Genomic DNA, 114,102 nt, shown 5'->3' on the forward strand with positions numbered 1-114,102 from the left:
GCCCCACCGACCGCGAGCACCACCAGTGCGCTCGCGAGGGGCGCGTCCTGCAGGCGCAGGAGCGCGAGGACGATCGCACCGACCAGCACGACGGCCGCGGCCAGCGCTGTCAGAGCGCGGGCACGGTGGAATCGCAGCGCCCCGACCAGGACGTCGAACCTCAGTCGGAGAACGTGTGCAACCATTCGAGGCCCTCCACCGCGCTGGTCCCGCCGGCGAGTTCGAGGAACCGCTGTTCCAGCGTGCGCCCGTCCCGCACCTCGTCGACCGTCCCGGCTGCCAGGATGCGGCCGCCGACGAGAACGGCGACGCCGGAGCAGGCGCGCTGGACGAGTTCCATGCCGTGACTCGACAGGATGACGGTGCCGCCGTGGGCGACGTACTTCTGCAGGATGTCGAGGATGGCGGCGCTCGATACGGGATCCACCGACTCGAAGGGCTCGTCGAGCACGAGAAGGCGCGGCGCGTGGATCATGGCACCCGCGAGCATGACCTTCTTCGTCATGCCGGCCGAGTAATCCGAGACGCTGCGTCCGAGCGCGTCGGTCAGATCGAAGGCCGCAGCGAGGTCGTTGATGCGATTCTCGACGACCGCGGGCTTCAGTCCCCGCAGGACGCCGTAGTAGTACAGGAGCTGACGGCCGGACAGCCGGTCGAAGGTCCGCAGGCGGTCGGGCAGGACGCCCATCTGCCGCTTCGCCCTGGCCGGGTCTCGACGGATGTCGATGCCCGCGATCTCGACAGCCCCCTCGTCGGGACGGAGGAGTCCGGCGATCATCGACAGCGTGGTCGTCTTGCCGGCACCGTTCGGACCCACCAGCCCGTAGAACGACCCCGCGGGGATCTCGAGGTCGATGCGGTCGACTGCACGCGCCTCGCCGTAGGCCTTGGTGACGCCGCTCAGACGCAGCGCCGGGGGCGCGGCTTCCGTCTCCACATCGGCCACAGCATCGGCCGCCGGCGCGGTGACGACGGGCTCCGGCTCCGGCTCAGGTTCCGGCAGGGGCTCGGGCTCAGGTTCCGGCTCCGGCTGCGGTTCTGGCTCCGGCTCAGGCTCGGGCTGCGGCTCCGGCTCCGGCTCCGGCTCCGGCAGGGGCTCGGGCTCGGGCTCGGGCCCGGGCTCGGGCTCGGGCTCAGGTTCCGGCTGCGGTTCTGGCTCCGGCTCAGGCTCGGTCGCCGGGGCGCTCTCCGGTCCAGCCGCGTCCGTCGCTGCCTCGTCGTGCAGCTCAGCGGGCGCGGATGCCGCGTCGCCCACGATCGCATCGCTCGATGCCATGCCATCCGACTCCGCGTTCTCACGCGCGGCGTCCTCCGCCGGTGCCACGAACGCGGCCGCAGCGACGGCTGCGGGAATCTCAGGCTTGGGCGGCGTCGTACCCGCCGCGGTCGAAGCGCTCGCGGAGCGCGGCTTCCGCGGGGACTTCTTCGCCGCGGGTGCCCCCGACGCGCGCGGCTTCCGCGGCTTCGCCGTCTTCACGGGGGACTTCTTGCGGTCCGTCGACGCTTCTTCGGACGAGGCGGCAGCCGACGTCGCGGCGACCGCGAGTCCGGCCGCAGCGACCTCGGCGGGGATGTCCGGCAGAGGTGGCACAGAGGTATCGACAGGCGACTCGACACGCTTCTCGATCTGGGGGGCGGAGGTGTCGTCTGTCACCCCCCAAACCTATCAAGCGGGTGGTCAGCGCCACGGCTCGTCGTCATCAGCAAACACCGAGAATCGCGCTACCAGGAAGGTCACGAAAGCGCAACGGCTCCGAGTGTTCCGGCGAGCTCCCAGAAGCGGTCGGTACCATGAAAAACGCTCTGCCGGGGTTTCACCTCGGTGAATACTGATCTAACTCGTAACTTCAGGAGATGCTCGTGGGCCTTCAGATCGTGATCCTCGCCGCAGGGATGGGTTCCCGTCTGGGCCGTTCCCTCCCCAAGCCGCTGACCGAGCTGAACGACGGCCGGAGCATCATGCAGCAGCAGCATGACAACATCCGCGCCGCTTTCGGCGACGACGCGCGCATCACGACCGTCGTCGGCTACCGCGCCGAGACGATCGTCGACGCATTCCCGGATGTCGACTACGTCTACAACGCCCGCTACGACGAGACGAACACCTCGCAGAGCCTGCTGCGCGCACTCAAGGCCTCGGGCCGCGGCGGCGTGCTCTGGATGAACGGCGACGTCGTGTTCGACCCCCGCGTGCTCGGACGCGCCGTCTCGCTCATCGAGCGGGATCAGTCGTTCGTCACGGTCAACACCGCGAAGGTGAGCGACGAAGAGGTCAAGTACACCGTGAGCGGAGAGGGCTTCATCAAGGAGCTCTCCAAGACCGTCCGGGGCGGCATCGGCGAAGCGGTCGGCATCAACTACATCTCCGGGCGCGACAAGAAGGCTCTCATCGCGCAGCTCGGTCGTGTCGACGACCAGGATTACTTCGAGCGCGGACTCGAGCTCGCGATCGCCGAGAACGGCCTGCTGCTGGAGCCGATGGACATCTCCGACCTCTACGCCGTCGAGGTCGACTTCGCGGAAGATCTCGAACGCGCGAACCTCTACGTCTGACCCCGCCGCGCCCGCGGCGCGAGAGGATGGGTGTCATGGCCCGAAAGGTGCATCGCATCGACTCTCTTCCCGACGACGCCCCGCGCCGCGACGCGGGCGACCCTGAGGGAGCGCAGCATCCGCTGACCGTCCGCACGCTCGACCGGCTCCTCGCCGTGCAGCGTCCGGTCGTCCTGGCACATCTGCGCGGCATCCGGCAGCGGCACCCCGGTGCCACGACCGCCCAGGTCGTGCAGATGCTCGAACGTCGATACCTCACGGCGGTCACCACGGGCGGCGCGGCGGTCGGTGCCACGGCGGTGATCCCCGGGATCGGCACGGCCACGACGCTCGCCCTCAGCGGCGTCGAGACGGCGGGATTCCTCGAAGCGACCGCTCTGTTCGCGCAATCTCTCGCAGAACTGCACGGCATCCCGGTCGACAACCCTGATCGCGCTCGAGCCCTGGTCCTCGCGCTCATGCTGGGCCGCGAGGGCGCGGATCTGGTCGGTCAGTTCGCACGACAGGCCAGCGGCAAGGGCGCAGCGCGCAGCTCCTACTGGGGCGAGCTCGTGACGTCATCCCTCCCCCGTACGGCCGTCGGTCCTGTCCTCGACCGGTTGAAGCACGCTTTTCTGCGCCGCTTCGCCGCGGCGGGAGGCGCGTCGGTCGTCGGCAAGGCGCTTCCGTTCGGCATCGGCGCAGCGATCGGCGGCACGGGCAACCACATCCTCGGGCGCCGCGTCATCTCGGGCGCACGCCGGGCCTTCGGCGTTGTCCCGAGCGCGTTCCCGGCGACGCTGGATCCCGGAGAGGAAAATCAACCGAACGGACGAGGTCCGGCGCTCGTGGCGCGTCGGATCAGCGGCACGTTCGCCGAGGGCGGCCGTCAGATCGGCTCGCTCGCCTCTCGACCGTTCCGGCGTGTCGAGCGGCGCAGCGCTCGAGAGAAGGGCGCGAACGACGCTTCCGCCGATCGGAGAGAATCATGATCGCTTTCGTCGTGACGATCCTCCTCGTGGGCGCCGTCTTCAACATCGTCACGTGGCCGACCTTCCTGCGACGTGTCTCACGCGACCCGCGCGCGAGGGATGCCGACGGGCGGCGTACCCGGTTCTTCACCGTGCATCTGGTGCTCGTCGTGATCGCCGTCGCGCTCGCGGCGCTCTTCCTCGCCGGCGCGGCGATGATCGGGCTCGCCGGGATCTGAGCCGGCGCTGGTCCCGGTCAGGCGTCGTCGAACTCCGCCTCGTCGCGTTCGTCGGCGACCGTGACCGTGCGTGCGTCCCACTCCGCCCATCGCTGCATGAGCAGCTCGATCGCGGCGTGGAAGCGCGCCGTCGCGGCCCCCGGCGACGTGTCGCCGAAGTAGTGTTGCGACCACCCGCGCAGGTGCCCGGACGCGTCGGGGTCGTCGGCGATGCGGTCTGCCATCTCGACGATCGATGCCGCCGAGGCCGCGTCGAGCCAGGCGGCATCCGCGAGGTAGCCGCCCGTATCGACGAGCGCTGCCGGATCCGCGGGCCGGGTGACGAGCAGCGGCTTCGCGACCGCCAGCCGGTCGTAGATCATCGCGGAGATGTCGACGACGGCGAGATCGGCGGCGGCGAGCTGCCACCCCAGCTCGGGACCATCGTCGTACACGTGATGAGCGAGCGGGTCAGCGCTGTTGGCGGCGGCGATCGCCGCGACGATGCGCCGATGCGCGTCACCGTACGCCGCGTCGACGACCCCGGACCTCGGATGCGGCCGATAGATCAACCGGTGCTGCGGTGACGCGAGGACCGCGGCCGCCAGAGCCTCGCCGTGCGAGGCGATCGAGCCATAGTGCGCGGCGGGGCGGTCGCCCTCCCAGGTGGGCGCATAGAGGATGACGCGGCGCCCGTCCTCGGGGTACGGGAGCGATCCCGAGAAGTGATCCGCCTGCGGCCGACCGATCGCGATCGTGCGCGCGTCGAGGTCGTAGTCCCAGAGAACGCGACCGAGACGCTCTCGAGCCGCATCACCTGCGATCAGGGCATAGTCGTACGCCTTGAACTGGTTCGTGGTCATGTACATCTTGTCGGACTCGCCGTGGTTGATGAACACATGCCATCGGTGCCCGTAGCGGAACATCTGGAAGTTACGGGTGTTCTGATTGACGTACAGGACGACCCGGATGTCCTGCGCGGCGACCACCGATTCGAGGGCCCGGACGGTCGGGGCGAACAGGACGGGCAGCGCACCATCGGCGAGGATCGCCTGCGCGCCGGTGGCGCTGCGGCTGATGACGACGACCGGCCAGGTCTTCGCGAGGAGTTGGAGCGGCTTGTACCACTGCCGTATCTGGTACATGTTCACGTCACCGTCGGCGAAGTACACCGCGATGCGGAAGTGACCGGCGGGTGGCTGCGGCGCCCTGGTGAGGGAGCGTCGCACGTCGACGTACGCGGCCCGGTTCGAGACGGCACGCCGCACCAGGGCGACGGCTTTTCGGACGTCCGAGATGATTCCCACCCTTCCAGGGTACCGAGCGGGTCAGCCGGAGCGTATCAGCGGGAGCGGGCGCGCGTGACATGATCGACGGATGCATGACGACGCGCACGGATGGCGTCCGGCGCCCGTACCGGACCGAGGCGCGGGCGTGTCCTTCGTCATCCCCGTGCTCAATGAGCGCGACTACCTCGAACACGCCGTGCGCAGCGTGCTCGCTCAGGACCTCGACGCGCCCATCGAGGTGATCCTCGCGCTCGGCCCGTCCTCCGATGGAACGGACGCGGTGGCCCGCCGGCTCGCCGACGAGGAACCGAGGATCCGTCTCGTCCGAAACCCCGCGGCTCACATCCCCGTCGGCTTGAACATCGCGATCCGGGCGGCTCGCTACCCGACGATCGTGCGGGTGGACGCGCATTCGGAGCTCGAGCCCGGGTACGCGCGCGCCGCACTCGACACGCTCGCTCGGGTGCAGGCGGCGAACGTCGGCGGTGTGATGCGCGCCGAAGGCCGAAGCGCTTTCCAGCGAGCGGTGGCCCGCGCCTACAACTCGCGCATCGGGCTCGGCGGCGGCGCATACCACGGCGGTACCACCGAGGGCCCCGCCGAATCCGCCTACCTGGGCGTGATGCGGCGCAGCGTCCTCGACGAGGTCGGGTTGTTCGACGAAGGAATCCGCCGCGGCGAGGATTGGGAGCTCAACCTCCGCATCCGGCGAGCCGGGTATCGGGTGTGGTTCGACCCCGACCTGCACGTCACCTATTGGCCTCGCGACAGCTGGTCCCGCCTCGTACGGCAGTTCCGGGCGACCGGCTCATGGCGGGGCGAGCTCGTACGACGTTTCGGCAGACGGAACGGTCTGCGCTTCTTCGCTCCCCCGGCACTCGTCGTGGCGACCGCCGCATCGCTCGTCGTCGGCGCGGCCCAGCTCCTCGGAGCGGCGCCGGGACGCGCCGGCATCCTGCTGTCGATCGCCCATGCGCCTGTCGCGGCCTACGCGGCCCTCATCGCCGTCGTCGCGGCCGGGCGCGGCGGCGGTCGCGGACTGCGAGACCGCCTCTGGACCCTCGCGGTCCTGCCGTCGATGCATCTGTCATGGGGCGTCGGCTTTCTGCAGGGCGCCGCGCGCGGGGCGCGGGGCACCGTCGACACATCGCGTCTCGAGCGGAACACGCCGCTTCCCTAGGTCAATCGCGCGAGACCAATCCCTGGTCGAGGATCCGCGCGACCACGCGCTCTGCGGCCCGAGAGTCATCACGAGCGTTGAACCGGGCGCGCCAGCGGGCGTACCGCTCGGGGTCGCCCCCCTCGCCGGAGGTGATGGCGCGAACCAGTTCCTTCTGCGTCCGCACGACCGGACCGGGGGCCGCATCCGTCAGATCGAAGTAGAATCCGCGCAGCTCACCGCGGTAGTGCTCGAGGTCGGGAACGAAGAAGTACATCGGCCGCCCGGTGACGGAGTAGTCGAACATGACGGACGAGTAGTCGGTGATGAGTGCGTCCGAGGCGAGCTGAAGCGCAGCCAGGTCGGGGTACGACGTCACATCGATCACGCGGGCCCCGCGCTCGTCGGCGCCGGGCGCCAGCGTCCGCGAGTGCCCGCGGACCAGCACCACGGCGCCCGTCGCCTCGGCGAGCGCTGGCAGATCGAGGAAGTCGACGATCGTCTGACGGTCGTCGCGCCACGTGGGCGCGTACAGCAGCACCTGCTCTCCGGCATCGATCCCGAGGGACGCGCGCACGGCTTCCCGATCGCCGGTGTGCAGTTCATCCGTCCGCGGATACCCTTCGACCCACACCGGCTTGCGCCGGAACGCGTACGCCGCCCGGAGCACACGTGCGCTGTAGGGGTTCTGGGCGAGGAGGATGTCCCAGCGCCTGCTCTCTCGGAACACGGCGAGGGCCCGTCGCGGGTCGAAGCCCGGCCGGTGGAGAGCGAGTCGTTTGAGAGGCGTACCGTGCCAGGTCTGGAGGACGACCTGACCCGGTTTCCGGACGAACTGCCGGCGCAGCCAGTCGTTGACCACGAGCAGTCGGGCGGCGCCCCGGGCTCGCCACCATTCGGGGCTTCCGTCGACCACGGCGATCGCTCCCTCGGGCACCGCGACCGAGAGATCGACAACGCTCCAATAGCGGGTGACTGCGGGAGCCACGCGTGCCAGTTCGCGGTCGATCGCGAGCGGATTGTCGCTCGCGCTCCGGCCGTAGAAGCTCTCGAAGAAGACGGCGTTCTCGAGGGGTCCGCGGTGAGCGGCATAGCGCTGTTCGAGGGCCCGACTCCCCTCTCCCGACGCGAGCGCCGGATCGACGGGCGGCCCGATGCGCAGCAGTGCTCCGTCCCAGCTCGCGCGAAGCGTGCGCCCGTGGAAGGGCGCCGGCATCTCGGTGTCCTGGCCGCCGTCGCCCTGCATTCGGACGCCGTCGATGACGAGGTCGTAGCTTCCCCCGGGCAGCGGGAGGGAGGCGCCGCCCCAGCGGGACGCGTGCAGAGGGACACGCGCCGTCCAGCCGCCGGCCACAGTCGTCACCTCGGCGCGAGATCGCGCCCGCGGGCCGACGACCTGAACCTCGCCGGGCGTGGGGCCGGCACCGCTCACGGTGAGGACGGGTGAGCCCTCGACATCGAACCCGATGATCATCACGACCGCTCCCCTGCAGCTTCCGGCACCGCAGCGACGATCGCCTCGTGTACTCGACGCGCGTTCCCGCCGTCTCGCCACGCGTGCATGCGCAGGCTCAGCTCAGCCGATCGGCGGCGACGACGATCCGTTTCCGGTCCTCCCGCGAGGAGCTCGTCGAGCTGCGAGCACAGCTCGGGCCACGATCGGGCGGCGTCGTCGCCCGCGACCTCCCCGTAGGTGCCGTAGAAGCCGCGAGTGCGGGCGTAGCGCTCGACATCGGGGGCCAGGAAGAGCGTCGGCAGCGGCACGAGCCCGGCGTCGTAGACGAGAGAGGAGTAATCCGTGACGAGCGCGTCCATGGCCGGGAGCAGGGGCGTCACGTCCGGGACGAGGTCGCTCCCGAGTATGCGGACGCGCGGCGTCGGCGACGGTGGGGTGTAGTCGCCCCCGCCCAGGGGGTGAGAGCGGACCAGGAGAACGGCGTCGTGCGCCTCGAGAACGGTAAGGATGCGCTGCCAGTCGGCAGCGTCGGGCGTCGCCGGATCGGGGTCTCCGTCGCGCCAGGTCGGCGCGTACAGCACGGCATGAGCATCTGCGAGGCCGGGGACCGCGGTCTCGAGGCGCCGACGCGCGTCCTGTCGCCCCTGTCGGCGGTCCGCGGGCGAGAGCACGTCGACCCGCGGCTCACCGAGCACGGGCACATGGCTGTCGTCGAGCCCGAAGGCGCTCTCCAGGCGGCCGCGCACGCGGTGGGACGCTGCCGGCAGGAGGTCGATCTGAGCCTGCGTGCGCCGATACGCCAGAGCCAAGAGACGCCGGATGCCGGGAACACCGCCCAGCCGACCGGGGTCCGTCGTGACCGGCGCGTCGAGGCCGATCCGCTTCAGCGGGATGCCGTGCCACAGCTGCACGAGGAACGCACCGCCGACGCCGTAGCGATTGACGTCGCCCAGACCATGCGTGACCACGACGACCCCCGCCCGGGCCGTATGCCAGAAGCCCGCAAGCGAGTCCCGCTGCACGGTCGGGATGCCGAGGCGCTTCGCATCGTCGGCCTGCCGCTGCGACGACACCAGCCACACGGCCCGGCGACGGGGCGCCGCCTGCCAGAGGGCGAGCGCCCCATCGGCGATGCCGACGGCGCACCCGAACACCCAAGCGGATCGATCACGCGGGATCACGAGGGTGGCGAGCCGTCCCGCGAGATAGGCGGGGATGCGCAGGACCTTGCGCACATTGCCCGCGCCGAACGAGAAGGACGCCACCCCGCGAGCCTATCGCGGGGTGGCGTCCGGGCCGGTACGGCGCTTACTGCTGCAACTGGCCGAGGGTCACGGTCGCGGTCTGCTCACGGCCGTCACGCACATACGTGAGCTTGGCTTCGCTGCCTGCGGCCAGTGCGCGCACCTGTGCGGTCAAGTCGACCTGGTCGGTGATGGCGATCCCGTTGAACTCCGTCACGATGTCGCCGTTGCGCAGGCCCGCCGACGCGGCGGCCCCACCCGAGCTCACCTCATTGATGAGAGCGCCGGCACGCGTCGCGCCGGGTGCCGCAGCGGCATCTCCGACCGTCGCGCCGAGGAGGCCGTGGGTAGCCGAGCCGTTGTCGATGATCTCGTTCGCGACGCGTTCGGCGACCGTCGAGGGGATGGCGAACCCGACACCGATGGAGCCGGCCTCGGTGGACGCCCCGCCCGCGCTCGCGATCGCGACGTTGATGCCGATCAGTCGACCCTTGCCATCGACGAGGGCGCCGCCGGAGTTGCCCGGGTTGATGGCGGCGTCGGTCTGGATGACCGAGATCGCGATCGACGACTTCGGCTGGGACGGCGTCTGCTGACCCTGGCCGAAATCGAACTCGAACGGCGTGCGCCCGCCCGGGGTCTCCTGCTGCGATCCGCCTTCCGATTCGGGCGCCGCCGACGACGCGATCTGGATCGAGCGGTTCAGCGCGCTCACGATGCCCGTCGTCACGGTGTTGGACAGCCCCAGAGGCGCGCCCACGGCGACCGTCTGGTCGCCGACGTTGAGCTTGCTCGAGTCGGCGAACTCGATGGGGGTGAGGCCTGAGGCGTCGGTCAGCTTGATGACCGCGAGGTCGTACGTCGGGTCAGTGCCCACGATCGTGGCCGCGTACACCCGGCCGTCCGAGGTGGTGACCGAGAGCTTCGGGTCGCCGGTGGCTCCGTCGAGCGTGACCACGTGCGTGTTCGTCAGTACGTAGCCGTCTTCGCTGAGGATCACGCCGGAGCCCGTCCCGCCGGAGGTGCCGGACGAGGCGGAGATGGTCACGACACTCGGCAGCACCTTCGTCGCGATGGCCGTGGTCGCGTTGACCGAGTCGGGGTTGTTGACGGTGATCGACGACGGGCCCGAGCTCTGGGAAGCGGGAGCCGCGACGAACGACGATCCCACCGCCGCCGCGCCACCGACACCGGCCGCACCACCGACGAGGGCCGCCGCAACGAGGATCGCCGCGATCTTCCCGCCTCCGACCTTGCTTCGGTCGTGAGACTCGGGGGCCGCGGTCGTCGCGAAGGGCTGACCGAAGGCCGGAGCGCCACTGTGCGGTGCGGGCTGGCCGTAGGGCTGAGTCGGCTGGGTGTGGAAGGCCGGGCCGGGGTCCGCCGGCGCGCCGGGCAGCGGCGGGCGGGGCGGGATGGACGCGTCGGCGCGCGGCGTCGCTGCCGCGTCAGGTGCCGACACGGGCGAGGTACGGGCGTGGTCGGCAGGCTGCTCGGCGTCGCTGCGCGCGTCGGGAGTCCGGTCGTCGGGGAAGTTCTGATCGCTCATCGAGGTTGCTCCTTTGTCCAAGCAAGAACAGGTTGCCGCCCCATGCTGTGGTTTGCCTATGCCGAGGATGGGACACGCCTATGCGTGTAGCCTGAGCCGGATGCACGAGGTTCCCGGCGCGTGGCGCCGCGCCGCACGAGGCGCCGGTCTCCTGACCGATGACGGTCTGCCCGTCCCCACCATCTTCGCCGAGATGACCGCGCTCGCCGCTCGAACGGGCGCGATCAACCTGGGTCAGGGCTTCCCCGACGAGGACGGGCCGCAAGAGGTCCTCGAGGCCGCGCGCGCGGCCATCGCCGGCGGCCGTAACCAGTACCCGCCCGGTCGCGGAGAGCCGGAACTGCTGGCCGCGATCGCCGAGCACCAGTCGCGTTGGTACGGCATCGAGCTCGACGCCGACACGCAGGTGCTGGTGACCGCCGGCGCTACCGAGGCTCTCGCCGCGACGGTGCTCGCGCTGGTCGACGGCCCGGATGACGAAGTCGTCGTCTTCGAGCCCTACTACGACGCGTATGCGGCCCTGGTCGCGCTGTCCGGTGCCCGCCTCGTGGGCGTTCCGCTCCGGTGGCCCGACTTCCAGCCCGACCTCGACGAGCTCGCCGCAGCCGTCACCGATCGCACCCGCATCATCCTGGTCAACGACCCGCACAATCCGACCGGGACGGTCTTCTCACGCGAGACGATCGACGAGATCGTCCGCTTGGCGCATCGGCACGACGCCGTGATCGTCACGGACGAGGTGTACGAACACCTGACCTTCGACGCGCCCCACGTCCCGATCGCGACCCTGCCCGGCGCCGCTGGGCGGACGCTGTCGATCTCGTCCGCAGGCAAGACGTTCTCGGTGACGGGCTGGAAGGTCGGGTGGGTCACGGGCCCCGCCGAGCTCGTCCGCGCAGTCCTCGCGGTCAAGCAATGGCTCACGTACGTCAACGCCGGCCCGTTCCAGCTTGCCGTCGCCGCCGGACTGCGGCTTCCCGACGGCGTCTTCTCGGGTATCGCCGATCGTCTGCGCGCGGGTCGGGATCTCCTCGGCGCCGGGCTGCGCGAGGCCGGCTTCGCCGTGTCGACCCCAGCCGGTTCGTACTTCACCGTCGCGGATGCCGCGCCCCTCGGGGCTTCCGACGGCGACGCGTTCTGCCGGGAGCTGCCGGACCGTGCGGGTGTCGTGGCGATCCCGCTGACGGCCTTCGCGTCGCCCGCGCACCGGACCGAGTACGCCACGCTGGTGAGGTTCGCCGCCTGCAAGCGCCCGGACGTCCTGGCCGAGGCGTCAGCTCGACTCGCGCGGGCCTTCTGACCGGGGCACGACCTCGAAGCGGCGCAGCCGAAGCGCGGGGTTGACCCGTCGGACGCGCTCGACCGCATGGACGTCGATGTGGGCGACGGCGACGTCGCTCGACGTTCCCACCGCGGCGATCTCCACACCCTGCGGATCGAACACCCCGGAGTTGCCGACCCCCAGCGGCGGCGGATGGTCCGCGGCCGCGACGAAGAAGGTGTTCTCGATAGCGCGAGCCCGCAGCAGCGTGTTCCACTGCAATTCCTTGAGCGGGCCGCGCACCCACTGTGCGGGAACGAGGACGACGTGCGCGCCGGTGTCGGCGAGTACGCGGCCGATCTCCGGGAACCGCAGGTCGTAACAGGTCATCAGCGCGAAGCGCACGCCGTCGATCTCGAAGGTCTCGGGCGGCGCGATCGCACCGGGCTCGACCCAGTCGGACTCGCGCTGCCCGAAGGCATCGTAGAGGTGCAGTTTGCGGTACGACGCGACGAGCCCGTCGGGTCCCACGGCCACGACCGTGTTGCGCACGCGCTCGGCGTCCGAAGCCCGCTCCAGAAGGCCCGCGACGATGTGCACGCCGTGATGACGTGCGAGGTCGCCGAGCCCCTCGACGAACGGACCCTGGAGGTCCTGGGCGTTCTCGCGGAGCGTCTCGTCGAACGGGTCGACGAAGTAGCTCGAGTACTCCGGGAAAAGGACGATCTGGGCTCCGCGCGACCGAGCGCGTTCGACGAACCCGGCGATCGCGCGGAGGTTGTCGTCGACGTCGGCCGCGGGCGCGAACTGGGCCACGGCGAGAGCTGTCATCGGTCCTCCGAACGGCGGTGGCGGTAGATGAGCGGTGAGACCACCCAGAGCAGAGCTATGAGGAACGCCAGCGCGCCCCCCGCTACCCAGGATGCCGCAGTGCTGACCACGACGTCGAAGACGAAGACGACCACGCCCACCAGCAGGACCGATACCGTCACCAGCGCGAACAGCAGAGCCGTGTGACCGAACGCGACGACGGCGGGCTTGGCCCGGCGGCGGAACAATCCGCGATGGAGGGCCACCGGCGACAGGGCGACGATCGCGCTGAGTGCTGCCAGCACGACGAGGGTCAGATAGAACACCCGCTGCGGCCCGCTCAGGTCGCGGAACGCCGGTTGGAAGGCGAGAGCCAGCAGAAAACCGGTCAGGATCTGGGTGCCCGTCTGCAGGACGCGCAACTCCTGGAGCAGCTCGTTCCAGTTGCGGTCGGCACGCTCGTCCGCCGACTCGGCACGACCGTCGTCTGCGACGTCATCGCCTCGGTCGGCGACCGGGGTGGCGGGACTCATGTCGCTATCTTCCTCGCCCCGGACCGAGGACGCCAACACCCGAATGCCGGTCGCGTCACGACACGCCCGGGACGCTCCGGATGCCACCCCGATTGGACGCCCCTCGGACCCCGTGCTAGTGTTATCTCTTGTGCCGCGGGGTGGAGCAGCTCGGTAGCTCGCTGGGCTCATAACCCAGAGGTCGCAGGTTCAAATCCTGTCCCCGCAACAAGAACACGAAGGCCCCGTCGTAAGACGGGGCCTTCGTTGCATGTAGCCACGCCCGCCGAAAGCCAGCGGAGCAAGTCTCAGCGGCTCTTCGTCAGTCGGCCAGCATCGCTTCGCTCATGCCGTCGAGGAAGCGTGTGACCGTCGCGAGCTCCTCGGGACTGAACGGGTCCATCGCCTCTCGCATGCGGCGCAGGCGCGCGGCGAAATGCCGGCCGAAGTCCTGCCGGGACGATTCGGTGAGCGTGATGACCAGTGCACGTCGGTCGTTCGGGTGCGGCGCGCGCTCGATGAACCCCTCCTTCGCCAGTCGATCGAGCATCTTCGTCGTGGAAGCGCTCGATATACCCAGATGGCGCGCGAGGTCGTGCGGCTTCACCAGCTCACCGCGCTGCTCGCGAATGCTGAGCATGCGCAGCGCCGAGAGGTCGGTGGCGTTCATGTCCATGTCCGAGCGGAGCCCGGTATGCATGCGATCCATCGCGTCGCTGAACGCTCGCACGGCTTCGAGAGCCGAGCGCTCTACACGACTTCTCGCCACCTCGGCATTCGGGTCAGCCATGTGGACACCACCTCTCGAGCCTGGTTATCATCGGCTCAAACGCTAGTTAAGCTAGCAAAAACGCCTCGCGAATGGCATATCCAGGACGGTGAACGTGATCTCCTTGCCCGATGACAGCAGAGCCGCTGTCGATCGCGCGCTCGAGGAGGTCCTCACCAGGCTCACACAGCGGGCCATCCCTCGGGGCTCATCGGCTCTTGCCCTCATCCGCGCCGCCTCGGCGGCGACATCCGGCGGCAAGCGCTTCCGCCCGGCTCTGGTGGTGGCGTCGTTCGACGCGTTCGGCGGCGACCGCCTGGCCACGCCCGGCCTGTGGGACGTGGCAGCCGCGTTCGAACTGCTCCACAGCGCGTTCGTGATCCACGACGATCTGATCGACCGCGACATCGAGCGGCGCGGTGTTCCCAACGTCGGCGGGACCTTCCGATCGCACGCCCGGTCCCTGGGCGTCAGCGCAGACGACGCCGAGCGGGTGGGCGATGCCGCCGCCGTCCTTGCCGGCGACATCCTTCTCTACGAGGCGGCGCGTCTCGTGGCCACGGCCGACGTCGCGTCGGATCAGCGGGTACCCCTGTTCGATCTGCTCGACGATGCCGTGCTGGTTTCGGCCATCGGAGAGCTCGCCGACGTCGAGCAGGCCGTCGTCCCTGCCGAGCCGGAGACCGCGCAACTGCTCAGCACGGCTCACGACAAGACGGCGGTCTACTCCTTCTGCGCACCGCTCGCGGCGGGTGCCGTGCTCGCCGGGGCGGACGACGGTGATCGCGGCGTGCTGATGTCGGTCGGAGCGGACCTCGGCCTCGCCTTCCAGCTGGTGGACGATCTGATCGGCACCTTCGGCGACGAGGCGCAGGCCGGCCGGGGCGCCGGCGCGGACCTCCGCGAGGCCAAGCGCACGCCTCTCATCTCCTTCGCCCGCGACTCGGCATCCTGGCCACAGGTGTCGTCCGCGCTGGCGATGGCGCCGACGGGTCCGATCGCCGTCCAGGCGGCACAGCGCGAGCTCGACGCCAGCGGCGCCCGCGAGCAGCTGGTGACCCTCATCGGCCAGACGCTCTCCTCGGTGCGGCGTCGAGCGGCCGAACTGCCACCCGCCGCGCGTGCGCTCATCGAGCAGCTCGCCGACGGCATCGAAGGACGGATCCCGTGACCCCCGACGACTCCGCGATCGCCCTGTACGACCGAACCGCGCGCGACGCCGCAGCCGTCGTGATCTCGGCCTACTCGACCTCGTTCGGGCTCGCTGCGCGGCTCCTGGGGCCGCGCGTGCGTCCGCACGTGCGGAACATCTACGCCTTGGTTCGCGTGGCCGACGAGATCGTCGACGGATCCGCCGAGCAGGCCGGGATGCCCCTGACGGCACAACGACGCGTCCTCGACGCGCTCGAGGAGGAGACGCTCCTGGCGGTCGAGGAGGGCTTCAGCGCGAACCTCATCGTCCACGCGTTCGCGTCGACGGCGCGGGAGTGCGGTATCGGCGCAGACCTCGTGCGACCCTTCTTCTCCTCGATGCGGACCGATCTCGAGGTGTCGTCCCACGACGCGGGCTCGCACGCCTCCTACGTCTATGGTTCGGCCGAAGTCGTCGGACTGATGTGCCTCCAGACCTTCGTCAACGCCGGCGGCTCGCACCCGCGCCCCGCCGACCCCGATCTCGTCGACGGCGCACGTCGCCTCGGCGCCGCATTCCAGGACGTGAACTTCTTGCGTGATCTCCCCCACGACGTCGGATCCCTCGGCCGCGACTACCTCGGTGTCGACGGCGCCGACGGCACCGCCTCGCGCGTGGAAGTGCTCGACCGTATCGACGCCGACCTCGACGCGGCCGGCGCCATCATCCCGCGCCTGCCGGCGGACTGCCGACGCGCCGTCACTGCAGCGCACGATCTGTTCACGGCGCTCTCCCGCCGCCTACGACGGGCCGGTGACACCGACCAGCGAGTCCGCGTGCCGAACACCGTGAAGCTCGGCCTGGCCGCTCGCGCGACGGTCGGCGCCGCTCCCCTGCGAGCCGGCGCATGACCCGGGCACGATCGCAGCGCCCCGCGCCCGGCTCGCGCGTCGTCGTGATCGGCGGCGGCATCGCCGGTCTCGCCACGGCTGCGCTGCTGGCCGATGAGGGTCACGCCGTGACGGTTATCGAGGCGCGGGAGGAGACGGGCGGACGGGCCGGCACATGGGAGCGCGACGGCTTCCGGTTCGACACCGGGCCGAGCTGGTACCTCATGCCCGAGGTCTTCGAGCACTTCTTCGCCCTGCTCGGGACGACGGCGGCGGCTGAACTCGACCTGGTCCCCCTGGTCCCGGCCTATCGCGTCTACGCGGAGCCCGAGGGCGACGGCATCGGAGATCACATCGACGTCGTGTCGGGGCGAGCCGAGGCGACAGCGCTGTTCGAGAGCCGTGAGCCCGGTGCCGGCGCACGACTGGACGAATACCTCGATTCCGCTGCCGACGCCTACGACCTCGCGGTATCGAAGTTCCTGTACGACACGTACGCCTCGTCCGAGGGGCTCCGCGACCCCGACATCCTGCGGCGCATCCCGACGCTCGCTCCGCTGCTCACCCGCTCGCTGAACCGGTTCGTCGACAGCCGGTTCCAGGACCCGATGCTGCGTCAGGTCCTCGGCTACCCCGCGGTCTTCCTCGGCTCGTCGCCGTATGACGTGCCGAGCCTCTACCACCTCATGAGCCACCTCGACCTCGACGACGCGGTGCTGTACCCGCGCGGCGGCTTCACCGAGATCATCGCGGCGATCGAGCGCTTGGCGCGCGAACGCGGCGTCGAGGTGCGCACCGGCACCGCCGTCGCGCAGATCCTCACCGCCGCGGACGGCAGCGCCCGCGGGGTCCGTCTGGCCGACACGAGCGAGGTCGCCGCCGACATCGTGGTGTCCGCAGCCGATCTGCACCACACCGAGACGGTCCTGCTCCCTCCCGAGCGGCAGACGTACCCCGAGCGCTGGTGGCGCAAGCGCACGCCGAGCTTCGGCGCGCTGCTGATCCTCCTCGGCGTCGAGGGCGAACTGCCCGAGCTGTCGCACCACACCCTGCTCTTCACCCGCGGTTGGCGCGAGAACTTCGATGCGATCTCGGGACGGGACACCCACATCCCCGATCCCGCGTCGCTGTACGTGTGCCGTCCCAGCGCGACCGACGACACCGTCGCTCCAGCCGGATCGGAGAACCTGTTCGTCCTAGTTCCCATTCCGGCCGACCCCGAACTCGGCCGCGGAGGTGTCGACGGGGCCGGTGATGCCGCGATCGAAGCCGCCGCCGACCGGGCGATCGAGCAGATCGCGCAGTGGACCGGGGTGGACGATCTCGCTTCTCGCGTACGCGTCCGCCGCACGATCGCACCCGCGGACTTCGCGCGCGACCTCGGGGCGTGGCGCGGAAACTCCCTGGGACTGGCGCACACGCTGGGACAGAGCGCGTTGTTCCGCCCGGGGAACGCCTCCAAGAAGGTTCCCGGTCTCTACTACGCCGGCGCTTCCGTGCTCCCGGGCATCGGGCTGCCGATGTGCCTGATCTCGGCAGAGCTCGTCGTCAAGCGCCTGCGCGGAGACACGACCGCCGGCCCGCTGCCCGAGCCGGCCGCCCCCACCGGGTGAGCGGTGCCGGGCCTGTACCTGCTCGCCTTGCTCGTATCGCTCTGCGGTGTCGGGCTGCTCGATCGTCGGTTCCGCCTGGCGTTCTGGCGCGACCGTCGACGCACGGTGATCGCCTCTGTGCTCGGCACGGCATTCTTCCTGCTGTGGGACGCTGTCGGCATCGCAACGGGCGTGTTCGTCAAGGGCGACAGCCCCGCGCTGCTCGGTGTCGATCTCGCCCCGCACCTGCCGCTCGAAGAGCCGGTCTTCCTCCTCTTCCTCAGCTACCTCGCGCTGGTCGCCTACGGCGGCGCGCGGCGCAGGCACGAGGGACGGCCGCACGAGCCCCGCCGGAGGGATGTCGCGCCATGACCTATCCCCTCATCGTCATCCCCTTCGTCCTCGTGACCGTCGTCGTGACAGCGATGTCCGCTCGGCGCCCGCGCTTCGCCGCCCGCATGGCCTGGTCCTCGGTCGCCGCGGTCGTGCTCCTCCTGCTGACGGCGGTATTCGATAACGTGATGATCGCCGCCGGGCTCTTCACCTATCCGGAAGAGCACCTGAGCGGCATCCGAATCGGACTCGCGCCGCTCGAAGACTTCGCCTACCCGCTGTGCGCGGCCTTCCTGGTGCCTGCCGTCGCGACCCTCTTGGAGAAGCCGAAACGATGACCGCCCCCGCGCTCGCGCGCCAGCTCCTCGTCGCCTCCCGCCCGGTGAGCTGGATCAACACCGCCTACCCGTTCGCGGCGGCGTACCTCCTCACCACTCGCCAGATCGACGCGACGCTGCTCATCGGCACCCTGTTCTTCCTCGTCCCGTACAACCTCGCGATGTACGGCATCAACGACGTCTTCGACTACGAGTCCGACCTGCGGAACCCGCGGAAGGGCGGCGCGCACGGCGCCATCCTCGACCGGCGGGTGCACCGGGCGACGCTCTGGGCTGCCGCCCTGTCGTGCTTGCCGTTCGTGGCCCATCTCGTCGCGGTCGGCTCCCCGCTGTCCTGGCTCGTCCTCGCCGCGAGCCTCTTCTTCGTCGTGTTCTACAGCGCTCCCCCGCTTCGGCTGAAAGAGCGGCCGTTCGCCGACTCGATCACGAGCAGCATCCACTTCTTCTCCCCCGCCGTATACGGGCTGGTCCTCACCGGCGCGACCTGGACGTGGCAGCTCGTCCTCATCCTGCTGGGCTTCGCCGCATGGGGCGTCGCCTCGCACGCGTTCGGGGCCGTACAGGACGTCCAGGCCGACCGCGAGGCGGGGATCGCGTCCATCGCGACCGTGCGCGGCGCGCGCTGGACCGTGAGGTTCGCGCTGGGCTGCTACGCCCTCGCCGGCGTTCTCATGCTCGCGACCAGCTGGCCGGGCCCGCTTGCGGCTCTCGTGGCGGTCCCGTACCTCATCACGCTGTGGCCGTTCCGAAACATCACCGACGAGACGTGCGAACGGGCCACCGCGGGCTGGGACCGCTTTCTCTGGCTCAACCAGCTCGGCGGCTTCCTCGTCACCCTGCTGCTCGTCTGGTGGTGGCTGATCACGTCGTGATCGGCCACCACCCGTTCGGCGCTGACGAGATCAGGCGGCGGGGTTGGTCGCGTTCGCGGTCTCGATGATGCGGCTCGCGCGAATCGGGTGTCCCTGGGTGGTCAGGCATCGCCCGGTCGCGAGGTCCCACTTCCAGTCGTGCAGCGAGCAGGTGAGCACACCGTCCTCGATCTTGCCCGTCTTCGTGAGGTCTGCTCGCAGGTGCGGGCACCGGCGCTGCACGGTCCAGTCGCCCAGTTCGGCATCCTCGGTCTGATCCGACTGCTCGGCGTACCAGTTCTCGACGTACTCGATGCGATCACGGGACAGGCACTTCAAGAACGTCGTGAGGAACTCGTTGAACTTGCCGCTGCGGCCGACCTCGAACTGCATCGACAGGAAGATCGAGTTCGACCAGTCGATCTCGTGGTCGCGGATGTTCGTCGACACCAGGTCGGCGGGGATCGTGTACCAGTAGATGCACTCCTCACCGGCGTACTCGCGGACCTTCGCCTTCGGGAAGTCGACCACCATGTCGAGCTCGCCGATGCGGAAGCGCACCATCCCGCCCACACCGTTGCGGATCGTCCGCGCGCGGCGCAGAAGCGGCTCCCACCACTGCTTGATCGCAGCCAGCATCTCGTCGGGCGGCAGGATCGGGGCGCGACGCTCGATCTCGGCGCGGACCTCGGCCTGACGACTGTCGCGCTGCCCGGCGAGGTAGGCCCACTTGTCCGAGAAGATGCGCTCGATCTCGGCATCCGTGTACAGCGTCTGGGTGACCTCCAGCACGCCGTCGTTGAGATCGACCTGCGTTCCCGGAACGAACAGGTAGCCCTTCTGATCGGGACGCTCTTCGGCCATATGCGCCAGGAACTGCGCCTGATCGGTGAAGATCGAGTCGTTCTGCTCGCCCCAGCCGTTGTAACGGAAGAGCTCTTCGCGCAGGAACATCGGCGGTCCGGCCATCGGGAAGACGTGAGGCGCGTCGACCTTGTCGATGTAGTACATCGCGCGCTTGTTCTGCGCATCGCGCTTGAGCTGAGCGAAGTTCTGCTTCGCGTCCTGCGGCAGGTCGTAGACCATCGGCCACCAGATCGCGCCGGACACCTGGGTGAAGTAGGCCTCGGGCTTGCCGAACGACATCAGCTTCTCGAGATCCAGCGGGTGGGAGTCGTTCTGGTTCAGCACCGAGGCGGTGCCGTCGTCGACCGACAGGGACGAGTCGCCGATCGGGCCGTCGCTCGGGGCGCGCAGGGGCGTGACCATGACCTTGAGGTCGCCGAACTCCAGGGGCACACCCGCCTGCGTGTAGATGATGTTGTCGTACCCGAGATCGCGGAGATCGCGTTCGAGATCGTCGGTCGGGTAGTCCGGCAGAAGCACGCGGATGTCGGTGGGGACGTGCGCGCGCAGCAGCGCGGGGTCGAAGTGATCGCGGTGCCGGTGCGAGATGTACAGGAAGTCGGCGCGCCCGAAGCGCTCCCAGTCGAGGCCCCGGTTGTCGGGGAACGGGAACCACGAGCCGAAGAAGCTCGGTCCGACGACCGGGTCGCAGAGGATGCTGCCCCCTGCCGTCTCGATGAACATTCCGGCGTGTCCCAGGCCTGTGATGCGCATGACGATGACCTCCTGTTGCGACTGGTCGAGTCTACGTGAGGCGTCGGCGACCCCTGCCCGCCGTGGGCCGTGTCAGTTCACCCGACGTCGATGCGAGGGGAAGCTCACGCCAGCAGGAGGCGGATGTCGTCGGCGGTCAGGGCGTTCGAGAACGCGCCGTCGGCGTCGAGGACCGCACCGACGAGTCGTGCCTTGCGCCGCTGCAGCTCCACCACCTTCTCCTCGATCGTGCCCGCCGCGATCAGGCGGTACACGCTCACTGGCCGGTCTTGGCCGATGCGGTGCGTGCGATCGATCGCCTGCTGCTCGGCCGCCGGATTCCACCAGGGATCGAGCAGGAAGACGTAGTCGGCCTCCGTGAGGGTCAGCCCCACGCCGCCCGCTTTGAGGCTGATGAGGAACACCGGGTCATCGCCCTTCCGAAACGCTTCCACCACCGCCGCCCGGTTGCTCGTCGAACCGTCGAGGCGGACCACTCCGGTGCCGCGCGCCCGGAGGTCGGCTTCGACGATGTCGAGGAACGAGGTGAACTGACTGAACACGAGCGCTCGGTGCCCCTCGGCGATCACCTCGTCCAAGCGCCCGCGGAGCGCCTCGAGCTTGCTCGGGACGAGACCCGGCCCACCGGCGTCCACGAGAGCGGGCGCGAGAGCCAGCATGCGCAGAAGAGTCAGGGATCGGAAGACGATGAACCGCTGGCTGTCGAGATCGTCCAGCAGCCCGAGCACCTTCCGGCGCTCCCGCTGCAGCACGCGCTCGTAGACGGCACGGTGACCGCTCGAGAGCTCGACGCGCACGTCCTGCTCCTGTCGAGGCGGCAACTCGGGAGCCACGACATCCTTCGTGCGTCGGAGCAGGAACGGCCGGATGCGCCGCCGCAGCCGCGCAAGCCGGCGTTCGCGCGCGGGGCCCCCTTCGAGGTTCTCGTCGACACGGCCACGCTCGATCGGCTGTACATACTCCTCCCGGAAGCGTCGGGCCGAGGGGAAGAGGCCGGGGCTCGTCAGCGACAGGATCGCCCAGAGGTCGGTCAGACTGTTCTCGAGCGGTGTGCCGGTGGCAGCGAAGACGACATCGGCACGCAGGCCGAGCACGGCGCGGTGCACGCGCGTCCGCGGGTTCTTGACGTACTGCGCCTCATCGAGCACGACCGTCGACCACTCGCGCTCGGCGTACGCGGCGGCATCGAGGCGGAGCAGCGCATAGGAGGTCAGGACGAGATCCGCCTCGATCCGCTCGGGCGCGGCCCCCACACCGTCGACCACGACAGTGCGCAGGCCCGGGGCATGACGCGCAGCCTCGTCGCGCCATGCCGACACGACCGAGGTCGGCGCGACGACGAGCGCGGGCCGACTCGAACCGCGCTCGCGCTCGCGCTCGAGCAGCGCGAGGAGCTGCAGAGTCTTGCCGAGCCCCATGTCATCGGCCAGGATGCCCCCCAGGCGCGCGTCGCGCAGTGCCGCGAGCCACGCGTACCCCTCATGCTGGTAGGGCCGCAGGGCGGTGACGATGCCGACCGGCGTCTCCGCGGCGGCCGCAGGCACGCCCTCGGCTGCCGCATCGCGGAAGTCGCCGACGGCCGCACGCCACCGTACGGCCGGCTCCGCCTCGTCGGCGACGTCCTCGAACGCCGTCCAGAGCTCCACCTGATAGCGGCTGACGCGGGCGCTGCCGGTCTCCCATTCGACCAGGTCGCGCGAATCCTCGATGAGCTCGCGCAGACGGTCGAGTGCCGGATGCGAAAGGGAGAAGTACGCACCATCGGACAGCAGCATCTTCTTCCGACGCTGCGCGAGGGCGGTGAACAGGGGGCGGAACGGAACGCGGCGTCCCTCGACCTCGACGTGCACGCCGAGGTCGAACCAGTCCGCGTCGGTGGTCTCGACCGTCTTCACGGTGATGCGCGGGTCGCCCGAAAGCTCCCGATACGACCGCGTCACGCCCGACACCTCGACGCGGACCCCGTCGAGCGCCTGCAGCACCGGCAGCACCTCGGTCGTGAACTCCGCCGCCTCGACGCCGCTGCGGGTTCCTTCGGGCACGAACGGGTCGTCCGTAGCGCTCGCCCACGCCGCCTCGAGGGCCACTCGGAGCTCAGGATCGGCGGACGCCGATCCCGCGGCAGCGTCCCACGCGACGCGGCCTGCGCCGGGCACCTGCCAGGCGAACGCGTACGCGAGCTCGTCGCGCGGGCCGTGATCGACCGTGACGACGAGCGTCGTGCGTTCGGGCGGGGGCAATCGGACTCCCGGGGCGGGCACGACGACCGTCTCGCGGGCCAATCTGGGGTATGCCTCGCGGAGGAACTCTTCGCGATCCGCCGCGGGAACGCGGATCGAGTCGCCGGCCGCCAGGAGAGATCGGACACCCGGGCCGAAGCCCACCGGTGCGAAGACGACCCGCAGGCCATCCGCGACCTGGCTGGCGCCGTAGATGCCGACATGTCCGAGCGGGCGCGCATGGGCAGCGGTTTCCTCACCGCCGGCGAACCGCACGACGGGCGTGAGCTGCAGGTCACCGTCGACGCTGTCCACCCGCACCTCGATCGACGCGCCGTCGGCCAGGAGCACCTGCTGATCGGGTCGGGTCGGCACGATCGGGATGCCGAGACCGGCCGCGGCGCGAAGGTGGGGCCAGAGGAGCTCGGAGTCGGCGCCGTCGAGCGTCAACCACTCCGAGTCGCCGTAGCCGCCGAGCAGCCGAGCGTCATGCGCGATGCCGTACAGCGTCGAGAACCAGCGCGCGCGCACCGGATCGACCCGCCACGCACCACGTCGCAGCGATTCCCAGCTCTCGTCGCCCTGCACCCATCGGCCACTGGTTCCGCTGCGAGAGAGCGGACGCACCGCGAGCCGGAGCTCGCCGTCGGAGGTGGCGACGCTCCGCGGGGTCGCCGGAAGCACCCGACGCGGCCCCCAGTGAGCCGCGGCGGCGCTTTCTCGCTGGCGCAGCTGCACGCCCAGGGCGACCGCGTTCTCACCCGACGCCGCCGGCGCCAGGACGGCGCGCCACGACGGCGCTGCCCTCTCGATCACGGGTTCGACCTCATACGAGGATTCTCGAGGGCGCCTCCAACGTCGGTCAGCCCAGTCGGGCGACCCGACCGAGGACGCCGTGGACGAAAGCGCTCGACCCGTCGGTCGAGAACTCCTTCGCGAGCTCGACGGCCTCGTCGATGGCGACTGCGGCGGGAACCGCGTCGTTGTACACGATCTCCCAGACGCCGAGTCGGAGGATCGCCCGGTCGACGGCCGGCATCCGCGCGAGGGACCAGTCCTTCGCGAACGTCGTGATCTGCTCGTCGATGTCTTCGCGGTTGTCGATGATGCCGTCGATGATCTCGCGCGCGTACAGCCACGACGCCTCGCGGGCGGGCTCGAGAGCCGCGCGCTTCGCCTCGGCGGCGAGGGTCACCCCGAGGTCGTCGCCGCGGATGTCGGACTGGTAGAGGATGTCGAGGGCGCGCTTGCGCGCCTTGGAGCGAGCGCTCATCGGGCGGGGACCGGCGTCAGTTCACGCGGCCGAGGTAGTCACCCGTGCGGGTGTCGACCTTGACCTTCGTGCCCTGCTCGACGAACAGCGGAACCTGGATCTCGTAGCCGGTCTCGACCGTCGCGGACTTCGTGCCCGCCGACGAGCGGTCGCCCTGCAGGCCCGGCTCGGTGTACGTGATCTCGAGGACGACCGAAGCGGGCAGCTCGATGTAGAGCGGGTTGCCGTTGTTCAGCGCGATCTGCACCTGCTGGTTCTCGAGCAGGTAGTTCTTGGCGTCGCCGACGGTGGCGGCGGGGACCGTGATCTGGTCGTAGTCGTCGACGTCCATGAAGACGAAGTTGTCGCCGTCGTTGTACAGGTAGGTGAAGTCGCGGCGGTCGACGTTCTCGATCTCGATCTTCGCGCCGGCATTATAGGTGCGGTCGACGGTCTTGCCCGACACGACGTTCTTCAGCTTCGTGCGCACGAACGCACCACCCTTGCCGGGCTTGACGTGCTGGAACTCGATGACGTTCCAAAGCTGACCGTCGATGCTGAGGACGACGCCGTTCTTGATGTCTGCGGTCGATGCCATGAGTGTGGAGTTCCGTTCGTGTGGTCGGGCGGCCGACGGGCCGAGGATCGATTCTACGCGAGGATGTCGAGCAGCTGTCGCGTCGCGCGCGCGTATCCGGCGACACCTTCGCCGATGACATGGACCGAGGCGACGTCGGCGACGTAGGAGTGGTGGCGGAAGCTCTCGCGCTCGTAGACGTCGGAGATGTGGACTTCGGCCACCGGCAGGGACACTCCCGCGAGCGCATCACGGAGGACGACGGAGGTGTGCGTGAGCCCGCCGGGGTTGATCACGATGCCGACGCAGTCCGCACGGGCCTCGTGGATGGCATCGATGAGGACGCCCTCATGGTTGCTCTGCACGCAGCGCACCTCGACGCCGCGTTCCCCGGCCGCCGCGATGACGAGGGCCTCGACGTCGGCGAGGGTCTCGCGTCCGTAGATCTCGGGCTCGCGGGTGCCGAGCAGATTGAGGTTCGGCCCGTTGACCAGCAGTAGGCGTCGAGGGGTGCTCACGCGCCCACCCTACCGATGACGCGCCGGCTCAGGCCCCCACCTCCTGGTAGGCGGCGAAAAGCAGCGACTCATCGGGGGCCTGCAGAACGGTCGGCTTGGCGATGTCGTCGAGCACGATGAACCGCAGCATCGAGCCGCGGGTCTTCTTGTCGCGCTGCATCGTCGCCAGCAGCTGGCGCCACGCACCCGCACGGTACGAGGTGGGCAGCCCGAGGGTCTCGAGGATGTCGCGGTGACGCTGGGCTGCGGCATCCGGGAGTCGTCCCGCCAGACGCGACAGCTCGGCCGCGAACATCATCCCCACCGAGATCGCGGCGCCGTGGCGCCACTGGTACCGCTCGGCGTGCTCGATGGCGTGCCCGAGCGTGTGCCCGTAGTTGAGGACCTCGCGAAGCCCCGCTTCGCGCAGGTCCTCCCCCACGACCTTCGCCTTCATGTCGATCGCGAGCTCGATGCTCCGCCGGAACGCGTCGCTGTGCGGGTCGACGGCCGCCTCGGGATCCGCTTCGATCAGGTCGAGGATCTCGGGGTGCCAGATGAAACCGGCCTTCACGACCTCCGCGAAGCCGGCGACGCGCTCGTTGCGCGACAGCCCGTCGAGCAGGTCGAGGTCGCAGACCACGGCGACCGGGGGCCAGAAGGCACCCACGAGGTTCTTTCCCTCCGCGGTGTTGATGCCCGTCTTCCCGCCGACGGCGGCATCCACCATGCCAAGCACCGTCGTGGGGACCTGCACGACCGCGATGCCGCGCAGCCACGTCGCGGCGACGAAGCCGGCGAGGTCGGTCACGGCGCCGCCGCCGAACCCGACGACGGCATCCGTGCGCGTGAAGTCCGCTTGGCCCATGACCTGCCAGCAGAACGCCGCGACCTCGACGCGCTTGCCCTGCTCGGCGTCGGGGATCTCCGCCAGCAGCACCTGGCGGTCCGACCCCAGGATCTCGCGGAGACGCTCGGCCTGAGCGGACAGCGTCGGGGGGTGCACGATGAGCACCTTGCGCGCGGCCTCGGGCAGCGCCGAGCCGACGAGCGGAAGAATGCCGCGCCCGATGGTCACGTCGTAGGGCGCGGTGCCCCCGACGGTGATGACGGTGGTGTCTGTCATGACGTCTCCTCCTGAGCCCACGCCGCGATGGCGTCGACGATGTCCTGGATCCGGCCGGTGGATGTGTCGAACCGCGCGTCGGCGAGCCGCTCGTAGAGCTCGCGTCGACCCTCGGCGACCTCGCGCCAGCGACCCACCGGGTCGTCACCCTGGAGCAGGGGGCGCGTGGTGCCGGCGAGGCGTGAGGCGATCGTCTGCTCAGACACGGTGAGCAGCACCACGCGGTGCGCGGCGATGTCGCTCCGCGTATCGGGATGCAGCACCGCGCCGCCACCGAGGGCGACGACGCCGCCGCGCCCGAGGGCCTCGGCGACCGCGAGCCTCTCGAGCTCACGGAAGCGCTCCTCGCCATGCTCCGCGAAGAGCCGTTCGATCGGGCCGTGGTCGCGGACGACGAGGCCGTCACTGTCGGTGAACGTCGTGCCGAGAACGCGCGCCAGCTTCTTGCCGATGCTCGACTTGCCCGCGCCCATCGGTCCGATCAGGACGATCGCGGGGGCGGTCATCCGATCGCGTCGTCGCTCAGCGCCGCCGAGCGCAGCGTCTCGGGGATCGCCGCGAGGTATCCCTCGAGGTTGCGGCGGGTCTCGGCGACGTTGTCGCCCCCGAACTTCTCGAGCACGGACTCCGCGAGCACGATCGCGACCATCGCTTCGGCGACGACGCCGGCTGCCGGCACCGCGCACACGTCGGACCGCTGGTGATGAGCCGTCGCCGCGTCGCCCGACGCGACGTCGACCGTGCGCAGCGCCTTCGGCACCGTCGCGATCGGCTTCATGCCCGCTCGGACCCGCAGGACTGTGCCCGTCGACATCCCGCCCTCGGTGCCACCCGCCTTGTCGCTCGAGCGCGCGATGCCCGCGTCGGTCGCGAAAAGCTCGTCGTGTGCCGCGGAGCCGCGACGACGCGTGGTCTCGAAGCCGTCGCCGACCTCGACGCCCTTGATCGCCTGGATACCCATGAGCGCCTGGGCGAGCTTCGCGTCGAGACGGCGGTCCCACTGCACGTGGGATCCGAGCCCGGGCGGGAGCCCGTACGCGAGGACCTCGACGATGCCGCCCAGCGTGTCGCCGTCCTTCTTCGCAGCGTCCACCTCGGCGACCATCGCGGCAGAGGTCTCGGCGTGGAAGCACCGCAGCGGATCGGCATCCAGCACGTCGACATCGTCGGGCGTCGGCAGCGCCGAGCCGTCGGGCACCCGCACGGGGCCGATCGAGAGCGTGTGGCTGACGAGCCGGATGCCGAGCTCGTTCAGGAACGACCGGGCCACCGCGCCGAGAGCCACGCGCGCGGCCGTCTCACGGGCGCTCGCGCGCTCGAGGATCGGTCGGGCCTCGTCGAATCCGTACTTCTGCATGCCGACGAGGTCGGCGTGGCCGGGGCGAGGCCGAGTCAGGGCGGCACCGCGTCCGCGGGAGCGCTCGGTGAGCTCGATCGGCTCGGGGCTCATCACCTCGACCCACTTCGGCCACTCGGTGTTGCCGATGCGCAGAGCGATGGGGCTGCCGAGGCTGAAGCCGTGTCGGACGCCCGTCGAGATGGTGAGTTCGTCCTCCTCGAACTTCATGCGCGAGCCGCGGCCGTAGCCCAGCTTGCGCCGAGCGAGGTCGGCCTGGATCGCGGCACGTGAGACCGGCACGCCGGCGGGGAGGCCCTCCATGAGGGCGACGAGTTCGGGGCCGTGCGATTCGCCGGCCGTGAGCACGCGGAGCATTCGTCTATCCTCCCATGAGCGCCCGGCGCATGACGGCGACGACGTCCTCCTCGCCGGGCAGCGGGTCGTCGGGCGAACCGGTCGCGAAGATGCGGATCTGGAGCACCGCCTGATGCAGCAGCATGGTCGCGCCCGGGTGGGCCGGCTGTCCTGCGGCGAGCCAGGCGTGTCCGAGCGCTGTCGGCCACGTGCCGTAGACGACGTCGTAGAGCGTGCCCCCGCTCGCGGCGAGACCCGCGGAGACGGCGTCAGCGACCGGCGCGTCGCCCGGGAGGGTCGACACGGTCAGCTCGACCTCCCCCGCCGGCGCGTCGAGGGGCGACACCGTCGCCGCGATGCCTCGGCTCGCCGCGAGCGTCCGCAGCGGCTCGGCTGCGGCGGGCCGTCGTGCCGCGATGTCGATCCGGCCGACGCCGACGCGCTCGAGCGCGAGGAGCGCCGACGTCGCCGTCGCGCCTGCGCCGACGATGCGGGCACGAGGCGCAGCCGCGGACCCGATCTCCGCGAGCGCAGCCGCGAGTCCGCCGACGTCGGTGTTGAACGCCGCCCACCCATCGCCCGTCCGGAGGAGCGTGTTCGCTGCGCCGGTTGCGGTCGCCGCGGCATCCCGCATCCGAGCCGCGTCGTGCGCGAGTGTCTTCAGCGGCATGGTGAGCGACAGCCCGTGGAACTCCGGCCCGAGGGCTGCCAGCTCGCTCGCGAACGACGCCTCGTCGACGTGCCGCCGCCCGTACCGCCACGGCAGACCGAGCCGGTCGTACGCCGCGGTGTGGAGGACCGGCGACAGGCTGTGGTCGATCGGCGAGCCCCACACCTCGAAGCGGCGCGGGTCTTCCGCAAACGGATCAGCAGCCGCGGTTGTCATTCGCGTCGCACCACGCGTGCCACTGCTCGATGCCGGCCTGGTGCTCCTCGTAGGTCGCGGAGAAGATCGTCTCGCCGGTGTCCATGTTCCAGGTGACGAAGTACAGCCACGGCCCGTCTGCGGGATTCATCGCCGCGTCGATCGCCTCATCGCCGGGATTCGCGATCGGCCCCGCCGGCAGCCCCGCTCGGACGTAGGTGTTCCAGGGATTGTCGTCCTCGAGCGCCTCTGCCGACGAGCTGACCGTACCGTCGTGCATCTCGTTGTACCCGTACTGGGCCGTCGAGTCCATCTGCAGGGGCATGCCGTCTGCGAGGCGGTTGGCGATGACGCGAGAGACCTTGTAGAAGTCGTCGGACAGACGCGCCTCGCGCTGAATGATCGATGCCGTCGTGAGGATCTCCTCGTGGCGCTCCTGCGGAACGCCCGCGGCGTCGAGCGACTCGAGCGTGCGGTCGACCATCGTGCGCACGATGTCCGTGGCCGAGAGCCCGGGGTCGAACTGATAGGTCGCCGGGAACAGCCAGCCCTCCAGCGTGTCGGCCGCGACGCCGTACGCGGATGGGTCGGCGACAGCGGCGGTGAAGTCCTCGACCGGCATACCCGTGCCCTGCGCGAGCACCTCGACGGTCTGGTCGACGGTCAAGCCTTCTCGCAGCTGGGCGGCGTTCTGTCGCTTGCTCGCGGGATCGAGGATGAGCGTCAGGGCCGCCTCGGACGTCATGCGTTGCTGCAACGCGTACACCCCCGGCTGGAACGTCGGGTCCTGTGCCGTCGCGATGAGGTGATCGTAGAACGCAGTGGGCGTCTTCGTGACGCCCTGATCGAAGAGCGTCTGAGAGATCGTCGACCCGGTGTCGCCGCTCACGACGGTCACCAGCACCTCGCCGGTCGCCTCGCCGGGCTCGAAGTCCTTCGGCTCCTCCCACCCCATCACGGAGCGGATCTGAGGCTCGTACGTGTTCCACACCCATGCGCCCGCGGCCACGATGCTGCCGAGGATCGCCAGGATCACGATGAGGACGACCCATTTCGCGATCCGGCTCTTCTTGCGGTCGCGATCATGCCGGCTGGGAACGGCGCCCACCTCGTGCGTGCTCACGTCGCCCGTGAAGAGGGCGTCGAGTGTGCCGACAGCAGGCGCAGCGGCCCGCGGCGTCTGCCCGTACGACGCCTGTTCGCCCAGAGCCTGCTCGCGGGACGCCGGTGCGTCCACCGATCCGCGGTGCTCCGCGGCCGGAGTCGGGGTGTGCTCCGCACGCGAGGAGTCGTCGGGACGCGCTGCGCCTCCCGGCGTGGATGCCGGACCCTGGGACGCCGGACTCTGGGATGCCGCACGCGCGGCGCGTCGGCTCGTCGGGACGCCATTGTCGTGCGGCGGGCGGTCAGTCATGTCAGGGGTGCTCCTGCAAGGGTGCGACGGGAACACCGGGCGGGTTACCGGTGCTCTTCTCGACGTCGAGTGCCTGCTGGAGGAGCACTACGGCGGCGACCTGGTCAACAATGCTACGAGACGATCGCTGTGATCGGCCCGAGCCGCGCAACGCACTGTGGGCGCTCACGGTGCTCAGCCGCTCGTCGACGAGACGGACACGGTGTCCGGCGGCCGCGAGAGCCTCGGCGAAACCGCGTGCGTCTGCCGTCGACGCGGTCTCCCGCCCGCTGAGCGCGACCGGCAGGCCCACAACGAGCTCGACGGCGTCGTACTCCTCGGCCAGAGCGCCGATGCGTGCGAGATCTCCCTCTGCGCGCGGCACGGTCTCGACCGGAACCGCGAGCAGGCCGTCGCGGTCGCATCGGGCGACGCCGATGCGGGCCGTACCCACATCGACGCCGAGCCGCACGCCCGGCCGGAATCCGCTCACAGGCCGCTCGCCGCGTCGCGCACCGCGCGGAGGGCCACGGGAAGCGCTGCGGCGTCCGTACCGCCGCCCTGCGCCACGTCGTCGCGCCCGCCGCCACCGCCGCCGAGAGCGGATGCCGCGGCCTTCGCGAGCACACCGGCCTTGGCTCCTGCCGCGCGGGCGGCATCGTTGGTGGCGACGACCACGACGGGGCGGTCCCCCACGACGGCCCCGAGGGCGACGATCGCTGCGGCGTCGGCTCCGAGACGGTCGCGCACCTGCAGTGCCAGGGTGCGGACATCGTCCGCCGATCCCGCCGAGCCGAGCGATTCGGCGACGATCTGGAACGGGCCGGCGGCCGCCGCAGCGCCCACCAGCTGCGGCAGCCGGTCGGCGAGGGCGCGAGCCTCGAACTGGGCGATCCGCTTCTCTGCGGCCTTCAGGCTCGCGGCGAGCTCGGCCACGCGAGCGGCGAGCTGGTCGCGCGGCGTCTTCAGCGAGGTCGTCAGCTGCGACACGATGGCACGCTCGGCGGCGAGCTCACGGAAGGCGTCCTGCCCGACGAGCGCCTCCACGCGCCGGTTCGACGCGCCCACCGACGATTCGCCGATGAGGTTGATGAGTCCGACCTCGGCGCTCGACGACACGTGGGTCCCCGCACACAGCTCGCGCGACCAGGGGCCGCCGATGTCGACCATGCGGACGGTCTCGCCGTACTTCTCACCGAACAGGGCCATCGCGCCGGCGGCTTTCGCCTCGTCGAGCGACATGATCCGGGTCGTGACCTCGAGGTTGTCGCGGACGGCGTTGTTGGCGATCTCCTCGATCTCGGTACGAGTCTCGGGCGAGAGCGCCTGACCCCAGGAGAAGTCGAAGCGCAGGTAGCCGGCGCGGTTGAGCGAGCCGGCCTGGGTCGCGCTCTTGCCCAGCGTGTCGCGCAGTGCGGCGTGCACGAGGTGCGTCGCGGAGTGAGCCTGCTGCGCAGCGCGGCGGTTCGCGGCATCCACCACCGTCGTGGCGGCCTCGCCCACGGCCACTTCACCCGTCGTCACCTCGACGGTGTGGCTGACGAGACCGGGCACCGGCTTCTGCACGTCGAGGACCTCGAGCTCGTAGCCCGGGCCGACGATGACGCCCTTGTCGGCGACCTGGCCACCCGACTCGGCGTACAGCGCCGTCTCGGCAAGGATCACCTCGGCGATCTGACCTTGGCTGGCGCGGTCGACGGAGACGCCGCCGACCAGAAGGCCGAGTACCCGCGAGCCCGTCTCGAGCTCGGTGTAGCCCGTGAACACCGTCTCGCCCTGAGCGCGGAAGTCACGGTAGACGCTCGTGTCGGCGAGCTGCCCCTTGCGGGACCGCGCGTCGGCCTTGGCGCGCTCGCGCTGCTCCTGCATGAGCGAATCGAAGGCGCCGCGGTCGACGCTGAGCCCCGCCTCCTCGACGATCTCGAGAGTCAGGTCGATGGGGAACCCGTACGTGTCGTGCAGAAGGAACGCCTGCGCGCCGCTCAGCTTGCCCTCCCCCGCCTTCTTGGCCTGCTCGACCGACTCGTCGAGCAGCTCGGATCCCGCGGCCAGGGTGCGCAGGAAGGTCGCCTCCTCGGCCAGAGCGTACTGCGAGAGCCGCGCGTAGTCGGTCTCGACGATCGGGTACGCCTCCTTCATCGCGTCGCGCGACGCTGCGAACAGCTCCGCGAAGCTCGGTCCGTCGACGCCCAGCAGGCGCATCGAGCGGATGGCGCGACGCATCAGACGGCGCAGGATGTAGCCGCGCCCGTCGTTCGACGGCGTCACGCCGTCGGAGAGCAGCATCAGCGACGACCGGATGTGATCTGCGATGACACGGAACCGCACGTCGTCTTCGTGGTTCGCGCCGTAGGTCTTGCCCGAGAGCTCGACGGCCTTATCGAGCACGGGACGCACCTGGTCGGTCTCGTACATGTTGTCGACGCCCTGCTTGATGAAGGCGACGCGCTCGAGCCCCATGCCCGTGTCGATGTTCTTGTTCGGCAGCTCGCCGACGATCGTGAAGTCGTACTTCGAGCGCACGTCCGCGATCTCGTACTGCATGAACACGAGGTTCCAGATCTCGACGTACCGGTCGTCGTCGGTCGCCGGTCCGCCGTCGATGCCGTACGCGGGACCGCGGTCGAAGAAGATCTCCGAGCACGGGCCGGCAGGACCCGGGAGGCCGGTGCTCCAGTAGTTGGTGTCCTTGCCGAGACGCTGGATGCGCTCGTCGGGCAGCGTCGAGTGCTTCAGCCACAGCTGGCGCGCCTCGTCGTCCTCTTCGTAGACCGTGACCCAGAGATCCTTCGGGTCGAACCCGAGGCCGCCCTCCGATTCGGGGCTGGTCAGCAGTTCCCATGCGAACGAGATGGCGCCCTCTTTGAAGTAGTCGCCGAAGGACCAGTTGCCGAGCATCTGGAAGAAGGTGCCGTGGCGCGGCGTCTTGCCCACCTCTTCGATGTCGTTGGTGCGGATGCACTTCTGGACATCGGCCGCTCGCGCGTACGGGGCAGGGACGTCGCCCGAGAGGTAGGGGATGAAGGGGACCATGCCCGCGACGGTGAACAGCAGCGCGGGGTCGTCGGTGACGAGCGATGCGGAGGGCACGATCGTGTGCCCCTTCTTCTCGAAGTAGTCCAGGTAGCGCTGGGCGATCTCGGCGGTCTTCATCGGGTTCCTTCGGCAGGCAGGCATCGGCGTCGCGCCCGGAGGCACGACGTCAAGATCAGGTCGGGTGTCAGTGTGAGGAGTCGGCGGCGTTCTTGGCCTTCGCGACCGCGTCGCGCGCTGCGTCCGCGGCGTCGGAGGCGGCGTCCGCGGCCGAGTCGAGGGCGTCGGAGGCCACGCCCTTCACGTCGGCTGCGAGACCCTCGATGCGGGCTTCCTGCTCGCGGTAGGCATCGCCGATCCGATCGGCGAATTCGGAGATTCGCGCGTCGACCTCGGCGAGCATCTCGTGACCGCGCGGATCCTTGTTGACCACGTGCGCGGCGACGAAACCGCCGGCGACGCCCAAAACGAACCACAGCGCGTTCTTCATGGCATCCATGTTAGGTGCAAAGCATGAAGGGCGCCGGGAGAACCCGACGCCCTTCATGGCAGTGCTGAGACTCAGCGAGCCGTACGACTCAGCGCGCGGCGTAGTACTCGACGACGAGCTGCACGTCACACGTGACGGGCACCTCGGCGCGCTTCGGGCGGCGCACGAGGCGCGCCTGCAGCTTGTCGAGCTCGACCTCGAGGTAGCCCGGGACCGGGGGCAGGACGTCGGCGTGACCGCCGGCGGCTGCGACCTGGAAGGGCTCGAGCGACTCGCTCTTCTCCTTGACGTGGATGAGCTGACCCGGCTTCACGCGGAACGACGGGCGGTCGACGAGCTGGCCGTCGACGAGGATGTGACGGTGCACGACCAGCTGGCGGGCCTGTGCGGTCGTGCGGGCGAAACCGGCACGAACGACGAGCGCGTCCAGACGCATCTCGAGCTGCTCGACCAGGTTCTCACCGGTCAGACCGTCCTTGCGGCGGGCCTCGTTGAACTGGATGCGCAGCTGCTTCTCGCGGATGCCGTACTGCTCGCGCAGACGCTGCTTCTCGCGCAGACGGACGGCGTAGTCGCTGTCGGCCTTGCGCTTGGTGCGGCCGTGCTCACCCGGAGCGTAGGGACGCTTCTCGAGGTAGCGGGCGGCCTTCGGGGTCAGCGCGACGCCGAGGGCGCGCGACAGACGGACCTTGCGGCGGTCCTGAGACTTCGTGGTCACGAAGCTCTCCTTCCGATGACGTGGTCGCGACGTTCACGACTCACGGACGTATCTCCGTCTCCTCGCCCGTCTCGGACTGCACGCCGGGGCACGCCGAGAGGTCTTGATCAGAAGAGAGGGATGCCCGAAAACTGGGCTTCGAGCCGGTCGAGTCTATCAGACGGCGTCCGCGTCGACCGCGGCGGCGAGGTCGAGGACGCCGGCCGGGTAGAACGGGGTCGCATCCCGTCGCAGGTCGTCGATGCGATACCAGCCGACGGAGGTGTCTCCGTCGAGCACAGGGAGCCGTTCCCCGAGGGGCAGCGCCTCGAGCGTGGCGCTGCGGACGGCGAAGACATGCGCGATCTCGTGCCCGCTCTTGCGACCGTCGTCGAAGATGTTCTCGCTCACGGTGAGCAGCGTGAGTTCGTCGACGCCGGCGGCGAGCTCCTCGCGCAGCTCGCGCCGCATGGCGGCCGCCGCGGTCTCGCCGAACTCCACGCCGCCGCCGGGTGCTCGCAGGAACCGCCCCGCGCCCGGCCCGCCGGGGTACTCCTCGGCGAGGACGTACCCGTCGGCGACGATGACGGCCACCGAGATAACCCGGATACGGCGAGGCGAGGTGAGGTCGGCCGCGTACCCCTCCACCGAACGGCGGTAGGCCGGGAGGTGGGGCGCGAGCGCCTGCAGCGCCGTCCGGAGTGCGGGCGCGGGCTTCTGATCGCTGAACAGCGCCAGCGCCTCGAACGCCCGGGCGGCGTCGACGAGCGGATCGGTGTCGGGAAAGCGGTGCAGCAGTGCGAGAGCGCCCGAGGGATCGCCGACGTTGCGCAGCGAGCTCGCCAATTGGATGATGCACGCCGAGCGCCGCTTTCCGGCCAGGCCCTCATCGAGCGCCGACCGGTACAGCGGGATCGCCTCCGCCTCCTCGCCGAGGAAGTCGTGCAGCGAGGCGCGCTCGTAGCTGCGCACCGCCTCGGCCGAGTCCGCGGCGAGCGGGTCGAGCTCGGCCCACAGGGCGGCGGCGTTCTTCCCGTCGGCGGCATCCCAGAACGCGTCGAACGGATCGGCACCGGCCGTCGTGTCGTCGTCGGCGGGGAACGTCGCGAGAAGCTCCCGCACGCGAGACTGCAGACCGCGGAGTGCGGGGTCGACGCCCCGACTCGCCGCGAATCGGATGAGCCCCCGCAGGGCGGGCCCGCCGTCGCTGGTCTCGCCGGCAGTCAGGTGATCGATGAGGTCGGATGCCGCGATCGTCCGCACCCGGCCCGTCTCGTGCTCGCCCCACTCCGGCGCGGCGACGCGCAGACAGTCGGCGGCGATGACCACGTGCCGTCGTCGCCGGGCGTTCGCGGCGGCCCACTCGCCGCCGGCGTCGAAGACGGCGCCGGCACGATACCCGGTCTCCTCCAGCAGCTCTCGCACGCCCGCCGCGACAGCGTCCTCACCGGGATCGATCAGCCCGCCGGGCAGCTCGCCCAGCACGCGCTGGGGGCCGACGCGGTACTGATCGAACAGCACGACGGTGTCGTCGGGCGTGACCGCGACCACCGTGACGGTGTCGCCGACCTCGACGACATCCCAGTCGCTCTCACTGCCGTCGGGCAGCAGGTAGCGGTCGCGGCGCACGCGCACGTAGCCGTCGAAGGCGGGCGACGAGCCCAGCAGCGTCCACGCGGGTACGGGATCGTCCACGGCTCAGTCCCCCAGGATCTTCCGCAGCTTCTCGACCCGCGCGCCGATCTCGCGCTCGACACCGCGATTCGTCGGCTCGTAGTACCGCTTGCCACGCAATTCGTCGGGGAGGTACTGCTGCGTCGCGACGCCGACCTCGAGGTCGTGCGGATAGACGTACCCCTTGCCGTGCCCCAGCCGCTTCGCGCCGGCATAGTGAGCATCGCGCAGATGTTTGGGCACGCGACCGAACCCGCCGGCGCGGACATCGGAGATGGCCGCGTTGATCGCGTTGTAGGCGGCGTTCGACTTGGCGGTGGTCGCGAGATACGCCGTGGCCTCGGCGAGCGGGATGCGGCCTTCCGGCATCCCGATGAAAGCGACCGCGTCGGCGGCGGCAACGGCGATCGTGAGAGCCTGCGGATCGGCGAGGCCGATGTCCTCAGAGGCTGAGATGACCAGGCGCCGCGCGATGAACCGAGGATCTTCGCCCGCCTCGATCATCCGAGCCAGGTAGTGCATGGCGGCATCGACATCCGATCCGCGGATCGACTTGATGAACGCGCTGATGACGTCGTAGTGCTCGTCGCCCTGCCTGTCGTACCGGAGCAATGCACGGTCGACCGCCTGAGCCACGTGGTCAGCGGTGATGACCGGCGCCTCGTCGTCATCGCCGGGCTCGGCCATCGTCGCGGCGGCTTCGAGCGACGTCAGCGCGCGTCGGGCATCGCCGGAGGCCAGCCGGATCAGCGCCGTCCGCGCATCGTCGGCCAGGACGACCGAGCCGGCGAGTCCGCGGGCGTCCGCGACGGCGCGGTCGATGAGCCCGCCGAGGTCGTCGTCGCTGAGCGGCTGGAGGGTGAGCAGCAGCGAGCGGGACAGCAGGGGCGCGACGACGGAGAACGACGGGTTCTCGGTCGTCGCGGCGATGAGCAGGACCCAGCCGTTCTCGACGCCCGGCAGCAGAGCATCCTGCTGCGCCTTCGTGAAGCGGTGGATCTCGTCGAGGAACAGGATCGTCGAGATGCCGTAGAGGTCGCGCTGCGTCATCGCCTCTTGCATGACCTCGCGCACGTCCTTCACGCCTGCCGTGACCGCCGACAGCTCGACGAAACGGCGGCCCGACGAGCGGGCGATCGCCTGCGCGAGCGTGGTCTTGCCGGTGCCGGGCGGCCCCCACAGGATGACGGATACCGCTCCCGCCCGGTTGCCGTCGGGCGACGCGAGGGCGACCAGGGGCGAGCCGGGCCGCAGCAGATGACCCTGGCCGGCGACCTCGTCGAGCGACGTGGGGCGCATCCGCACCGCGAGCGGCGTCTGCCCGGAGAAGAACGCGCTCGAATCGGTCATCCTCTCAGGCTACTCGCGCGCGCGGACACCGGGATTTTGTCGCGGCGCAGACCCGCGCCATAGGCTTGAGCGGCCCGCAACGGGCACGAAGGAGGCAACGTGGCAGGTCGCGGCAAGAACCGGGACGATCGCGCGGCGCACGAACGCGCTCGTCTCTATGCGGCCCGGCGCGAGTACCACGACGGCCTCGCACGGCGCCGGTCGCGCGACAACGTCATCGCCGCCGTCGCCGGCGGCGTGCTGATCCTCGCCGCTATCGGCGCTCAGGTCGCATACTTCACCGCAGGTCCCGGAGCGCCCGCGCCCGCCGAGAGTCCGGCGCCCTCTCCCACGGAGACCTTGTCACCCACGCCGACGCCGACACAGACCCCGACACCGGCGGATTCCACTCCGACAACGATCCCGTCGCCCTGACGCCCTCCGTACTAGGCTGTCCCCCGACCTGACCCCCATGCGGCGCGAGCCGCGACGAGGTGCCTTCCGTGACTTCCACCCCTGACTCCACGACCACCCCCGCCGACGACGCCCCGTGGGGTCGCGTCGATGACGACGGCACCGTCTCGGTGCGCGAGGGGGCCGAATGGCGCGTCGTCGGCCAGTACCCCGACGGCACGCCGGAAGAGGCGCTCGCCTACTTCCAGCGCAAGTTCTCCGACCTCGCCGGCGAAGTGACGCTCATCGAGGTCCGTCACCGCCGCGGCGGAGCGTCAGCCTCCGACCTGCGCTCCACCGTGAGCACGCTCCGTTCCCGCATCGCGGGGGCTGCGGCCGTCGGCAACCTGGCCGCGCTGGAGGCGCGCCTGGTCGCGCTGGAGGGCGAGCTCGACGCCGCCTCCGAGTCCGAGGCGGCGGAGGCCAAGCAGGCGCTCGACGCCGCGATCGCCGAGCGTACGGCGCTCGTCGAGGCGATCGAGGCGATCGCCTCGCGCGATCCGAAGTCGATCCAGTGGAAGCAGACCTCCGCAGAGGTCACCGACCTCTTCGACCGCTGGCAGCGCCATCAGGCCGACGGCCCGCGTCTCCCCCGCGGCACCGGCCAGCAGCTCTGGAAGCGATTCCGCGACGCCCGATCGACCATCGACAAGCACCGTCGTGAGTTCTACGCCAGCCTCGACGAGACGCACAAGAGCGCGCGCGACGCGAAGCAGCGCCTCATCGAGCGGGCCGAGGCCCTCGCTCCCCGCGGCGAGGACGGCATCGGCGCCTATCGCGATCTGCTCGAGCAGTGGAAGCAGTCGGGCCGCGCGGGCAAGAAGGCCGACGACGCGCTCTGGGCACGGTTCAAGGCCGCAGGCGACGCGCTCTACGGTGCCCGAGCGGAGCGCGAGCAGGCCGACGCCGAGGCCTCGCAGGAGAAGATCGTCGCGAAGCGCGCTCTGCTCGACGAGGCCGCCGCCGTGACCGCAGAGAAGGACACCGCTGCCGCCCGGGCGCTGCTCACGGGCATTCAGCGTCGTTGGGACGAGATCGGTCGCATCTTCCCCCGCGACAAGGAGCGCGCCCTCGACGACGAGCTCCGCAAGATCGAGCAGTCCGTGCGTGCGCGCGAGGACGCCGACTGGAAGAACAACAACCCCGAGACGAAGGCGCGCCAGGGCGACATGCTGTCGCAGCTGCACGACGCGATCGCGAAGCTCGAAGCCGAAGTCGCCGACGCGGAGGCGTCGGGCGACAAACGCGCCATCGCACAGGCCAAAGAGGCGCTCAGCGCCCGGAAGGCCTGGCTCAGCGCTCTCGGCGGCTGACTCTCTCCCCGCGAACGGTCTGTGGAGGCCATGCTGTCCACAGACCGTTCGGCTCTCTCCGCGCGGTTCGGACGCACCCGCCAGACTGACGGAATGATCTGGCCGTTCGTCTACACCCCGGGTACCCAGCTCTCCCTGGCCGAGCTGGCTGCTGCACGCCTCGACGGTGACGTCGTCGAGGTCGGCGAAGCATTCATGCCTGCGGACGCCGTCGAAGGACCCGAGATCCGGGCCGCATCGCTGCGCCCCCTCGTCGCGCCGGGCCTGGCCCTGACGCACGAATCGGCTGCCTGGGTCCACGGCGCGCTCGCCGACCCCCCGGTGCGGCACAGCGTGCAGCGCTGCACCGAGCGACGCCGGAACCACGTGCTCGATCATCGGCTGCACTACCGCGACCTTCAGCTTCCGGCGCGAGAGACCGTGCATCTGGGCGGGATGCCCGTGTCGAGCCGCGTCCGGACCCTGTGCGACCTGTTGCGCGCCGATGCCGCCGCCAGCGACGCGCCACGCGCGGGCGCCGTCGCGATGATCGCCGCGTTCCCCGGCATCCTCGACGAGGCGCATCGGTCGTTGGCGTCGAGCGGCCCCCTGCCGTTCAAACGGCAGGCCCTGGCCTGGCTGGAGCGCCCGCCGGTCAGGACGACGTGACGCGGTACACGTCGTAGACCGCGTCGATGCGCCGCACCGCGTTCAGCACGCGGTCGAGGTGGACGGTGTCGCCCATCTCGAACACGAACCTGCTGAGTGCGAGCCGATCGTTGTTGGTCTGCACCGACGCGGAGAGGATGTTGACGTGGTGCTCGCTGAGCACGCGCGTGACGTCGCTGAGGAGCCCGGCACGGTCGAGCGCTTCCACCTGGATCTGGACCAGGAAGAGACTCTTCGTCGTCGGCGCCCACGACACCTCGATAAGTCGTTCCGGATCGCGCATGAGCGACTCGACGTTCGTGCAGTCGGAGCGGTGCACCGACACGCCGCTCCCGCGGGTGACGAAGCCGACGATCTCATCACCCGGAACCGGCGTGCAGCACTTCGCGAGCTTCACGAGGATGTCGGGCGCGCCGCGGACGAGAACACCCGAGTCGCTGTCGCGCTTCTGGCGCGACCGTCCCACAGCCGGCAGCTGGATCGGTCCGGTGGAGGTGTCCTCCTCTGCCCGGACGAGCGCGGTGACCTTCTCGATCACCGACTGCGTCGAGACGTGCCCCTCGCCCACAGCCGCGTAGAGCGCAGTGACGTCCTCGTAGCGCAGCTGGTGCGCCACTTCCGTGAACGCGTCCTGCCCCATGAGGCGCTGGAGCGGCAGGTTCTGACGTCGCATCGCCCGAGCGATCGCGTCCTTGCCCTGCTCGACGGCCTCTTCGCGCCGCTCCTTCGTGAACCAGCCGCGGATCTTGTTGCGGGCCCGCGTGCTCTTGACGAATGTCAGCCAATCCTGGCTCGGGCCGGCGTCGGGGTTCTTCGAGGTGAACACCTCGACGACATCGCCGCTGGAAAGGGTCGACTCGAGCGGCACGAGACGCCCGTTCACCTTCGCACCCATCGTGCGGTGGCCGATCTCGGTGTGCACGGCGTAGGCGAAGTCGACCGGGGTGGCCCCCGCCGGCAGGCCGATGACCCGCCCCTTCGGGGTGAAGACGTAGACCTCCTTCGCGCCGATCTCGAATCGGAGCGAGTCGAGGAACTCCCCCGGGTCGGCCGTCTCGGCCTGCCAGTCGGAGATGTGCGCGAGCCACGCCATGTCGTTGTCGATCGCCTTGGCGTCGGCCTTGCCGCCCGCCATCCGCTCCTTGTACTTCCAGTGCGCCGCGACACCGAACTCGGCCTGCTGGTGCATCTCGTGGGTGCGGATCTGGATCTCGACCGTGCGACCACCCGGTCCGATCACGGTGGTGTGGAGCGACTGATACAGGTTGAACTTCGGGGTCGCGATGTAGTCCTTGAACCGCCCGGGCAAAGGCGTCCACCGCGCGTGGATCGAGCCGAGCACGGCGTAGCAGTCGCGGACCGTCGTCACCAGCACACGGATGCCGATGAGGTCGTAGATGTCGTCGAACTCGCGCCCGCGCACCACCATCTTCTGGTATACGGAGTAGAGCTGCTTCGGTCGCCCCATGACGCGACCGCGGATGCGGAGCTCACGGAGATCCGTCTCGACGGCGTCGATCACGGTCTGCAGGTACTGCTCGCGCTGCGGGGTGCGCTGGGTGACGAGGCTGTCGATCTCGGCGTACAGCTTCGGATGCAGGACCGCGAAGGAGAGATCCTCGAGCTCGCTCTTGATGGCCTGAATACCCAGCCGGTGCGCGAGCGGCGCGTAGATCTCGAGGGTCTCGGTCGCCTTCTTCGCCGCTTTCTCCGGCGGCACGAAGCCCCAGGTACGCGCGTTGTGCAGCCGGTCGGCCAGTTTGATCAGCAGGACGCGGATGTCGCGCGACATCGCGACGATCATCTTGCGCACGGTCTCGGCCTGCGCGGCGTCGCCGTACTTGACCTTGTCGAGCTTCGTGACGCCGTCGACGAGCATGGCGACCTCGTCGCCGAACTCCGCCGTCAGCTGGTCCAGACCGTATGAGGTGTCCTCTACGGTGTCGTGGAGCAGCGCGGCTGCAATGGCCCTCGGGCCGAGGCCGAGCTCGGCGAGGATCTGGGCTACGGCGAGCGGATGCGTGATGTACGGCTCGCCGCTCTGACGCTTCTGCTGCGCGTGCGCCCGTGACGCCGTCTGATAGGCGCGATCGATGATCGCGATGTCGCCCTTGGGGTGATGTGCGCGCACCGTCCGGACGAGCTGCTCCAGCCCCTCCCGCGGCGCAGCGCGGGAGAAGATCCGAGGAACGAGGCGCCGGAGCGAGCTCTGGGCAGGGGGCGGGGTGATCTCGGTCATACCCTCACCTCCGCCATGCAGACATCGATTCTACGCGCCCTGGCGGCGCTCAGGCCTCGACCGAAGCACGCTCGCGCGACTCGAGAACCCGGGTGTCGTTCGCCTTGATGGCGGGCTCGTTCTCGCGCAGCAGGGCGAACAGCGGCACCGCGACGAAGAGCGTCGAGTAGGCGGCGACGAGCGTCCCGACGAAGATCGACAGCGAGATGTCGGTGAGAGTCTGAGCACCCAGCCAGAGCGCACCGATGAAGAGGATCGCACCGGTCGGAAGGGCCGCAACGATCGTCGTGTTGATCGAGCGCACGAGCGTCTGGTTGGCCGCAAGGTTGACCGACTCGCCGAACGTCCGCCCCGACTTCTCGCCGTCTTCGAACGTGTTCTCGCGGACCTTGTCGAACACGACCGTGGTGTCGTACAGCGAGTAGGACAGGATCGTGAGGAAGCCGATGACCGCCGCGGGAGAGATCTCGAACCCGAAGAGCGAGTAGACGCCCACGGTCACGACGAGCACGTCGACCAGGCCGATGATGGCGGCGACGGACATCTTCCAGGTGCGGAAGTACAGCGCCAGGATCAGGAACGTCAGCGCGAGGAAGATCGCCAGGCCCCACAGCGACTGTCGGGTGACGTCCTGGCCCCAGCTCGGCCCGATGAACGATGAGCTCACCTCGGCGGCCGGGACGTCGTACGCCTCGGCCAGTCGCGCCGTGACGTCGCGGGTCTCGGCGTCGGACATCTGGTCGGTCTGCACGCGCACAGCGTCCTCGCCGATCGTCGTCACCTTCGTCGTCGCGCCGGGCACGACCTCCTGCACCGCGTCGGTCGCGAGCAGCTGATCGGTGTTCGACACGTTCGTGACGGTGAACTGCGATCCGCCCGTGAACTCGATCGAGAACTGCGGCGGCTTGACCACGAGGACGAGCACCGAGCCCAGCACGAGGGCGGCGGCGATGATGAACCACAGCGTGCGACGGGCGACGAAGGGGAACGAGAGCTTCCCCGTGTAGAGGTCGTTGCCGAACCGATTGAAGAAACGCATCAGTGCTTGTCCCCCGTCGCATCGCGCTGGTCGCCTGCGGCCTGTTCAGCACGCTTGCGCTCCGCGATCGTCTGTCGCCGTTCGGCCTCACCACGCGACTTCGCTGCGCGGCGTCCTGCAGAGGTCTTCGCCGCCGCGGCGACCGGCTCGCGGAACTGCGCCCGTCCGCGGTACACGGCGCCCAGAGCGTCCGGGTCGAGACCCGACAGCCTGTGCCCCGACCCGAAGAACCGCGTGCGCACGAGCAGCTGCAGCACGGGATGCGTGAAGAGGATGAAGATCAGGATGTCGATCGCGGTCGTGAGCCCGAGGGTGAACGCGAAGCCCTTCACCGTCGAGTCGGCCAGGATGTACAGCACGACCGCGGCGAGGATGTTGATCGACTTCGAGATGAAGATGGTCCGCTTGGCGCGGGACCAGCCGTCCTCGACCGCGCTCGTGATCGACTTGCCGTCGCGCAGCTCGTCTCTGATGCGTTCGAAGTAGACGATGAAGGAGTCTGCGGTGAACCCGATGGTCACGATGAGGCCCGCGACACCGGCCAGCGAGAGCCGGAAGCCCATGCGCCAGGCGAGGATCGTGAGCGCCGCGTAGGTGAGCACGGCCATGACCACCAGTGACGCGATGATGACGGTTCCGAGCGCCCGGTATACGACGAGCGAGTACACCGCGACGAGCGCGAGGCCGATGAGGCCGGCGATGAGACCGATCTGCAGCTGCTGGGAGCCGAGCGTCGCGGAGATCGTGTTGGTGCTCTGCACCTCGAAGCTCAGCGGCAGAGCACCGAACTTCAGCTGGTCGGCGAGCACCTTCGAGCTGTCCTGGTCGAACGTGCCCGTGATGGACGGCTTGCCGGTGAGGATGACGGCATCCATGGAGGGCGCCGACAGCACAGCGCCGTCGAGCACGAAGGCGAACTGGTTGAGCGGCGACTGCTGCCCGTAGAGTCGCTGGCTGATCTTGCCGAACGTCTCGGTGCCCTGCTGATCGAACGTGATGTTCACGGCCCAGCGACCGGTGCTCTGCTCGAGACCGTTCGTGGCGTTGTCGATGGACGAGCCGTCGAGCTCGACCGGGCCGAGGATGTACTTCGCGGTCCCGGTGCGGTCGCAGGTGACGAGCGGCTGATCGGCCGGTGCGTCCGCGGGGTCGTTCGCCGGATTCGCGCAGTCGTAGGCGAGGAACTGAGCCTGCAGCGCCTCGGTGATCCACGCCGGGTCGCTGCCATTGGACGGCGTCGTCGACGGGGTCGCCGGGAGGTCGGGATCGGGAGTGGGGTACGGCGTCTCGTTGCCGTCGTCGCCGACGAAGCTGGTGGCGGGTGAGCCGGTGTAGAGCACCGCGCGCAACTGCAGCTGGGCCGAGGCGTCGATACGCTCACGGGTCTCGTCATCGACCTCGCCCGGAAGCTGAACGACGATCTGGTTGCCGGCCTGCGTGGCGATGTCGGCCTCGACCAGGCCGGATGCGTCGACGCGCTGTCGGATGATGGACGCCGCCTGCTGCATCTGCTCGCTCGAGGGCGCCGCCCCGTCGGACTGCGCCTCGAGGATGATCTGCGTCCCGCCCTGGAGGTCGAGTGCGAGCTCCGGAGCCCACGAACTCGCCTTGAACACATAGACGCCGAGCGCGTTGATACCGAACAGGAGCGCCGTCAGGACCACGAGTCCGGTCAGCGCGCGCCAGGCACGGCGCACAGGTGTGGAAGTCGCCACGGGGAGGTCAGCTTTCGTCGAGCGAGCGCCGGGTCAGCGGCGGATCAGGCGCGGGGCTTGTCGTCGCGGTCGACCGCGCCCTCGGAGGCGGCGTCGGCGCGATCACGCGCGGCGTCGTCGCTGACCGAGGTGATCAGACCCTGCTCGACATCGGCGACGTACTCGTCGTGGTGCTCTTCGGCCTCGATGTACTCGTCCTCGGTGAGCGTTCCCTCTGCGGGGTCGACCACCCGCAGGATCGCCTGGCTGTGCACCTCGACCTCGACGCCGGGCGCGAGCTCGACACGAGCCGACTTCGAGAGGTCCTCGCCGTCGTACTCGACGATCGTGCCGTAGAAGCCGCCCTGCAGCAGCACCTTCGCTCCGGGAAGCAGCTGGCGGGACTTCTCCGCCTGCTCCGCCTTCATCCGCTGCGCGCGACGGCGCTGGCTCCAGAACATGAAGACGATGAGCAGCGCGAGGATGATCAGCAGACCGTACTCGGCGAAGAACTGCACCGCCGGGTTCGCGGGAGGGGCGTCGGCCGGAGTGGTGGCGAAGAAGAGCATGGAGGTGGGAGCACCTTTCACGGGTAGGCACGCGAAGAATGCGCACCCTCGGGATTCGTCGGCGAGAAGCCTTCAGCGATTATAGGTCATCGATCTCGAGCGCCCCGTCGGCGCGGGGAACGCCCAGGTGGCGGTAGGCCGAGGGCATCGCGACGCGGCCGCGCGGCGACCGGCCCACGAACCCGATGCGGACGAGGTACGGCTCGACGACCGACTCGATCGTCTCCGCTTCCTCCCCGACCGTGACCGCGAGGGTGTTGAGCCCGACGGGCCCACCGCCGAATCGGCGCACGAGTGCGTCGAGCACGGCACGGTCGAGCCGATCGAGGCCGATAGCGTCGACGTCGTACAGCTCGAGCGCGGCCGCGACATCCGCCTCCGTCGCACCCGCCGCCGTGTCACCGTGCACCACGACGAAGTCTCGGACGCGGCGCAGCAGGCGGTTCGCGATGCGCGGTGTGCCGCGGGAGCGGCGCGCGATCTCAGCCCGTGCGACGGCCGGGACGTCGACGGCGAGGACGCTCGCGGACCGCTGGATCACGCGTTCGAGCTCCTCCGGCTCGTAGTACTCCATGTGCGCGGTGAACCCGAACCGGTCGCGAAGCGGGTTGGGCAGGAGGCCCGACCGGGTCGTTGCGCCGACGAGGGTGAACGGGGCCAGCTCGAGAGGGATGCTGGTGGCACCGGCACCCTTGCCGACCATGATGTCGATGCGGAAGTCCTCCATCGCGAGGTACAGCATCTCCTCCGCCGAGCGCGCCATACGGTGGATCTCGTCGATGAAGAGCACCTCGCCGGGCACGAGGCTCGACAGCAGCGCCGCGAGATCGCCCGCGTGCTGGATCGCCGGGCCGCTCGACATCCGCAGCGGCCGGCCGCTCTCGTGGGCGACGATCATCGCGAGCGTCGTCTTCCCGAGACCGGGAGGTCCCGACAGCAGGATGTGGTCGGCTGGACGGTCCTGCATCGCGGCCGCCTGCAGAAGCAGCTCGAGCTGCCCGCGCACCTTCTGCTGTCCGACGAACTCCGCGAGCGAGGTCGGCCGTAGTGCCCCCTCGACGGCCAGTTCGGTCTCGTCGGCGGCGAGCTCGTGCGCGTCAGACACCGGTCTGCTCCGGTCGCGCCGGCCCGAGCTGCGCGAGCGCGAGCTTCAGCAGAGCGGGCACGGTCGCGGGGGCCGCAGCATCCGCCGTGACCTGCGCGACGGCATCCGCGGCCACGCGTTCGCTCCACCCCAGAGCCACGAGCGCTGCGACGACCTGACCCACGAGCGTCCCTCCCCCCGAGGGAGCGGACGCCGGCTGAGCAGACGGCACCGCCTGCAGCTTGCCCGCCAGCTGTACCACGATGAGCTTCGCGGTCTTGGGCCCGATGCCCGACACCCGTCGGAACGGGGCGTCGTCTTCGGCGGTGACCGCCTCGGCGATCTGGGCGACGCTCAGTGCCGACAGCACGCCGAGAGCCGACTTCGGTCCGACACCGGTCACGCCGATGAGCAGCAGGAAGACTCCGAGCTGCTCGCGCGTCTCGAAACCGAACAGCGAGAGCGCGTCTTCGCGGACGACGAGGTTCGTGTGCAGCACGATCTCATCGCCGACGTGGAACGAGCGCGGGATGTCGGGGGTCACGGCGACCGAGAACCCGACCCCGCCGACGTCGATGACGACGCTGTCGGACTCGAGGTGCAGCACGCTGCCGCGCAGGGAGGAGATCATGATCCGAGCCTAGGCGCCGCTTCGCAGGTATGTTCGAGCGACACGCGTCGCTCACCACCGGGTGGGAGCGTCAGCGCCGGGCCAGGCGCTCGGCGTCCGCCCACGCCCGCTGCGCCGGAGTGAGCGCCGCTGTGCCGGACGACGACGCCGGGCCGCCGACACCGCGTCGCCACGCATGGCAGATCGCGAGGGCCAGCGCATCAGCGGCATCCGCGGGCTGGGGCAGCGAGTCCAGGCGCAGCACGCGGGCGACCATCGTCTGCACCTGCAGCTTCTCCGCCGAGCCGTAGCCGGTGATCGCCGCCTTGACCTCGGAGGGCGTGTGGGTCGCGGCATCGAGGCCGCTCTCCGCGGCGACGAGCAGCGCGATGCCGCTCGCCTGCGCCGTCCCCATGACGGTGCTCCGGTTGTGCTGAGCGAAGACCCGCTCGACGGCGACGACGTGAGGCTGGTGCTCTGCGATGACCGCGCGCAGGCCCGCTGCGATCGTCGCGAGCCGCCGCTCGATCGGCAGCTCGACGTCGGATCGGACAACCCCGACATGCACGAGGGCGGCGGATCGATCGCGGGCGACGTCGACGACGCCGACTCCGCATCGGGTGAGCCCGGGATCGACACCGAGCACGCGCAGAGAGGTCACTCCCCCACGCTACGTCTGCCGCAGCCGAGCGGAGCGGCGACAACCCGCGAAACGCGCAGTTCCCGGCATCCGACGCGAAATGGGCTGCGCGGGATGCCGGGAACTGCGAGCGATGCTCGGACTGTTACTCGTCGTCGCTCTCGAGCTCGGCCTGCACCTCGGGGGTGAGGTCGAAGTTCGTGTAGACGTTCTGCACGTCGTCGCTGTCCTCGAGGGCGTCGATGAGACGGAACACCTTGCGGGCGGTGTCGGCGTCGACCTCCACCTTGAGCGAGGGGACGAACTCGACGTCGGCGGAGTCGTACTCGATGCCGGCGTCCTGCAGGGCGCTGCGCACCGACACGAGGTCGGAGGCCTCGGTGATGACGCCGAAGCCGTCGCCGTGCGGCTCGACCTCTTCCGCCCCCGCTTCGAGGACCGCGAGCATGACGTCGTCTTCGGTCGTGCCCTCGGACGGGACGACGATGACGCCTTTGCGGCTGAAGTTGTAAGCGACGCTGCCCGGGTCGGCCAGCGTTCCGCCGTTACGGCTGAGAGCGGTGCGGACTTCGGCCGCGGCGCGGTTCTTGTTGTCGGTCAGACACTCGATGAGGAACGCGACGCCGTTCGGTCCGTAGCCCTCGTACATGATCGAGGAGTACTCGACGGCCTCGCCGCCGATACCGGCGCCGCGCTTGATCGCGCGGTCGATGTTGTCTTTCGGGACCGAGGTCTTCTTGGCCTTCAGGACGGCGTCGAAGAGCGTGGGGTTGCCCTGCAGATCGGGGCCGCCGAGCTTGGCAGCGACCTCGATGTTCTTGATGAGCTTGGCCCACGACTTGGCACGGCGCGCGTCGACGACGGCTTTCTTGTGCTTGGTCGTGGCCCATTTGGAGTGACCGGACATGCGCTCGATCTTACCGGGCGGATGCGCTCGCCTCGCGGACGTGCACGAGGAACCTCTCGTGGAAGCGGCGCTCGCCTGAGACCTCCGGGTGGAAGGCCGTCGCGAGCAGACGACCCTGCTCGACCGCGACCACCCCGCCATCCGGCAGGGTCGCGAGCGACCGCACCTGCGGCCCGAGCTCGGTGACGAGGGGCGCTCGGATGAACGCCGCGTGGACGGGTGGGTCCCAGCCCGCGACGGCGAGCGCCGTCTCGAACGATTCGGTCTGACCGCCGAAGGCGTTCCGCCGCACGGTCACGTCGAGCCCGCCGAAGGTCTCCTGACCCGCGATGGCCCCGTCGAGGCGGTCGGCGAGCAGGATGAGCCCGGCGCAGGTGCCGTAGACGGGGAGGCCCGCGGCGATCGCGTCGCGGATGGGCTGCTGCATCCCGAACGCGCGTGCCAGCTTGTCGATGACGCTCGACTCACCGCCCGGCAGGACGAGACCGTGTACCGCCGCCAGGTCGCCGGGACGACGGACGAGGGATGCCGTCGCGCCGAGCTCCGTGAGCACGCGCAGGTGTTCGCGGACGTCTCCCTGCAGGGCGAGGACTCCGACGTGCGGCGGCATCCCTTCGTCCACCGACTCACCAGCCGCGGTCGGCGAGACGGTGCGGGGCAGGCAGATCGGAGACGTTGATGCCGACCATCGCCTCGCCGAGTCCGCGCGAGGCCTCGGCGACGACGGCGGCGTCATCGTGGAAGGTGGTCGCCTTCACGATGGCCGCGGCACGGCGAGCGGGGTCGCCCGATTTGAAGATGCCGGAACCCACGAAGACGCCGTCCGCGCCGAGCTGCATCATCATCGCGGCGTCGGCAGGGGTGGCGACACCGCCCGCGGTGAAGAGCACGACCGGCAGGGTGCCGGTGGCTGCGACCTCGGCGACGAGGTCGTACGGCGCCTGGAGCTCCTTCGCCGCGACGTACAGCTCGTCGGGGCTCTTCGCCTGCAGAGCACGGATCTCGGCGGTGATCGTGCGGATGTGGCGCGTCGCCTCCGAGACGTCGCCCGTGCCGGCCTCGCCCTTGGAGCGGATCATCGCGGCCCCCTCCGTGATGCGACGCAGAGCCTCGCCGAGGTTTGTGGCACCGCACACGAACGGGACGGTGAAGCCCCACTTGTCGATGTGGTGCGTGTAGTCGGCCGGCGACAGCACTTCGGACTCGTCGATGTAGTCCACACCGAGCTCCTGGAGCACGCGCGCTTCGACGAAGTGCCCGATGCGCGCCTTCGCCATCACGGGGATCGACACCGACGCGATGATCTCGTCGATCAGGTCGGGGTCGCTCATGCGCGCCACCCCGCCCTGGGCGCGGATGTCGGCGGGGACGCGCTCGAGCGCCATGACGGCCACGGCGCCGGCATCCTCCGCGACCCGTGCCTGATCGGCGGTGACGACGTCCATGATGACGCCGCCCTTCAGCATCTCTGCGAGGCCGCGCTTGACGCGCGATGATCCGGTGACGGTCTGGTCGTTCGACACGATGGGGCTCCGATCCGGCCGTCTTTTCGGGATGCAGTTCGGCCTAGGCCAAAAAGTAGCATGGCATCCGACATAAGATCGTCCCGATGACTTCCCGTGACACGATCACCGGACACACGGCGGGTGAGATCGCCGACAGCGTCCGGATGCTGCTCGAGCGAGGCGCCCTGCGCGCGGACGACGCGCTGCCACCGGTGCGCGCCCTGGCGGAGCAGCTCGGCGTCAACCGGAACACCGTGGTCGCCGCCTACCGGCTCCTCGCGCAGGCCGGCGTCGTCGTGGCCCGCGGCCGCGGCGGAACGCGAATCGCCGAGGTCTCCCCCGTCGCCGCCGAGGGCGTGGCCGCCGACACGGTGCTGCGCGACGTCGGGTCCGGAAATCCGGATCCTGCTCTCATCCCCGATCCGCGCGGCGTGCTCGGCCGAGTCGCCGGACGCCCCGTCCTGTACGGCGAGCCGGTCATCGACGCCGGTCTCGCAGCCTGGGCCAGGAACTGGTTCGCCGCTGACACGGCAGCGGATGCCGACATCCACCTCACCGTCACCGGTGGCGCCGTCGACGCCGTCGAGCGCCTCCTGGCGCAGGCTCTCACCCGCGACGACGCGGTTGCCCTCGAAGACCCGTGCTTCCTCGCGAGCATCCACACGGTGCGCCTCGCCGGCTACCGCGCGATCCCGGTGCCCGTTGACAACGAGGGCATGACGGTCGATGGACTGCGAGCAGCCCTGGATGCGGGCGCCCGCGCCGTCGTCATCACCCCGCGAGCGCAGAATCCCACCGGTGCGAGCCTGTCGGCCGAGCGCGCGGCAGCCCTGCGCGCGGTACTGGCCGATCATCCGTTCGTCCTCGTCATCGAGGACGACCACTTCTCCCTCCTGTCGACCCAGCCGTACCGCTCGGTCATCGGCGACCAGCACGAACGCTGGGCACGGGTGCGCTCGGTGTCGAAGTTCCTCGGACCGGACATGTGCCTCGCGGTCACGGCATCCGACCCCACGACCGCGGAACGCCTGGCCCTGCGCCTCGGCTCGGGCACCACATGGGTCAGCCACCTGCTGCAGCGCCTTACACACGCTCTCGTCTCGGACGACACCGCCGCCGGCACGATCGCCGCCGCTCGGGCTCACTACGCCGACCGCAACAGCGCCTTCGCAGCCGAGCTGACGCGCGCGGGCCTCCCCTGCGCACCCGGTGACGGACTCAGTCTCTGGGTCGAGGTACCCGGCACCGCCCGCTCCGTCGCCGACGCCCTGATGCGCCGGGGCTGGCTCGCGCGCACCGGCGACGAATTCCGGCTGGCCGACGATGCACCCTCGCGCCACCTGCGGCTGACCGTGCACGACCTGAACGACGCCGACGCCGCACTGCTCACGCGCGACCTCGTCGCATCCGCCCTCCCCTCTCGAAAGGCATGACCCCATGAAGGTGCTCTCGATCCAGTCGGCCGTCGCATACGGACACGTCGGCAACTCCGCCGCGGTGTTCCCGCTGCAGCGCATCGGCGTGGAGGTCATGCCGGTCTACACGGTGAACTTCTCCAACCACACCGGGTACGGCGCCTGGGGTGGCCCGATGATCAGCCCGGACGACGTCCGCGCCGTCATCGCGGGTGTCGAGGATCGCGGCGCCTTCCCGCAGATCGACGTCGTCCTGTCGGGCTACCAGGGGGGCGAGGGCATCGCCGACGTCATCCTCGAGACCGTCGCGCGTGTCAAGGCCGCGAACCCGGATGCGGTGTACGCGTGCGACCCCGTCATGGGCAACGCGAAGTCCGGGTGCTTCGTGGCGCCCGCGATCCCGATCCTGCTCCGCGAGCGCGTCGTGCCGGCCGCAGACATCATCACCCCGAACCAGTTCGAGCTCGGCTTCCTGACCGAGACCGAGCCGACCGATCTCGACTCGACTCTCGCATCCGTCGACGCCGCCCGCGCGATGGGTCCGCGCACCGTGCTCGTGACGAGCGTCGAGCGCCCGGACCGACCCGAAGGCACGATCGAGATGCTCGCCGCGGACGACGCCGGGGCTTGGATCGTCCGCACGCCCCACATTCCCATGAAGGCGAACGGATCCGGCGATGTGACGGCGGCCCTGTTCACCGCTCACTACCGCAGCACCGGCTCCGCAGCCGAGGCGCTGGCGCGCACGACCTCGAGCGTGTTCGACCTGCTCACGCGTACGCACGAGTCGGGCGAGCGCGAACTCCAGCTCGTCGAGAGCCAGGAGGCCTACGCGCACCCGCGGATGCAGTTCACGGTCGAGCAGGTGCGCTGACCGGCGTCACTACTGTCCGCCGGACTCCGTCCACGCCTGCTCCCACTGCGGAGCGTCGTCCGGGCAGAGGAACCGCGTGCCGAAGACCATGATGCTCACGGCGCCCTCGCGCGACGCGTCGTCGACGGCGAGGCTCTGGATGAGCGGCGACGACGTGACGTGCATCTGGAACACGTTCTCGTCGACCTGGTGCCCGTTGAGGATGGAGGTCTCGCACGCGTCCAGGGCAAGGGCGAGCGTCACGGTCTCGGCCTGCTCGGACCACTGTCCGCCGTTCGCCTCGAGGTGCGCGCGCTGCTGTGCGACGAGCTCCTGCTGCGCGGGCGTCTTCGCGGTCAGCGTGGGCTGTCCCACCGGCTGCTGCTGCTCCGCGATGAAGGCGTCGCGCTCGGCCATAGCGTCGCCCGCGTCGGGGGTCGCAGCCGAGCTCTCCTCCTGCGCGGACGCCGTCGGAGCCGGAGTCGGAGTCCCCTCCGAAGAGCCCGCATCACTCGCGGGCGTGCACCCCGCCAGGGCGACCACGCCCAGGACGGCCAGTGCGGCGAGGGTCGCGGTACGGGGACGGGCGGTGATCGACATGGTACCTCCTCAGGGAGCGCTCAGGTTATCGTCCCCGCGGCGCCCCACGGCGGGGCTTGCGCTCGGGGTCGAGCACGAGGAAGGACTGGTCAGTCGGTCGGCCAGGCGCCCGCGACCGCTTCGCGGACCTCGCCGAGCAGCTGCGGGAGTGCCTTCGTCTTCGCGATGATCGGGAAGAAGTTCGCGTCGGTCGCCCACCGGGGCACGACGTGCTGGTGCAGGTGCCCGTCGACGCCGGCGCCCGCGACCGCGCCCTGATTCATTCCGAGGTTGAAACCGTCGCACCGCGACACCTCCCGCAGCACGCGCATGGCCGTCTGCGTCAGCGCGCCGATCTCGGCCACCTCCTCAGCGGTCGCGAGGTCGTACGTCGGGATGTGCCGGTACGGGCACACCAGCAGGTGACCCGAGTTGTACGGGAAGAGGTTCAGCAGCACGTAGGCGGTGCGCCCCCGCGCGACGATGAGGCCGTCGGCATCCGACTTGCCGGGCGCCGCACAGAAGGGGCACTCGTCGCGCAGCGGCTCGGGACCGGCCTGGATGTACGCCATCCGGTGCGGAGTCCACAGCCGCTGGAACTCGTCGGGCACCCCGGCCAGGTGCGCGGCGTCCTCGACCGGGCGCGGGGTGTCCGACGAGCCGGTCACGCGAGCTGTCCCGCAGCGTCCAGGTGCTCCGCCGTGTCGACGAGCGTGCGGTTCGCGATGGCCGCCAGGATGCGCTCGACGGCTTCGTCCACGGCGACGCCGTTGGTCTGCGATCCGTCGCGGAAGCGGAACGAGACCGTGCCTCCGGCGCGGTCCTGTTCGCCCGCGATGAGCTGCAGCGGAACCTTCTGCGTGGTGTGGGTGCGGATCTTCTTCTGCATCCGGTCATCGGAGCGGTCGAGCTCGGCACGGACGCCGGCCTTGCGCAGACGCGAGACGATCTCCTGCAGGTACGGCGCGTAGTCGTCGGCGACGGGGATGCCGACGACCTGCACGGGCGCGAGCCAGACCGGGAAGGCACCCGCGTAGTGCTCGAGCAGGATCGCGAAGAAGCGCTCGATCGACCCGAACAGAGCACGGTGGATCATCACCGGGCGGTGCTTCTCGCCGTCAGGGCCGGTGTACTCGAGTTCGAAACGCTCGGGCTGATTGAAATCGAGCTGGATGGTTGACATCTGCCAGGTGCGGCCGATCGCATCGCGGGCCTGCACCGAGATCTTCGGGCCGTAGAACGCCGCGCCGCCGGGATCCGGAACGAGCTCGAGACCCGACCCCTCGGCAACACGCCGGAGCGTCTCGGTCGCCTGCTGCCAGAGGGAGTCGTCGCCGATGAACTTCGGGTTGCCCTCCTCCTTCGTCGACAGCTCGAGGTAGAAGTCGTTGAGTCCGTAGTCGCGCAGAGTCTGCAGCACGAACTCGAGGCTCCGCACGAGCTCGTCCTCGACCTGGTCGGGGGTGACGTAGATGTGAGTGTCGTCCTGGGTCATGCCGCGCACGCGGGTGAGCCCGGACAGCGTGCCGCTCTTCTCGTAGCGGTAGACAGACCCGAACTCGCTGAGCCGCAGCGGCAGCTCGCGGTAGCTGCGTCCGCGCGAGCGGAAGATCAGGTTGTGGAACGGGCAGTTCATCGGCTTGAGGTAGTACTCCTGCCCCTGCCGCGTCACGTTGCCCTCGGCGTCGACGGTCTCATCGAGCTTCATGGGCGGGTACATGCCGTCGGCATACCACTGCAGGTGGCCGCTCGTCATGAACAGATCGCCCTTGGTGATGTGCGGCGTGTTCACGACCTCGTAGTCGTTCGCGAGCAGCTGCTCGCGCATGTAGCGCTCGATCTCGTAGCGGATGATGCCGCCCTTGGGGTGGAACACCGATAGGCCGGGGCCGATCTCGTCGGGGAACGAGAACAGGTCGAGCTCGACGCCGAGCTTGCGGTGATCGCGGCGGGCCGCCTCGGCGAGGCGTTCCTGGTACGCGCGCAGTTCGTCCTTCGACGGCCAGGCGGTGCCGTAGATGCGCTGCAGCTGCGGGTTCTTCTCGCTGCCGCGCCAGTAGGCGGCCGCCACCCGGGTCAGGTCCCAGCCGTTGCCGACCATACGGGTGCCGGGCACGTGCGGTCCGCGGCAGAGATCCTTCCAGGCGGTCTCCCCGTCGCGGGTGACGTTGTCGTAGATCGTCAGCTCACCGGCGCCGATCTCGGCCGACGCCCCCTCTGCCGCGTCAGCGCCCGACCCGGGGCCGCCGGCGAGGTCTACGAGCTCGAGCTTGAAGGGCTCGTCGGCGAGCTCGGCGCGCGCCTCGTCAGCGGTGACGACCCGGCGGACGAACCGCTGGTTCTCGCGGACGATGCGCTCCATCTCCTTCTTGATCGACTTGAGGTCCTCCGGAGTGAAGGGCTCATCGACGCCGAAGTCGTAGTAGAAGCCGTCCTCGATGGGCGGTCCGATTCCGAGGTTCGACTGCGGCCGGATGCGCTGCACGGCCTGGGCCAGCACGTGCGCCGTCGAGTGGCGGAGGATCGCGAGACCGTCGGGGCTCGATACGGTCACCGGCTCGACGGCATCCGTCTCGGCGACGACCGTCGCGAGGTCCTTCAGATCGCCGTTGACGCGCAGAGCGACGACGGAGCGGTCGGGGAAGAGGGCGAAGCCGTCGGCGGGGTACGACACGTCCGACGGGGAAACGACGTCAGTCAAGGGAACATCTCCAGATGGGTGGCTCGGATCAAGGCTACTCAGCTTCGGACGCTCGCCGCGTCCCGCCCGCTCAGGCCGAGAGCGTTCGGCCGGCGGCGACGAAGCGGGTGAGCACACGGGCTCCGATCCGGCGTCGTTCCATGCGTCGATCCTACTCGTGAGCGTCGTCGACTTCAGAGCGGGCCCCGAGGGCCCATGATGGATGCCGTGAAGCTCGCCATCGCCGGAGCCGCACTGCTGCTCGTGGCGGCGGGCGCGGTGGTCTCCGGCGTGCTGCCCCCGGACGATCTCGTCGGGATCGCCGAGCGTGTCGCCCCGATCCTCGCTTTCGTGGTCGCCGTCACGATCGTGGCGGAGCTGGCGGCGAAGGCCGGCGTGTTCGACGTCGCGGCCGGCCGGCTCGCCCGCGCCTCCCGGGGCCGGACCATTGTGCTCTGGCTCCTCGTCGTGGCGCTCGCCGTCCTCGCCACGGCCTTCCTCTCGCTCGACACGACCGCGGTGCTGCTCACCCCGGTCGTCGTCGCCGTCGCACGCGCCAACGGACTGCCGCCGCTGCCCTTCGCCTTCACAACGGTGTGGCTCGCGAACACCGCTTCGCTCGTGCTCCCCGTGTCGAACCTGACCAACCTGCTGGCCCTCAGCCGGCTGCCCGAGGGCGGCCCCCTGGCGTTCCTCGCGCTGATGGGGCCGTCTGCAGCCGTCGCGATCCTCGTGACGGTCGCGCTGCTGTTCGCCGTCCACCGGCGCTCGCTCGTCGGGCGCTTCGAGCCCGCGCCTGTGCCGCGCGTCACCGACCGGATGCAGCTGGTCGTGGCATCCGTCGTCGTCCTCGCACTCATGCCGGCCCTCGTCAGCGGGCTGGAGCCGTGGATCCCGGCGACGGTCGCCGCGATTCTGCTCATCGGACTCTTCGCATGGCGATCGCCCCGCGGGCTCTCCGCGCGCCTCGTCCCGTGGCAGCTGCTCGTGTTCGCGGCGGGACTGTTCACCGCCATGGCGGCGCTCGAGTCCCTCGGCTCCGCAACGGTGGTGTCGCTGGTCGCCGGAGAGGCCGGCGGGCCGTTCGAGCTGTGGCGCATGGCGGGCACCGCCCTCGTCGCGGCGAACACCGTCGACAACCTGCCCGCGTACCTGCTGCTCGAGTCGGCGGCGGGAACCCCGGAGCGTCTCGGCGCGCTGCTCGTCGGTGTCAATGCGGGACCGCTCATCACCCCGTGGGCGTCGCTCGCGACGCTGCTCTGGCACGAGCGGCTGCACGCGGTGGGTGTCGACGTCCCCTGGCGGCGCTTCATCCTCTGGGGCCTCGTTGCGGCACCGCTCGTCGTCGGCTTGTCGGTCCTGCCGCTCGCGCTGCGCTGAGCCTCACCTCGCCCGGCCGTAGCCACTAGAGGCGTCGAGGCTCACGTCAGGGTGAGGTCGACCTGGATCTCACCCGCGAGACGCTCGAGGTCCGCCACGATGTCGGCGGCGTCGAACTCCGCGGGCAGGCGGACCACGAGAGTCGCCTCGAACAGCGTGCCGCCCGCCATCGGAGCGTCGAGGGTGCGGCTGGTCAGCGCGTCGATGCTCAGCGCGTGGGCGCCGATCGCGTCGCTCACCTCGCGCACGATTCCGGGACGATCGTTGCCGAGCACCGTGAAACGCAGCACTTGCCCGCTCGCGACGACTGGCGTCAACGGCTGGTGTGTCGTGATGCGCAGCAAGCCGTCCAGACGCTCGAGCGCCTCGACGAGGCCGGCCTCGCGATCGGCGGGCACCTCCACCAGCACGATCCCCGCGAAGGCGCCGGCGAGCTCCGCGAGTTCGCTGCGCTCCCAGTTGCCGCCGTGCGCGGCGACGGTGTCGGCGAGCGTGCGGACAAGTCCGACCCGGTCGTCTCCGACGACGGTGAGCACGAGCTGAGTCATGGCGCCGAGCCTAACCGGCGGAGAACTCCGGCGCAGCGGAGACCCAGGTCACCGACCCGCGAACGACAAAACCCCCGGCAGAACCGGGGGTTTCTCGGTGCGCGATACTGGGATCGAACCAGTGACCTCTTCCGTGTCAGGGAAGCGCGCTACCGCTGCGCCAATCGCGCCTATACAGGCTGTTCAGTTATGAGGCGAGGTGGCGACGGGATTCGAACCCGTGTAAACGGCTTTGCAGGCCGGTGCCTAGCCGCTCGGCCACGCCACCGTGTGTGGTTCTGACCCACGTGCCGGATCTCCCTGACGGGAGATCCTCGCACTCGAGCGGATGACGAGATTCGAACTCGCGACCCTCACCTTGGCAAGGTGATGCGCTACCACTGCGCTACATCCGCATTTCGTTCCGGATCGCTCCGGCACTTGTTAAACATTAGCCGACGATCGCACGAGTGCAAAACCGGCGTCGCCCCGCGCGTGTCTCGCCGCCGCGTTCGGGAACCGTCGCGGCATCCGGTATGCTCGTGTCTCGGCCCTCACGGGCCAGATGGGCGATTGGCGCAGTTGGTTAGCGCGCTTCCTTCACACGGAAGAGGTCGTGGGTTCGAGTCCCGCATCGCCCACCACCCCGCCCCGGCTCTCACAGCCGGGGCGTTTTTCGTTGGGCGTGCACTCTGCGGGCGGCGAGGACGCACCAAGGCCGCGAGCACGCACCGAACACCATGCGTCCTCGCGTCAGCGGTGCGTTCTCTCCGCGCTCGACATCGCCCGCGGGAGCCGGGTCAGACGGCGCCGGAGACGCCGAGGAGCGAGCCCACCGTGAAGGTCGCGATCAGCGCGAGTGCCCCTCCGACGACGACCCGGATGACGGGGCGAAGCGGCGGACTGTCGCCGAGACGCGCGCTCAGGTAGCCGGTGAGAGCGAGAGCGATGAGGACCGCGACGAAAGTGACGGGAACCCGGATGCCGGCGGGCGGCAGGAGGATCGCGAGGAGCGGCAGCAGCGCGCCGATGGTGAAGGCGAGCGCACTCGCTCCGGCCGCCGACCACGGACTGACGACCTCGTCCTCGGTCAGCCCCAGCTCGGCCTCGAGGTGCGCGGCGACCACATCGTGCTCGGTCAGTTCCTCCGCCACCCGTCGCGCGGTCTCGGGCGAGAGCCCGCGCTGCTCGTAGAGCCCCGCCAGCTCTATGAGCTCCGCCTCGGGGTCCTCGGCGAGCTCGCGGCGCTCCTTGGTGATCATCGCCCGCTGACTGTCGCTCTGACTGCTGACCGAGACGTACTCGCCGAGCGCCATGGAGATCGCGCCGCCCACGAGGCCCGCGACGCCGGCGGCGAAGATCGGTGCGGCACCCGTCGTCGCCCCCGCGACACCGACGACCAGGGCCGCGGTCGACACGATGCCGTCATTCGCGCCCAGGACGCCCGCGCGCAACCAGTTCAGCCGCCCCGACATGGACGACGCGTGCGGCTCCCCCGGGTGCGCCCCCGGGGCCGCCGAGAACGATTCGCTCATGACGCCATGAAACCACCCGTGCGGCGATCACGGCAGGCCCCCATGCGCCGAGGACGCACCGTCTCCGCGAGAGCGCACGCTCCCCGGCACGTCCTCGCCGAGAGGGTGCGCTTTCGAGGCGCCGAGCCGGCGCGGGTCAGCGCGCGGCGCGCCAGCCGTAGCGCTGCGAGAGGGCTTGCGCGACCCGACCGTAGGTCGCGCGGTCGAGGGCGCCGGCCGTGCGGCGGATGCCGCTCGTGGGCACGAGGTAGATCTGGTCGACGTCGAGCCACGATGGTCGCCGCTCGCGGTCCCAGTCCCCCGTCCCGAGCGGGATGTGGTCGCGCTCGCCGTCGTGCGGCTTGCTCGTGAGCTTCATGGCCCAGCTGCGGCCACTGTCGGCGCGTGCGAGGACGAGCAGCGGGCGATCCTTGCCGCGCGCGGCATCCTCCGCATACGGAACCCACGCCCAGACGATCTCGCCGGGATCGGGTTGCCCGTCGGGCGTCGGCTCGTAAGCCAGACGCAGGCTGCGCGCATCGGGCAGCGCCACCTCGACGACGGATGCCGCGCCCGCGCCCCCTCCGCCCGACGCGGACGGCATGTTCGGGCGAGCCGGCGTGACCGCCCCCGGCCGCGGACGCGCAGCGGCCGGCCGACCCGAGCCATCCGCCGTCCGACGCGGTCGCAGCAGGTCCCACACACGCGAAAGCACACCCATGCGCCCAAACCTACCCAGCTCGCGAGGCGCGCGCGCCCGTCTCCCCCTCCGCTTCGCCTGGCAGCTCGCGCCGCTTCACCTCTCGCGAAGCGGCGCCGCCTGCCAACCGAGCGCCAACGAGAAAGAGGGCGGGACACCGCGGATCACTCCGCGATGCCCCGCCCGGGTCAGAGCCGGGGTCTGATCAGACCTTCGCGTCCGAGAGGGTGTAGCCGACCTCGCCGTGCATGACCGTGTCGATGCCGGCGATCTCGTCCTCGTTCTTCACGCGGAAGCCGATGGTCTTCTCGATCGCGAAGCCGATGATGAAGGCCAGCACGAAGGAGTAGACGAGGACAGCGAGGGCCGCGATCGCCTGGACGATCAGCTGGCTGGCGTCGCCGCCCATGAACAGGCCCGTGCCGTTGGCGAAGAAGCCGAGGTAGAGCGTTCCGATGAGGCCGCCGACGAGGTGGATGCCCACGACGTCGAGCGAGTCGTCGAAGCCGAGCTTGTACTTCAGCTCGATCGCCAGCGCGCAGGCGGCACCGGCGATGAGGCCGAGCACGATCGCCCAGATGGGGTCCACCGAGGCGCACGCCGGGGTGATGGCGACGAGGCCCGCGACAGCGCCCGACGCGGCGCCGACGGAGGTGGGCTTGCCGTCCTTGATCTTCTCGACGAGCAGCCAGGCCAGGAGAGCCGCGGCGGGAGCGGCGATCGTGTTGATGAAGGCGAGCGCGGCGGTGCCGTCGGCAGCGAGCTCGGAGCCCGCGTTGAAGCCGAACCAGCCGAACCACAGCAGACCGGCGCCGAGGAGCACGAACGGCGGGTTGTGGGGAACGTGGACGCCCTTCTGGAAGCCGACGCGCTTGCCGAGGACCAGGGCGAGGGCGAGAGCCGCAGCACCGGCGTTGATGTGCACCGCGGTACCACCGGCGAAGTCGATCGCCCCGACGCCGAAGACATCCTGCAGGCCCTTGGTGATCCAGCCGCCGTATTCGAAGGAGCCGTCATCAGCGAGGCCGAAGTTGAAGACCCAGCTCGCGACGGGGAAGTAGACGATCGTCGCCCAGACGCCGGCGAACAGCATCCACGCACCGAATTTGGCGCGGTCGGCGATGGCGCCCGAGACGAGCGCGACGGTGAGGATCGCGAAGGTCGCCTGGAAGCACACGAAGGCCATCGGCGGGAAGTCGGCGTCGGCGGGCGTCTCGAGCAGGCTGCTCAGACCGATCGCGCTCCAGTCGATCGACCAGGGGGCGACGGTTCCCTCAGCGCCGGGGAAGGCGATGGCGTAGCCGAAGAGCACCCAGAGGACGCCGATGAGCCCGAGGGCGCCGAAGCTCATCATCATCATGCTGATGACGCTCTTGGCCTTGACGAGACCGCCGTAGAAGAACGCGAGTCCTGGCGTCATCAGCAGGACGAATGCGGCCGCGATGAGTATGAATGCGGTGTTGCCTTGATCCATCTCGAAGGGAACCTCTCTGCAGGGACGCAGGTGTAGCGTCGGGTCCCCTCAGTGTCGAGGCGCTCAGTTTCCCCCGACGGCGCAGTCGTGTTTCCGAACGGTTACGCTGCCGCTCCCCCGGTAAACATCAGGTTTCCTCGCGCCGCACGACTCCTGCACAGGCGCTCAGGAGTGGGTGAGAGCCACGAGGCGCGAGATGGCGCGCAGGTACTTCTTGCGGTATCCCCCGCCGAGCATCTCGTCGCCGAACACCTCGTCGAGCGGACGCCCCGTCGCGCGGATCGGGATCTGCGCGTCGTAGGCGCGGTCGACGAACGCGACGAAGCGCAGGGCGGCCGACTGGTCCGTCAACTGCGTCACGTCACGCAGGCCGATCGTGGCGATGTCATCGACGAGACGGATGTAGCGCGAGGGGTGGACGGTCGCGAGGTGCGCGATGACGTCGGCGAACGCGTCGTCCGAGACGAGTCCGGATGCCGCGGCCTCCGCGATCGTCGCCTCGTATTCATCGGGCGCGAGTGCGACGGCGTGCCCGTCGACGGCACGCTGCCGGTAGTCGGTGCCGTCGATCCGGATCGTCTGGAAGCTCGCCGACATCGCGTGGATCTCGCGCAGGAAGTCCTGAGCGGCGAATCGCCCCTCGCCCAGCGCGTTCGGCGGCGTGTTCGAGGTCGCCGCGAGACGCGTGCCCGACGCGACGAGCTCGCCGAGGAGCCGCGTCATCACCATCGTGTCGCCCGGGTCGTCGAGCTCGAACTCGTCGATGCAGAGCAGATCGGCCCCGCGGAGGAGCTGCACGGTGTTCTGGTAGCCGACGGCCCCCACGAGCGCGGTGTACTCGATGAACGACCCGAAGTACTTCCGGCGTGCCGGCATCGCGTGATAGATCGCGGCGAGCAGGTGGGTCTTGCCGACGCCGAAGCCGCCGTCGAGATAGACGCCGGGCTTCGTCTCGGGCACCTTCTTCGCACGGCGGAACAGTCCCCCGCGCGCCGCGGGGGCGCTGCCCCCGGCGAACGCCTCGAGGAGGTCCTTCGCCTCTTGCTGCGACGGGTACTGCGGGTCGGCCCGGTACGAATCGAACGTCGCCGCGTCGAACTGCGGCGGCGGCACCAGGGCGGCGAGCATCTCGGTGCCGCTCACCTCGGGACGGCGGTCGCTGAGACGCAGGATTCCGGCGGATGTGCTCGTCACGGATCAACCCTAACCGCGTGAAAGGATGACGCCGTGCGTGTGACCGAGATGCTTCCGGAAACCGGCGAAAGCGCCGATTCCGCGACGGATGACGGACGGGCGTGGCTCGAGCGGCGCTACCGGCGAGCGCCGGGCGCGTACGTCCGCCTGAACATGGTGACCACCCTCACCGGGTCGGCTTCCGGCGGTGACGGGACGAGCGACACCATCACGAGCCCGACCGACCGCAGCATCCTCGGCATCATCCGCCGGGATGCCGACGTCGTCGTCGTGGGCGCGGAGAGCGTCCGGGCCGAGGGCTACGTCGTCCCGCGCACCGCTGCCCTCGCGATCGTCTCGCGGTCGGGGCGTCTCGACGGCCACCGCCTGGCCGAGGCCGAGGCCGGGCGCGTCGTCCTCGTCGTCCCCGACGGCATCCACCCCGAGGCGCCGGCCGGGGTCACCGTCGTCACCGCTGGCCGCGGTCCCGATCTGTCCCCAGACGACGTGCTGGCCGCCCTATCGGCCCGCGGCTGGGAGCGCGTCGTCTGCGAGGGAGGACCGACCCTCGCAGCGCAGTTCGTCGCCGCGGGCGTGGTCGACGAGATCTGTCTCACGGTCGCGCCACGGATCGGCCCCGTCCGGCATGCGGTCCTGCCGGTCGCCGACGACCCGCCGACCGCCGTCGCGGGCGCCCTGATGGATGCCGCGGGCTTCAGCTATCTACGGCTGAGCGTCGGCGCTCGAGCCACTCGCGGATGACCGAAGTCCACCGTTCGGGGTCGTAGTTCCACAGCTTCGTGTGCCGGGCGGTCCGGAACACCTCGAGCTCGACGAGGTCGGGACGCGCCTCCGCCAGCTGATACGACGCGTCCGCGGGGACGAAGCCGTCGTCGTCGCTGTGCAGGATGAGGATCGGATGCCGCAGCTCGGCCGCACGCGCGACCACGTCGAGCCGGTCGAACGGTATCGGCGTGTTCAGCCCGACGACCCGCGAGCCCCACTCACTGTCCAGTGCCCGCACGGCCGTGCTCGCGACCGGCCCCGGGATGCGCAGCAGGTGCGCCTGGTAGTCGAGCACGATGCGCCAGTCGATCGCCGGCGATTCGAGCACGACTCCGGCGATGATGTCGCGATGGGCCGAGTTGAGTGCCACCTGGAGGGCGATCGCGCCGCCCATCGACCAGCCCATGAGGAAGATCCGGCGCGCGCCGCGGCGGCGGGCCGCTCCGATCGCGGCATCCACGTCGCGCCATTCGGTCGCGCCGAGCATGTACGTGCCCGAGCGACTGCGCGGCGCCTCGCCGTCGTTGCGATACGACACCAGCAGGGATGAGACACCGGCGGCGTGGAACACCGGCACCGCGCGGAGCGTCTCGGTCCGCGTCGTGCCACGTCCGTGGATCTGAATGACCCAGGTGTCGCTCGGCGCTCCGGTTTCGTCCGTGGCCGGGAAGAACCATGCCGGGCAGGGTCCGAGCGGGGACCCGACGAGCTCGGAGTGGTACGGCAGGTGCAGCTCCGCAGGATCGGAGTAGTACCAGCCGCTGAACGCGGCAGCAGCCGACAGCCGGTCGTCGGTTCCGATCTGCGTGAGCAGCTTGCGCTTGACCGAACTCTCGTCCAGAGCCAGCACGGCACCGACCTTGACGTACGACGCGGTGCCCGTCGTGAACAGCCCGTATCGACCGGGGAGCTCGGTGTCTGGGGTGCGCGAGAGGGTGAGCGTCTGCGCGGCAACGTCGACGGCGAGCAGTTCCGTATCGGGCACCCGCCCCGCGGGCGTCACGACTCTGCGAGCTACGCGCATCGACACGGTGCCGAGCGCCGCGAGCGAGATACCGAGGGCTCCGGCGAGCGCCGCGATCGTCGTCTTCGCGGCGGTGGCTGCTGCGGGAGATGCGCCCGCAGCCCCGGCGCGCCTGGAACCCATCATCGAGGCCTCACTCTAGTCTGTCGACGTGGCCGATTCCCGTCCTCCCGCCGACGCGACGGCATTCGTCGTCGCTCGCGATGCGGTGCTGGCGATGACGTTCCGCGACGACCTCGTGGTGCGCGAGATCCCCGCACCGACCGGGCTCGCGCCGGAGGCCCTCGCACTCGCGGGCGATGTGCGGCCCGAGGATCACGCCGTCGACTCCCCCTACGGCACCGGGCGCATCGTCATCCTCCACGACGACGACGAGCCCGACGCCTGGGGCGGTCCGTGGCGCATCGTCGCTTTCGCTCAGGCGCCGCTCGAACCCGAGATCGGAGTCGATCCGCTTCTCGCCGAGGTCGCCTGGTCATGGCTGATCGACGCTCTCGATCACCGCGACGCCTCGTTCCACTCGGTTTCGGGGACCGCGACGAAGACACTCTCGCGCGGCTTCGGGAGCCTTGCCGAGGAGGGCGACGGTGCGCAGATCGAGCTGCGCGCCTCGTGGACCCCCGTCGGAGACATCACCGCCCACATCGACGCCTGGGCGGAACTGACCTGCATGCTGGCCGGCCTTCCTCCGGGGTCGGAGGGCGTCGCCGTTTTCGGAGCACGCCGGGGGAACCGTGGCTGAATACACCGTCATCGCCGATGACGCCGGACTCGAACGCGCCGCGGAACTGCTCGCGGCCGGTGACGGCCCCGTCGCCGTCGACGTCGAACGGGCGTCGGGCTTCCGATACTCGCAACGCGCCTATCTCATCCAGGTGTTCCGCCGCGGCGCGGGCGTGCACCTGTTCGACCCGCCGGCGATCTCGACCTTCGCGCCCCTCCAGGCAGCGATCGGCGAGATCGAGTGGGTGCTGCATGCCGCGAGCCAAGACCTGCCTTCGCTGCGCGAGGCCGGCCTCGACCCGACATCGATCTTCGACACCGAGCTGGCCGCACGGCTGCTGGGCCACGCCCGCGTCGGGCTCGGCGCCGTGGTCGAGGACACGCTGGGCATCGTCCTCGCGAAAGCGCACTCGGCCGCCGACTGGTCGACGCGCCCGCTGCCGCAATCGTGGCTCGAGTACGCCGCTCTCGACGTCGAGCACCTGATCGACGTCCGCGACGTGCTCGCCCGCGAGCTCGAGGCCCAGGGCAAGGTGGAGTTCGCGGCCCAGGAGTTCCAAGCCGTGCTCGACCGGCCGGTCAAGCCGCCCCGCGAGGATCCGTGGCGCCGACTCAGCGGCCTGCACACCATTCGCGGCCGGCGTGCCCTCGCCGTCGCTCGTGCGCTGTGGACCGCGCGCGAGGAGTACGCCCGCGAGCAGGACATCGCTCCCGGCCGGCTCGTCCCCGACCGTGCGCTCGTCGCGGCGCTCGCCGCCGACCCGAAGACGAAGCAGGACCTGGCGAAGGTCAAGGACTTCACCGGCCGCGCGAGCCGCTCGCAGCTCGACCGCTGGTGGGCGGCCTTCGAGGCGGGCCGGGCCGAGCAGTCGCTGCCGCCGGACCGGCTGCCCGGCGACGGACTTCCGCCGGTGCGGGCCTGGGTCGACCGGAACCCTCCCGCCGACGCCCGCCTGAAGGCGGCGAAGCCACTCGTCGAGCAACGTGCCGAGGAGCTGTCGATGCCGACGGAGAACCTGCTCACGCCCGAGCTCCTGCGCCGCGTGGCGTGGGCGCCGCCGGCCGAGATCTCCGCCGAGACGGTCGGCGCAGCACTCGCCGAGCTCGGCGCACGTCCGTGGCAGATTGAGCAGACCGCACAGGTGATCGCGCAAGCCTTTGTGGATTCCGTGAACGGGGATGCCGCGCCCTCCTCGAGCGGTTCGTAGGTTCGATCCAACCGATTTTCCCGGCCTCCCCGGCTCTCTAGGCTGGAGTCGATCCCATCTTCTGGAGGCAAAGTGGCCGAGATCTCGGACGTCTACTTCATCGACGGCATGCGTACCCCGTTCGGGCGCGCCGGCGAGAAGGGCATGTACTGGAACACCCGAGCGGACGACCTCGTCGTCAAAGCGATCCGGGGCGTGATCGAACGCAACCCCGATGTGCCGCTCGACCGGATCGATGACGTGGCGATCGCCGCGACGACGCAGCAGGGCGATCAGGGCCTGACCCTCGGCCGCACTGCGGCGATCCTCGCCGGCCTTCCGCAGAGCGTGCCGGGCTTCGCCATCGACCGCATGTGCGCAGGCGCGATGACCAGCGTCACCACGATGGCCGGGTCGATCGGCATCGGCATGTACGACCTCGCCCTCGCGGGCGGCGTCGAGCACATGGGCCGCCACCCGCTCGGCGGCGGAGACACCGACCCCAATCCCCGCTTCCTCACCGAGAAGCTCGTCAGCGCAGATGCCCTGAACATGGGCATCACCGCCGAGCGCCTGCACGACCGCTTCCCGGTCCTCACGAAGGAGCGCGCCGACCGGTTCGGCATGCGCAGCCAGCAGAAGGCGCAGGCCGCGTACGACGCCGGCAAGCTGCAGCCCGACCTCGTTCCCGTCGCGGTGAAGTCCGCGGACGGCGCGTGGGGCCTCGCGACCGAGGATGAGGGGCGCCGGCCCGAGACCACCATGGAGGGCCTCGCGCAGCTGAAGACCCCCTTCCGGCCGCACGGCCGCGTCACCGCGGGCACTTCGTCGCCCCTCACCGATGGCGCGACCATCAGCCTTCTCGCCGGCTCGCGCGCGGTGAAGGAGCTCGGGCTCACCCCGAAGATGCGGATGGTCTCGTTCGGCTTCGCCGGCGTCCAGCCCGAGGTGATGGGCATCGGCCCCATCCCCTCGACCGAGAAGGCGCTCGCCAAGGCCGGCCTGACGATCGACGACATCGGGCTCTTCGAGCTCAACGAGGCGTTCGCGGTGCAGGTGCTCTCGCTGCTCGACCACTTCGGCGTCGACGACGACGATCCGCGCGTCAACCCGTGGGGCGGCGCGATCGCGGTCGGTCACCCCCTGGCGGCATCCGGTGTGCGTCTGATGATCCAGCTCGCCGCGCAGTTCGCCGAGCGCCCCGACGTCCGCTACGGCCTCACCGCGATGTGCGTGGGCCTCGGCCAGGGCGGATCCGTGATCTGGGAGAACCCCCACTACACCGGCAAGAAGAAGACCGCGAAGAAGTGAGGCGCGCCGACATGACCTACGACGACATCGACTTCTCCCCCCTCGACGCCCTCACCGGTGACGAGGTCGTCACGCATTCGCTGGTGCGCGATGTCCGGCTCGCCTCGGGCCGCACGCTGGCGCTCATCACCCTCGACAACGGACGAGACCACACCCGGCCGAACACGCTCGGTCCGGCGACGCTCGCCGAGCTGGGCGGCGTGCTCGACACGCTCGCCGCCCGTGCGGCGGCCGGGGAGATCGACGCCGTCGGCATCACCGGCAAGCAGTACATCCTCGCTGCGGGCGCCGACCTCTCCGATGTCTCACGGTTGCCCTCGAAGGAGATCGCGAAGCTCGTCGCGCAGCGCGGGCACCAGGTGCTCGGGCGTCTGTCGCAGCTGGGCGTCCCCTCCTTCGCTTTCGTGAACGGCCTCGCCCTCGGCGGCGGTCTCGAGATCGCGCTCAACAGCACGTACCGCACCGTGGACGCCTCCGCCGCGGCGATCGCGCTGCCCGAGGTCTTCCTCGGGCTCATCCCGGGCTGGGGAGGCGCCTACCTGCTGCCGAACCTCATCGGGATCGAGAACGCGCTCGAAGTGGTCATCAGCAATCCGCTCAAGCAGAACCGCGTGCTCAAGCCGCAGCAGGCGTACGACCTGGGCATCATGGACGCGATCTTCCCCGCGGTGAGCTACCTCGAGGACTCGCTCGCCTGGGCCGACCGCGTGCTGTCGGGCGCCGTCTCGGTCACGCGCAAGAACGAGCCCGGCAAGCTCGAGCGCCTGACCAAGTGGCCGATCGCCGTCAAGGTTGCCCGCGGCATGCTCGAGTCGAAGATCGGCACCGTCCCGAAGGCTCCCTACCTGGCCCTCGAGCTGCTCGAGAAGGCCCGCGGCGGCTCACGCGACGAAGGCTTCGCCCGCGAGGACGACGCTCTGGCCGAACTGATCTCGGGTGACCAGTTCGCCGCGTCGATGTACGCCTTCGACCTGGTGCAGAAGCGCGCGAAGCGGCCGGTCGGCGCTCCCGACAAGGCGCTGGCGAAGAAGGTGACGAAGGTCGGCGTCATCGGCGCGGGCCTCATGGCCAGCCAGTTCGCGCTGCTGTTCGTCCGCAAGCTCCAGGTGCCCGTGCTCATCACGGACCTCGATCAGGCGCGCGTCGACAAGGGGCTCGCCTACATCCGCGACGAGATCGGCAAGCTCGAGGTGAAGGGCCGCATCGATTCCGACACGGCGGGCAAGCTCCGCTCGCTCGTGCACGGCACGGTCGACAAGAGCGAGTACGCCGACTGCGACTTCGTCATCGAGGCGGTGTTCGAGGAGGTCGGGGTCAAGCAGCAGGTCTTCGGCGAGATCGAGAAGATCATCGCCGACGACGCGATCCTCGCGACGAACACCTCGTCGCTGTCCGTGGCGGAGATCGGCGCGAAGCTCGCCCACCCCGAGCGTCTCGTCGGCTTCCACTTCTTCAACCCCGTCGCGGTCATGCCGCTGATCGAGGTCGTGAAGACATCGCAGACGACGGATGCTGCCCTGTCAACCGCGTTCGTCGTCGCGAAGGGCCTCGGCAAGAACGCCGTCCTGACAGCCGACGCGCCCGGCTTCGTCGTGAACCGACTGCTGGCGAAAGTCATGGGCGAGGCGGCGCGTGCCGTCTACGAGGGCACGCCGGTCGCCGATGTCGAGAAGGCCTTCGCGCCGCTCGGGCTGCCGATGGGGCCCTTCCAGCTCATCGACCTCGTCGGCTGGAAGGTCGCCGCACACGTGCAGGACACGATGACCTCGGCGTTCCCCGACCGCTTCTATGCGAACGAGAACTTCCACCAGCTCGCGGAACTGCCCGAGGTCGTCGAGAAGGACAAGGGAGGACGGGTCACCGGCTTCACCAAGGCCGCGGAGAAGATCGCGAAGAAGGCGACGGGTTCGTCGCCGGTCGCGGCCGACACGATCCTCCAGCGCGTTCAGGACGGCCTGGCGCAGGAGATCAAGCTCATGCTCGACGAGGGCGTCGTTCCCGAGGTCCAGGACATCGACCTGTGTCTCATCCTGGGCGCCGGCTGGCCGTTCGTCGACGGCGGTGCTTCGCCCTACCTCGATCGGGAGGGCGCATCGGAGCGGGCGTTCGGCGACACGTTCCACCACCCGCCCATCCGCGGGATCGCGAACCGCTGACAGCCAGCGCTGCACCGCCGACGAGGACCCCGTGGCATGAAGCCGCGGGGTCCTCGTCGCGTCACGCCGGTCGGCCCTGCGCGCTCTGCACGCGCAGGTCGCGCTCGCGGACATCGCGCTGCTCGATCACGATGCGACGCAACGCGGCCGGCGCCCCGGGGTTCGAGTCCAGCCACGTCGTCGCCGCCGTCAGGTCATCCGTCGCCGGGAACAGACCGCGCACGAGGCGGCGCGCGATCTCGATGCTCCGGGTCTCCCAGACTCGGCCGATGCGCGAGAAATAGTCGCCGTCGAGGGCCGCGATGAGATTGCGCCGCCCTCCGGCGCGGACACCCGCGATCGTGGCGTCGAGCTCGTCGTTCGACAGGGTCTCGTCTGTCCATGCCGCGACCCACGCGGCCTCGCGCACCGGCGCCTCCGGCAGCGCCGCTCGGGCGGCGCGGTGGGCTCGCCTGCCCTTCGAGGTATCGTCGCGGACCAGCTCGGCGTCGATCTCGGCGGCGCTGGCCTGGCCCGTCGAGGCGAGCGCGAACAGCCAGCTCCATCGCAGGTCCGCATCGAGCACGAGACCCTCGGGGAGCTGCCCTTCGCCGGCGAGCAGCTGGCGCAACGACGCCGCACGCCCCGCATCCACCGCGGCGGCAGCGCCCAGGGCGCGCGCCCAGACAAGCTGGGCGTCCGTCCCGGGGCGGGCTTCGTGCAACGACCGCCAGACGGTCTCCAGCCAGCGCGCGGCGAGCGACTCGCGCTGTGCGGGAGCGGCGTAATGGGCGATCGCGTAGTCGGCATGCGCGACCGCGTCGGTGAGGAGGCCGATGTGGGTCTCGGCCGCGGCGTGTGCTCCGACGATCTCGAGGTAGCGCGCCACTTCGAGGCGACCGTCGCGAACCGCGTTCCAGAGCGCGGCCCACGCCACCGAACGAGCGAGCGGGTCGCCGACCGTCGAGAGCGAGCGCTCGAGGGCTGCCGTCGTGTCACCGTCGAGGCGCACCTTGGCATAGGTGCGGTCGTCGTCGTTCGGGATGATCACGCCCGCGGCATCCCCGGGCAGCGGCGTCCGGGCGTCGACGAGATCGAGCTCGACCCCGCCCTCTCGGCGGAGCGCCCCCTCCGACGCCGCGTACCGTCCGATCGTCACGCGGTGGGGTCGGGGATCGGTCTGGACGATCGTGACGCCGTCCGATCCATCGCGCTCGACCGACAGATCCGACATCCCGGTGGTCTCGAGCCAGGCGCGACTCCACGCCCTCAGGTCGCGCCCGGAGGTGTGCTCGAGGGCGTCCAGCAGATCACCGAGCGTGGTGTTCCCGAAGGCGTTGTCGGCGAAGTACTTGCGCGCGCCGGCGAAGAACGCCTCCTCCCCCACGTACGCGACGAGCTGCTTGAGCACGGACGCTCCCTTGGCGTACGTGATCCCGTCGAAGTTGAGCTTGGCCGCCTGCAGGTCGGGAATGTCGGCCACGATCGGATGCGTGGTCGGAAGCTGGTCCTGCTCGTAGGCCCACCCCTTCCGCCGGCTCGCGAAGCTCACCCAGGCATCCGGATAGAGCCCGGTCGCGACAGACGCATGCGAGCCCATGAAGTCCGCGAAGGACTCCTTGAGCCACAGGTCGTCCCACCACCGCATGGTCACGAGGTCGCCGAACCACATGTGCGCCATCTCGTGGAGGATCGTGTTGGCGCGGGCCTCGCGCTGCGCGGCGGTCGCGGCCCCGCGGAAGACGTACGCCTCGGTGAACGTGACGAGACCGGGGTTCTCCATCGCGCCGAGGTTGTACTCGGGCACGAAGATCTGGTCGTACTTGCCCCACGGATAGCCGAGCCCGAACGCCTCACCGAAGTACGCGAGCCCACGGCGGGTGATGTCGATGATCTCCTCGGCGTCGAGGTACGGCGCCAGCGAGGCACGGCACAGGACGCCCAGGTCGACAGGTCCCTCGGGTCCGTCCCAGACCGCGCCGACGCGGTGGTAGGGGCCTGCTGCGACGGCGGTGATGTAACTGGAGATCGGGAGGGTCTCAGCGAAGGTGACCTCGGTACCGCCGTCGAGGTCGCGGCGGTCGGTCTCCGCACCGTTGGACAGCACCCGCCAGCCCTCCGGCGCCGCGACCCGCATCCGCCAGCGTGCCTTCAGGTCCGGCTGCTCGAAACACGGGTAGACGCGACGCGCGTCCGCGGGCTCGTACTGCGTGTACAGGTAGACGGCGCCGTCGACCGGGTCGACGAAGCGGTGGAGGCCCTCCCCCGAGCGGCTGTAGACGCCGCGCGCCGCGATCGAGACGGTGTTGCGCTCCGCGAGGTCGCGGATGCGGATGCGCGCGCCGTCCCATTCCACGGGCCGGCTCTCGCCGTTCACGATGACCGCATCGACGCTCGAACCGAGGAAGTCGACCCAGGTCTCACCGCCGACGCGCGCATCGAACGACAGGATCGCGCGGGTGCTGAACGTGGTCTCCTCGGCGCGCGGGGCGTCACGGACGTCGAGGGAGACATCGATGGTGTGGAGCCGGACCTCGGCTGCACGATGCTGGGCGTCGGTACGGGTGAGGTTGTCGCCGGTCATCCCTCCATGCTTCCACGGGAGCGGGGAAGCCTGTGGCCGGGGCTGCCTGCACGCTAGTATCTGAACATGTTCAGCACCCCGGAGCCGACCGGATCGAAGCGCGACCGCACACGTGCCCTGATCGTCGATACGGCGCTGCGTTCGTTTCGCGAACGCGGCTACGACGCGACCACCATCCGCCGCATCGCATCGGAGGCCGGCGTGTCGGTCGGGACGACGAACTACCACTTCGCGTCGAAGAACGAGCTCGTGCAGGAGTTCTACCTGCAGGTGCAGCAGGGTCACCGCGCGGCCGCCCTGCCCGGACTCGAGTCGAAGCGCGACCTCAAGGACAGGCTCGCGATCGTCTTCCACACGGGCCTCGATCAACTGACGCCGACGCATGGCCATGCGCCCGAGTTCCTGACGGCCGCCGTCTCGCCGCGATCGTCGATCAACCCGCTGTCGCCCGAGTCGAACGCCTCGCTCGCGATCGTGGAGGATCTGTTCCGTACCGCCGTCGACGGTGCCGACCACAAGCTTCCGAAGGACATCGCCGAGGCGCTGCCCGGCGCGCTCGTTCTCGCGCATCTGCTGCTCGCGATGTACTGGGTCTACGACGAGTCCGATCACCAGGCGAAGACGCGGCGCTTGCTCGACAAGGGCCTGGCACTGCTCGCGATGGCGCTCCCACTGGCGCGCCTCCCGATGCTGCGGCGGCCGGTGCGGGAACTTCTCGACCTCATCGCCGAGGCCCGCTCGTGACGGGCGCCGGCCCGCAACAGCAGCGCGCACCACGTCGAGACTCGCCCCGCACGGATGCCGAACCCCTCGCGTTCACCCGCGCCGAGTTCCTGGCGGGCATCGCCCGCGCGTGGGGCGCGACCACGCTGCTACTCATCGTCGCCTGGGCGGTGCTGACGGGCGGCTTCAGCTTGGTCGTGGGCACCGTGATGATCTTGGTCGTCTCCGTGCCCGCTGTGGTGATCGGCTCCCCCGGCGCATACGCACTCGGCCGCCTCCTGCGACGTTCGCCACGTGTCGGCGCACATCTCATCGCTTTCACGGCCTACGGCGCGCTGGTCGGCTTCGCCACCACGGCCGTCGCCCTTCCCTTGCTCATCGGCGACTCGGGCGACGGGTGGATCGAATCGATCGCCTTCCTCGTCAACGTGCCTCTCAGCGCCCTCGGACTCGCAGGCGCCTGGTTCATCACCATGCGGCGAGCCCTCCGCCTCGACGCCGAGGTGTTCGGCGACGTCGTGCCGACCTCGAACCCGGACGCCGCCACCGAGGATCCCCTCGACGAGAACTACCGCATCATCTCCCCCGACCGGCGACGACGTCAGCGGCCGCGAGGCTGAGGCTCGCCGTCGCTCGCACCCGCGCGGCCCGGCGCGTCGGCGGCATCCGCCCAGTCCGTCGCGGCATCCGCGCTCGGCCGGGCGATCGGGATGCGGGTACCGAGGACCTGCGCGACGACGTCGTGCGCGATCTTCGCGGACGTCAGACCCGCGTCGTCGAGGATCTCGTAGCGCTCCGCGTGATCGATGAACTCGTCGGGCAGTCCGAGCTCGTCGACGGCCGTGTCGATGCCGGCCTCGCGAAGAACCTGGCGGATGCGTGTGCCGATACCACCGACACGGATCCCGTCCTCGATGGTGATGACGAGCCGGTGTCCAGCGGCGAGATCCACGACCGAGCGAGCGACCGGGACCACCCAGCGAGGATCGATGACGGTCGCGCCGATTCCCTGTGCTCGCAGGCGCTCGGCGACCTCGATGCCCAGGCGCGCCATCGGGCCGATGCCGACGATGAGGACATCGTCCGATTCGCCCCGCACCAGCACGTCGGTTCCGTCGTCCAGACGTTCCACAGCGGGCAACTCGTCGCCGACCGATCCCTTCGGATATCGAACGACCGTGGGCGCGTCCTCGATGTCGACGGCCTCACGGAATACCTCGCGGAGACGCTCAGCGTCTCGCGGCGCCGCGATACGGACGCCGGGCACGAGCTGGAGCATCGCGAGGTCCCAGATGCCGTGATGGCTGGGTCCGTCGGGTCCGGTCACGCCGGCCCGGTCGAGGACGAACGTCACACCTGCACGGTGCAGCGCGACATCCATCATCATCTGGTCGAACGCGCGGTTCATGAACGTCGCGTAGATCGCGACGACCGGATGCAGGCCGCCGAAGGCGAGGCCGGCGGATGCCGCGACGGCGTGCTGCTCCGCGATGCCGACGTCCAGGACACGGTCGGGGAACCGCTGCGCGAAGGGCAGCAGCCCGGTCGGACGCAGCATCGCCGCAGTGATCGCGACGACATCGCCGCGGCGCTCCCCCGCAGACACGAGCTCCTCGGCGAACACGTCGGTCCAGGTCGTCTTGCCACCGGAGGAGACCGGCTGGCCCGTCGCAGGGTCGATCTTCCCCACGGCATGGAACTGGTCGGCTTCGTCGAGTCGGGCGGGCGCGTAGCCGCGGCCCTTCTCGGTGATCGCGTGCACGATGACCGGAGCACCGTACGACTTCGCGAGGCGCAGGGTCTCGATCATGGCCTCGAGGTCGTGGCCGTCGACGGGTCCGAGGTACTTGATATCGAGATTCGAGTACAGGGCCTCATTGTTCACGAACCGGGACAAGAATCCGTGAGTCCCACCGCGGAGTCCGCGGTAGACGGCCCGCGCCGCCGGCCCGAGGCGGCCGAAGAGCGACGCTGAGCCTTCGTGCAACGACCGGTAGCCCTCGGTGGTGCGCACCTTGTTCAGGAAACGCGCCATGCCGCCGATCGTCGGCGCGTACGAACGGCCGTTGTCGTTGACGACGATGACCAGGTTGCGATCGTTGTCGTCGGAGATGTTGTTGAGCGCCTCCCACGTCATCCCGCCGGTCAGGGAGCCATCGCCGACCACGGTGACGACATGGCGGTCGGTGCGACCGGTGCGGGCGAAGGCCCGTGAGATGCCGTCGGCCCAGCTGAGCGAGCTCGACGCGTGCGACGACTCGACGACGTCGTGCTCGCTCTCGCTGCGCTGCGGGTAGCCAGCCAAGCCGCCCCGCGAGCGCAGCCGCGAGAAGTCCTGGCGGCCCGTGATCAGCTTGTGCACGTAGGACTGATGCCCGGTGTCGAAGACCACCGGGTCGTTCGGAGAGTCGAAGACCCGATGGATCGCGAGGGTGAGCTCGACGACTCCGAGGTTGGGTCCGAGGTGCCCGCCGCTGCGCGCGACGTTCTCGACGAGGAACGAGCGGATCTCACCGGCGAGCGTCTCGAGCTGAGCGATCGAGAGGGCGTCGAGATCGCGCGGGTGCGAGATCGAGGAGAGCAACGACATCGAGCTCCTCCTTCCATCGGGTGCCGGTAAGTCTAATCAGCGGGATGCACGAGAGGCCGGAGCTGGACGCTCCGGCCTCTCGTGGACTACTGCAGCTCCGTGTCTCAGACGAGCGAGCGCAGCACGTACTGCAGGATGCCGCCGTTGCGGTAGTAGTCGGCCTCACCGGGGGTGTCGATGCGCACGATCGCGTCGAACTCGACCGTCTGCTTGCCCTCGGGCGAGAACTCGCTCGGCTCGGCGACGACCTTCACCGTCTTCGGGGTGACGCCTTCGTTCAGCTGTTCGAGTCCCGTGATCGAGATGATCTCGGTGCCGTCGAGTCCCAGCGACTTCCAGCTCTCACCGGCGGGGAACTGCAGCGGGACGACGCCCATGCCGATCAGGTTCGAGCGGTGGATGCGCTCGAAGCTCTCGGTGATGACCGCCTTCACGCCGAGGAGGTTGGTGCCCTTCGCCGCCCAGTCGCGCGACGAGCCCGAGCCGTACTCCTTGCCGCCGAAGATGACGAGCGGCGTACCCTGCGCCTGGTAGTTCTGGCTCGCGTCGTAGATGAACGACTGCGGGCCGCCCTCCTGAGTGAAGTCGCGCGTGTAGCCGCCCTCGACGACCTTGCCGTCGTTGACCGCTGCCGTGAGCTCGTTCTTCAGACGGATGTTGGCGAAGGTTCCGCGGATCATGACCTCGTGGTTGCCACGGCGCGAGCCGTAGGAGTTGAAGTCCTTCTGCGCGACGCCGTGCTCGGTGAGGTACTGCGCGGCCGGGGTGCCGGCCTTGATGTTTCCGGCCGGGCTGATGTGGTCGGTGGTGACCGAGTCGCCCAGCGTCGCCATGACGCGCGCACCGGTGATGTCGGCGACCGGGGTCAGCTCCATCTGCATGCCGTCGAAGTACGGCGCCTTGCGGACGTAGGTCGAGTCCTCGTCCCACTCGAACACCGGGCCGGTCGGCGTGGGCAGGTTCTTCCAGCGCTCGTCACCGTCGAACACGGTGGCGTACTGCTTGATGAACTGCTCACGCGAGATCGACGAGTCGATGATCTCCTGGACCTCATCGGGAGCGGGCCAGATGTCCTTGAGGAAGACGTCGTTGCCGTCCGAGTCCTTGCCGAGCGCATCGGTCTCGAAGTCGAAGTTCATCGACCCGGCCAGGGCGTACGCGACGACCAGCGGCGGCGAGGCCAGGTAGTTCATCTTGACGTCGGGGCTGATGCGGCCTTCGAAGTTGCGGTTGCCCGAGAGCACCGCGGTGACCGCGAGGTCGTTCTCGTTGATCGCGGCCGAGACCTCTTCGATCAGCGGGCCGGAGTTTCCGATGCAGATCGTGCAGCCGTAGCCGACGGTGTAGAAGCCGAGGTTCTCGAGGTCCTTGTCGAGGCCGGACTTCTCGTAGTAGTCGGTGACGACCTTCGAGCCGGGGCCGAGCGTCGTCTTGACCCACGGCTTGCGCGTGAGGCCGCGCTCCGAGGCCTTGCGGGCCAGCAGACCTGCGGCGATCATGACCGACGGGTTCGACGTGTTGGTGCACGACGTGATGGCCGCGAGCGTCACTGCGCCGTTGTCGAGCATGTAGCTCTCGCCCGACGGCTGCGTGACCTTCACCGGGTTGGATGCCGCATGGCGTGCGCCGCTCGAGAGCAGACCCGCGTGCGCGTGGTCGTGCTGGTGCGAGACGGTGTCGTCGGAGTGGGTCTCGTGCTCGACGCCCGGGGCGTTGCCCGGGTCGGACGCCGGGAAGGTGCCCTCGACCTCGACGGCCTCGTCGGCGGCCGTCGCGTAGTTGAGGATGTCCTTCGCGAACTGCTCCTTCGACTCCGACAGGAGGATGCGGTCCTGCGGGCGCTTCGGGCCGGCGATCGACGGGACGACCGTCGAGAGGTCGAGCTCCATGTACTCGCTGTAGCTCGGCTCGTTCGCGGGGTCGTGCCAGAGCGACTGCTCCTTCGCGTACGCCTCGACGAGGGCGACGGTCTGCTCGTCGCGGCCGGTCAGGCGCAGGTAGTCGAGCGTGACGTCGTCGATGGGGAACATCGCGGCGGTCGACCCGAACTCGGGGCTCATGTTGCCGATCGTGGCGCGGTTCGCGAGCGGGACGGACCCGACGCCGGCGCCGTAGAACTCGACGAACTTGCCGACCACGCCGTGCTTGCGCAGCATGTCGGTGATCGTCAGCACGACGTCGGTCGCGGTGACGCCCGCGGGGATCTCGCCGGTGAGCTTGAAGCCCACGACGCGCGGGATGAGCATCGACACGGGCTGACCCAGCATCGCGGCCTCGGCCTCGATGCCGCCGACACCCCAACCCAGGACACCGAGGCCATTGACCATCGTGGTGTGCGAGTCGGTGCCGACACAGGTGTCGGGGTACGCACGGAGCACACCGTCGACGTTGCGGTCGTAGATGACCTTCGCGAGGTGCTCGATGTTCACCTGGTGGACGATGCCGGTGCCCGGGGGGACGACCTTGAAGTCGTCGAACGCGCCCTGACCCCAACGGAGGAACTGGTAACGCTCGCCGTTGCGCTCGTACTCGATCTCGACGTTGCGCTCGAGGGCGTTCTCGCTGCCGAAGAGATCGGCGATGACCGAGTGGTCGATGACCATCTCGGCGGGCGAGAGCGGGTTGATGCGGTTGGGGTCACCGCCGAGCGCGGTCACCGCCTCGCGCATCGTGGCGAGATCGACGATGCAGGGCACGCCCGTGAAGTCCTGCATCACGACGCGGGCCGGGGTGAACTGGATCTCGGTGTCGGGCTCTGCCGAGGCGTCCCACGAACCCAGCGCGCGGATCTGCTCCTGCGTCACGTTCGCGCCGTCCTCGGTGCGCAGGAGGTTCTCGAGCAGCACCTTGAGGCTGAAGGGAAGACGGTCGTAACCCTCGACCGTGTCGATCCGGAAGATCTCGTAGTCGGTGCTGCCGACCGTCAGGGTGCTCTTGGCTCCGAAGCTGTCAACAGTGGACACGTCTGCTCTCCTTCATCGGCGGGCCGCGCGCTCGCGCGCACTGTCCCATCATCCCCTCGCCGCACCGGTCGATCTAGTGAGGCGACCCTTAGTCGGATCGGGGGAAATTTATCTTGACGTCAAGATAAATGTATCACTCGGCGGGCCGCTTATAGAGCGCCCGCACGGCGAGCCAGGTGACGGCCGCGAGCGGGGCGAACAGCGGCAGGCCCATGACGAGCTTCAGGGTTCCGAGGGCGGCGACTTCGTCGGCGAAGTACAGCGGCAGTTGCACGGCGAGCCTGAGGTAGAAGAGCCCCGCCCAGGCGATCGCGAGCCAGAAGTAGACGCGGCGCTTGCGCTTGTCACGCCTCCAGGCGACGCCCTCGTTCATGAGGAATCCGGCGGCGAGTCCGATGAGCGACCATCCAATGAGGGCCGAGACCAGGAAGGCGGTCCCGTAAGCCGCATTGGTGATCAGACCCGGGATGAAGTTGTCCTGCCCCCGCCCCGTCCACAGCGCCAGCCCCGCGGCCGCAGCGGTAGCGATGAGACCTCCGAATGCGGCTCCTGCCGGGCCGCGCTGGATGAGGCGCAGCAGCGTGAACACCGCGGCGACGCCCACCGACAGCCCGAGCGACAGCCAGAGATTCGCCTCACGGGTCTGCGGGTCCGTCGTGAGCGTGAACACGACGATGAAGACCAAGCCGGGGAGGACGGCCTCGACGATGCCGCGGAAACCGCCCATCGCGCGCCAGACGACGCCCCCGGTCGAAGCCTCGGTGTCGGGATCGAAACCGGCCTTACGCGCAGCCTCGCCGAGCGCGGCTCCGAGAACGCCCGAGGTCGAGGCCACCGGTTCGGGCGGGGTCAGATCGGCGGGGCGCTCGGTCGCGGCCTCGCGCCGTTCGTCAGCGCTCACGCCGAGCCGGGGGTCGCCGGCATCTTGAGCGGGATGAGGTCACGCGGCGGCATCGGCGATCCGCCGCGGACGACCACGAGCGACCGGAAGAGGTCCTCGACCTGCGCAGCCGCGTCGACGTCATTGGTCGCCGCACCGCCGATGACGCCTCGGAGGAACCACCGCGGCCCGTCGACGCCGACGAAACGTGCGAGACGCTTTCCGCTGCCCTCCGCCCCGGCCATCACGGGGACCTCGGCGAGCAGCTCCGGGCCGAGCGGGCCTTCGCGCTCCTCGACGCGACCGCCCTGCTGGCGCACCTGCTGGCGGATCTGCTCGCGCGTCTCCTCCCAGAGCCCCGTCGAACGGGGCGCTGCGAACGGCTGGACCTGAAGCGTCGAACCGGCGTAGTCGAGACCGACCGCGACAATGCGCTTCGTCTGTTCCTCGACCTCGAGACGCAGGTTCAGCCCCTCGCGCGGCAGCACCTTGATACCGCCCAGATCGATGTACGGACGAACCGGGTTGGCCTCGGACTCGTCGAAGGGGCCTGCCGTGGCCCGGTCGGCGGGTGCCGACTTCGCGTCGTCGCTCATGCGGGTACTCCTGTCTGCTGCTGATAGCCGGTCGAGCCGAAACCGCCCTCACCGCGAACGCTCTCGGGCAGGGTGTCGACGGGGATGAAGCGGGCCCGGGTGACGGGCATGACGATCAGTTGGGCGATGCGGTCGCCGGGCGCGATGTCGTACGGCTCGGCGGTGTCGGTGTTCAGGAGCGTGACCTTGATCTCTCCGCGGTACCCGGCGTCGACCGTCCCCGGCGAGTTGACCACGGTGATCCCGTGCTTCGCCGCGAGCCCGCTGCGCGGCACGACGAAGGCGGCGAAGCCGTCCGGCAGGGCGATTCGGACACCGGTCCCCACGAGTGCGCGCTGCCCGGGCTCGAGACGCAGCTGCTCGACGGACACGAGATCTGCTCCGGCATCTCCGGGATGGGCGTAAACGGGAACGTCGGCGGCGATAATGGGGACGTCCACGGATTCGGTCACCCCACGAGGCTAATGCACAGTTCCGCCCCCGCCACCTCGCCCGCCACAAGCTACCGCGAGCGCTTGAGCCCATCCCTGTGGGCTCTGGTGAGCGCCGCCGTCTGCGGGCCGATGGTCGCTCTCGTGCTCGCCCCGCTCGACTCGGTGGTCGGGCTCATCGCCGGCATCGCCGTGGGAGCCCTCGTCGTGGCAGGACTCATCGCCCTCTCACCGGTGATCGAAGTCACCGGCGAGCGGCTCCGAGTCGGGCGCGCGAGCATCGAGCTCACCTACCTCGGCGAGATCGAGACGTTCACCGGCGACGCCGCGCGGCAGGCACGCGGGCCCGGCCTGTCGTCGAGTTCCTGGCACCTTCTGCGTGGCGGCATCGACGGAGTCGTACGGATCGCGATCGAAGACGACGACGATCCGGTCACCCACTGGGTGTTCTCCTCGCGGACGCCCGCCCGCGTCGCCGCGGTGATCGAGAGCGCCCGCGCGACCGCCGCCCCGGCCGGCTCGGACGCGTAAACGCCGCCCGGTAAAAGACCGACCCCCGACGCCGGGGCGTCGAGGGTCAGCGAAGGTCGTGCGATCAGGCCGCGCACTCGGTGCAGATGGCGCCGACCTTGGTCTCGTGATCGATCTGGGTGCGGTGCTTCACGAGGAAGCACTCCATGCACGTGAACTCGTCCTCCTGCGGGGGCAGGACGACGACATCGAGTTCGAGGTCCGAGAGGTCGGCCCCGGGCAGCTCGAAGCCCGACGGGTTGTCGGCGTCCTCGTTGTCGATCGAGCCCGACGACTTGTCGGGCACGCGCTCCTTCAGGGCCTCGATCGACTCGCTGTCGTCCTCGGTCTTGCGGGGTGCGTCGTAATCCGTAGCCATGTCGAAAGGCCTCTACTTCCAGGTGTTGCCGGTTGCCGCGCCGAGTGGGGCGGCGATAGTTTGCATGACCGGCGCGATTTTCGCAAAACGTCGCGGAAGATCCTTCCGGGAACGGATGCGCACGACCGGTTCGCCCCCCGAAACCGGCGGCGCGCCCCGGATATTCCCGCGGTGCCCGGATGCCTGTGACACCATGACGGCACACGTATCGCTGGGAGGGTTCTGCGCATGGAACAGCTCAAGGTCATCGGGACCGAGGAGGGCATCCTCGTCCTCGCCACCGAGTCCGGGGAGCGCTTCGCGTTGCCGGTGAACGAGACGCTGCGCGCCCAGCTGCGCCGCGCCCGGCCGACGGACGAACCGCGGGCTCCTCGCCCCAGCCCCCGCGAGATCCAATCGCACATCCGCTCCGGGATGAGCGCCGCGGACGTCGCCACCCTCCTCGGAGTCCGGGCCGAGGACGTCGCGCGTTACGAGCGCCCGATCATCGCCGAACGCGAGCACATCGTCGGGCAAGCGCTCGCCGTGCCCGTCCTCATCGCAGGCGAGCTGGAGCCCGATGCGCAGCCGACCTTCGGAACGGCGGTTCGAACCAAGCTCAGCGAGGCAGGCGCGACCGGCGAGCGGTGGAGCAGCTGGCGCGAACCCGACGGCTGGATCGTGAAGGTCGAGTTCACGGTCGGCGAGGTGGAGCACGACGCACGGTGGTCGTTCGACCCGCGGCGCTCGTCGCTGGCACCGCTGAACTCGGATGCGACGCAGCTGTCGCGGCAGGGGTCGCTGCCGGAAGGTCTGATCCCCCGTCTCCGTGCCCTCGACACGCCACAGGCCAAGGACGAGTCCCGGTTCGACAGCGGCGCCTTCGGGCCGCGGCATCCCGCCGCCGCCGCCGCTGACGCTGACGCGGTCGCGTCGAACTCGCTGCGCAGCACGAACGCGAAGGACGCGGCGATCAAGCGAGCGCCCGAGCCGGTCGTGACCTCGTCGGAGACCGCCGATCTGCTCGAAGCGCTCCGGCGTCGCCGAGGCCAGCGTGAGCCGATGCCCGGCGAGGACCGCGGTGCCGACACGCGTGAACGCACTCCGGTCGCCCTCTTCGATGCCCTGGAGGCCGGTCAGCGCGAGCCAGCCGAGCCTGCGCCGTCCGAACCCGAGACGCCGAAGACCGAGCCCGCGAGCGAGGATTCCGCGCCCGAGACTCGCCGTCGCGGTGGCCGCACGTCGATGCCCTCGTGGGACGAGATCGTCTTCGGCGCTCGCAGCGAGGACGCCTGACCGCTCAGGCGAACGCGCCGAGACGGACGAGCGGAACGATCCGCTCCTGATCCGTCAGAGATCCGTGCTGGCCGACCATGCGCTGCGGTTTCTTGTCGGCGAGACGATCGTCGTAGTAGGCCACCGCTGAGCGCGCGGCGACCAGCACGTCGCCGATCCGCGGTACGACCTCGGGATGCACCGGTCCGAACAGCCCGGCGTCGATCGCCTCCTCGCGCGTCACGACCCAGGAGCGATCCGACTCCGCGTCGCGCCAGCGCGAAGCGACGCGTTCGGCCGCGCCGTCGGACGCATAGAGGTGCAGCATCCGCGGCTCGCCGCCGATGACTTCGACCTCGTCGAGGAGCGGGTCCCCCTCTCGGAGCAGCACATGCCGGTGCGCGGGAACGTCGATCATGCCGTGGTCGGCCGTCAGCACCGCGCCGATCCCGGGTGCCAGTTGACGGTCCCAGCGCCGCAGCTCGGCGTCGAGCGACTCCAGCTCGGCCGACCACCGGTCGCTCTCCCAGCCCTGCGCGTGCCCGATGACGTCGAGCTCGGGAATGTAGACGTAGACGAGGGACCCGTCATGAGTGCCCGCGAGGGCCTCAGCCATCGCGAGACGCTCGCCGATCCCCGAGGCCGCGACGAACTCGGCCCCGCGCACCGTAGCCGTCGTGAACCCCGTGCCGGCGTACTGCGCCCGGCTCACGACGAAACAGCGTCTTCCCCCGGCGACCTCGCGCTCGAAGACCGGCTGCGAGCGCTGCCACGAGAGCGGATCGAGCCCGTCTTGCTCCCACCCCGTCAGCTGATTGGGAGCGGATGCGGTGCCCGGCACGCGGACGCGATAGCCGACGATGCCGTGCTCACCCGGAAGCACGCCGGTGAAGAGGCTGCTCAGGGCGGCGGCGGTCGTCGCCGGGAACACCGTGCGAGCGGCATCCCGCTTGGCCATCCGCTCGGAGAGGAACCGGGCGTAAGCGGCCCGCTGAGCGAGGTTGCCGCGCCCCAGCCCGTCGGCGACGATGACGATCGCCGATCGCGCCGGAGCGAACCAGTCGGATCGACCCGAGACGGAGGCGACCAGCTGCGGCAGCACACCGGTGAGGCTCCGGGCCGCCGGCGGGTCGATCGGTAGGCTGGAGGGCATCGCGGACAGTCTCGCACACCCGGCATCCGCACTCCCATCCCCGATCGAGGTCCGTACAGCTCCATGGCCGCATCCCGCACCGCTTCACCCGTCCCCGACCAGCCGGAGCGCATCGAGGACGTCGACGTCTCGGCGGAGATGCAGGGTTCGTTCCTCGAGTACGCGTATTCGGTCATCTACTCCCGCGCGCTTCCCGACGCGCGTGACGGCCTCAAGCCCGTGCAGCGGCGCATCCTGTTCCAGATGGCCGACATGGGCCTCCGTCCTGACAAGGGGCACGTCAAGAGCGCCCGTGTCGTGGGCGAAGTCATGGGAAAGCTGCACCCGCACGGCGACTCCGCGATCTACGACGCGCTCGTCCGTCTCGCACAGGACTTCGCTCTGCGCGTGCCCCTGGTCGACGGACACGGCAACTTCGGCTCGCTCGACGACGGGCCTGCGGCAGCGCGGTACACCGAGGCCCGGCTGGCGCCCTCCGCGCTGGCCCTGACCGAGAACCTCGACGAGGACGTCGTCGACTTCGTCCCGAACTACGACGGACAGTTCCAGCAGCCGGCCGTCCTTCCCGCCGCGTACCCGAACCTGCTGGTCAACGGAACGACGGGCATCGCCGTCGGCATGGCGACGAACATGGCGCCGCACAACCTCATCGAGGTCGTGGCGGCAGCCGTGCACCTGCTCGAGAACCCCGACGCGACGCTCGACGAGCTCATGGAGTTCGTGCCGGGCCCCGACCTGCCCGGCGGCGGCGTGATCGTCGGACTCGACGGCATCAAGGATGCCTACACGAACGGGCGCGGCACCTTCCGCACCCGCGCGAAGGTGTCGGTCGAGTCGCTCGGGCCACGGCGCACCGGTCTCGTCGTGACCGAGCTGCCGTACATGGTCGGCCCCGAGCGGATCATCGAGAAGATCAAGGACGCCGTCAACGCCAAGAAGCTGACCGGTATCTCGGATGTCCAGGACTTCACCGACCGCAACCACGGGTTGCGCCTCGTCATCACGATCAAGACGGGCTTCGACCCGAACGCGGTGCTCGAGCAGCTCTACCGGCTGACCCCGCTCGAGGACTCGTTCGGCATCAACAACGTCGCGCTGGTGGAGGGACAGCCCCAGACGCTCGGACTCAAAGAGCTGCTGCGCGTCTACCTCGACCACCGCATCGAGGTCGTCACACGGCGCAGCCGGTACCGCTTGGCCAGGAAGCAGGAGCGCCTGCACCTCGTCGAGGGCCTGCTCATCGCGATCCTCGACATCGACGAGGTCATCCAGGTCATCCGCGCGTCCGATGACGGGGAGCAGGCGAGGACGCGACTGATCGACGTCTTCGATCTCTCGCAGCCGCAGGCCGAGTACATCCTCGAACTGCGTCTACGCCGCCTGACGAAGTTCTCCCGCATCGAGCTGGAGACCGAGCGCGACCAGTTGAAGGCCGAGATCGCGCACCTCGAGGAGCTCCTCGCGAGTGACGTGCTGCTCCGAGCCCAGGTGGCCCGCGAGCTCGAGGCGGCCGCCGAGACGTACGGCACGCCGCGTCGCACGCTGCTGCTCAACGGCGGACCCGTGACCGCACGCTCGGGCAAGAAGGCCGGCGTCGACCTGCAGATCGCCGACGCGCCCTGCCGCGTGTTCATGTCGGCGACCGGCCGCATGGTCCGCGCAGAGCTCGGCGAAGATCTGCTCAGCAGCGGCATCGTCCCGCCTGCGCGGCGGAGCAAGCACGACGCCATCCGATCGGCCGTCGACGCGACGGTCCGGGGCGACCTCGGCGCCGTCACCAGCACGGGGCGCCTCGTCCGCTTCTCGCCCGTCGATCTGCCCTCGGTTCCCGGCAACAGCGTTCAGCTCGCGGCAGGCTCGAAGGCCGACCAGTACCTCGGGCTCGGCCCGAACGAGCACGTCGTGGCCATCGTGCCGTTGACCGGCGAACCGCCGATCGCGCTCGGCACCGCTCAGGGCGTGGTCAAGCGTGTCGCGGCCACCGAGCTCGCGCCGGGGAAGCCCGACGCCGAGATCATCTCGCTCAAGCCCGGTGATCGCGTCGTCGGCGCCGCGCCCGCCCCCGACGGTACCGAGCTGGTCTTCGTCACCTCCGACGCCCAGCTGCTGCGCTTCGACGCGGCTGCGGTGCGGCCGCAGGGTCGAGCCGCCGGCGGCATGGCGGGCGTCCGCGTCGCAGACGGCGAGCGAGTCATCGCGTTCACCGCCGTGACCGCGTCCGAGAACACCGTAGTCGTCACGATCGCTGGGTCGACGCAGTCGCTCGCCGGTGCTGACGCCGGCAGCGGCAAGGTGTCGGCATTCTCCGAGTTCCCGGCGAAGGGCCGCGCGACCGGCGGCGTCCGTGCGCAGCGCTTCCTGCGCGGCGAAGACACGCTGACCCTGGCGTGGGTGGGCGACTCCCCCCGCGCGGTCGGTCCTGACGGTGCGACCCGCGCTCTGCCCGAGGCCGGAGCCAAGCGCGACGCGTCAGGCCAGCCTCTGGATGGCGTGATCGGTGCGGTCGGCACCGTCGTCGCCTGAGCCGCCGGCCGCCGAACCTCGGAGAATGACGTCGACCTCGGACCCCTGGCCGGGATGCCTCCGAGGCTCGCGTCGTCCTCCGAGTTTCGTGCGCGCCGCCGTGGCGTGGGTCAGGCGTCGATGGCCTCGCGCGAGAGGCGGTCGCTCGAGGTGACGATGAAGTCGCGGCGCGGCGCGACCTCGTTGCCCATGAGCAGCTCGAAGACGGCGTTGGCCGCATCGGCGTCCTCGACACGGACACGGCGGAGCGTACGGCCGGCGCGATCCATCGTGGTCGTCGCGAGCTGATCGGCATCCATCTCGCCGAGACCCTTGTAGCGCTGCACGGGCTCCTGCCATTTCCGCCCGGACTTGCGGAGCTTCGTGAGCAGCCCGTGTAGTTCGGCCTCGGAGTACGTGTAGATCGTCTCGTTCGGCTTCGACCCCGGGTTGACGACGACCACGCGGTGCAGCGGCGGAACCGCGGCGAACACGCGACCATCCTCGATGAGCGGTCGCATGTACCGGAAGAAGAGCGTGAGCAGCAGGGTACGGATGTGTGCGCCGTCGACGTCGGCGTCGCTCATCAGGATGACCTTGCCGTAGCGAGCCGCGCTCAGGTCGAACGAGCGTCCCGACCCCGCGCCGATCACCTGGATGATGGCGGCGCATTCGGCGTTGGAGAGCATGTCGCTGACCGACGCCTTCTGCACGTTGAGGATCTTCCCGCGAATGGGAAGCAGCGCCTGATACTCGCTGTTGCGGGCGTGCTTGGCGGTGCCGAGCGCCGAGTCACCCTCGACGATGAACAGCTCGGACTCGGCCACGTCGTTGCTGCGGCAGTCCGCGAGCTTCGCCGGCAGCGACGAGGACTCGAGAGCGGTCTTGCGCCGCTGCGTCTCCTTGTGGGTGCGCGCCGAGATGCGCGCCTTCATCTCGGAAACGACCTTCTCGAGCAGCTGCCCCGTCTGCGCTTTGTCGTCGCGTCTGGTGGATGAGAACAGCGCACCCAGTTCACGGTTGACGACGGATGCCACGATCTGCCGCACCGCCGGTGTTCCGAGGATCTCCTTGGTCTGGCCCTCGAACTGGGGCTCGGGCAGACGGACCGTCAGGACCGCGGTGAGCCCGGCCAGGATGTCGTCCTTCTCCAGCTTGTCGTTGCCGACCTTCAGGCGCCGAGCGTTCTGCTCGACCTGGCTGCGGATGATCTTCATCAGACCCTGCTCGAAGCCCTGCTGGTGGGTTCCGCCCTTCGGAGTCGCGATGATGTTCACGAACGACCGGGTGACGGTCTCGTAGCTCGTGCCCCACCGCAGCGCGATGTCGACCTCGCACGATCGCTCGACCTCGGTCGGGACCATCGCACCGTTGGCCTGGAGCACGGGCACGGTCTCGGTGAAGTTTCCCGAGCCCGTCAGCCGCCAGGTGTCGGTGATCGGGGCATCGGGAGCGAGGAACTCGGCGAACTCGGAGATGCCGCCGTCGAAGCGATAGCTCGTCTCGACCCGCTCCTCGCCGCGCTCGTCGACGATGACGATCTCGAGGCCCGGGACGAGGAAGGCGGTCTGCCGTGCCCGCTGCACGAGCTCTTCGAGATGGAAGGCGGCATCCTTCGTGAAGATCTGACGGTCGGCCCAGTAGCGGATGCGGGTACCGGTCGTACCCCGGGGCGCCTTGCCGACCACACGCAGCTCGGACGAGCGCTCGAACGGGGTGAACTCCGAGTCGGGCGTATCGCCCGCGAAGAGCCCCGGCTCGCCGCGATGGAACGACATCGCGTAGGTCTTGCCCGCGCGGTCGACCTCGACGTCGAGGCGCTCCGACAGGGCGTTGACGACCGATGCGCCGACACCGTGGAGACCGCCCGACGCCGCGTACGAGCCGCCACCGAACTTGCCGCCGGCATGCAGCTTGGTGAAGACGACCTCGACACCGGTCAGGCCGGTGCGGGGCTCGACGTCGACGGGGATGCCGCGGGCGCGGTCACGCACCTCGACGCTGCCGTCGGCATGGAGCACGATGTCGATGCGCGAGCCGTATCCGCCCAGGGCCTCGTCGACGGAGTTGTCGATGATCTCCCAGAGGCAGTGCATGAGGCCGCGGGAGTCGGTCGAGCCGATGTACATGCCGGGGCGTTTGCGGACGGCCTCGAGCCCTTCGAGCACCTGGAGGTGGTGGGCGGAATACTCAGCAGTCACGATCTCCAAGCGTATCCGCGGGCGCCGACACGCTGGGGAGGACACACGAGGTCACGGCGGTCCCGGTCCGGTCTGTGCGCGGTGAGCGTACGCGCAGAGCGAAATGCACGTCAAATGGGGCATACCCCCGGCTGGTCGTGGTTGTATCGAAGGCACTCAGTTGCACGACCCGATCGACCGAGGAGGCACCCATCATGACCACGAACACTTCCGAGAGCACCGCCGTCCTCGAACACCGCCTGACTGCGGCAGATCGCTGTGACTCGTGCGGCGCACAGGCTTACATCGCCGCCGAGGTGAACGGCAGCGAGCTCCTCTTCTGCGCGCACCACGGCCGCAAGTACGAAGAGAAGCTCCGCGCCGTCGCCACCAGCTGGCACGACGAGACCTCGCGCCTCGTCGCAGCCGGCTGAGGACGGCCTCACGACGAAAGCCCCGAGCATCGCGCTCGGGGCTTTCGCGTACCGGGAACCTACCGGGAACCGCGGCCCAGTTCCGGTCGTCAGGTCAGAACCCGACGGCCGCCTGGTACACGGGAAGCAGGCCGGTGCGCACGCCCGAGGCCGACGGCTTGGGCTGGAACACGCTCGAGTTGTGATTGCCCTCGATGACGACCGGACCGTTCGGCGTGATCGCCAGGTCCCACCCGACATAGGGCGCCTCCGGCGTCCGGCGAGCCAGCTGTTCGGTCAGCGCGAGCACCTGGTCGAACAACGGAACGGTGAAGCCGACGATCGGGGTGCCGGTCACGGGGTGCTCGCGGTAGACGTTCGAGTTCTTGTCCACGCCCGGGTAGAGCGCGACGCCGTGCTCGTCGAGCATCGTGAACATCCCGCCCGAGGCGAAGTTGTCGATGACGTCGCCGTTGCCGATCCGCAGCACACCGGCGAGGAGGCGCACATCGCCCTCCGGGGTGAGGAACGTGATCATCCGTACCGTGTTGACGCTGTCGGGGTAGAGCGAGGCCATCTCGGGATGCTGCACGATGAACTCGTCGACGATCGACTGCCCGGCGGCGGTGGCCTCGGCGCGGAAGGCCGCAGCATCCGTCACGTTCTCGTGCAGGGTGATCCCGCCGCCGCCGTGTCCGTCGAGCGGCTTCGCCAGAACCTTCGGGTGGCGGCCGAGGAACGCACCGAGTTCCGCGTCGTCGACATCGCGCAGGTCGAGCGCCTCGCGGCCGAGCAGGTCGGCGTACTCGCGAGCGAACCGGCGCTTGTCCTCCAGCTTCGCGCGCCCCTCGGGCGTGTTGTGCATGCGGGTGATCCGGAACGACTTCGGGTGCGTCATCCAGGTGGCGCGCTCGCGCGCGTTCAGCAGACGGATGTCCCAGACCGCGTAATCGCGGAATCCCATGTCGTACTTGACCGAGCACCAGAGCATGTCGGCGATGATCAGCGGCAGCGGTGCCTTCGACACCTTCTGCACCTGGCGCCCGAACTCGACGAGGTTGCCGACCCGGACGTTGCGGGCACGGTCGAGGAGGTAGCCCAGCCGTACGCGTGATCGACCCATTGCTCGTTCTCTCCGTGTTTCTCGGTGTTCCGGTGGCGGATCCAGCGGACCTCAGAAGCGCATGGCGGCGCGGTAGCGCGGCAGCAGCCCGCGCCGGATGCCCGACACCGACGGCTTCGACTGGAACACACCCGTGTTGTGATTGCCCTCGATGACGACGGGCCGCTCGGGCGTGATCGCGATGTCCCAGCCGATGTACGGCATCTCGGGAACCCGTCGGGCGAGCCGATCGACGAGCTCGAGCACCTGCGGGTAGAGCGGAACCTGGTAGCCCGTGATCGGAACTCCGGTGATCGGGTGCGTCTCGAACGGGCGGCCTTCTTCATCGCTCGCGGCGTGGAGGGCGCGGCCCTCGTCGTCGAGCATCGTGTACATGCCACCGTTGGAGAAGTTGTCGATCACTCCCCCATTGCCCACCTTCAGCACCGAGGCGAGGACGTGAACCACATCGTCGGGGTCTCGATAGGTCACCACGCGGAGAGAGTTGACGCTGCCGGGATAGAGCCGCGCCATCTCCGGATGCTGCACCAGGACCTCTTCGACGAGCGTCTCCCCCGACGCCAGAAGCTCCTCGCGAAGCGCGGCGACGTCATCGATCGAGGCGACCTCGCGCATCGTGATGCCGTTGCCGCCGACTCCCCCGGGGTTCTTGGTGATGACGCGGTCGCGACCGTCGAGGAAAGCGGCGAGGGCCGCCGCGTCGGAGGTGGTGACATCGAGCCACGCCCGTCCGAGCTCGTCACCGAACCGCTGGGCGAACTGGAGCTTGTCGTCGAAGACGCCGCGCACCGAGTTGTCGTTGAGACGCCGCGACAGGTGGAACGACTTCGGGTCGGTCATGTATGTCCGGCGCTCACGCGCCTTCAGGATCCGGAAATCCCACTCCGAATAGTTCTCGAAGGTCGTCTCGTAGCGAACGGCGCACCACGCCATGTCGGCGGCGACCCACCACACCGGCGCCTTCGAGAGCGCAGCGGACTGGCGGGCGAACTGGAGCACCCGCTCGCGGTCGAACGATGAGACGCGACGGACGAAGAAACGCGCACGCCGGTAGAGCCGGTTCACCGCTCCCACGTCAGACCTCGCGGATGACGCCGAGCGGCGTCGACTCGTGGCCCTGACCGAGCGGGTTGTCGCGGAGGATCCGCACGAGCCGCTGCTCTCCGGCCTTGTCGAGCGTCGAGCCGAGGATGTTGCCGCCGATGTCGTTGATGTCGACCACCGCGACCTCGGCGACGCCGCCGAGCTGCGACTTGATCCGCGCGGCGACACCCTTCGGGTCGGTAGGCCCGAGGACGACCGCCTTGTTGTAGGGCGGGATGGTTCCGGACGTGGGCCCGTCGATGGCGCGCGCCTTGTCTCCGGCCACGCGGTAGAAGTCGCCGCGGCGGCCGAAGACCTTCGTGACGGCGCTGACGGCGGCGGCGAAGAGGATGCGCGGCGTGCCGCACTCGCGGAGTGCCATCTCCATCGTCTCGGGCATGCCGAGGCCGATGCCGTACGGGGTGCGCGTGACGTACTTCGACAGGAATCGGGCGAGCGGGCGCACCTCGATTTCGTCGAGCGTGTAGGAACGACCCTGCGTGATCGCCACGATCTTCTCGGTGACGAAGAGCAGGTCTCCCGGCTGGACGGTGGACGTGGCGTATTCCGAGATGACGGCCTCGAGATCGTCGCCCGGCATCACCACGCGGGTGCGGATCGGGATCCGCGCGTAGGACGTGCCGTCGACGACGACCTCGAGAGCCTTGCCCTCGTTGGCGGCGCCGGTCACTCGAGGTAGTCCCGCAGCGACTGCGAACGCGACGGGTGGCGCAGCTTCGCCATCGTCTTCGACTCGATCTGACGGATGCGCTCGCGAGTCACGCCGAACGTGTCGCCGATCTGGTCGAGCGTCTTCGGCTGGCCGTCGCCGAGGCCGAAGCGCATGCGGATGACGCCGGCCTCGCGCTCGCTGAGCGAGTCGAGGAGCGACTCGAGCTGACGCTGCAGCATGGTGAAGCCGACCGCGTCGGCCGGGACGACCGCCTCGGTGTCCTCGATGAGGTCACCGAACTCGCTGTCGCCGTCTTCACCGAGGGGTGTGTGCAGCGAGATCGGCTCACGACCGTACTTCTGCACCTCGATGACCTTCTCGGGGGTCATGTCGAGTTCACGGCTCAGCTCTTCGGGCGTGGGCTCGCGTCCGAGGTCCTGCAGCATCTGACGCTGCACGCGGGCGAGCTTGTTGATGACCTCGACCATGTGCACCGGGATGCGGATCGTACGGGCCTGGTCTGCCATGGCGCGCGTGATCGCCTGACGGATCCACCACGTCGCATAGGTCGAGAACTTGAAGCCCTTCGTGTAGTCGAACTTCTCGACGGCACGGATGAGACCGAGGTTGCCCTCCTGGATGAGGTCGAGGAACTGCATCCCGCGGCCGGTGTAGCGCTTGGCGAGCGAGACGACCAGACGCAGGTTAGCGCCCAGAAGATGGCTCTTGGCGCGCTGACCGTCACGTGCGACCCACTGCAGGTCGAGACCGAGCTGGTTCGACTTCTCGGCCGCCGACATGTGGGAGAGCTTCTCTTCGGCGAAGAGTCCGGCTTCGATGCGCATCGCGAGCTCGACCTCTTCGGCCGCGTTCAGCAGCGGGACCTTGCCGATCTGCTTGAGGTAGTCCTTGACCGGGTCCGCCGTCGCGCCGGTGATCTGCGTCGAGTAGACGGGGACGTCCTCCTCGTCGCTCGACGAGATGACGATGGCACCGGTCGGCAGCGCCTCGGTGACGACGGGCTTCTTCGACTCGTCGTCGTCCTCGTCGTCGTCGGCCTTGGTTGCATCGCCCGCGGGGGCGGCGTCGTCGGTCACGTCGTCGGTGTCGACCTCGACGTCGTCCTCGACGTCCTCGTCGTCCATCTCTTCGTCGTCGGCCTTGGCCTTCGCCTTGGAAGCCTTCGCGGGGGCGGCCTTCTTCGCGGCGGTCTTCTTCGCAGGCGCCTTCTTCGCGGCGCTCTTGGGCGCAGCCTTCGCTGCGGTAGCGGGCGCGTCCTCGACGAGTTCGGTGTCCTCGCTCGCGCGGGTGCGGGTGGTCTTCGTGCCTGACGTCACGGTTAGCCTCTCACCGGTGCGAACGCACCGGGTTCTCGGACACTAGTAAGACCCTTGTCAAGTCCCCCGCCACTCGAACGACGAGGAGCACAGGATCGACAACGGGTCAGGTCCTTCATTGTCTCATATCTCGTGCGCTGTTCCTGCGCAAGCATTCATTCCTATGAGAACGCCGACGGCCTACCGGGCATTCCCACCATCGGAGATGACCAGGGCCGGAGGGGCAAGCTCAGGAGCGACCGCGCTTGTCGTCGTCCCCTGGCGGGCGCGAAGCGAGGAATCGTTCGAGCTCGGCAGCGAGCTCATCCGCACTCGGAAGATCACCCGTATGGATGATGGGCTGTCCGAGCGCCGACCCCGCCATGTACGAGTCGTAGCGTTCCTCGAGCGTGTGCAGCATGGTCGTCAGCTCTTCGCTGCCGGAAACCTGATCAGCGACCTTCTCGAGGTAGTCGCGGTTCTCGTTGCGCAACGTGTCGCTGTCGAAGACGAGCCCGGTCGCGACGCTCAGGCTGTCGAGGCCGGCGATGGCCGCAGCCGGGTACTCGGTCTCACCGAGGTAATGGGGCACGAGCAGGGCGAAGCCCGCGACGCGCGCGTCGGCCTCGGCGAGACGGAGCTCGAGCAGATGGCCCGCCGTGGCGGGGATCTGCGTTCGGGGCTGCCAGACGGAGTGGGCCGCCGTGAGTTCGGAGCGGGTACCGCTGACCGTCGCACCGATGGGTCGCGTGTGCGGCACGGGCATGGGAATCGCGTGCACCCACGTGATCGAGGCGACCTGCATCCCCTCGGCCAGTCCCACGACGGTTTCGGCGAACGCCTCCCACGCGAAGTCGGGCTCGTAGCCGGCGAGCAGCACGAACGGCTGGCCGAGCGAGTCGTGCGCGAGAGAGAGCTCCAACCGCGGCGTGCGGTAGTCGGTGAGGTGATCCTCGTCGAAGGTGACGATCGGCCGTCGTGCGCGGTAGTCGAACAGGACGTCGTTGTCGAACGCGACGACCGTCGTGGGGTCGAGCTCGCCACGGAAGTACTCGACGATGCGCGAGACCGCACCGCCGGCATCCGTGAACCCGGTCAGCGCGATGACGAGCGGCAGCCCCGCGGGAACGGGCGGAGACCCGGCGGCACGTGCGTAGAGCGGTCCGGACAGCGGCATGGTTCAACTCTACGAGGCCCATCACACCCCCGAGGCGGCTCACCCCCTCGCTGTCAGCGAACGCCCGCGGCGCGCGAACCTAGGATGGGAGGATGCCGTTCCCCGAGATCGCGCACAGCAGCGCGCCCGTCACCGAATCCGACGCCGACGCTCTCGTCCTCGTTCTGCCACCGCTCGATGAGCAGGCCGACGTCGCCGACTGGCCGGGCATCACCGAGATGCTGACCGCCGTCGGGTTCACCGGCGCGCGAGGATCGGTCCATCGCGTCTTCCTGCCGGCCGTGTCGTCGACCCCCGTGGTCGTCGTCGGATCGGGAACCGATCCCGACGCCGCCGCGCTGCGCGACGCCGTCGGCACGGCAGTTCGCGTCACGACAGGTTTCGCCTCGCTCGCCGTGGCCGCGCCGCTCGCGGCGGCGGATGCGTGGGGCGCTCTCGCGGAGGGTGCCGCCATCGGCGGGTACCGCTTCGCCGGGTACAAGGGCGGCACGCCGAAATCGCGCGCGGAACGGGTCACGATCCACTCGTCGGCTGAGCCGTCCGCCGAGGACGTCGCGGCCGTCAACGCTCTGGGTCGGGCGCTCGCGCTGGTGAAGGACCTGGTCAGCACGCCCGCCGAGTGGCTGTCGCCCGCAGACCTCGCGGAGCGCGCGATCGAGGCCGTCGCGGGGCTCCCCGTCGAGGTCGAAGTCCTCGACGAGAGCGAGCTCGAACGTCAGGGCTTCGGTGGGGTGCTCGGCGTCGGGCAGGGCTCCGACCGCCCGCCCCGCGTCGTTCGCATCGACTACTCCCCCGCGGACGCCGCACGTCACGTGGCACTGGTGGGCAAGGGCATCACCTTCGACACGGGAGGCCTCTCGCTCAAGCCCCCGGCGAGCATGGTCGGCATGAAGTACGACATGGCCGGTGCCGCGACGGTGCTGGCGGTCGTCCAGGCGGCCGCGGCGCTCGCCCTTCCGGTGCGCGTCTCGGCATGGCTCTGCGTCGCCGACAACATGCCCTCGGGGCGCGCGACGCGCCCGGGCGACGTGCTCCGCATGCTCGACGGCACGACCGTCGAGGTTCTGAACACCGACGCCGAGGGGCGCCTCGTCCTCGCCGACGGCATCGTCGCTGCCAGCCGAACGCGGCCGGACGCGATCGTCGACGTCGCGACTCTGACCGGGGCGATCATCGTCGCCCTCGGCAACCGGCACACCGGTGTCATGGGAGACGAGGCCGCCGTCGCCGACTATCTGGCGGCGGCCGAGCGGGCGGGCGAGGACGCATGGCACCTGCCGCTCCCCGCTCACATGGAGGACGAGCTCGACTCGCCGATCGCCGACATGCAGAACGCGAAGATCGGCGACCCCTCGGGCGGCTCCCTCTTCGCGGGCCTCTTCCTCCAGCGCTTCGTCGGGCGTACGGGTGACGATGACGACGCTCCTCGGATCCCCTGGATCCACCTCGACATCGCCGGGTCGGGTACGACGAAGGCCGCCTTCGGCGGCACCGACAAGGGCCCGACCGCGGCGACCGTCCGCTCGCTCGTCGAGTACCTCCGGGGTTCGCAGCGATGACCGATCACAGCGTCGATCTCGTGATCCTCGGCGGTGGCAGCGGCGGTTACGCGACCGCGCTGCGCGCCGCGGAACTCGGCTCATCAGTCATGCTCATCGAGAAGGACAAGCTCGGCGGAACGTGCCTGCACCGCGGCTGCATCCCCACCAAGGCGCTCCTGCACTCCGCAGAGGTCGCCGACAGCATCCGCGGCTCGGAGCACGTCGGCGTGCGCGCCACGCTCGAGGGAATCGACATCGCTGGTGTCCACGCATATCGCGAGGGCATCGTGGCCAAGAAGCACAAAGGCCTCGAAGGCCTGATCGCGGCACGGAAGATCACCGTCGTGCACGGCGAGGGCAGACTCGAGGCGGACGGCGGCGTGACCGTCGGCGACGACCGTTACCGCGGCACGGATGTCGTGCTGGCCACCGGCTCGTACAGCCGATCGCTGCCCGGACTCGAGCTCGACGATCGGATCATCACGAGCGAGGGCGCCCTGGCACTCGGCACGGTGCCGCGGCATGCCATCATCCTCGGCGGCGGCGTCATCGGAGTCGAGTTCGCCAGCATCTGGCGATCCTTCGGCGCCGAGGTGACGATCATCGAGGCTCTCGACCGGCTGCTGCCCGCTGAGGATGCCGCCATGAGCAAGGCCATCGAGCGCGCGTTCCGCAAGCGCGGGATCAGCGCTCGCACCGGAGTGCGCTTCGCCGGCGCCGAGAGCCGAGCGGACGGCGTCCGGGTGTCGCTCGAAGACGGCACCGAGCTCGAGGCCGACGTCCTGCTGGTCGCCGTCGGCCGCGGCCCCGCGACGGCCGGTCTCGGTCTCGAAGAGGCCGGAGTCGAGCTCGATCGCGGCTTCGTCCGCGTCGACGAGCGGCTGCGCACGACGCGCGACCGGGTGTGGGCCGTCGGCGACATCGTCCCGGGCCTGCAGCTCGCTCACCGCAGCTTCCAGCAGGGCATCTTCGTGGCCGAGGAGATCGCGGGCCTGCGCCCGACCGTCGTCCCCGACAGCCTCGTGCCGCGCGTCACTTACAGCAGCCCGGAGGTCGCATCCGTCGGGCTGACGGAGGAGCAGGCCCGTGCCGAGCACGGTGACGCGATCGTGGTGCGCGAGTACAACCTCGCCGGAAACGGCAAGAGCGAGATCCTCGGGACGGCGGGCCTGGTCAAGGTCGTTCGACGACTCGATGGCCCCGTCGTCGGGGTGCACCTCGCCGGCGATCGCGTCGGGGAGCTCATCACCGAGGGCCAGCTCGCGGTGGGCTGGGAAGCCCATCCCGAGGACATCGCACCTTTCATCCACGCCCATCCGACGCAGAGCGAAGCTCTCGGAGAAGCATTCCTGGCGCTGGCGGGCAAACCGCTGCACGCGCTCTGACCGGTCGACCGATGCAGATCAGTAAGCTAGAAGGACATCGGCATTTCTTGAAGGAGACAGATTCATGAGCACTTCCGTGGTCCTCCCCGCGCTCGGAGAGAGCGTCACCGAGGGAACGGTGACCCGCTGGCTCAAGAAGGTCGGTGACACCATCCAGGAAGACGAGGGTCTTCTCGAGATCTCCACCGACAAGGTGGACACCGAGATTCCGTCGCCCGTGAGCGGCGTCATCGAAGAGATCCTCGTGCAGGAGGACGAGACCGTCGAGGTCGGCGCCGTTCTGGCGAAGATCGGTGACGGTTCGGGCGTGCCCGCAAGCGACGCACCGTCCGAGCAGGCTCCGGCTGAGGAGGCTCCCGCTCCCGCGGAGGAGGCTCCTGCCGCCGAGGCACCCGCCGCACCCCAGCAGGCCGCTCCCGCTCCGGCAGCTTCCGGCGACGCGAAGGATGTCGTGCTCCCCGAGCTCGGCGAGAGCGTGACCGAGGGCACCGTCACCCGTTGGCTCAAGCAGATCGGCGACGACGTCGCGGTCGACGAGCCGCTTCTCGAGATCTCCACCGACAAGGTCGACACCGAGATCCCCGCGCCTTTCGCCGGCACGCTCGTCGAGATCCTCGTCCAGGAGGACGAGACCGTCGAGGTCGGCGCGGCACTCGCGCGCATCGGCTCGGGTGCTCCCGCCCCGGCCGCGGAAGCGCCCGCCGCCCCCGAGCCCGCCGCAGCGCCCGAGCCCGCAGCTGAGAAGCCCGCCGCGCCGGCCGAGGCCCCCGCGCAGGAATCGGCGCCCGCTCCGGCTCAGCAGGCCGCTCCCGCTCAGCAGGCCGCTCCCGCTCCGCAGGCCGCTCCCGCTCCGCAGGCTGCTCCGGCGGCTCCGGCCGCTGAAGCAGCGTCCGCCTCCGACAACGACGGCGTCACCTACGTCACGCCGCTCGTGCGTCGCCTCGCCCAGCAGCAGGGCGTCGATCTGTCGTCGATCAAGGGCAGCGGCGTCGGCGGTCGCATCCGCAAGGAAGACGTCCTCAAGGCCGCGGAAGCAGCATCGGCCCAGCCCGCCGCCGCATCCGCGGAGGCTCCCGCCTCCCCCGCGCAGGTCGAGGTCTCGGAGCTGCGCGGAACGCGCGCGCCGATGTCGCGCTTGCGCAAGGTGCTCGCCAAGCGCGCCGTCGAGTCGATGCAGCAGACCGCTCAGCTGACGACCGTCGTCGAGGTGGACGTCACCAAGCTGTCCGCGTTCCGCGACAAGGTGAAGGTCGACTTCAACGAGAAGACCGGCGCGAAGCTGTCGTTCCTGCCTTTCTTCGCCCTCGCTGCAGCCGAGGCGCTGCAGACCTTCCCGATCGTCAACTCGACGGTCGACGGCGAAGAGATCGTCTACCCCGCCACCGAGAACATCTCGATCGCGGTCGACACCGAGCGCGGGTTGCTCACGCCCGTGCTGCGCGACGCAGGCTCGAAGAACCTGGCCCAGATCGCTCAGGACATCGCAGACCTCGCCGCACGCACGCGTGACAACAAGCTGAAGCCCGATGAGCTCGCAGGCGGAACGTTCACCATCACCAACACCGGATCGCGCGGCGCGCTCTTCGACACCCCGGTGGTGTTCCTGCCGCAGTCGGCGATCCTCGGCACCGGCATCGTCTACAAGCGCCCCGGCGTCGTGACTGTGGACGGCAAGGACGCGATCTCGGTGCGCTCGTACGTATACCTCGCGCTCTCGTACGACCACCGCACCATCGACGGCGCCGACGCAGCTCGATTCCTGAGCGCGATGAAGGCACGCCTCGAGGGCGCCCAGTTCGAGGGGAACCTCGGCTACTGACCAGCTGAGCACCCACCTCACGGCTGGTCCGCGACGTCATACACGTCGCGGACCAGCCGTTTGTCGTCACGCCGAACCAGCACGACGACTTGCGCAGGCAGCGTCCCGGATGGGTCGTCGACGCGAACCACCTCGACTCCGCCCAGATCATCCAGGAGGGCCACCTCTCGGGGGCCGGCGGACGTCGCGACGCCTTCCGGGAGCGCCGCATCCGGACGCTCCAGGATCGCCGCACGGCATTGCTCATCCTCCTCCCGCCAGCATCGCGCGAGTTCGTCGATGGCGCTCCCGACCGGGTCGGCCTCCTCGTCGCCTTCGGGCGCGCCGGAGACCGGCGCAGGAGCCTCCTCGGCGGCGGGGACCGGCGCGGCCGACGTCTCCTGTGCTGCGTCATGCCTCGGCGTCGGGCGCATGATCGAGTCTTCGGGCACGTCTCGGGCCGAGGCGGATCCGTTGTCGCTCTCGCCACCCTCCGGCCACAGCAGACCCACCACGAGCGTCGTGGCGACCGCAGCGAGCGCGACCATCGGGACGCGTCGCCGCCCGGTCGCGGTTCCCCCGCTCTTGTCGTCGGCCTCGGCGCCATGGCCTCGCCGCCGGGCCGGGAGCCGGTCGGACACGCGTCGGACTGCGGCGCGCACCGAGCTGAGAACATCGGTCAGGCGCTCGACGACCTCGCCGTCGACGAGCCCGGCGGCAGCATCCCGTGCCAGCGGAGCCAGGCCCGGCCGGGCGCCGGGATGGCCAGCGGCGTCGTGCTCGCGAACGTTGCGCGCGGACGGAGATGACGCCGACACCGACACCGCGAACGGCTCCGGGGTCGCCATCGCGAAGAGGTCGTCCTCGAGGCCGGGCACCGTGAAAGGCAGCGTGACCCGGTCGCTCAGCGCCTCGTCGAGTCGGTCACGGATCCGCCGGGGCAGCACGGCGTCCGCGATCCGGTCGAGCACCAGCCGCGACGAGAGTTCCCATGCGCGGTCTCCGCTCGGCACGAGCACAGGTCGTCCCTGGGTCGTCGACCACCACTCCCCCTCATGACAGTCCGATTCCGCCGCTTCGGCCGCCCCTCGGAGGACGCTGACCGCAAGTGTCACCGCCTGGCCGGGCGTGAGGTCGAACGGCTGCTCACCACCGCACAGGCGTGTGTCGAGCAGCGGCAGAATCGCCACGGTCGTCCCCGCGATCCGGTCCACGTCCTCGACGGCGAGCAGGTGACCGTCCGGCCGCGCCGCCCACGCCGGACGCGGCACGTCCGCCGCAGAGACTCGGTACACCGCGCCGTCGGACGTCGCCAGGATCTCCCCGGCGAAAGGCACCTCCGGAGGCGCGACGCGGCGTAACGGAGTGGTGACGTCGAGATTGCCCGTTCGGATCATGGCCCCAGTCTCGCGATGGCGCCCGGCGCGCCTGCGACCTTCCGGTGCCGATGTGCACAGTGATCGCGCGACGGTGCCTGTGCAGGCGGAACGGGGCGGCCGAAAAGGTAGGCTGTGAGCATGTCGTCCCGCAGCACCGCACCCGAGAAGCGCCCCGGATTCTTCTCCCAGCTCCGCTCCCTCTTCACCTTCACGAAGGAGTACTACAGCTGGTTGCCGTGGCTGCTCATCGGCATCGTGGTCGTCGGCATCGGTCTCGGCGTCCTCGTGGGCTTCCTCATCCCGCCGGGAGCGATCTGGAGCATCATCCTGTGGGGCGTCACGGGTCTGCTCTTCGGCATCCTCGGCGCCATGATCACCATGACGCGACTGGCGACCCGGGCGATGTACAAGCGCATCGACGGGATGCCGGGAGCGACGGGGCACATCATCTCGACCAACCTCGGCCGAAAGTGGCAGGCTTCGGAGATGCCCGTCGGCGTGAACCCGAAGACTCAGGAAGCGGTCTACCGGGCCGTCGGCCGTGGCGGTGTCGTCATCATCGGCGAGGGTGCCCGCGGACGTCTGACGCGACTGATCAACGACGAGCGCAGCAAGGTCAAGCGCGTGGCCTCGGGTGTGCCGATCCACGTGCTGTACGTCGGCCACGGCGAGGACGAGGTCCCCATCGCCAAGCTCGCCCCCACCATCAAGGCGCTGCCGAAGGCGATCGACCGCACGACGATGGCAGCCGTCATCAAGCGCATCGAGTCCGTCTCGCAGTCGGTCACCTCGCTGCCGATCCCGAAGGGCGTCGACCCGATGAAGGCCCGCGCCCAGCGACCCCGCTGAGTTCCACCCGGCCCGAGGCTGGCGGGATCAGGCCCGGACGAGGATCGTGCCGGCCGCCTTGTCGTGGAGGCCCCGCTGGTCGGGATCGAACACGACGGCGGGGATGACGAGGACGAGGAGCAGCGTCCGGATGATCGGACGCCAGAGGCCCGTCCAGCCGCCGTGCAGGAGCTCGAGGCGCAGGCCCACGATGCGGTGACCCGGGCTGCCCCCGATGAGCGGGATGAAGATGACCTGGAGCGCGGCGAAGACGGTGATCGGCGCGAACTGCGTCACTCCCGCCTCGCCCGGAAGGGCGAACTGGTTGAAACCGAGGAACGCGGTCGCGAGCAGCGTGGCCGCGGCGTAGTCGATCACCAGCGCCGCGAGCCGCCGTCCCAGGCGGCCGACGCTGCCGGGGCCGTACTCGGGACGCCCCAACCGCTCGCCGGGATAGGTGTTCTCGCGCAGGGGTTCGGGCACTCCACCAGCCTAAACGGGGGCCGGCCGCGTAACATCCCGGAAACATCCGAGATACTGCCGGGCAACTGGATGCCGATAGGTTCGAAGAGGTCTGGATGACTCCAGGCTGTTCCTCACCCGATCTTGGAGACTCCATGTTCAAAGATTCTTCCGAGGTGCTCAAGTTCATCCAGGACGAGGACGTCAAGTTCCTCGACATCCGTTTCACGGACCTCCCTGGCGTGCAGCAGCACTTCAACATCCCGGCCTCGACCGTCGACGAGGAGTTCTTCACGGTCGGTCAGCTGTTCGACGGCTCGTCCATTCGCGGCTTCGCGAACATCCACGAGTCGGACATGCAGCTGATCCCGGACGTCTCGACGGCCTACGTCGACCCGTTCCGTGAGGCGAAGACGCTGATCATGATCTTCGACATCTACAACCCGCGCAACGGCGAGATCTACGCGAAGGACCCGCGCCAGGTCGCGAAGAAGGCCGAGAAGTACCTCGCTTCGACCGGTATCGCCGACACCGCGTTCTTCGCCCCCGAGGCGGAGTTCTACATCTTCGACGACGTCCGCTACGAAGTGAAGCAGAACTCGAGCTTCTACTCCGTCGACTCCGAAGAGGGCGCCTGGAACACCGGCCGCGTCGAAGAGGGCGGCAACCTCGCCAACAAGACCGCGTACAAGGGCGGCTACTTCCCCGTCTCGCCCGTCGACAAGACCGCCGACCTGCGCGACGACATCTCCCTCAAGCTCATCGAGTCGGGCCTCGTGCTCGAGCGCGCCCACCACGAGGTCGGCACCGGTGGACAGCAGGAGATCAACTACCGCTTCGACACCATGGTGCACTCGGCGGACGACATCCTGAAGTTCAAGTACATCGTCAAGAACACCGCCGAGATGTGGGGCAAGGTCGCGACCTTCATGCCCAAGCCCCTCTTCGGCGACAACGGCTCGGGCATGCACACCCACCAGTCGCTGTGGCTGAACGGCGAGCCCCTCTTCTACGACGAGAAGGGCTACGGCGGGCTCTCCGACATCGCACGCTGGTACATCGGCGGCCTGCTCAAGCACGCTGCCGCGGTGCTCGCGTTCACCAACCCGACGCTCAACTCGTACAAGCGTCTCGTCAAGGGCTACGAGGCTCCGGTCAACCTGGTCTACTCGGCCGGCAACCGTTCGGCGGCCATCCGCATCCCGATCACGGGCACCAACCCCAAGGCCAAGCGCATCGAGTTCCGCGCCCCCGACGCGTCGGGCAACCCGTACCTCGCCTTCGCCGCTCAGATGATGGCCGGCCTCGACGGCATCAAGAACCGCATCGAGCCGCACGAGCCGGTCGACAAGGACCTCTACGAGCTGCCGCCCGAGGAGGCCAAGAACATCCCGCAGGTTCCGAACTCGCTGCTCGACTCCCTCGAGGCGCTGCGCAACGACCACGAGTTCCTGCTGGCCGGCGGCGTCTTCACGCCCGAGCTGATCGAGACCTGGATCGAGTACAAGATCGAGAACGAGATCCAGCCGATCAACGCGCGTCCTCACCCCTACGAGTACGAGCTGTACTTCGGCGTCTGACGCCTCGGCTGCGACGAGCCCCGTCGCCCGCTCTGCACGAGTCGGGCGGCGGGGCGCCGTCATTTTCTGGAGCTTGCACAGCGGCGACAGCGAAGCGATCCTGATCGGGTGAATCTCACCGACATCCCCGGACCGTTCTTCCACGGTACGAAGGCGTCGCTGCGCGTCGGCGACCTGCTCACCCCGGGCTTCCCATCGAACTACCGCCCGGAGATCACGATGAACCACGTGTACTTCACAGCGCTGAAGGACGGCGCCGGTCTCGCGGCCGAGATCGCCCCAGTCCCGGGTGAGCCGCATGTCTACGTCGTCGAGCCCACCGGCGAGTTCGAGGACGACCCGAACGTCACCGACAAGAAGTTCCCCGGCAACCCCACGCGGTCGTACCGCTCTGCAGCTCCCCTGCGCGTCGTCGCCGAAGTCACCGATTGGACGCGGCTTTCGGCCGAGGCGCTGCAGACGTGGCGGGAACGCATCGATCGGATGGCGGCCGAACGCGCCGAGATCATCAACTGACGAGCCTCACTCGGCCAGCCGCACGACCTCGGCGATGACCCGCGGGTGCGCGAGGATGCGGAAATGTCCTCCGGTCTCGAGCCGGACGTTACGCGCGCCGTCGAGCTCGCTTCCACCGGGGATGTGCGGGTCGAACTCGCCGTAGACCGACACGATGTGCGGGTTGGGTGCTACTTCGCGCGCCAGCGCCAGAATCCCGGGCGCACTCGGCGAGAACGCGCGCAGCGTCGGTACGATCATGAGCCGGCCGTAGGCAGATCCGGCGAACGGACTCGCGACGGAGACCATCCCCCGGACGCGACCGCCGACGGCGGGGTCCGCCATGACCTGCTTGCCGACGAGGCCGCCCTTGCTGTGCGCGACGATCACGACGTCGTCGACATCGTGCTGCTGCAGGTACTCCGCGACGTAGCGCGCGGCACGCGGCACCGGCCAGCGGTTCCGCCCCAACGCGGCGATCACATGAACCGGATGCCCGCGGTCGTGCAGCTCGGTGATCAGGGGCTGCAGGAAGCGCCACGTCTCGTAGACGCCGGGCAGCACCACGATGGGCGTGCCATCCCCCGACCCGAAGTCGCCGGGATCCGTCCGCGAGAAGAAGGCGCGAGCCTGCCAGACGACGGCGTAGGCGTAGTCCGCGATCCACCACGCGGCATTCCTCACGGGGCGGAAGATCACGGGCCCTCTCCCGGGTCCCTCGACGCGGCCATCGCGAGGATGCCGCGGGCGACAGGTTCCGCCGCGGTGCGCTCGACGTGGTGGCCCTTACCCGGTACGACGAGGACGCTGCCTCGTGCCGTTCGGGCGGCGAGGCGCTCGACCCACGCGTCCCCCGCGATCGGGTCGCGGCCGCCGCGTACGAGAAGCGTCGGCACATTCAGCTGCGCCACGCGCTCCTCGATGGGATAGGCGAGCATGTGCCGGACCTGCGCGAAGAACCAGCGGGGGCCGGTTCGGAAGTAGTCGAGCGTGACGCGGGCGTTCACCCGGGGCGGCTCGAGCAGTCCATCGCGGGACAGTGCCAGGGCCTGCGCGCCGAGCGTGCGGCGGTGATCATCGACGACCGGGCCGATCAGGGCGAGCCCACTCACCAGATCCGGATGCCGCGACGCCGTCTCCACCGCCCACTGCACCCCCATCGAGTGCCCGACGAGCACAACGGGTCCCGCGAGCACGCGACCCAGCACCTCCGCCAGCGCATCCGACATGGCGGCGACCGGCACATTCCGACGCGGCGCCGGCAGGCCCGCGAAGCCGGGCAGATCGACGCTGTGCACCGATGCGCTCCGCGCGAGCAGCGGGTGCAGCCGGAGGAACGAGCGGTGCGACATCCCCACCCCGTGGAGAAGCACGATGTTCGGAGGCGACGCTTCGGTGGCGGAGCTCCAGACGCGGAACGCGAGCCCGTCGACGGAGATCCGCCGGGGCGACCATCCGACACGCTCCGGGCGAGGCAGCGTCGAGGTCGTCATCACCTCGTCAGGCTATGAGAGCCGGGAACCGAGTGCAGGCGGCTTGACTTCGTGTCAACCACCGTGACCGGATGCCGACGCCGCGGTGGACTGCCGTCATGACCGATGCATCCCGTGACCAGCAGCCCATCGCCGACCCCGCCGCGCAGGACACCGATCGCGACGACACCTCGATCGTGCCCGATCTCGACACCGACCCCGTCGAGGCGGAGCAGAACCGGATTCCGAACGCCGAGCGCGGCGAGCGCTGACGCTCAATGCGTGCCGGCGCCTCCGGCATGCTGCGGTTCGCTGTGCCGGAGGCGCCGGATCACCGTGAGCACACCGACGATCACGAGCCCGACGAGCAGCCCGGCGATCGCCGACACGGCCGTCTCGCCGATCCAGACGACCACACCGCCCGCGGCTTCGAGCAGGTGCTCCACCCCGTGCAGCAGGTCGAGGGTGAAGGCCACTCCCACCTCGCCGAGGTTCGCAAGCACGAGGTGACCGCCCACCCACAGCATCGCGACGGTGCCCACGACGCTGATCACGCGGAACACAGCGGGCATCGACCGGACGATCCGCATGCCGGTGTGCCGGACGCGAGATGACGGGTTCTTCGCCATCCGCAGGCCGATGTCGTCGATCTTCACCAGAAGCGCGACCGCTCCGTAGACGATTCCCGTCATGAGCAGGGCGATCACGGCCAGGACAGCGAGGGTCTGCCAGATGCCCATCCCCTCGTCGAGGTTCGAGAGCGAGATGAGCATGATCTCGGCTGAGAGGATGAGGTCGGTGCGGACAGCGCCGAGCACGAGCTTCTTCTCGTCGCGCGGGCCGTCGTCCTCCGCCCCGTGGTGCACCCCGAACCACTCCAGCACCTTCTCGGCTCCCTCGTAGCAGAGGAACATTCCACCGAGGATGAGAAGGAAGGGCAGCACAGCCGGCGCGAACGCGGTCAGCAGCAGCGCGACCGGGATGATGATGAGGAACTTGTTCGCGATCGAGCCGAGCGCGATCTTCCCCACGACCGGCAGTTCGCGAGCGGGCGTGATCCCCTGCACGTACTGGGGCGTCACGGCGGCATCGTCGATCACGACACCCGCCGACTTCGCGGAGGCGCGCAGCGCCGCGCTCAGGATGTCGTCGACGACAGCCAGCAGACCAACCGACATGTTTCCCCTTAGCCGTAGAAGAGCTTCTCGAACACGCGGCGGGCTTGACGCGCAGCGCGCATCCAATCCTCCTCCACGATGGTCGCCGATCGCGCCGGATACTCCAGCAAACGACCGATTCCGTCCAGTCGGCCACGATCGGTCGGCAGGACGTCGCTCGTCTGTCCCGACAGCAGGGTGTTCGCCGAGCGCAGCCGACTCGCCAGCCGCCATGCCGCAGCGAGCTTCTCCGCGGCATCCCGCGGGATGAGGTCGGCCTCTACTGCCGCCCCGAGTGCGGCGATCGTCGAGGTCGTGCGCAGGCCCGCTACGCGGTGAGCGTGCTCGAGCTGGATGAGCTGCACGAGCCATTCGACATCGCTCAGGCCCCCCGGACCGAGCTTGAGGTGCCGGGAGCGGTCCTGCCCCTGGGGCAGTCGCTCGCTCTCGACGCGCGCCTTGATACGCCGGATCTCGCGGAGGCCCTGAGGGTCGGGGGCCACCGGATAACGCAGGTCGTCGGCGAGGGCGAGGAAGCGATCGATGAGCGTCACACTGCCCGCCACGCCCCGAGCGCGCAGAAGCGCCTGCGCCTCCCACGACAGCGACCAGCGCCGGTAGTACTCCGCGTACGACTCCAGCGAGCGCACGAGTGGACCGTTGCGACCCTCGGGGCGCAGGCCCGCGTCGAGCTCGAGCGGCAGACGGTGATCCTCGGAGTATCGGCGCACGCCGTGAACGAGCTGGAGGGCGAGCTCCTGAGCCCGCTGCGCCGGCACCCCATTCGCGTCGAAGACGTAGATGATGTCGGCGTCCGATCCGAACCCGAGCTCGGCACCGCCGAAACGCCCCATCGCGATGACCGAGAAGTCGAGGCGGTCGTCCTCTGGCGGCACCACCTCGCGCCGCACGGCGCGCAGTGTCGCCTGAATGGTGACCTCCGTAATGGTGGTCAGGCCTTCGGCAAGCTCTTCGATCGACAGCTCGCCGACGACGGCCGCCATCGCCAGGCGCAGCAGCTCACGCCTCCGGAGGGCGCGAACCGCCGACATCGCGTCATCGATCGAGGCGTGTCGGGTCTGGATCGCGCGCGCCTCCTCCTGCAGCACGAATCCGGGTCGCGGCCGGAGCTGATCAGGCGAGTCGAGCCAGGCGATCGACTCGGGGATCCACTCCATCAGTTCGCCCACGTAGCGCGAGCCCGAGAGCAGGCGGGTGAGACGCTCGGCGGCGCCCGCCGAGTCGCGCAGCATCCGAAGGAACCACGGCGTGTTCCCCAGCCGTTCGCTGACGCGGCGGAACGCGAGCAGTCCGTAGTCCGGATCGACGCCATCGGCGAACCAGCGGATCATGACCGGCATGAGGTGTCGCTGGATGACGGCCTTGCGGCTGAGGCCGCTCGTCAGGGCGCCGATGTGCCGCAGCGCGCCCGCGGGATCACGGAACCCGATCGCGGCGAGACGGGCCTTCGCCGCGTCGGGCGAGAGCGTGTGCTCATCGGCGGGCAGCGCCGCGACGGCCGAGAGGAGCGGCCGGTAGAACAGCCGCACGTGGATCTCACGCACCTCGCGCTTGATCTCCTCCCACACCGCGACGACCCGGTCGCCGCCGTCGCCGATGCGCGACGAGCGCGCGAGCGTTCGCAGCGCCGCCCCGTCCTCGGGCATGAGATGGGTCCGGCGCAGCTCGCGCAGCTGCAGCCTGTGCTCCATGACACGCAGACGCCGGTAGTCGAATGCGAAGCGTGACGCGTCCTCGCGTCCGATGTACCCCTCCGACACGAGCGCGTCGAGGGCGTCCAGAGTCGACCGTTCCCGGATGCGGTCATCGGAGGCGCCGTGCACGAGTTGCAGCAGCTGGACGGTGAACTCGACATCGCGGATGCCGCCCGGTCCGAGCTTGAGCTGCCGCGCGACCTCGCCCGGTGGGATGTGGTCGGTCACCCGCTCGCGCATCTTCTGCACGCTCTCGACGAAGTTCTCGCGAGCCGCGCTCGCCCACACCATCGGCTGGACAGCGTCGACGTACTGCTCCCCCAGCTCCGGGTCGCCGGCGAGCGGCCGCGCCTTGAGCAGAGCCTGGAACTCCCAGCTCTTCGCCCAGCGGTCGTAGTAGGCGACGTGCGACTCGAGGGTGCGCACGAGTGCCCCCTGCTTCCCCTCGGGCCGCAGGTTCGGGTCGACCTCCCACAGGGGCGGCTCGACCTCCACCTCCGAGATGCCCCGCATCGTCTGGATCGCGAGTCTCGTCGCGATCTCGACGGCCTGCGACTCCGAGACGACGGCTTCGTCGGCTGATCCGCCGACGAAGATGACGTCGACGTCGCTGACGTAGTTCAGCTCACGCGCCCCGGACTTGCCCATCCCGATGATCGCGAGGCGAGTCGCGGCGACGGCGTCGCGCTCGGAACGCGCCGCGCCGGGGACGCCGGCGACGAGCCTGCTGCGCGCGACGGCGAGAGACGCCTCGAGGGCGGCACCGGCAGCGTCGGCGAGGGCCGCAGCGACCGCGTGCAGGATGATCGTCGGGTCGGATGCCGCGAGGTCGAACCGTGCGATGCGCGCCAGCATCCGGCGGTATCGTACCCGCAGCGCGACCCAGGCCTCGTCACCCCAGGAGGCCGCGAAGCCGTCCTCGGCGCCGACGGCATCCAGCATCTGCGCGCTCAGCTCGTCGCGTGTGGGAAGTCCGTCGCCGTCGGAGGCGAGATCGGCGAGCTCCTCGGGATGCCGCAGGTAGAAGTCGGCCAGCCCGAGCGACGCGCCGAGCACCGACCACACCGCCGCAGGCCGCCGTCGCAGCGTGTCGGTGACGATCTCGGCATCCCGGCGGGCGATGCGCAGCAGCGCCGCCACCGCTCCGTCGGGGTCCGCCGCCAGCTCCGCCGATCCGACGAGCTCCTCGCGCTCGATGCCGGTCAGCTCGGCGAGCTCGGCGAGGTCGGCATCCGCGCGCGCGAGGTCATCGAAGCCCGCCCGGGCCAGCCCCGTCAGCCCGGTCGAACGAGGTGACCGGGTCATGGCCTCAGAGCATCTCCAGGTTGCTCTTGAGCTCGAACGGCGTCACCTGGGCGCGGTAGTTCTGCCACTCGCGACGCTTGTTCAACAGCACGTAGTTGAACACCTGCTCGCCGAGCGTCTCGGCGACGAGCTCGGACTCCTCCATGTACTCGAGAGCGTGATCGAGGCTCGCGGGAAGCGGCGCGTAACCGAGGGCCCGACGCTCCGAATCGGTGAGCGACCAGACGTTGTCCTCGGCCTCGGCGGGAAGCTCGTAGCCCTCTTCGATGCCCTTCAGTCCCGCTGCGAGCAGCAGTGCGTAGGCAAGGTACGGGTTGGCAGCCGAGTCGAGCGCACGATACTCCACGCGGGACGACTGGCTCTTGTTCGGCTTGTACATGGGCACGCGCACGAGCGCCGAGCGGTTGTTGTGACCCCACGTGATGAAGCTCGGGGCCTCGTCGCCGCCCCACAGACGCTTGTACGAGTTCACGAACTGGTTGGTGACCGCCGAGATCTCGTTGGCGTGACGGAGGAGACCGGCGATGAACTGTCGACCGGTCTGCGAGAGCTGGTACTGCGCACCCTCTTCGTAGAACGCGTTCACGTCGCCCTCGAAGAGCGACATGTGGGTGTGCATACCGCTGCCCGGGTGGCCGCTGAGGGGCTTCGGCATGAAGGTCGCGTAGACACCCTGCTCGATCGCCACTTCCTTGATGACGGTCCGGAAGGTCATGATGTTGTCGGCCGTCGCGAGGGCGTCGGCGTAGCGCAGGTCGATCTCGTTCTGGCCCGGGCCGCCCTCGTGGTGGCTGTACTCGACCGAGATGCCGAGGTCTTCGAGCATCCGCACCGAGCGCCGGCGGAAGTCATGCGCCGTGCCGCCGGGGACGTTGTCGAAGTAGCCGGCTGAGTCGACCGGCTCGGGACCGTCTGGCCCGTACGACGACGACTTCAGCAGGTAGAACTCGATCTCGGGGTGCGTGTAGAACGTGAACCCGGCGTCCGCGGCCTTCGCGAGGGTCCGCTTGAGCACGTTGCGCGGGTCGGCGACGGCGGGCTGGCCGTCCGGCGTCGTGATGTCGCAGAACATCCGAGCGGTGGGGTCGATCTCGCCGCGCCAGGGCAGGAGCTGGAACGTCGTCGGGTCGGGGTGCGCGAGCAGGTCCGACTCGTAGCTTCGGGTCAGTCCCTCGATGGCCGAGCCATCGAAGCCCAGGCCCTCCGCGAAAGCACCCTCGACCTCTGCCGGGGCGATCGCGACCGACTTCAGGGTGCCGATCACATCGGTGAACCAGAGCCGCACGAATTTGACGCCGCGCTCCTCGATCGTTCGCAGTACGAAGTCCCGCTGCTTGTCCATCGCGTCCTCTCCGAGACAGGGTCGGATCCCAGACTACTGGCGGCGAGCGCCCTCCGACGGCGGCGTGCCCCAGTCGTCCTCCCGAGCCTCATCCTCGCGCCATGCCTGCGCACGTTGCGCCATGATCTGCGGAGCCCGCGCTGCTTCCTCGGCGGAGGCGAAAGGGCCGGCACGATCGGCGCCCGGCGACTGCTTGCCGTGCTCCACCTCGTGCGTCGTGAGGTTGTACCAGTACTCGTCGTGGCTCTCGGGCATGGTCGCTCCAGACTGCGCCTGCGGTGGCGCTCAGCCCGAGCCTAATCCGACCGGCTCGCGCTCGATAGGCTGAGCCGTATGAGTGCGAGTGCGACGCGGGCCGTCGGAGTGGACATCGGCGGAACCGGCATCAAGGGAGCCGTCGTCGACCTGTCGACGGGCGAGCTCCTGACCGATCGGATCAAGGTCGCCACGCCCCACGGGGCAGAGCCCGAAGACGTCCTCGATGCCGTCAAGGTCGTACTCGACCGACTGGAGGTGACCGACGCGGGCGACGTGCCGCTCGGCGTGGCCTTCCCCGCGATCGTGAAGAACGGCCGCACCCTCTCGGCGGCCAACGTCGCAGACACCTGGATCGATTTCGAAGCCGAGAGCTTCTTCGAGAAGGGCCTCGGCCGTCAGATCCACTTCGCCAATGACGCGGATGTCGCCGGCGTCGCCGAGCTGCGTTACGGCGCCGCGCGCGACCAGGATGGGCTCATCATCCTGACGACGCTCGGCACCGGCATCGGCTCGGCCATGATCTACAACGGCGTGCTCATCCCGAACTCCGAGCTCGGGCACGTGCACCGGGCGAAACACGGCAAGGATGCCGAGGCCTGGGCCGCGTACTCGGCGATGGAGCGCGACGAGCTCGACTGGCCCGAGTGGGCCGAGCGCCTGCAGTGGTACTACAGCCACATCGAGTTCCTCTTCTCCCCCGATCTCTTCGTCGTGGGCGGTGGAGTGTCCAAGCATGCCGACAAGTTCCTGCCGCTGCTCGACTTGAAGACGCCGATCGTGCCCGCCGTCCACCGCAACAACGCCGGCATCATCGGCGCAGCGGCCCTCGCGCTCGCGGGCGAACGCCCCGGTGTCCTCGACGAGACGACGGAAGACCTCGCCGGCACGACCGCCCACTGACCCCGCACGGCGAGGTCTCGCCGGCAGCTGCGGCTTCGGGCGCACTTCCGCGCATCCCGCGCGCTTCAAGCCGCGCCTGATGCGCGGAAGTGCGCCTGACGTGAAGCGGGGTTAGGCGAATGGGCCGGCCTGTACGCCGGGCTCTGTGGCCGGGCATAACGGCCCTGCGCCCACGCTGTAGCTGAGCGTTCGTCACGCTGTGCGCGTCCCCGGGAGCAGAAATCGGACGATGCGACACCACCGAGCGACGATACGCCGAGCGGAAGAGACCTACGCGCTCAGCCGTGACCGCGGGGGTGCGAGATCAGGAGGCGATGAGCTTGTTTGACTTAGAACGGTTGCAACGCCAACAGAGCGTCTGCAGGTTCTCCTCAACCGTCATCCCGCCGCGCGACACAGGGACGATGTGGTCGACTTCCAGGAGGAGATTCGGTTCGACCCGAACGGACGCGCCACAGCTCTTGCATGCCCATCCGTCGCGATCCTTGATGTAGGCGCGGAGCCTGGCAGTCATCAGCGCCCGCTGCCCCGCGGCAGACTTCCGGAACCTGATCGACTGAGCGAGGAACTCGACCATCGCGTCGATCGCCGAAGTGTCCAACTTCACCGTGGTGCGCTGGGAGCTGTTGCCGCCAGCGCTCACATACTCGAATCGGTACTCCGGGTAGGGAACGGACACAGGCGACAACTTGACGCCGACCTGCGACATGAACTCGTCCGCGAAGTACCTCATGATGAACGGAGGCGGGCTAACTACGCCCACGATCTGCGACTCGCGGGCCCGAAGGTTTGCTACTGCCGCTTCGAGGCTCGCGATACTCTCCCCCAGCGTCTCGACGTCGGCGAGCGTGTCCTCGTCTGCTTTAATGTCAAAGTACTTAGTTACGTACTTGATCGGGTTGCTCGCGGCGTTTCTGACCAACTGCAGCGAGCAGTTGTGCACGTTACTCGCCGCGTACTCCGCGACATTGCGGTCCCGTCGATAGTTGTGGGCGCTGGTGTTCTCAAACGTGGCGAGGTGCGCGTGCCGCCCCGTTCCCGTGGCGCCGACCTCAAAGGACCCGCGATCCCGAATCTCGGCGACGTACTGGGTGACCTCGTTGTGTTCATAAGTGAGCGCCGCTATCTCCGCCTTATGCGCAGCGAAATCCTCACTGGCGAAGTACCTACGCTTGCGCATCTCGCGAACAATGCTCGGCGTTTTCCAAGCAATCACCGCGATGATCGCCGCGGGAATCGCGAGGTACCAGAAGTTCACTAGCAAAGAGATGATCAAGACGATCGCGAAAAATATGATGACGTACTGCACCTTAAGGCTCCCCCCAAGCTCAGGTATTGCGCTCATTTAGCATAGCCGCTAAATCGCGCTGCCTAGCATCGATGATTCCACCCACACTGAGATTCAGGTCCCAGGTTCGCGCTTCTCGATAGCGAGGATAGGACGCACTCAGGAAGCATGGCGCTGCCTCGCGGCATCCGTACTCGCGCCTGATGCGGGGAAGTGCGTCTAACGCGGGCGCGGGTCGAGGCGGTTAGGCGAATGGGCCGGCCTGTACGCCGGGTTCTGTCCGGGGGCGTGAGCCCCGTGGACGGCCATCTCTCTCGGCGACACGTTGCCGTGCCGCTCCAGCGGTCTACCCGGGGACTCGGCGGACCGCGTCAACATCCCCTGTCTGACCTTGCTCCGGACGAGGTTTACCGTGCGAGTCGTGTCACCACGACCCCGGTGGTCTCTTACACCACCCTTTCACCCTTACCGGCGCGGACGCCGGCGGTCTGCTTTCTGTGGCACTGTCTCGCGGATCACTCCGGGTGGGCGTTACCCACCGTCCTGTCCTGTGGAGCCCGGACGTTCCTCGGTGCGGTTGCCCGCCACGCGACCGTCCAGCCGACCCATTCGCCCGTCGAGTCTACCGGCGGGCCCACCCACGCCCGTCGTCAGCTCTTGTCGGCGGATGCCGCGATGCGCACGTCCAGCAGAAAGTCGAGGGGGAACGAGCCGAAGAGCAGTCGTCCTGCCGCGTCTGCGGCCTCGCGGACGGCTGCCGCGGCGGACTCGGCGTGCTCGACCGGGGTGTGCACGATGATCTCGTCGTGGAGGAAGAACGCGAGGTGCGCGCGCCCCGTGACGGGGTGGTCTCCGACGCTCGGAAAAGCCGCGAGGCGCTGCCGGAGGTCGGCGAGCCAGGCGAGCGCCCATTCGGCCGCCGTCCCCTGAACGACGAAGTTTCGGGTGAAGCGGCCGCGCTCGCGCGCCCGTGATCGCGCGAGCGTCTTGATGGCATCGGATGCCTCGGGCTCGGCGGCATTCGCTTGGAGCTCGCGCCACGCCGCGGACGGCGCCGGGCTGGTGCGACCGAGCAGCGTGCGCACCGAGCCGCCCTCCTCTCCCACGCGCGCCGCGTCATCGACGAGGGCCATC

General features: G+C 69.5%; 104 protein-coding genes, 5 tRNA genes and 1 other RNA gene (2 of these 110 only partly in view). 38 read left to right on the forward strand and 72 right to left on the reverse strand.

Annotation, left to right across the window (positions count from 1 at the left end):
• Together ABIC53_RS06195 and ABIC53_RS06200 are read right to left on the reverse strand one after the other, a co-directional pair.
• Positions 1-185, reverse strand: partial view of a hypothetical protein gene (locus tag ABIC53_RS06195; RefSeq protein WP_274177732.1) — the 5' end (the start) only. The gene continues 1,351 nt to the left of window position 1, outside the view; the window shows 185 of its 1,536 coding nt (coding positions 1-185); it begins with the start codon at positions 183-185; its stop codon lies beyond the left edge, outside the window.
• Positions 161-1,654, reverse strand: a complete 1,494-nt coding sequence (locus ABIC53_RS06200; protein WP_323987563.1) for an ABC transporter ATP-binding protein — start codon at positions 1,652-1,654, stop codon at positions 161-163. Before ABIC53_RS06200 ends, ABIC53_RS06195 begins: the two co-directional genes overlap by 25 nt.
• Positions 1,655-1,860: 206 nt before the next feature.
• Here ABIC53_RS06200 and ABIC53_RS06205 point away from each other — a divergent pair, with 206 nt between their 5' ends.
• Genes ABIC53_RS06205 through ABIC53_RS06215 form a run of 3 tightly spaced genes read left to right on the forward strand, consistent with a single transcriptional unit; the run spans position 1,861 to position 3,742 of the window.
• On the forward strand, positions 1,861-2,553 hold the full coding sequence (locus ABIC53_RS06205; RefSeq protein ID WP_112614328.1) for a phosphocholine cytidylyltransferase family protein: 693 nt from the start codon (positions 1,861-1,863) through the stop codon (positions 2,551-2,553).
• A gap of 35 nt (positions 2,554-2,588) precedes the next feature.
• A complete protein-coding gene (locus tag ABIC53_RS06210) occupies positions 2,589-3,524 on the forward strand; it encodes a hypothetical protein (protein WP_282502449.1) in 936 nt (311 codons plus the stop codon).
• Positions 3,521-3,742 carry an SCO4848 family membrane protein gene (locus ABIC53_RS06215; RefSeq protein WP_282502448.1) on the forward strand — a complete coding sequence of 74 codons (222 nt, stop codon included), beginning with the start codon at positions 3,521-3,523 and terminating at the stop codon, positions 3,740-3,742. Before ABIC53_RS06210 ends, ABIC53_RS06215 begins: the two co-directional genes overlap by 4 nt.
• Positions 3,743-3,759: 17 nt before the next feature.
• Here ABIC53_RS06215 and ABIC53_RS06220 read toward each other — a convergent pair whose 3' ends face one another.
• Positions 3,760-5,028 carry a CDP-glycerol glycerophosphotransferase family protein gene (locus ABIC53_RS06220; RefSeq protein WP_282502447.1) on the reverse strand — a complete coding sequence of 423 codons (1,269 nt, stop codon included), beginning with the start codon at positions 5,026-5,028 and terminating at the stop codon, positions 3,760-3,762.
• A 70-nt stretch (positions 5,029-5,098) separates the two neighbouring features.
• On the opposite strand from ABIC53_RS06220, the gene ABIC53_RS06225 reads away from it, so the two are divergent.
• Entirely contained in the window at positions 5,099-6,190 is a 1,092-nt protein-coding gene (locus ABIC53_RS06225; protein ID WP_282502446.1) for a glycosyltransferase family 2 protein, read from the forward strand.
• Between the two features lies 1 nt (position 6,191).
• Here ABIC53_RS06225 and ABIC53_RS06230 read toward each other — a convergent pair whose 3' ends face one another.
• Genes ABIC53_RS06230 through ABIC53_RS06240 form a run of 3 tightly spaced genes read right to left on the reverse strand, consistent with a single transcriptional unit; the run spans position 6,192 to position 10,418 of the window.
• Positions 6,192-7,643 carry a CDP-glycerol glycerophosphotransferase family protein gene (locus ABIC53_RS06230; protein ID WP_282502569.1) on the reverse strand — a complete coding sequence of 484 codons (1,452 nt, stop codon included), beginning with the start codon at positions 7,641-7,643 and terminating at the stop codon, positions 6,192-6,194.
• A complete protein-coding gene (locus tag ABIC53_RS06235) occupies positions 7,643-8,890 on the reverse strand; it encodes a CDP-glycerol glycerophosphotransferase family protein (protein WP_282502445.1) in 1,248 nt (415 codons plus the stop codon). Before ABIC53_RS06235 ends, ABIC53_RS06230 begins: the two co-directional genes overlap by 1 nt.
• 43 nt (positions 8,891-8,933) lie before the next feature.
• Positions 8,934-10,418: a S1C family serine protease gene (locus tag ABIC53_RS06240; RefSeq protein ID WP_282502444.1), complete on the reverse strand. Its 1,485-nt coding sequence runs from the start codon at positions 10,416-10,418 to the stop codon at positions 8,934-8,936.
• 100 nt (positions 10,419-10,518) lie between these two features.
• Between ABIC53_RS06240 and ABIC53_RS06245 the strand changes: the two genes are divergently transcribed.
• Positions 10,519-11,718: an aminotransferase class I/II-fold pyridoxal phosphate-dependent enzyme gene (locus tag ABIC53_RS06245; RefSeq protein WP_269266493.1), complete on the forward strand. Its 1,200-nt coding sequence runs from the start codon at positions 10,519-10,521 to the stop codon at positions 11,716-11,718.
• On the opposite strand, the gene ABIC53_RS06250 is transcribed toward ABIC53_RS06245, so the two are convergent.
• Positions 11,692-12,510, reverse strand: a complete 819-nt coding sequence (locus ABIC53_RS06250; RefSeq protein ID WP_323987562.1) for a carbon-nitrogen hydrolase family protein — start codon at positions 12,508-12,510, stop codon at positions 11,692-11,694. The genes ABIC53_RS06245 and ABIC53_RS06250 overlap by 27 nt on opposite strands.
• Complete coding sequence (locus tag ABIC53_RS06255; protein ID WP_112614310.1) at positions 12,507-13,022, reverse strand: DUF6328 family protein; 516 nt, start codon at positions 13,020-13,022, stop codon at positions 12,507-12,509. Before ABIC53_RS06255 ends, ABIC53_RS06250 begins: the two co-directional genes overlap by 4 nt.
• A 134-nt stretch (positions 13,023-13,156) precedes the next feature.
• Between ABIC53_RS06255 and ABIC53_RS06260 the strand changes: the two genes are divergently transcribed.
• Positions 13,157-13,230: transfer RNA gene (locus ABIC53_RS06260), tRNA-Met, on the forward strand.
• Between the two features lie 93 nt (positions 13,231-13,323).
• Here ABIC53_RS06260 and ABIC53_RS06265 read toward each other — a convergent pair.
• Positions 13,324-13,791, reverse strand: a complete 468-nt coding sequence (locus tag ABIC53_RS06265; protein WP_274177724.1) for a MarR family transcriptional regulator — start codon at positions 13,789-13,791, stop codon at positions 13,324-13,326.
• 94 nt (positions 13,792-13,885) lie between these two features.
• Here ABIC53_RS06265 and ABIC53_RS06270 point away from each other — a divergent pair, with 94 nt between their 5' ends.
• From ABIC53_RS06270 to ABIC53_RS06295, 6 genes are read left to right on the forward strand one after another with little or no spacing between them, the layout of a single operon-like run.
• The gene (locus ABIC53_RS06270) at positions 13,886-14,941 is read left to right on the forward strand and encodes a polyprenyl synthetase family protein (protein ID WP_112615099.1); all 1,056 of its coding nucleotides are present in this window, start codon (positions 13,886-13,888) and stop codon (positions 14,939-14,941) included.
• The gene (locus tag ABIC53_RS06275; RefSeq protein ID WP_282502442.1) at positions 14,938-15,813 is read left to right on the forward strand and encodes a phytoene/squalene synthase family protein; all 876 of its coding nucleotides are present in this window, start codon (positions 14,938-14,940) and stop codon (positions 15,811-15,813) included. The genes ABIC53_RS06270 and ABIC53_RS06275 overlap by 4 nt, the downstream gene beginning before the upstream one ends.
• Entirely contained in the window at positions 15,810-17,405 is a 1,596-nt protein-coding gene (crtI, locus tag ABIC53_RS06280; RefSeq protein ID WP_282502441.1) for a phytoene desaturase family protein, read from the forward strand. Before ABIC53_RS06275 ends, crtI begins: the two co-directional genes overlap by 4 nt.
• A 3-nt stretch (positions 17,406-17,408) precedes the next feature.
• Positions 17,409-17,756: a lycopene cyclase domain-containing protein gene (locus tag ABIC53_RS06285; RefSeq protein WP_114587808.1), complete on the forward strand. Its 348-nt coding sequence runs from the start codon at positions 17,409-17,411 to the stop codon at positions 17,754-17,756.
• Complete coding sequence (locus ABIC53_RS06290; RefSeq protein WP_112614300.1) at positions 17,753-18,055, forward strand: lycopene cyclase domain-containing protein; 303 nt, start codon at positions 17,753-17,755, stop codon at positions 18,053-18,055. Before ABIC53_RS06285 ends, ABIC53_RS06290 begins: the two co-directional genes overlap by 4 nt.
• The gene (locus ABIC53_RS06295; RefSeq protein ID WP_354450786.1) at positions 18,052-18,927 is read left to right on the forward strand and encodes a prenyltransferase; all 876 of its coding nucleotides are present in this window, start codon (positions 18,052-18,054) and stop codon (positions 18,925-18,927) included. Before ABIC53_RS06290 ends, ABIC53_RS06295 begins: the two co-directional genes overlap by 4 nt.
• 30 nt (positions 18,928-18,957) lie before the next feature.
• Here the strand turns inward: ABIC53_RS06295 and ABIC53_RS06300 are convergent, their stop codons facing one another.
• From ABIC53_RS06300 to ABIC53_RS06375, 16 genes are all read right to left on the reverse strand, one after another.
• Positions 18,958-20,526: a Rieske 2Fe-2S domain-containing protein gene (locus ABIC53_RS06300; protein WP_274177721.1), complete on the reverse strand. Its 1,569-nt coding sequence runs from the start codon at positions 20,524-20,526 to the stop codon at positions 18,958-18,960.
• A 104-nt stretch (positions 20,527-20,630) separates the two neighbouring features.
• Positions 20,631-23,561: a DEAD/DEAH box helicase gene (locus tag ABIC53_RS06305; RefSeq protein ID WP_282502439.1), complete on the reverse strand. Its 2,931-nt coding sequence runs from the start codon at positions 23,559-23,561 to the stop codon at positions 20,631-20,633.
• Between the two features lie 46 nt (positions 23,562-23,607).
• On the reverse strand, positions 23,608-24,018 hold the full coding sequence (gene nusB, locus ABIC53_RS06310) for a transcription antitermination factor NusB (protein WP_094261760.1): 411 nt from the start codon (positions 24,016-24,018) through the stop codon (positions 23,608-23,610).
• A 16-nt stretch (positions 24,019-24,034) separates the two neighbouring features.
• Positions 24,035-24,595, reverse strand: coding sequence for an elongation factor P (gene efp, locus ABIC53_RS06315; RefSeq protein WP_112614292.1), 561 nt, complete (start codon positions 24,593-24,595; stop codon positions 24,035-24,037).
• A gap of 53 nt (positions 24,596-24,648) precedes the next feature.
• The gene (gene aroQ / locus ABIC53_RS06320) at positions 24,649-25,092 is read right to left on the reverse strand and encodes a type II 3-dehydroquinate dehydratase (protein WP_112614290.1); all 444 of its coding nucleotides are present in this window, start codon (positions 25,090-25,092) and stop codon (positions 24,649-24,651) included.
• Positions 25,093-25,120: 28 nt separating this feature from the next.
• Complete coding sequence (gene aroB, locus ABIC53_RS06325) at positions 25,121-26,197, reverse strand: 3-dehydroquinate synthase (RefSeq protein ID WP_112614288.1); 1,077 nt, start codon at positions 26,195-26,197, stop codon at positions 25,121-25,123.
• Positions 26,194-26,703, reverse strand: a complete 510-nt coding sequence (locus ABIC53_RS06330; RefSeq protein WP_282502438.1) for a shikimate kinase — start codon at positions 26,701-26,703, stop codon at positions 26,194-26,196. The genes aroB and ABIC53_RS06330 overlap by 4 nt, the downstream gene beginning before the upstream one ends.
• Complete coding sequence (aroC, locus tag ABIC53_RS06335) at positions 26,700-27,911, reverse strand: chorismate synthase (RefSeq protein WP_112614284.1); 1,212 nt, start codon at positions 27,909-27,911, stop codon at positions 26,700-26,702. The genes ABIC53_RS06330 and aroC overlap by 4 nt, the downstream gene beginning before the upstream one ends.
• A gap of 4 nt (positions 27,912-27,915) precedes the next feature.
• On the reverse strand, positions 27,916-28,776 hold the full coding sequence (locus tag ABIC53_RS06340; RefSeq protein WP_282502437.1) for a shikimate dehydrogenase family protein: 861 nt from the start codon (positions 28,774-28,776) through the stop codon (positions 27,916-27,918).
• Entirely contained in the window at positions 28,757-30,169 is a 1,413-nt protein-coding gene (gene mltG / locus ABIC53_RS06345) for an endolytic transglycosylase MltG (RefSeq protein ID WP_282502436.1), read from the reverse strand. The genes ABIC53_RS06340 and mltG overlap by 20 nt, the downstream gene beginning before the upstream one ends.
• Before the next feature lies 1 nt (position 30,170).
• Positions 30,171-30,641, reverse strand: a complete 471-nt coding sequence (gene ruvX / locus ABIC53_RS06350) for a Holliday junction resolvase RuvX (RefSeq protein ID WP_269266507.1) — start codon at positions 30,639-30,641, stop codon at positions 30,171-30,173.
• A complete protein-coding gene (gene alaS / locus ABIC53_RS06355) occupies positions 30,638-33,301 on the reverse strand; it encodes an alanine--tRNA ligase (protein WP_282502435.1) in 2,664 nt (887 codons plus the stop codon). The genes ruvX and alaS overlap by 4 nt, the downstream gene beginning before the upstream one ends.
• Positions 33,302-33,368: 67 nt before the next feature.
• A complete protein-coding gene (locus ABIC53_RS06360; protein WP_114587817.1) occupies positions 33,369-33,671 on the reverse strand; it encodes an ATPase in 303 nt (100 codons plus the stop codon).
• An 88-nt stretch (positions 33,672-33,759) separates the two neighbouring features.
• A complete protein-coding gene (gene rpsD, locus ABIC53_RS06365; RefSeq protein ID WP_023951228.1) occupies positions 33,760-34,389 on the reverse strand; it encodes a 30S ribosomal protein S4 in 630 nt (209 codons plus the stop codon).
• 156 nt (positions 34,390-34,545) lie between these two features.
• Complete coding sequence (locus ABIC53_RS06370; protein ID WP_282502434.1) at positions 34,546-36,063, reverse strand: tetratricopeptide repeat protein; 1,518 nt, start codon at positions 36,061-36,063, stop codon at positions 34,546-34,548.
• Between the two features lie 3 nt (positions 36,064-36,066).
• Positions 36,067-37,392 carry a replication-associated recombination protein A gene (locus ABIC53_RS06375; RefSeq protein WP_354450791.1) on the reverse strand — a complete coding sequence of 442 codons (1,326 nt, stop codon included), beginning with the start codon at positions 37,390-37,392 and terminating at the stop codon, positions 36,067-36,069.
• Between the two features lie 99 nt (positions 37,393-37,491).
• Here ABIC53_RS06375 and ABIC53_RS06380 point away from each other — a divergent pair, with 99 nt between their 5' ends.
• From ABIC53_RS06380 to ABIC53_RS06390, 3 genes are all read left to right on the forward strand, one after another.
• Positions 37,492-37,806: a dioxygenase gene (locus tag ABIC53_RS06380; protein WP_282502433.1), complete on the forward strand. Its 315-nt coding sequence runs from the start codon at positions 37,492-37,494 to the stop codon at positions 37,804-37,806.
• Between the two features lie 68 nt (positions 37,807-37,874).
• Positions 37,875-39,137: a DUF349 domain-containing protein gene (locus ABIC53_RS06385; RefSeq protein ID WP_282502432.1), complete on the forward strand. Its 1,263-nt coding sequence runs from the start codon at positions 37,875-37,877 to the stop codon at positions 39,135-39,137.
• A gap of 93 nt (positions 39,138-39,230) precedes the next feature.
• Positions 39,231-39,785 carry an SAM-dependent methyltransferase gene (locus ABIC53_RS06390; protein WP_282502431.1) on the forward strand — a complete coding sequence of 185 codons (555 nt, stop codon included), beginning with the start codon at positions 39,231-39,233 and terminating at the stop codon, positions 39,783-39,785.
• Here ABIC53_RS06390 and ABIC53_RS06395 read toward each other — a convergent pair.
• From ABIC53_RS06395 to pdxS, 10 genes are all read right to left on the reverse strand, one after another.
• Entirely contained in the window at positions 39,772-42,024 is a 2,253-nt protein-coding gene (locus tag ABIC53_RS06395) for a RelA/SpoT family protein (protein WP_112614264.1), read from the reverse strand. The genes ABIC53_RS06390 and ABIC53_RS06395 overlap by 14 nt on opposite strands.
• Before the next feature lie 49 nt (positions 42,025-42,073).
• On the reverse strand, positions 42,074-43,063 hold the full coding sequence (gene secF / locus ABIC53_RS06400; protein WP_112614262.1) for a protein translocase subunit SecF: 990 nt from the start codon (positions 43,061-43,063) through the stop codon (positions 42,074-42,076).
• Positions 43,063-44,778 carry a protein translocase subunit SecD gene (gene secD / locus ABIC53_RS06405; RefSeq protein ID WP_282502429.1) on the reverse strand — a complete coding sequence of 572 codons (1,716 nt, stop codon included), beginning with the start codon at positions 44,776-44,778 and terminating at the stop codon, positions 43,063-43,065. The genes secF and secD overlap by 1 nt, the downstream gene beginning before the upstream one ends.
• A 44-nt stretch (positions 44,779-44,822) precedes the next feature.
• Positions 44,823-45,347: a preprotein translocase subunit YajC gene (locus ABIC53_RS06410; RefSeq protein WP_348997236.1), complete on the reverse strand. Its 525-nt coding sequence runs from the start codon at positions 45,345-45,347 to the stop codon at positions 44,823-44,825.
• 58 nt (positions 45,348-45,405) lie between these two features.
• Positions 45,406-46,431, reverse strand: a complete 1,026-nt coding sequence (gene ruvB, locus ABIC53_RS06415) for a Holliday junction branch migration DNA helicase RuvB (protein WP_112614224.1) — start codon at positions 46,429-46,431, stop codon at positions 45,406-45,408.
• A complete protein-coding gene (ruvA, locus tag ABIC53_RS06420; RefSeq protein ID WP_112614222.1) occupies positions 46,424-47,041 on the reverse strand; it encodes a Holliday junction branch migration protein RuvA in 618 nt (205 codons plus the stop codon). Before ruvA ends, ruvB begins: the two co-directional genes overlap by 8 nt.
• Before the next feature lie 70 nt (positions 47,042-47,111).
• Positions 47,112-47,681, reverse strand: coding sequence for a crossover junction endodeoxyribonuclease RuvC (gene ruvC / locus ABIC53_RS06425; RefSeq protein ID WP_258524533.1), 570 nt, complete (start codon positions 47,679-47,681; stop codon positions 47,112-47,114).
• Positions 47,682-47,805: 124 nt separating this feature from the next.
• Positions 47,806-48,567 (reverse strand): YebC/PmpR family DNA-binding transcriptional regulator, encoded by a 762-nt coding sequence (locus ABIC53_RS06430; RefSeq protein ID WP_112614218.1) that lies wholly within the window; start codon positions 48,565-48,567, stop codon positions 47,806-47,808.
• A 10-nt stretch (positions 48,568-48,577) separates the two neighbouring features.
• Positions 48,578-49,177 carry a pyridoxal 5'-phosphate synthase glutaminase subunit PdxT gene (gene pdxT, locus ABIC53_RS06435; RefSeq protein WP_274177708.1) on the reverse strand — a complete coding sequence of 200 codons (600 nt, stop codon included), beginning with the start codon at positions 49,175-49,177 and terminating at the stop codon, positions 48,578-48,580.
• A 16-nt stretch (positions 49,178-49,193) separates the two neighbouring features.
• Positions 49,194-50,090 (reverse strand): pyridoxal 5'-phosphate synthase lyase subunit PdxS, encoded by an 897-nt coding sequence (gene pdxS, locus ABIC53_RS06440; protein ID WP_404568052.1) that lies wholly within the window; start codon positions 50,088-50,090, stop codon positions 49,194-49,196.
• Positions 50,091-50,176: 86 nt separating this feature from the next.
• Between pdxS and ABIC53_RS06445 the strand changes: the two genes are divergently transcribed.
• Positions 50,177-51,505 carry an aminotransferase class I/II-fold pyridoxal phosphate-dependent enzyme gene (locus ABIC53_RS06445; protein ID WP_274177707.1) on the forward strand — a complete coding sequence of 443 codons (1,329 nt, stop codon included), beginning with the start codon at positions 50,177-50,179 and terminating at the stop codon, positions 51,503-51,505.
• A gap of 4 nt (positions 51,506-51,509) precedes the next feature.
• Positions 51,510-52,361 carry a pyridoxal kinase PdxY gene (gene pdxY / locus ABIC53_RS06450; protein WP_282502427.1) on the forward strand — a complete coding sequence of 284 codons (852 nt, stop codon included), beginning with the start codon at positions 51,510-51,512 and terminating at the stop codon, positions 52,359-52,361.
• A 9-nt stretch (positions 52,362-52,370) separates the two neighbouring features.
• Here pdxY and ABIC53_RS06455 read toward each other — a convergent pair whose 3' ends face one another.
• The 3 genes from ABIC53_RS06455 to thrS form a co-directional block, all read right to left on the reverse strand.
• On the reverse strand, positions 52,371-52,940 hold the full coding sequence (locus tag ABIC53_RS06455; RefSeq protein ID WP_354450797.1) for a hypothetical protein: 570 nt from the start codon (positions 52,938-52,940) through the stop codon (positions 52,371-52,373).
• 89 nt (positions 52,941-53,029) lie between these two features.
• On the reverse strand, positions 53,030-53,587 hold the full coding sequence (locus tag ABIC53_RS06460; protein ID WP_282502424.1) for an HIT family protein: 558 nt from the start codon (positions 53,585-53,587) through the stop codon (positions 53,030-53,032).
• Positions 53,584-55,620 (reverse strand): threonine--tRNA ligase, encoded by a 2,037-nt coding sequence (thrS, locus tag ABIC53_RS06465; protein WP_274177704.1) that lies wholly within the window; start codon positions 55,618-55,620, stop codon positions 53,584-53,586. The genes ABIC53_RS06460 and thrS overlap by 4 nt, the downstream gene beginning before the upstream one ends.
• Before the next feature lie 198 nt (positions 55,621-55,818).
• Here thrS and ABIC53_RS06470 point away from each other — a divergent pair, with 198 nt between their 5' ends.
• Positions 55,819-56,979, forward strand: coding sequence for an SLC13 family permease (locus ABIC53_RS06470; protein WP_282502566.1), 1,161 nt, complete (start codon positions 55,819-55,821; stop codon positions 56,977-56,979).
• A 41-nt stretch (positions 56,980-57,020) separates the two neighbouring features.
• Here the strand turns inward: ABIC53_RS06470 and ABIC53_RS06475 are convergent, their stop codons facing one another.
• The 4 genes from ABIC53_RS06475 to ABIC53_RS06490 form a co-directional block, all read right to left on the reverse strand.
• Positions 57,021-57,527 (reverse strand): glycine cleavage system transcriptional repressor, encoded by a 507-nt coding sequence (locus ABIC53_RS06475; protein ID WP_282502423.1) that lies wholly within the window; start codon positions 57,525-57,527, stop codon positions 57,021-57,023.
• 98 nt (positions 57,528-57,625) lie between these two features.
• A tRNA-Val gene (locus ABIC53_RS06480) sits at positions 57,626-57,697 on the reverse strand.
• 27 nt (positions 57,698-57,724) lie between these two features.
• Positions 57,725-57,795 (reverse strand) — tRNA-Cys (locus ABIC53_RS06485).
• Positions 57,796-57,850: 55 nt separating this feature from the next.
• Positions 57,851-57,922 (reverse strand) — tRNA-Gly (locus tag ABIC53_RS06490).
• 151 nt (positions 57,923-58,073) lie between these two features.
• On the opposite strand from ABIC53_RS06490, the gene ABIC53_RS06495 reads away from it, so the two are divergent.
• Positions 58,074-58,150 (forward strand) — tRNA-Val (locus ABIC53_RS06495).
• Positions 58,151-58,306: 156 nt separating this feature from the next.
• On the opposite strand, the gene ABIC53_RS06500 is transcribed toward ABIC53_RS06495, so the two are convergent.
• From ABIC53_RS06500 to zapE, 4 genes are all read right to left on the reverse strand, one after another.
• Positions 58,307-59,041: a VIT1/CCC1 transporter family protein gene (locus ABIC53_RS06500; protein WP_274177701.1), complete on the reverse strand. Its 735-nt coding sequence runs from the start codon at positions 59,039-59,041 to the stop codon at positions 58,307-58,309.
• Positions 59,042-59,177: 136 nt separating this feature from the next.
• Complete coding sequence (locus ABIC53_RS06505) at positions 59,178-59,741, reverse strand: type II toxin-antitoxin system PemK/MazF family toxin (RefSeq protein WP_274177700.1); 564 nt, start codon at positions 59,739-59,741, stop codon at positions 59,178-59,180.
• 184 nt (positions 59,742-59,925) lie between these two features.
• Positions 59,926-61,194 (reverse strand): ammonium transporter, encoded by a 1,269-nt coding sequence (locus tag ABIC53_RS06510; RefSeq protein WP_112614198.1) that lies wholly within the window; start codon positions 61,192-61,194, stop codon positions 59,926-59,928.
• Positions 61,195-61,359: 165 nt separating this feature from the next.
• Entirely contained in the window at positions 61,360-62,388 is a 1,029-nt protein-coding gene (gene zapE / locus ABIC53_RS06515) for a cell division protein ZapE (protein WP_274177699.1), read from the reverse strand.
• A gap of 33 nt (positions 62,389-62,421) precedes the next feature.
• Between zapE and ABIC53_RS06520 the strand changes: the two genes are divergently transcribed.
• On the forward strand, positions 62,422-63,129 hold the full coding sequence (locus ABIC53_RS06520) for a dihydrofolate reductase family protein (protein WP_282502422.1): 708 nt from the start codon (positions 62,422-62,424) through the stop codon (positions 63,127-63,129).
• Here ABIC53_RS06520 and ABIC53_RS06525 read toward each other — a convergent pair.
• On the reverse strand, positions 63,083-64,303 hold the full coding sequence (locus ABIC53_RS06525; RefSeq protein WP_274177697.1) for an alpha/beta hydrolase family protein: 1,221 nt from the start codon (positions 64,301-64,303) through the stop codon (positions 63,083-63,085). The genes ABIC53_RS06520 and ABIC53_RS06525 overlap by 47 nt on opposite strands.
• A gap of 25 nt (positions 64,304-64,328) precedes the next feature.
• Between ABIC53_RS06525 and ABIC53_RS06530 the strand changes: the two genes are divergently transcribed.
• The 4 genes from ABIC53_RS06530 (at position 64,329) to ABIC53_RS06545 (ending at position 69,554) form a co-directional block, all read left to right on the forward strand.
• The gene (locus ABIC53_RS06530) at positions 64,329-64,919 is read left to right on the forward strand and encodes a DUF3000 domain-containing protein (protein ID WP_114587835.1); all 591 of its coding nucleotides are present in this window, start codon (positions 64,329-64,331) and stop codon (positions 64,917-64,919) included.
• Positions 64,912-66,108, forward strand: coding sequence for a ribonuclease D (locus ABIC53_RS06535; protein ID WP_282502421.1), 1,197 nt, complete (start codon positions 64,912-64,914; stop codon positions 66,106-66,108). Before ABIC53_RS06530 ends, ABIC53_RS06535 begins: the two co-directional genes overlap by 8 nt.
• Before the next feature lie 72 nt (positions 66,109-66,180).
• Positions 66,181-67,398: a thiolase family protein gene (locus tag ABIC53_RS06540; RefSeq protein WP_354450802.1), complete on the forward strand. Its 1,218-nt coding sequence runs from the start codon at positions 66,181-66,183 to the stop codon at positions 67,396-67,398.
• 11 nt (positions 67,399-67,409) lie between these two features.
• Positions 67,410-69,554 carry a 3-hydroxyacyl-CoA dehydrogenase NAD-binding domain-containing protein gene (locus tag ABIC53_RS06545; protein WP_354450804.1) on the forward strand — a complete coding sequence of 715 codons (2,145 nt, stop codon included), beginning with the start codon at positions 67,410-67,412 and terminating at the stop codon, positions 69,552-69,554.
• 61 nt (positions 69,555-69,615) lie between these two features.
• Here the strand turns inward: ABIC53_RS06545 and pepN are convergent, their stop codons facing one another.
• Positions 69,616-72,117 carry an aminopeptidase N gene (pepN, locus tag ABIC53_RS06550; RefSeq protein ID WP_354450805.1) on the reverse strand — a complete coding sequence of 834 codons (2,502 nt, stop codon included), beginning with the start codon at positions 72,115-72,117 and terminating at the stop codon, positions 69,616-69,618.
• Between the two features lie 66 nt (positions 72,118-72,183).
• On the opposite strand from pepN, the gene ABIC53_RS06555 reads away from it, so the two are divergent.
• Entirely contained in the window at positions 72,184-72,861 is a 678-nt protein-coding gene (locus ABIC53_RS06555) for a TetR/AcrR family transcriptional regulator (RefSeq protein WP_282502419.1), read from the forward strand.
• Complete coding sequence (locus ABIC53_RS06560; protein WP_274177693.1) at positions 72,858-73,460, forward strand: hypothetical protein; 603 nt, start codon at positions 72,858-72,860, stop codon at positions 73,458-73,460. Before ABIC53_RS06555 ends, ABIC53_RS06560 begins: the two co-directional genes overlap by 4 nt.
• Here the strand turns inward: ABIC53_RS06560 and dxs are convergent.
• From dxs to dut, 5 genes are all read right to left on the reverse strand, one after another.
• Positions 73,442-75,430, reverse strand: coding sequence for a 1-deoxy-D-xylulose-5-phosphate synthase (gene dxs, locus ABIC53_RS06565; RefSeq protein WP_282502418.1), 1,989 nt, complete (start codon positions 75,428-75,430; stop codon positions 73,442-73,444). The two genes, ABIC53_RS06560 and dxs, sit on opposite strands and share 19 nt — an antisense overlap.
• 104 nt (positions 75,431-75,534) lie before the next feature.
• Positions 75,535-78,393, reverse strand: a complete 2,859-nt coding sequence (gene acnA / locus ABIC53_RS06570) for an aconitate hydratase AcnA (protein WP_274177691.1) — start codon at positions 78,391-78,393, stop codon at positions 75,535-75,537.
• Positions 78,394-78,526: 133 nt separating this feature from the next.
• On the reverse strand, positions 78,527-79,294 hold the full coding sequence (locus ABIC53_RS06575; RefSeq protein WP_274177690.1) for a DUF3159 domain-containing protein: 768 nt from the start codon (positions 79,292-79,294) through the stop codon (positions 78,527-78,529).
• Entirely contained in the window at positions 79,291-79,869 is a 579-nt protein-coding gene (locus ABIC53_RS06580; protein ID WP_112614172.1) for a DUF3710 domain-containing protein, read from the reverse strand. Before ABIC53_RS06580 ends, ABIC53_RS06575 begins: the two co-directional genes overlap by 4 nt.
• Positions 79,866-80,321, reverse strand: coding sequence for a dUTP diphosphatase (dut, locus tag ABIC53_RS06585; protein WP_181574120.1), 456 nt, complete (start codon positions 80,319-80,321; stop codon positions 79,866-79,868). Before dut ends, ABIC53_RS06580 begins: the two co-directional genes overlap by 4 nt.
• Before the next feature lie 63 nt (positions 80,322-80,384).
• Between dut and ABIC53_RS06590 the strand changes: the two genes are divergently transcribed.
• Complete coding sequence (locus ABIC53_RS06590) at positions 80,385-80,831, forward strand: DUF3093 domain-containing protein (protein ID WP_337994943.1); 447 nt, start codon at positions 80,385-80,387, stop codon at positions 80,829-80,831.
• Positions 80,832-80,895: 64 nt separating this feature from the next.
• Here ABIC53_RS06590 and ABIC53_RS06595 read toward each other — a convergent pair whose 3' ends face one another.
• Positions 80,896-81,189, reverse strand: a complete 294-nt coding sequence (locus tag ABIC53_RS06595) for a DUF4193 domain-containing protein (protein ID WP_023951316.1) — start codon at positions 81,187-81,189, stop codon at positions 80,896-80,898.
• Positions 81,190-81,417: 228 nt separating this feature from the next.
• Between ABIC53_RS06595 and sepH the strand changes: the two genes are divergently transcribed.
• On the forward strand, positions 81,418-82,464 hold the full coding sequence (gene sepH / locus ABIC53_RS06600) for a septation protein SepH (RefSeq protein ID WP_282502417.1): 1,047 nt from the start codon (positions 81,418-81,420) through the stop codon (positions 82,462-82,464).
• Positions 82,465-82,468: 4 nt separating this feature from the next.
• On the opposite strand, the gene ABIC53_RS06605 is transcribed toward sepH, so the two are convergent.
• Positions 82,469-83,596 (reverse strand): alkaline phosphatase family protein, encoded by a 1,128-nt coding sequence (locus ABIC53_RS06605; RefSeq protein WP_282502416.1) that lies wholly within the window; start codon positions 83,594-83,596, stop codon positions 82,469-82,471.
• A 63-nt stretch (positions 83,597-83,659) separates the two neighbouring features.
• Between ABIC53_RS06605 and ABIC53_RS06610 the strand changes: the two genes are divergently transcribed.
• Positions 83,660-86,119: a DNA gyrase/topoisomerase IV subunit A gene (locus tag ABIC53_RS06610; protein ID WP_282502415.1), complete on the forward strand. Its 2,460-nt coding sequence runs from the start codon at positions 83,660-83,662 to the stop codon at positions 86,117-86,119.
• 110 nt (positions 86,120-86,229) lie between these two features.
• Here ABIC53_RS06610 and ABIC53_RS06615 read toward each other — a convergent pair whose 3' ends face one another.
• On the reverse strand, positions 86,230-88,299 hold the full coding sequence (locus ABIC53_RS06615) for a DNA gyrase/topoisomerase IV subunit B (RefSeq protein WP_502915515.1): 2,070 nt from the start codon (positions 88,297-88,299) through the stop codon (positions 86,230-86,232).
• Between the two features lie 194 nt (positions 88,300-88,493).
• Here ABIC53_RS06615 and ABIC53_RS06620 point away from each other — a divergent pair, with 194 nt between their 5' ends.
• Positions 88,494-88,712, forward strand: coding sequence for a DUF7455 domain-containing protein (locus ABIC53_RS06620; protein ID WP_112614164.1), 219 nt, complete (start codon positions 88,494-88,496; stop codon positions 88,710-88,712).
• Positions 88,713-88,806: 94 nt separating this feature from the next.
• Here ABIC53_RS06620 and ABIC53_RS06625 read toward each other — a convergent pair whose 3' ends face one another.
• The 5 genes from ABIC53_RS06625 to ABIC53_RS06645 all read right to left on the reverse strand — a co-directional run bounded on the left by ABIC53_RS06625 (position 88,807) and on the right by ABIC53_RS06645 (position 94,063).
• Entirely contained in the window at positions 88,807-89,814 is a 1,008-nt protein-coding gene (locus ABIC53_RS06625; protein ID WP_354450811.1) for a sugar-transfer associated ATP-grasp domain-containing protein, read from the reverse strand.
• A gap of 51 nt (positions 89,815-89,865) precedes the next feature.
• Positions 89,866-90,879, reverse strand: a complete 1,014-nt coding sequence (locus ABIC53_RS06630; protein ID WP_240309657.1) for a sugar-transfer associated ATP-grasp domain-containing protein — start codon at positions 90,877-90,879, stop codon at positions 89,866-89,868.
• Positions 90,880-90,889: 10 nt separating this feature from the next.
• Positions 90,890-91,588, reverse strand: a complete 699-nt coding sequence (locus ABIC53_RS06635; RefSeq protein WP_114587847.1) for a coenzyme F420-0:L-glutamate ligase — start codon at positions 91,586-91,588, stop codon at positions 90,890-90,892.
• Positions 91,585-92,907: an RNA polymerase sigma factor gene (locus ABIC53_RS06640; RefSeq protein WP_282502414.1), complete on the reverse strand. Its 1,323-nt coding sequence runs from the start codon at positions 92,905-92,907 to the stop codon at positions 91,585-91,587. The genes ABIC53_RS06635 and ABIC53_RS06640 overlap by 4 nt, the downstream gene beginning before the upstream one ends.
• Positions 92,908-93,136: 229 nt before the next feature.
• Positions 93,137-94,063, reverse strand: a complete 927-nt coding sequence (locus ABIC53_RS06645; RefSeq protein WP_282502413.1) for a proteasome assembly chaperone family protein — start codon at positions 94,061-94,063, stop codon at positions 93,137-93,139.
• Between the two features lie 92 nt (positions 94,064-94,155).
• Here ABIC53_RS06645 and ABIC53_RS06650 point away from each other — a divergent pair, with 92 nt between their 5' ends.
• The 3 genes from ABIC53_RS06650 to sucB all read left to right on the forward strand — a co-directional run bounded on the left by ABIC53_RS06650 (position 94,156) and on the right by sucB (position 98,808).
• Positions 94,156-95,622 (forward strand): leucyl aminopeptidase, encoded by a 1,467-nt coding sequence (locus tag ABIC53_RS06650; RefSeq protein ID WP_282502412.1) that lies wholly within the window; start codon positions 94,156-94,158, stop codon positions 95,620-95,622.
• On the forward strand, positions 95,619-96,989 hold the full coding sequence (gene lpdA, locus ABIC53_RS06655) for a dihydrolipoyl dehydrogenase (RefSeq protein WP_282502411.1): 1,371 nt from the start codon (positions 95,619-95,621) through the stop codon (positions 96,987-96,989). Before ABIC53_RS06650 ends, lpdA begins: the two co-directional genes overlap by 4 nt.
• 64 nt (positions 96,990-97,053) lie before the next feature.
• The gene (gene sucB / locus ABIC53_RS06660) at positions 97,054-98,808 is read left to right on the forward strand and encodes a 2-oxoglutarate dehydrogenase, E2 component, dihydrolipoamide succinyltransferase (protein WP_282502410.1); all 1,755 of its coding nucleotides are present in this window, start codon (positions 97,054-97,056) and stop codon (positions 98,806-98,808) included.
• Between the two features lie 17 nt (positions 98,809-98,825).
• Here sucB and ABIC53_RS06665 read toward each other — a convergent pair whose 3' ends face one another.
• On the reverse strand, positions 98,826-100,184 hold the full coding sequence (locus ABIC53_RS06665; RefSeq protein WP_282502409.1) for a hypothetical protein: 1,359 nt from the start codon (positions 100,182-100,184) through the stop codon (positions 98,826-98,828).
• 120 nt (positions 100,185-100,304) lie between these two features.
• Here ABIC53_RS06665 and ABIC53_RS06670 point away from each other — a divergent pair, with 120 nt between their 5' ends.
• A complete protein-coding gene (locus ABIC53_RS06670; protein WP_112614144.1) occupies positions 100,305-101,015 on the forward strand; it encodes a DUF4191 domain-containing protein in 711 nt (236 codons plus the stop codon).
• 27 nt (positions 101,016-101,042) lie between these two features.
• On the opposite strand, the gene ABIC53_RS06675 is transcribed toward ABIC53_RS06670, so the two are convergent.
• Complete coding sequence (locus ABIC53_RS06675; RefSeq protein ID WP_240309658.1) at positions 101,043-101,477, reverse strand: RDD family protein; 435 nt, start codon at positions 101,475-101,477, stop codon at positions 101,043-101,045.
• A gap of 134 nt (positions 101,478-101,611) precedes the next feature.
• On the opposite strand from ABIC53_RS06675, the gene glnA (ABIC53_RS06680) reads away from it, so the two are divergent.
• Together glnA (ABIC53_RS06680) and arr are read left to right on the forward strand one after the other, a co-directional pair.
• Entirely contained in the window at positions 101,612-103,036 is a 1,425-nt protein-coding gene (gene glnA, locus ABIC53_RS06680) for a type I glutamate--ammonia ligase (protein ID WP_274177679.1), read from the forward strand.
• Positions 103,037-103,144: 108 nt separating this feature from the next.
• A complete protein-coding gene (gene arr / locus ABIC53_RS06685; protein ID WP_282502408.1) occupies positions 103,145-103,552 on the forward strand; it encodes an NAD(+)--rifampin ADP-ribosyltransferase in 408 nt (135 codons plus the stop codon).
• A gap of 6 nt (positions 103,553-103,558) precedes the next feature.
• Here the strand turns inward: arr and ABIC53_RS06690 are convergent, their stop codons facing one another.
• Positions 103,559-104,230 (reverse strand): esterase/lipase family protein, encoded by a 672-nt coding sequence (locus ABIC53_RS06690; RefSeq protein WP_354450817.1) that lies wholly within the window; start codon positions 104,228-104,230, stop codon positions 103,559-103,561.
• On the reverse strand, positions 104,227-105,024 hold the full coding sequence (locus tag ABIC53_RS06695; protein WP_354452180.1) for an alpha/beta fold hydrolase: 798 nt from the start codon (positions 105,022-105,024) through the stop codon (positions 104,227-104,229). The genes ABIC53_RS06690 and ABIC53_RS06695 overlap by 4 nt, the downstream gene beginning before the upstream one ends.
• A gap of 98 nt (positions 105,025-105,122) precedes the next feature.
• Between ABIC53_RS06695 and ABIC53_RS06700 the strand changes: the two genes are divergently transcribed.
• On the forward strand, positions 105,123-105,275 hold the full coding sequence (locus ABIC53_RS06700) for a hypothetical protein (RefSeq protein ID WP_269266545.1): 153 nt from the start codon (positions 105,123-105,125) through the stop codon (positions 105,273-105,275).
• A 3-nt stretch (positions 105,276-105,278) separates the two neighbouring features.
• On the opposite strand, the gene ABIC53_RS06705 is transcribed toward ABIC53_RS06700, so the two are convergent.
• From ABIC53_RS06705 to ABIC53_RS06720, 4 genes are read right to left on the reverse strand one after another with little or no spacing between them, the layout of a single operon-like run.
• Positions 105,279-106,181, reverse strand: coding sequence for a DUF808 domain-containing protein (locus tag ABIC53_RS06705; RefSeq protein ID WP_269266546.1), 903 nt, complete (start codon positions 106,179-106,181; stop codon positions 105,279-105,281).
• A gap of 8 nt (positions 106,182-106,189) precedes the next feature.
• Complete coding sequence (locus ABIC53_RS06710) at positions 106,190-109,180, reverse strand: bifunctional [glutamine synthetase] adenylyltransferase/[glutamine synthetase]-adenylyl-L-tyrosine phosphorylase (RefSeq protein WP_274177678.1); 2,991 nt, start codon at positions 109,178-109,180, stop codon at positions 106,190-106,192.
• Positions 109,181-109,184: 4 nt separating this feature from the next.
• On the reverse strand, positions 109,185-110,522 hold the full coding sequence (glnA, locus tag ABIC53_RS06715; RefSeq protein ID WP_064956796.1) for a type I glutamate--ammonia ligase: 1,338 nt from the start codon (positions 110,520-110,522) through the stop codon (positions 109,185-109,187).
• 33 nt (positions 110,523-110,555) lie between these two features.
• Positions 110,556-110,777 carry an SPOR domain-containing protein gene (locus tag ABIC53_RS06720; RefSeq protein WP_114587856.1) on the reverse strand — a complete coding sequence of 74 codons (222 nt, stop codon included), beginning with the start codon at positions 110,775-110,777 and terminating at the stop codon, positions 110,556-110,558.
• A 78-nt stretch (positions 110,778-110,855) separates the two neighbouring features.
• On the opposite strand from ABIC53_RS06720, the gene ppgK reads away from it, so the two are divergent.
• Positions 110,856-111,680: a polyphosphate--glucose phosphotransferase gene (gene ppgK / locus ABIC53_RS06725; RefSeq protein ID WP_282502404.1), complete on the forward strand. Its 825-nt coding sequence runs from the start codon at positions 110,856-110,858 to the stop codon at positions 111,678-111,680.
• A 304-nt stretch (positions 111,681-111,984) separates the two neighbouring features.
• Here ppgK and ABIC53_RS06730 read toward each other — a convergent pair whose 3' ends face one another.
• The 3 genes from ABIC53_RS06730 to ABIC53_RS06740 form a co-directional block, all read right to left on the reverse strand.
• Positions 111,985-113,025 carry an HNH endonuclease gene (locus ABIC53_RS06730; RefSeq protein WP_354450821.1) on the reverse strand — a complete coding sequence of 347 codons (1,041 nt, stop codon included), beginning with the start codon at positions 113,023-113,025 and terminating at the stop codon, positions 111,985-111,987.
• Positions 113,026-113,217: 192 nt separating this feature from the next.
• Positions 113,218-113,576: RNase P RNA component class A (gene rnpB / locus ABIC53_RS06735), an RNA gene on the reverse strand.
• Between the two features lie 42 nt (positions 113,577-113,618).
• Positions 113,619-114,102 carry the final stretch of a bifunctional 3'-5' exonuclease/DNA polymerase gene (locus ABIC53_RS06740; protein ID WP_354450822.1) on the reverse strand. The gene runs 1,205 nt beyond the window's last position, so the window shows 484 of its 1,689 coding nt (coding positions 1,206-1,689); the start codon falls outside the window, past its right edge — the gene reads right to left on this strand; its stop codon occupies positions 113,619-113,621.

The sequence above is a fragment of the Microbacterium sp. 1262 genome, from assembly GCF_040544895.1.
Classification (GTDB): Bacteria; Actinomycetota; Actinomycetes; order Actinomycetales; family Microbacteriaceae; genus Microbacterium; species Microbacterium plantarum.

Coding starts and splice junctions, on each gene's coding strand:
- ABIC53_RS06210 (WP_282502449.1), top strand. CDS start 2,589: ATGGCCCGAAAGGTGCATCGCATCGACTCTCTTCCCGACGACGCCCCG.
- ABIC53_RS06215 (WP_282502448.1), top strand. CDS start 3,521: ATGATCGCTTTCGTCGTGACGATCCTCCTCGTGGGCGCCGTCTTCAAC.
- ABIC53_RS06225 (WP_282502446.1), top strand. CDS start 5,099: ATGCATGACGACGCGCACGGATGGCGTCCGGCGCCCGTACCGGACCGA.
- ABIC53_RS06230 (WP_282502569.1), bottom strand. CDS start 7,643: ATGATCATCGGGTTCGATGTCGAGGGCTCACCCGTCCTCACCGTGAGC.
- ABIC53_RS06240 (WP_282502444.1), bottom strand. CDS start 10,418: ATGAGCGATCAGAACTTCCCCGACGACCGGACTCCCGACGCGCGCAGC.
- ABIC53_RS06245 (WP_269266493.1), top strand. CDS start 10,519: ATGCACGAGGTTCCCGGCGCGTGGCGCCGCGCCGCACGAGGCGCCGGT.
- ABIC53_RS06250 (WP_323987562.1), bottom strand. CDS start 12,510: ATGACAGCTCTCGCCGTGGCCCAGTTCGCGCCCGCGGCCGACGTCGAC.
- ABIC53_RS06255 (WP_112614310.1), bottom strand. CDS start 13,022: ATGAGTCCCGCCACCCCGGTCGCCGACCGAGGCGATGACGTCGCAGAC.
- ABIC53_RS06265 (WP_274177724.1), bottom strand. CDS start 13,791: ATGGCTGACCCGAATGCCGAGGTGGCGAGAAGTCGTGTAGAGCGCTCG.
- crtI (WP_282502441.1), top strand. CDS start 15,810: ATGACCCGGGCACGATCGCAGCGCCCCGCGCCCGGCTCGCGCGTCGTC.
- ABIC53_RS06290 (WP_112614300.1), top strand. CDS start 17,753: ATGACCTATCCCCTCATCGTCATCCCCTTCGTCCTCGTGACCGTCGTC.
- ABIC53_RS06295 (WP_354450786.1), top strand. CDS start 18,052: ATGACCGCCCCCGCGCTCGCGCGCCAGCTCCTCGTCGCCTCCCGCCCG.
- ABIC53_RS06300 (WP_274177721.1), bottom strand. CDS start 20,526: ATGCGCATCACAGGCCTGGGACACGCCGGAATGTTCATCGAGACGGCA.
- nusB (WP_094261760.1), bottom strand. CDS start 24,018: ATGAGCGCTCGCTCCAAGGCGCGCAAGCGCGCCCTCGACATCCTCTAC.
- efp (WP_112614292.1), bottom strand. CDS start 24,595: ATGGCATCGACCGCAGACATCAAGAACGGCGTCGTCCTCAGCATCGAC.
- aroB (WP_112614288.1), bottom strand. CDS start 26,197: ATGACAGACACCACCGTCATCACCGTCGGGGGCACCGCGCCCTACGAC.
- ABIC53_RS06330 (WP_282502438.1), bottom strand. CDS start 26,703: ATGACCGCCCCCGCGATCGTCCTGATCGGACCGATGGGCGCGGGCAAG.
- aroC (WP_112614284.1), bottom strand. CDS start 27,911: ATGCTCCGCGTGCTCACGGCCGGCGAATCGCACGGCCCCGAACTCGTC.
- ABIC53_RS06340 (WP_282502437.1), bottom strand. CDS start 28,776: ATGACAACCGCGGCTGCTGATCCGTTTGCGGAAGACCCGCGCCGCTTC.
- mltG (WP_282502436.1), bottom strand. CDS start 30,169: ATGACTGACCGCCCGCCGCACGACAATGGCGTCCCGACGAGCCGACGC.
- alaS (WP_282502435.1), bottom strand. CDS start 33,301: ATGAAGACCGCCGAGATCGCCCAGCGCTACCTGGACTACTTCGAGAAG.
- ABIC53_RS06360 (WP_114587817.1), bottom strand. CDS start 33,671: ATGAAGAACGCGCTGTGGTTCGTTTTGGGCGTCGCCGGCGGTTTCGTC.
- ABIC53_RS06375 (WP_354450791.1), bottom strand. CDS start 37,392: ATGACCGATTCGAGCGCGTTCTTCTCCGGGCAGACGCCGCTCGCGGTG.
- ABIC53_RS06390 (WP_282502431.1), top strand. CDS start 39,231: ATGATCTGGCCGTTCGTCTACACCCCGGGTACCCAGCTCTCCCTGGCC.
- ABIC53_RS06395 (WP_112614264.1), bottom strand. CDS start 42,024: ATGACCGAGATCACCCCGCCCCCTGCCCAGAGCTCGCTCCGGCGCCTC.
- secF (WP_112614262.1), bottom strand. CDS start 43,063: ATGCGTTTCTTCAATCGGTTCGGCAACGACCTCTACACGGGGAAGCTC.
- ruvA (WP_112614222.1), bottom strand. CDS start 47,041: ATGATCTCCTCCCTGCGCGGCAGCGTGCTGCACCTCGAGTCCGACAGC.
- ABIC53_RS06430 (WP_112614218.1), bottom strand. CDS start 48,567: ATGTCCGGTCACTCCAAATGGGCCACGACCAAGCACAAGAAAGCCGTC.
- pdxT (WP_274177708.1), bottom strand. CDS start 49,177: ATGCCGCCGCACGTCGGAGTCCTCGCCCTGCAGGGAGACGTCCGCGAA.
- ABIC53_RS06445 (WP_274177707.1), top strand. CDS start 50,177: ATGACTTCCCGTGACACGATCACCGGACACACGGCGGGTGAGATCGCC.
- pdxY (WP_282502427.1), top strand. CDS start 51,510: ATGAAGGTGCTCTCGATCCAGTCGGCCGTCGCATACGGACACGTCGGC.
- ABIC53_RS06455 (WP_354450797.1), bottom strand. CDS start 52,940: ATGTCGATCACCGCCCGTCCCCGTACCGCGACCCTCGCCGCACTGGCC.
- ABIC53_RS06470 (WP_282502566.1), top strand. CDS start 55,819: ATGGATGCCGTGAAGCTCGCCATCGCCGGAGCCGCACTGCTGCTCGTG.
- ABIC53_RS06475 (WP_282502423.1), bottom strand. CDS start 57,527: ATGACTCAGCTCGTGCTCACCGTCGTCGGAGACGACCGGGTCGGACTT.
- ABIC53_RS06500 (WP_274177701.1), bottom strand. CDS start 59,041: ATGAGCGAATCGTTCTCGGCGGCCCCGGGGGCGCACCCGGGGGAGCCG.
- ABIC53_RS06505 (WP_274177700.1), bottom strand. CDS start 59,741: ATGGGTGTGCTTTCGCGTGTGTGGGACCTGCTGCGACCGCGTCGGACG.
- ABIC53_RS06510 (WP_112614198.1), bottom strand. CDS start 61,194: ATGGATCAAGGCAACACCGCATTCATACTCATCGCGGCCGCATTCGTC.
- ABIC53_RS06525 (WP_274177697.1), bottom strand. CDS start 64,303: ATGATGGGTTCCAGGCGCGCCGGGGCTGCGGGCGCATCTCCCGCAGCA.
- ABIC53_RS06545 (WP_354450804.1), top strand. CDS start 67,410: ATGACCTACGACGACATCGACTTCTCCCCCCTCGACGCCCTCACCGGT.
- pepN (WP_354450805.1), bottom strand. CDS start 72,117: ATGACCGGCGACAACCTCACCCGTACCGACGCCCAGCATCGTGCAGCC.
- ABIC53_RS06555 (WP_282502419.1), top strand. CDS start 72,184: ATGTTCAGCACCCCGGAGCCGACCGGATCGAAGCGCGACCGCACACGT.
- dxs (WP_282502418.1), bottom strand. CDS start 75,430: ATGTCGTTGCTCTCCTCGATCTCGCACCCGCGCGATCTCGACGCCCTC.
- ABIC53_RS06580 (WP_112614172.1), bottom strand. CDS start 79,869: ATGAGCGACGACGCGAAGTCGGCACCCGCCGACCGGGCCACGGCAGGC.
- ABIC53_RS06595 (WP_023951316.1), bottom strand. CDS start 81,189: ATGGCTACGGATTACGACGCACCCCGCAAGACCGAGGACGACAGCGAG.
- sepH (WP_282502417.1), top strand. CDS start 81,418: ATGGAACAGCTCAAGGTCATCGGGACCGAGGAGGGCATCCTCGTCCTC.
- ABIC53_RS06605 (WP_282502416.1), bottom strand. CDS start 83,596: ATGCCCTCCAGCCTACCGATCGACCCGCCGGCGGCCCGGAGCCTCACC.
- ABIC53_RS06610 (WP_282502415.1), top strand. CDS start 83,660: ATGGCCGCATCCCGCACCGCTTCACCCGTCCCCGACCAGCCGGAGCGC.
- ABIC53_RS06620 (WP_112614164.1), top strand. CDS start 88,494: ATGACCACGAACACTTCCGAGAGCACCGCCGTCCTCGAACACCGCCTG.
- ABIC53_RS06625 (WP_354450811.1), bottom strand. CDS start 89,814: ATGGGTCGATCACGCGTACGGCTGGGCTACCTCCTCGACCGTGCCCGC.
- ABIC53_RS06645 (WP_282502413.1), bottom strand. CDS start 94,063: ATGCCGCTGTCCGGACCGCTCTACGCACGTGCCGCCGGGTCTCCGCCC.
- ABIC53_RS06650 (WP_282502412.1), top strand. CDS start 94,156: ATGCCGTTCCCCGAGATCGCGCACAGCAGCGCGCCCGTCACCGAATCC.
- lpdA (WP_282502411.1), top strand. CDS start 95,619: ATGACCGATCACAGCGTCGATCTCGTGATCCTCGGCGGTGGCAGCGGC.
- sucB (WP_282502410.1), top strand. CDS start 97,054: ATGAGCACTTCCGTGGTCCTCCCCGCGCTCGGAGAGAGCGTCACCGAG.
- ABIC53_RS06665 (WP_282502409.1), bottom strand. CDS start 100,184: ATGATCCGAACGGGCAATCTCGACGTCACCACTCCGTTACGCCGCGTC.
- ABIC53_RS06670 (WP_112614144.1), top strand. CDS start 100,305: ATGTCGTCCCGCAGCACCGCACCCGAGAAGCGCCCCGGATTCTTCTCC.
- glnA (WP_274177679.1), top strand. CDS start 101,612: ATGTTCAAAGATTCTTCCGAGGTGCTCAAGTTCATCCAGGACGAGGAC.
- ABIC53_RS06695 (WP_354452180.1), bottom strand. CDS start 105,024: ATGACGACCTCGACGCTGCCTCGCCCGGAGCGTGTCGGATGGTCGCCC.
- ABIC53_RS06700 (WP_269266545.1), top strand. CDS start 105,123: ATGACCGATGCATCCCGTGACCAGCAGCCCATCGCCGACCCCGCCGCG.
- ABIC53_RS06705 (WP_269266546.1), bottom strand. CDS start 106,181: ATGTCGGTTGGTCTGCTGGCTGTCGTCGACGACATCCTGAGCGCGGCG.
- ABIC53_RS06710 (WP_274177678.1), bottom strand. CDS start 109,180: ATGACCCGGTCACCTCGTTCGACCGGGCTGACGGGGCTGGCCCGGGCG.
- glnA (WP_064956796.1), bottom strand. CDS start 110,522: ATGGACAAGCAGCGGGACTTCGTACTGCGAACGATCGAGGAGCGCGGC.
- ABIC53_RS06720 (WP_114587856.1), bottom strand. CDS start 110,777: ATGCCCGAGAGCCACGACGAGTACTGGTACAACCTCACGACGCACGAG.
- ppgK (WP_282502404.1), top strand. CDS start 110,856: ATGAGTGCGAGTGCGACGCGGGCCGTCGGAGTGGACATCGGCGGAACC.
- ABIC53_RS06730 (WP_354450821.1), bottom strand. CDS start 113,025: ATGAGCGCAATACCTGAGCTTGGGGGGAGCCTTAAGGTGCAGTACGTC.